Below are 111,102 nucleotides of genomic sequence, written 5' to 3'. Positions count from 1 at the left end.
CCCGCAAGTGACGGCCGTTCGGGAGGCGACGTGGTCAAGCTCAACAAGATCTACACCCGCACCGGCGACGACGGCACCACAGGCCTCGGCACCGGTGAACGCAGGCTGAAATCCGACCTGCGCGTCGATGCCTATGGGACCGTCGATGAAGCCAATGCCTGCATCGGCATCGCTCGCCTGCACACCGCAGCCGGCCATCCCGCGATCGACGCGATGCTGTCCCGCATCCAGAACGACCTGTTCGATCTCGGCGCCGATCTCGCCGTGCCTGACGAGGGCAAGCCGCTGGACTACGAGCCGCTGCGCATCATCGCCTCGCAGACCGACCGCGTCGAAAAAGACATCGACCTCCTCAACAAAGAGCTTAAGCCGCTGAAATCCTTCGTGCTCAACGGCGGCACGCCGGCGGCCGCGGCCCTGCATCTTGCCCGAACCGTAGCGCGGCGGGCAGAGCGCATCATGGTGGCGCTGGCGCAGGACCCGGCCGAGCACGTCAACCGCGAGGGGCTGAAATACATCAACCGCGTCTCCGACTTTCTGTTCGTGGCCGCCCGTGCAGTCAATGACAACGGAAATGCCGACGTGTTATGGGTGCCCGGCAAGAACCGCTGAGTTTTCTCGAAGGCGGGAGAGGGCCTGGGGCATGTTTATCCCGCTTTACGACACCAACAGGTTGCGCCACATAAGGCTGCAATATGTGACGATCGGCCTGATCGCGGCCAACGCGCTGGTCTTTCTTATCACCACGATCGGCGGTGAAAATTTCAACAACGCAGCCGTGCTCGGCCTCGGCTTCATTCCTTCGGTCGTCCACAACACGGCCGAACTCTCGCCCCAGTTCGTCGTCATTCCGGAGAGCCTGAGCTACCTCACCTATGCCTTCCTGCACGCCGATATCTTCCACCTCGGCGGCAACATGCTGTTCCTGTGGGTGTTCGGCGATAATGTCGAGGACGCGCTCGGCCACATCCGCTACCTCATCTTCTACCTGCTGTGCGCCATCGCGGGAGCCTTTTTCCAGGGGCTCGTCGCCTGGGATTCGCAAGTGCCGCTGATTGGCGCCTCCGGCGCCATCGCCGGCGTCGTCGCCGCCTACCTGGTCCTCTATCCCCGGGTGAAAGTGTGGGTGCTGGTCTTCGCCCGCATTCCGCTGCGCATCCCGGCCTTCATCCCGCTGATCCTGTGGATCGGCTTCCAGGTGGTGATGTTTGCCGCCGGCGGCGAAAACCAGATTTCCTGGGCCTGCCATATCGGCGGCATCATCGCCGGCGGCGTGCTGGTGCTCATCATGCGCAGCCGCGGCGTGCCGTTGCTTGCCGGTGACGACGGCGAGCCCGAACCCGCCGATCAGCCCGCCGTTTCCACCGGGCCAGCGCCGGCCGATCCCGCGTCCACGCAACCGGCGACGCGCTGGGGCCGCGGCAGCGCTTCCGTTCAGGACTGAACCGATTTGAGTGGTTTGGCCGCTGCCGTAGCATATTGACGTGTTGCGCTGCCACAACTACGGAGGACGCCACCGTTAGGCGGCAGAAGACAAGAATTCCGTCCGGCCAGAATTCCGTAATGCCGGAATTCAGTCAGGAATGTCGGCTTTCGACAACTCTGCAGCGGCGCACGCTGCTATAGCGCGCCCGAATATCTCAGGAGAGGTGACAGGCAAATGAAGATCCTTGTGCCCGTGAAGCGGGTTGTGGATGCGAACGTCAAGGTTCGCGTGAAGGCTGATGGTTCGGCGGTGGAACTCGCCAACGTCAAGATGGCGATGAACCCGTTCGACGAGATCGCGGTGGAAGAGGCGATCCGGCTGAAGGAAGCTGGCAAGGCCGAAGAGATCATCGTCGTTTCGATCGGTCCGCAGCAGGCGCAGGAAACCCTGCGCACCGCGCTCGCCATGGGCGCCGACCGCGCCATCCTGGTCAAGACCGACGAACAGACCGAGCCGTTGGGCGTCGCCAAGGTGCTGAAGGGCGTTGTTGAGGCAGAACAGCCCGGCCTCGTCATCCTCGGCAAGCAGGCGATCGACGACGATTCCAACCAGACCGGCCAGATGCTGGCCGCTTTGCTCGGCTGGGCACAGGGCACCTTCGCCTCCAAGGTGGTGCTCGACGGCGACAAGGCCAAGGTGACGCGCGAAGTCGATGGCGGCCTGCAGACGGTGGAGCTGAAGATGCCGGCGATCGTCACCGCCGATCTTCGCCTCAACCAGCCGCGCTACGCCTCGCTGCCCAACATCATGAAGGCCAAGAAGAAGCCGCTCGACGAAAAGAGCCCGGCCGATTACGGCGCCGACGTCAAGCCGCGCCTCAAGGTGATCAAGACCGAGGAGCCGAGTGGCCGCAAGGCGGGCGTCAAGGTCAAGAGCGTCGCCGAACTGGTCGACAAGCTCAAGAACGAAGCCGGCGTTTTGTAAGCGATCGGGAAAGGAACAGGAAAATGACCATTCTCCTCATCGCAGAACACGACAATGCAAGCCTTTCCGACCAGACCGCCAAGGCGCTGTCGGCTGCCCTGCAGATCGGTTCGGACGTGCATGTGCTGGTTGCCGGCAAGGGCGCCAAGGGTGCTGCCGATGCCGCCGCCAAGCTGAAGGGCGTCAGCAAGGTGCTGCTGGCCGAGGCCGACGAACTGGCCGAGCGCCTCGCCGAACCGACGGCGGCACTCGTCGTCTCGCTGGCCGGCGCCTACGACACCATCATTGCCCCGGCGACCTCGTCGGGCAAGAACATCGCGCCGCGCGTGGCGGCCCTGCTCGATGTCGCGCAGGTGTCGGAAATCATCGAAGTGGTTTCGCCGGATACCTTCAAGCGGCCGATCTATGCCGGCAACGCCATCCAGACGGTGCAGTCGAGCGACGCCAAGAAGGTGATCACCGTGCGCACGGCTTCCTTCCAAGCGGCGCCCGAAGGCGGTTCGGCCGCGGTCGAGACCGTCAAGGCAGCGGCCAACCCAGGCCTGTCCTCTTTCGTCGAGAACAAGCTGTCGGAGACCGACCGTCCGGAGCTGACCTCGGCCAAGATCATCATCTCGGGCGGCCGCGCGCTCGGCTCGGCGGAGAAGTTCCAGGAAGTCATCCTGCCGGTCGCCGACAAGCTCGGTGCCGCCGTCGGCGCCTCGCGCGCTGCCGTCGATGCCGGCTATGCCCCGAACGACTGGCAGGTCGGCCAGACCGGCAAGGTCGTAGCTCCCGACCTCTACATTGCCGTCGGCATTTCCGGCGCCATCCAGCACCTTGCCGGCATGAAGGATTCGAAAGTCATCGTCGCCATCAACAAGGATGAAGAGGCGCCGATCTTCCAGGTTGCCGATTACGGCCTGGTCGGCGACCTGTTCGTCATCCTGCCGGAGCTGCAAAAGGCGCTTTGACGCTCTCTGCCAAAGCGTATTAAATTGTGAAGGGTGGGGTAGACGAAGCTGCCCCACCCTTTTAGTTTGCACTGCACAAAAAACAGGCCGCTAAGGCCTTTTCGACGGGATCGCTGCAAATGGCCAAGATCGAGACGATCGGCATTATTGGCGCCGGCCAGATGGGCGGCGGCATCGCGCATGTGTCCGCGCTTTCGGGCTTCAAGGTGCTGATCTACGATATCTCGCCCGACCGTATCGAGAAGGGCATTGCCACAGTTAGCGGCAACATGGCCCGCCAGGTCGGCTCCGGCAAGCTTGACGAAAAGCTGCGCAACGATGCGATGGCGCGCATTTCGGCGGCTCCCGCCATGGCCGATCTCGCCGGTGCCGATCTGGTGATCGAAGCGGCGACCGAGGACGAGACGGTCAAGCGCAAGATCTATGCCCAGCTCTGTCCGCAGCTCAACCCGGAAGCGATCCTGGCGACCAACACGTCGTCGATTTCGATCACCCGCCTGGCCGCGCAGACCGACCGTCCCGAGCGCTTTATCGGCATACATTTCATGAACCCGGTGCCGCTGATGAAGCTGGTCGAACTGGTGCGCGGCATCGCCACCGAGGACCAGACCTTCGAGGCAGCCAAGAACTTTGTGAAGCAGCTCGACAAGACGATCACCGTCTCTGAGGATTTCCCGGCCTTCATTGTCAATCGCATCCTACTGCCGATGATCAACGAGGCGATCTACACGCTCTACGAGGGCGTCGGCTCGGTCGACGCCATCGACACCGCCATGAAGCTTGGCGCCAACCATCCGATGGGGCCGTTGCAGCTCGCCGACTTCATCGGCCTCGACACCTGCCTGTCGATCATGCAGGTGCTGCATGACGGCCTGTCGGATTCGAAATATCGCCCCTGCCCGCTGCTGGTGAAATATGTCGAGGCCGGCTGGCTTGGCCGCAAGACCGGACGCGGCTTCTACGACTATCGCGGCGAACACCCGGTTCCGACGCGCTAATCATCAGAACGCTAGAGCAATTCCAGGAAAAGTGTTTAACGGTTCGCCGTCCGGAATTGCGTAAAAACAAATGCTTAGAGCGGTTCAACGATTCTGTGAAACGCTGAACCGCTCTAGTCCGTTCCGCCGTCAGGACGCTGCCGCGAGCGGCGGCTCGGCCTGGCCATTTGACTCGTTATCGTCAGGCGCCACGGAAACACAGCCGCGGCCGGCGGCCTTGGCCGCATAGCAGGCGGCATCGGCGCGGGCGATGATCTCGTCGACTTCGCCGCTGCGGATCGGCGCCACCCCGATGCTGGCGTCGATCGCATGCGGCCGGCCGTCCCAGTTGAACTGCAGGCTGCGGATGGCGTCGATGATCGAGCGGGCGGCAATCCTGGCGCCGGCGCTCGACCCCGATTTCAGGATGACCGCGAATTCATCGCCGCCGAGGCGGGCGATGATATCCTCCGGCCCAAGCGCACCGCGAATAGCCTCGGCAACCCGCTTCAGCAGGGCGTCGCCGGCGGCGTGGCCGCCGGTGTCGTTGACCAGTTTGAAATGGTCGAGGTCGATGAACATGAAATGATGCTCGCCCGCCGGTGTTGCCGAGCCGGCCTTGCAACTCCGGTCGACCAGCTCTTCCATGGTGCGGATGAAGCTTGAGCGATTGGCAAGGCCGGTCAGCGCATCATGCGCGGCGGCGTAGGCGAGCTGGCGCTGCAAAGCGCGCGCATCGGTGAAATCCTGGAAGACGATGACCAGGCCACAGAACTCCTGGCGCTCATTCATGATCGGCGACACCACCTGGCGGATGCTGCAGCGCGTGTCGTCACGGCGGATCAGCACCGCGCGGCTGTTCTGATCGGCGGGGCTGGGGCCGCCGAGCGCCGGCCGCGTCATGCCGATCCTTTGCCCGGTCTCCTCGTCAACCGCCCAGTATACATGGCCAAGTGTCTTGCCGAGCGCCTCTGCGCCTGCAATGCCCGTCAGCTTTTCGGCGATCGGGTTCATGAAGGTGATGCGGTTGGCGGCATCGGTGCAGATGACGGCGTCGCCGATCGACTGCAGCGTCACCCTCAGCCGTTCCTTCTCATCCGCCAGAGCCGCCGCCGACACAATCAGGCTTTCCTCCGCCTGCTTGCGCTGGGTGATGTCGGTCAGGCTGCCGATGGCCCGGATCAGCCGGCCTTCGCTGTCGCGCTCGAGTGTCTTGCCGCGATCGAGGATCCAGACCCAATGGCCGTCCTTGTGACGCATCCTGAACTCGGCTTCGAAAAACGGCGTCTTGCCCTCAAGATGGGCGCGATCGGCCTCGGCCACATTCTCGCGGTCGTCGGGATGGATCATCGTCAGCCAGCGGTCGGGGTCGCCGTCCAGCTCGCCCTCGGCATAGCCCAGCATCTTCACCCAGGCGGCGGAATAGGTGGTGCCGCCCTTGCGCATGTCGAGGTCCCAGACGCCTTGTCCGGCACTGGCCAGGGCAAAATTCCAGCGCGTTTCGGCCTCGGCTATGCGTGCCTCGGATTGCTTGCGCGCGTCGATATCCTCGATCTGCGAGACGAGGTAGAGCGGACGGCCGCTCTTCTCGTCGCGAATGACGGAACCGGCAAGATAGGCCCATACCGGCGTGCCGTCCTTCTTGAGGTAACGCTTTTCGAACTGGAAGGCGCTGACGGTGCCCGCCCGAATGCCGTCCAGGGTCTCACGGCCGATCTGCACATCGTCGGGATGCGTAATTTGGAAGAAGGTCAAGGCCTCGATCTCTTCCTTGCTGTAGCCGAGCATGGCGGCGAAGGCCGGATTGGTTTCCTGGATGCGGCCGTCGATGCCGACAATGGCGATACCGATCGCCGAATCCTCCATGGCGCGGCGGAAGCGCTGCTCGCTCTCGGCAATCTGCCGACGGTCGACCAGTATCCGGTAAATGAAGAGGGCGGCGAGCATCAGCGCCACGGCGGCGACCGGCACCGATATCAGCAAACAGAGCTTCAGCACTTCGGCACTGACGTCGAGCCGCGACAGCAGCATCGCCACGACGGCGGCGCAAAATCCTCCGGCCGCGAACACCAAAGCCACGTGACCGTCAGCCCGCAGGCTTTTTCGTTTCCACCGCGTCACTGTGCATGCCACCCCGTGCGCAACACATTTCTGCGAGAAGCCTTGGATGATCGATTTTAAGGAAAGGTTTCGCCGGAGCCATCGGCAACACGGTTAACCCGCAAACAATTGCCGGCATGATTAAGGATCGGTGATTATTGCGGGCTATCTCAGGCGGGCCGGTTACCAGCGCACGAAGAACCGTCCCGCGAGCGCGCCGAGCACGGCGAGCACGGCGATGGCGAGCGTATACCAGGTGGCGACGAAAAGCGGCGAATCGTCGAAGCAGTGCGCAGCGTAAAAGGTCGCCGCCAGGCCGCCGGCGAGCAGGCCCGCGACCGCACCGGCAAGCACCGGCCGCGTCGGCGCGCCATAGCGCAGCATCCATAGGAAGACGGCAAGCGGCCCGATGCCGATCAGCGGGATGAAGCCCATGCAGATCATCATGTTGGAGCCGACCATGCGGGTGCTCCACATCGGCTCCGGCACCATGAACAGTTCGAGGCCTACGGCCACGGCCACAAGCAGCGGCGCAGCCGCCATCCAGGCTGCGGCTCTCGCCGTCGAGGCGCCTGGTGTCGACAGTGCCCGGATCAGGCCAAAGGCGGTGATGGCAAGCACGATGGTGAAGACGAATTTCGCCAGGAAGCGCATGGTGTGCATGGCGATCATGATGTCGGGACGTGGGCCGATGGTGAGGAAGAACACCACCGCCGCGATCACCACCGCCGCAGCCGCAGCCATCCACCAGGCGGAGCGCAGCGGCATCGCCTTGCTGCTGATATCAGCGTCGAGTGCCCTGATGAGATCTTCGGTTCTCATGTCACTGCCGCCCGAAGCGTTTGGCGATCGCAGCAAGCCCGCGATGCAGCGATACCCGCACCGCCGTCTCGCTGACGCCGAGCTTGGCCGCTGTCTCGCCGATCGAGCGGCCATCGACCGATATGGCCGAGACTACCGAACGCTGCGCCGGCGGCAAGCCGTCCAGCGCCCGGTTGATGTCGCGTTCGCTGACGGTCTCGGTCTCCGGCTCGGCAAAGGTCTCGGCGATCTCGTCGATCTCGATCTCGATGCGCCGTCCGCGCCGCCGGAAGGCATCGATCAGCTTGAAGCGGGCAATCGCATAGATCCACGGCAGCACCGGCGCGTCCTGGCGCCAGGTATGCCGTTTCACATGAATGGCCAGCAAGGTTTCCTGCACGACATCCTCGGGATCGACCCCGCCCTGTACGATCTTGCGCCTGACAAAGCCGCGAACCAGTGCGGCGATCCGGTGCAGAAAGTCGGCGTAAGCCCTTTCGTCTCCCGCGATCGCGGCCCGCATCAGCCGGGAAAGCTCGGCCTCATCCTTGCCGCTCACAAGAGTTCACTCCCCGATCTTCGCGCTTCGGCGCTGATTTGTTACGTGGCCAACGAAATAATGTCCAAGCCAAAGTGCCGCAAAATCACGAAAGTTTGCGGGCGAGCGACGGATTGAAGCAGCCCACCAATGTTGACTATGGTAATCAGGTATTGGTAGGTGCAGCCGTGCAAAACCAGAACCGCCGAGATCGAGGATAACGCCATGAAATATGCCCTTTCCACCCTGGTCGGCGCCACCGCGCTGGCAATCAGCCTGATCGCCGGTCCGGCGATGGCGGAAGATGCCGGCATTATCGTCTACAACGCCCAGCACGAGAGCCTGGCCAAGGAATGGGTCAATGGCTTTACCAAGGAAACCGGCATCAAGGTCACCTTGCGCAATGGCGGCGACAGCGATTTCTCCAACCAGATCGTCGCCGAGGGCTCTTCTTCGCCAGCCGACGTATTCCTGACCGAGAACTCCCCGGCCATGACCCTGGTCGAAGCGGCGGGCCTTTTCGCGCCGGTCGACGCCGATACGCTGGCCCAGGTTCCGGCTGAATTCCAGCCGAGCAGCGGCAAATGGGTGGGTGTCGCGGCGCGCAGCACCGTCTTTGCCTACAACAAGACCAAGCTCACCGCCGACCAGCTGCCCAAATCGATGCTCGATCTCGCCGATCCGAGCTGGAAAGGCCGCTGGGCCGCCTCGCCGTCGGGCGCCGATTTCCAGGCCATCGTCAGCGCGCTGCTTGAACTCAAGGGCGAAGCCGCCACCGCCGACTGGCTGAAGGCGATGAAGGAGAATTTCACCGCCTACAAGGGCAACGGCACGGTGATGAAGGCGGTCAATGCCGGCGAGATCGAAGGCGGCATCATCTACCACTATTACTATTTCGGCGATCAGGCCAAGACCGGCGAGAACAGCAAGAACGTCGGGCTGCACTATTTCAAGAACCAGGATCCCGGCGCTTTCGTCTCGATTTCCGGCGGCGGCGTGCTGGCCTCGAGCAAGCATCCAAAGGAAGCCCAGGCGTTCCTGAAATGGGTGACCGGCAAGGGCGGTCAGGACGTGCTGAAGACCGGTACGTCCTTCGAGTACGCGGTCGGCAAGGGCGCCGACTCTAATCCCAAGCTGGTGCCGCTGGCCGATCTGCAGGCGCCGAAGGTCGACCCGGCAAAGCTGAACTCCAAGAAGGTGACCGATCTGATGACGGCAGCCGGCTTGCTTTAGTCCGCGTTCGTCCTAAAAGGGCAACGTTTGCGCTCCTGCGAGGCTTTCCGCAGGAGCGCTCTGTTTTCGGGATGGCATTGTCCATGACGACACATTGCGTTTCCGGCCGCGCCTGCGGCGCCCCCGCTCCGGCGGCAGTGGCGCGGCCGAGCTGATGCAATCTGCGGTCGATCTCGCACGTTCAGGCCAGGCAGCCGGGCGATCCCGCCGGCAGCCCATGTCCTGGATCGCTCTTGCCGCCATCATCGTCTCGCTGCTGTCGCTGCTGCCGCTTGCCTTCATCATCTGGATCGCCGTGCAGACCGGCTGGGATACTGTCTCGGCCCTGGTCTTCCGGCCGCGCGTCGGCGAACTTCTGATCAATACCGTGCTTCTGGTGGCGCTCACCGTCCCCATCGCCATTGTCCTGTCGATGGCGCTGGCTTGGCTGACCGAGCGCAGCAACCTGCCCGGCGCTCGCCTCTGGGCCTGGCTGTCGGTGGCGCCGCTCGCCATCCCCGCCTTCGTGCACTCCTATGCCTGGATTACCCTGGTGCCGGGACTGCACGGCCTTTGGGCCGGCGTGCTGGTGTCGGTCCTCGCTTATTTCCCGTTCCTCTATCTGCCGATCGCGGCGTCGCTGCGCCGGCTCGATCCCGCTTTGGAAGACGCAGCCGCAGCGCTCGGCCTCGGACCGTGGCGCGTGTTCGCACGCGTCGTGCTGCCACAGCTGAGACTCGCCATTTGCGGCGGCGCGCTGCTGGTTGGCCTGCATCTGCTGGCCGAATATGGCCTCTATGTCTTCATCCGCTTCGACACTTTCACCACCGCCATCGTCGACCAGTTCCAGTCGACCTTCAACGGACCCGCCGCCAACATGCTGGCCGGCGTCCTGGTGACCTGCTGCTTCGTGCTGCTCGCTGTGGAGGTGTTGGTGCGCGGCGAAGAGCGCTATGCCCGCGTCGGCTCAGGTGCGGCGCGCCACTGGCAGCGCAGTAGGCTCGGACGCGCCACGCTGCCTTGCCTGGCTCTGCCTGCCATCATCACGCTACTCGCCATCGGCGTGCCCTTCGTCACCATCGGCCGCTGGCTGGTCGCCGGCGGCGCCGATGTCTGGCGTTTCGACGAGATCGGCCTGGCGCTTGGCCAGACGCTGTTCCTGGCGCTCGCCGGCGCCCTGCTTGCGACCATCGCCGCCATGCCGATGGCATGGATCTCGATCCGAGCGCCGGGGCCGCTGCAGCGGCTGCTCGAGGGCTGCAACTACATTGTCGGCTCGCTGCCCGGCGTCGTCATTGCGCTGGCGCTGGTCACCATCACCGTGCGCATCGCCATGCCGCTCTACCAGACGCTGTTCACCATCCTGGTCGCCTATGCCCTGATGTTCCTGCCGCGCGCTCTGATCAGCCTCCGCGCGTCGATCGCGCAGGCGCCGATCGAGCTCGAACGCGCCGCCGCCAGCCTCGGCCGGCCGCCGCTGAAAGCGCTGTGGTCGACGACGATCCGCCTTTCGGCGCCTGGGGCCGCCGCCGGCATGGCGCTGGTGGCGCTCGGCATCATGAACGAACTGACCGCTACCCAGATGCTGGCGCCCAACGGTACGCGCACGCTGGCTATGGCGTTCTGGTCCTACAGCGGCGAGATCGACTATGCCTCCGCCGCCCCTTACGCCTTCATCATGGTGGCGATGTCGCTGCCGCTGACCTGGCTGCTCTATGTCCAGTCGAAACGGATGGCCGGACGATGAGCTTTCTCGAAATCAGCGGCCTCACCAAGCATTACGGCCCGGTCGCAGCCCTTGCCGGCATCGACCTCAGCGCCGCCAGCGGCAGCCGCACTGCGATCGTCGGGCCGTCCGGCTGTGGCAAGACCACCTTGCTGCGGCTGATCGCCGGTTTCGAGGCGCCCGACCAGGGGCGCGTCGTGCTCGACGGCCAGCTGCTGGCCAATGGCGGCCATGCCGTGCCGGCGCATCGCCGCGGCATCGGCCTGGTGGCGCAGGACGGCGCGCTGTTTCCGCATCTCAGCATCGCCGACAATATCGGCTTTGGCATGGCCCGCGGCGAGGACCAGCGCCCCGAGCGCATCGCCGAGCTTGCCTATACGGTCGGGCTCGACAAGGCGATCCTCAAACGCCGCCCGCACCAGCTCTCGGGCGGCCAGCAGCAGCGCGTGGCGCTGGCCCGCGCCATGGCGATGAAACCCAGGCTGATGCTGCTCGACGAGCCGTTCTCGGCGCTCGATACCGGCCTGCGCGCCTCGATGCGCAAGGCAGTTGCCGAATTGCTCGAAGCTGCGGGGATCACCACCATCCTGGTCACCCACGACCAGGCCGAGGCGCTGTCCTTCGCCAGCCAGGTCGCGGTGATGCGTGACGGGAAGTTCTCGCAGGTCGGCTCGCCGCGTGAACTCTATCTGCAGCCGAAGGACCGGATGGTCGCCGAGTTCCTTGGCGACGCCATCATCCTGCCGGCAAAGGTTTCAGGCGGCTTCGCCACCTCCTCGCTCGGCCGCATCGCCGTCGACTCGAAGGAGCGCCGCGACATCGCCCGCATCATGCTGCGACCGGAGCAGGTGCAGGTGAACCGCACGTCGCGCGAAGGCATGTCGGGCCCGCCGGGCACGATCTTCGCCGAGGTGACGGACTCGGAGTTCGCCGGCTCGATGTGCACGATTGCGGTGCGGCTGTTGAACAACCCCGATCCGCCTGACGCAGCCGCGATCGGCAACACGCCGCTGATCCTGCGCAAGCCTGGCATCGACACGCCTGCCGTCGGCGAGATCGTGCGCTTGACCGTCTCCGGCAAGGCGCACGTCTTCGCCTAGCGAGATCAGCTCCTAGTCAACCCTCTGGCCCGTCGCCGGTGACCAAAGCGGCCAAGTCTCGAGGAAGTCGTTGTTGTGCACGACCACGCGTCGCGCGGCGGCGTCGATGAGCACGATGCCGTAGGTCGGCGGCGCCTGCTCGACAACCTCCTCGCCGACCAGGTCGAGCATGAAGCGGGCATGCAGGCCACGCTGCGCGGTGAACGGAATGCCGGCGACCGTGCCGGCAATGTCGCGATGGACATGGCCGAAGAAGATATGGCCTACATTACCATGGCGCGTCAGCACCTCGAGGAAACGCTGCTTCTGTTCCAGCCCGAGCGGGTCGAGCAGCGGCAGACCGAGCTCGACCGGCGGATGATGCAGGAAGATGTAGGCCTGCCGTCCCGCCGCCTCAGCGAGCCGCGCGTCGAGCCAGGCAAGCCGCTTGTCGCAGAGTTCGCCAGTGACGCGGCCTTCGGCCAGGCTGTCGAGGAACAAAAGCGACACTCCCGACGTATCGACGACCGACTGCACGAAGCCATTGTCGTCGGTCGGGTTTTCAGGAAATGCCGCCACCAGATTGGCCCGCCGGTCGTGATTTCCCGGCAGCAGCCGGTATGGCAGCGAAAGCCGGCTCAAGGCCGATTTGAGATCGGCGTAGCTTTCAGGCACCCCGGTCTCGGTCAGGTCGCCGCTGAAGACGCAAAGGGCGGCATCGCCATGGCGGGCATTGATGTGGTCGATGCAGCGGTCGAGCCGCTCATGCAGGTTCGCGCCATAGCGGATCTCGCCGCGCCGTCCCAGATGGACATCGGTGACCTGGATGATTTTCATGCGACTTGTCCTTGGGAGATTGCTTTGCCGTCCGTCCGAAGCGGACGGAAATGCGCTTGCCGATCGCTGCAAAAATCAGAGTGCCGGTTCCGGCACCGAAGCCTTGAACACGTCGAGGCGACTGCCGGTCTCGGACGAGAAGAAGTGCAGGTCGGCTTCAGAGAACTGCAGGCCGACCGTGCTGCCCGGCACCGGATGCACGGTCTCCGACGTCACCACCGAGAATGGTGCGCCGTCGAGATCGACATAGACGACGCGTCCGGCGCCGAGTTCTTCGACCAGATCGACGGTCGCTTCGAGAGCGCCCGGCGTGCCCGCCGCAACCAGACGTACGGACTCCGGCCGGATGCCGGCCGCGACCTTGCTGCCGACCGGCAGGCCGGTGCGCGAAACGTTGAGCTTGCGGCTGTCGCCAAGCAGCGACAGGCCGTCGAGCGTCACCGTGCCCTCGAGAATGTTCATTGCGGGTGCGCCAACGAAGGTTGCGACGAAACGGCTCGCCGGGCGGCTATAGACTTCGGCCGGCGTTCCGACCTGTTCGACGCGGCCGCCATTCATCACCACCAGCCGGTCGGCCAGCGTCATCGCCTCGACCTGGTCATGGGTGACGAACACCGAGGTAGCGGCGAGCCGGCGGTGCAGTTTGCGAATTTCGGAGCGCATCTGCACCCGCAGCTTGGCGTCGAGGTTGGACAGCGGTTCGTCGAACAGAAACACCTTCGGCTCGCGGATCATGGCGCGGCCCATGGCGACGCGCTGGCGCTGGCCGCCGGATAGCGCCATCGGCTTGCGGTCGAGCAGATGCTCGAGCTCCAGCGTGCGCGCAACCGCCTGGATGCGCTGCGTGCGCTCGGCGGCGGGAACGCCCGATACTTTCAGCGAATAACCGATGTTCTGCGACACGCTCATATGCGGGTAGAGGGCGTAGTTCTGGAACACCATGGCGCAGCCGCGCTCGCGCGGTTCGAGCTTGTTGACCACCGTGCCGTCGATGGCGATCGTGCCGCCGGAAATATCCTCCAGCCCGGCGATCATGCGCAGCAGCGTGGACTTGCCGCAGCCGGATGGCCCCAAGATGACGACGAACTCGCCGGACGCGAAGTCGAGGCTGACGCCGTGCACGACCTGCATCTTGGCGTAGCTCTTGGTGACGTCGCGAATGGTGATGGAGGCCATTGTTTGCTCCTTATTTTTCGGTGGCGATCAGGCCGCGCACGAACCAGCGTTGCATAAGCACCACGACGACCAGCGGCGGCAGCATGATGATCAGCGTGCCGGCCATGGCAATGTGCCATTCGGGGGCGCCGCCGACATTGGGGATGAGCTGTTTGAGTTCGGTCACCGCAGTGGCATGCGACTGGTCGGTTGTGATGAGCAGTGGCCACAGATACTGGTTCCACGCCCACAGGAACATGATGGTGCCGAGCGCGGCCATATTGTTGCGCGACAGCGGCAACAGGATATCGATGAAGAAGCGCAGCGGTCCGGCGCCGTCCATGCGCGCTGCCTCGGTCAACTCGTCGGGAACGGTCAGGAAGAACTGCCGGTAGAGGAAGGTGCCGGTGGCGGTGGCGATCAGCGGCAAGATCAGGCCGGGATAGGAATTGAGCATCCCCAGGTTGAGCGCGACATGCACGCCCGAAACCTTCTCGATCAGCCAGGATAGACCGGTCAGATCCATGATCGTCTGATAGGGTTCGAACACATTGGCGACGACCGCATAGGTCGGCACGATGCGCACCTCCAGCGGCAGCATCAGCGTCACGAAGATCAGCCAGAAGATGAAGGTGCGGCCGGGATAGCGGAAATAGACGATCGAGAAGGCGGTGAGCGCCGAGATGATGACTTTGCCGGCGGCGACACCGGTCGCCATGATGAAGCTGTTGAGCAGCTTCGGTCCGAGGTCGGCCGTTACCCAAGCCGTCTTGATGTTGACCCAGAAGTCGCTGCCCGGCAGCAGCGACATCGGCACGTCGTTGACGTCCTTGAGGTTGTGCGATGCGGCGATGGCCACGATCACGAACGGCGCGATGCAAAATACGAAGCCGACGAACAGGATCACATGGGTGAAGAAATTCAGGAACGGAGTGCGCTCTACCATCGTCATTTCACCTGTAGTGCACGCGCCGCTCGATGAAGCGGAACTGGAAGATGGTCAGCACGATGATCAGCAGCATCAGGATGATGCTCTGTGCGGCAGCACCGGAATAGTCCAGCCCTTTGAAGCCGTCGGAATAGATCTTGTAGACCATCAGATTGGTGGCGTTGGCCGGGCCACCCGAGGTCATGATGTCGACGATGCCGAAGGAATCCTGGAAGCTCTCGGTGATGTTGATGACGAGCAGGAAGAAGATCGTCGGTGTGATCAGCGGGAACTGGATGTCCCAGAAACGCCTGATGACGCCGGACCCGTCCATCGCCGCCGCCTCGATTAGCGAGCGCGGTATGGCCTGGAATGCGGCGAGGAAGAAGATGAAGTTATAGCCGACATATTTCCAGGAAAAGGCGACGATGATCGACGCCATGGCATCAGCGCCGTCAAGGCCGGGATCCCAGAAGCCGGGCCAGACCTGGTTGACGACGGCCATGAAGCCGGCTTCCGGCGCCAGGATGAAGCGGAACGCCAGCGCCAGCGCAGGCGCGGCGATGCCGTAGGGCCAGATCAGCACCACTCGGTAAAGGCGCGAGCCGGCAAGCTGGCGATCGGTGAGCGCGGCAAGCACCAGCGCGATGAACATCGCCAGCCCGGTGCTGATACCGGCAAAGATGAGGCTGGCGGTGATCGAATTCCAGTAATCTGCGTTGGACAGGATCGAGCGGAAATTGTCGAGCCCGACCCAGATGTTGCCGCCGCCCCATGGCTGCTGCAGCGTCAACGACCAGTACACCGCCTGGCCGGCCGGCCAGTAGAAGAAGGTGAAGATCAAAAGCAGCTGCGGCACCGCGAAGAGGATGCCGATAGTCCACCTGCTGAAGGTAACGCGTTTTTCCATGGATCCGCCCAGGCCGATGAACCGCCGGCCCGTTTTCCTGCGTGGAGACTAGATGCGAAATGGCCGCCCGTCGATTCTTGGCGGGCGGCCATGCCGGTATCCGGGGGTTAGGGCAGGGTCTTGCCCGGATAGGTCTGCTGGAAGCGCTCAAGGATGGCGTCGCCATTCTTGACCAGCGTGTCGAGGCCTTCCTGGACGCTGACCTTGTTGGCGAAGATCGCCTGCATCTGGGTGCCGAACTCGGCGCGGATCTGGGTGAAGTTGCCCAGGCGAATGCCACGGGTGAATTCGGTCGGCTCCGACGCGGTCAGGCTGGCGATCGCGACTTCACGGCCCTTGTAGGGCGCCTTGTCATAGAAGCCCTGGGACTTCAGGTATTCGAAGCCCGACTTGGTCACCGGGATGTAGCCGGTGTTGGTCGACCAGAACAAAGCCGTCTTGGGGTCGTGGATGAAGTTCAGGAACGCGGCCGCTCCCTTGTATTCGGCGTCCGACTTGCCGGAAAGCACCCACAGCGAGGCACCGCCGACCAGCGAGTTCTTGCGCTCGGTGCCGGCATAGACCGGCAGTTCGGCGACATCCCAGTTCATGCCTTCTTTCTGCGTCTTGCCGACGGTACCGTGGTCGCCGACCGAGGTCATGATGACCTGGCAGGTACCGGTCGCGAAGGACTGCACCATATCCTGGCCGAGGTCCTTGGACTTGATCTTGATCAGGCCGGCATCATACCACTTCTTCAGATCGGTGACATACTGGACGAACTTGGTCTTGTTGACTTCCAGACGGGCGTCGAGGCCGTCATAGCCATTGTTCTTGGTGGCGATCGGCTGGTTGTGCAGAGCCGAGAACTGCTCCATCAGTTGCCAGCTTTCATTGGCTGAGATGTTGATCGCCATCGGGCATTCATAGCCGGCGTCCTTCAGGGCCTTGAGGTCGGTGGCGACATCTTCCCAGGTCTTCGGTGCCTCTGTCTTGCCGATCTTGGCGAAGGCGTCCTTGTTCCAGTACATCAGCGGGGTCGAGGAATTGAACGGGAACGAGAGCATCTCGCCCTTCGACGTCGCATAGTAGCGGGCGATGCCGGGGAAATAGTCGGCGTAGTCGATCTTGTAGCCGTTTTCTTCCATCAGCTTGTCGGCGGGCTTGTAGGCGCCCGACAGCATCATGGTGGCGGTGCCGACGTCATAGACCTGCACGACGGCAGGCTGCTTGCCGGCGCGGAAGGCGGCGATGGTGTTCTGCAGCGTGGCGTCGTAATTGCCCTGGCTGGTGCAGACGACTTCATAGTCGGCTTGCGAAGCGTTGAAGTTCTTGCACAACGTATCGACGACGCGGGCGAGGTCGCCCGACAGGCCGAACCAGAAATCGAATTTGACCGGCTCCGCGGCAGCCGGCTGCGCCAGCGCGATGCTGAAGGCGCCGGCGGCAAGGGCCGCAAGGCCCTGCTTGAAGATCGACATGGATTTTATCCCTCTTGAGTGGCTGATGACATCAGGCTTTGCGCAAGTCCCTTGCCGCTCTCATAGAGAAGGTATGTGACAGTTCTGTTGTGCCCTTTCAGGCCTGTGGACAGCCAGTCTCTCCTCCTCGACGGCCACGCCGGCATGAAACCGTCACATCGGCGCTCTAGGTAGCTAGGGCGCCTCGGAACGGCGAAAAGACCCTGCCGAAAGAATGATTATCCGGCTAATGTATCCTGCCAGATGACGGCGCCGGATGACGGACTTGAGTGGAGAGACGAATGCTGGTCCAGCAATTAACGCATGTGCCCGTCGCCGACCGCCAGGCGATGCGCGAAGGCCCGCGCGACAGCGCCACCCACCTGCGTCATGCAGCCGCCATTCCCGCGCTCGGGCAGATCGAGATCGGCGGCACGGCGTCGCGCGATAAGGCCGGCGAGGCCCTGACCGTTGTGGCCTGGAACGTTGAGCGGCTTCGCTACGGCGATGCCATCGCCGCAACGCTTGCCGCCCAGTCTCCCGACGTGGTGCTTTTGTCCGAGGTCGACAACGGCATGGCGCGCTCCGGCAATGGCCATCCATTGCGGACGCTGGCTGACCGGCTCGGCCACGCCTATGCCTATGGCGTCGAATTCGTCGAGCTCGGCGGCGGTAACGAGGCTGAGCGCGCAAAAACTGGCGAAGTCGCCAACAGTGAGGGCTTTCACGGCAACGCCGTAACCAGCGCCGTGCCCTTGCAGCGGCCCTTTCTGGTGCGCCTCGACGCGGCCGGCGGCTGGTTTCGGCCTGAGTGCGGCCAGCCGCGCATTGGCGGCCGCATGGCGATCGGCGGCCAAGTGCAGCTCGGCGGCCGTCGGGTAACGGTCGTCTCGGTGCATCTCGAAAACCGCACCGATCCTGCCGGCAGGGCCGACCAGACCCGCCATCTCCTCGATGCCATCGACAGATACGATCCCGAGGCGCCGGTGCTGATCGGCGGCGACTTCAACACGTTGACCGCCACCCATGAGGAACGCAATGACGATCCTGTCGCATGGCGAGCGCGCATCGCGGCCGAGCCCGGCCGGCTGATCGATGACATCGAACGCCACGAACCACTGTTCGCCGTCCTTGCCGGGCGCGGTTATGGCTGGCAGGCCGCCAACAATCTCGATTTGCCGACACAGCGGCGCGAGGCCGGCAATCCGGCACCAGTCGGCCGCATCGACTGGTTCTTTACCCGTGGCCTTGCGGCAAGCGCCCCTTCAGTTCTGCCTGCGGTGCTTCCGGATGGCCGCCCAAGCTCCGATCACGAAGCGCTGCTCGTGACCGTGCGCCTGGAATGAGAAAAGATCGCCGCAAGGTACAACCTGAAAAACCCGCTGTAGTTGTGACGCGCATAACCGATTCTTCAAGCGTCCCGCACTAATCAAGTCGATGGCTTGATTGCTGCGGGAGAGCAGGTGGGGCGAGATGCTGACGGTCTATAATTGCATCGTGCACGAGCACGATCTGAGACTGGTCGCACTGGCAGCCCTTATTTGCGGTATTTCTTCCTTCTCTGCGGTCAATCTGCTTCGCCATGTCGACCGCTCAAGCGAGCGCAACCGCTATACCTGGCTGATGATATCAGCCACTTCCACCGGCTTCGGTATCTGGGCGACGCATTTCATCGCCATGCTTGCCTTTTCTCCGGGAATACCCAACGCGTACAATGCGGAACTGTCGGCGCTTTCGCTCGCCGCTTCCGTCGCCCTGACAGCCGCCGGCATGTGGATTGCCACCTTGCGCCGGGGCATCGACTACGCCCTGGTCGGCGGCGCGATCCTCGGTGCCGGCATCGCCGCCATGCATTATATCGGTATGGCCGCTTTCGAGGTCGAGGGACGCATCGTCTGGAACACGCTTCTGGTCGCCGTCTCGCTGCTGGCAGGCGTCACCCTCGCCGCACTGGCGCTGGTGGTCGTGCTGCGGCGCCCGTCCATGCAGGCGACCATCGGCGCCGCCGTCCTGTTGACGCTGGCGATCTGCACCCTGCACTTCATTGCCATGGGCGCGGTGTCGATCTTCCCGGACTCATCCATTGAGATATCGCAGTTCACGGTCGAGCCGGTATCGCAGGCCTTCGCCGCCGCTGCAGTCAGCCTGGTTATCCTGGTGCTTTCAGCCGCGGCACTGTGGATCGACCTGCGCTTCCGTCGTCACAAGCTCGAGGCCGAGCGTATGCACGGCCTCGCCAACGCCGCCGTCGAGGGCCTGATCGTCTGCGACGGCACCCGCATCGTCAGCGCCAATGACAGCATCGCCGCTCTCACCGGCATGGCGCCGGAGGCGCTGAACGCGATGCTGCTCGGCGACCTCTTCGGCGAACGCACCGCGGCCAGCATGTCCGACTGCAGCGGACAGGCACAGGAAGCCGAGTTGAGAAGCCATGACGGCACCTCCATCCCCGTCGAACTGATCGCCAGGAGCATCGACTATTGCGGCAAGCGGCATAGCGTCGTCGCGGTACGCGACATCCGCGAACGCAAGAAGGCCGAGCAGGAGATCCTGCGCCTCGCCCACTTCGACCCGCTGACCGGGCTCCCCAACCGCCGCAGTTTCTCCGGCCGGCTCGAGGCCGAAATTGCCGCAATGAACCGCGGCGGCAAGGGCGGGCATCTTGCGCTGTTGCTGCTCGACCTCGACCGCTTCAAGGAAGTGAACGACCTGTTCGGGCACGGCGCCGGCGATGCCATGCTGCAGAAGGTGGCGCTATGCGCCTCCGGCGTGCTCCGCCAGGGGCAGATGCTGGCGCGTCTCGGCGGCGACGAGTTCGCCATCATCGCCCCGAACCTTTCTGATCCGCAGGCAGCCGGCCGCATCGCCGAGGCGGTGCTGGCGTCGATGCGCGAGGAAAACCGGCAGTCGGTCGGCGGCGGCCTGGTGTCGGCCAGCATCGGCATTGCACTTTATCCGCTCGACGCCGATGAACCCACAGCCCTGGTCAGCCACGCCGACACCGCCCTCTATCGCGCCAAAGCCGAAGGCAAGGACACCTACCGTTATTTCGAGGCCTCGATGGGCGCCGAGGCGCGCGACCGGCGCGTGATGGAGCACGAACTGCGCCAGGCCATAGCGCGCAATGAGTTTCGCCTCGTCTACCAGCCGCAAAAGGAGATCAGCAGCGGGCGGATGGTCGGGTTCGAGGCGCTGATCCGCTGGCGCCATCCGCAGCGCGGTGACGTGTCGCCGGCCACCTTCATCCCGGTGGCCGAAGACAGCGGCGTCATCATTCAGATCGGCGAATGGGTGCTGGCGACAGCCTGCGCCGAGGCTGCCCGCTGGAAGAGCCCTCTCACCGTCGCGGTCAATGTCTCGGCGGTGCAGCTCCACAACCCGAATTTCAGCCGCAAGGTCCACGAGGTCCTCCTTGCCTCCGGGCTAGCGCCCGGCAGGCTCGAACTCGAGATCACCGAAACGGCGCTGGTCAAGGATATGCCGCGCGCGCTCGCCACCTTGCGGCAGGTCAAGGCGCTGGGCGCGCGTGTGGCGATGGACGATTTCGGCACCGGCTACTCCTCGCTGTCCAACCTTCGCGCCTTCCCCTTCGACAAGATCAAAATCGACGGCTCGTTCATCAAATCGGTCGACAGCAACGGCCAGGTGGCGGCCATCGTGCGCGCCGTGCTGGGGCTTGGCCGTGGTCTTGGCCTTCCGGTTCTGGCCGAGGGCGTCGAGACGCTGGGCGAACTGAAATTCCTTGACGCCGAGGCCTGCGAGATTGGCCAGGGCTATTATCTTGGCCGGCCGAGCCCGATCGAGCACTTCAGCGACCTGACCGGCGTCACTGCACCAGCTGGGGACGACGCCCCGATCAAACCGCGCAGCGGCAGCATCCTGATGCTCGAACCGGCGGCGGCGCTTCGCTCAGCCTAAGGCGCGAGCGCGGCCTCGACGAGCCGCTTGGCATCCGGTCCCGACCATTCGGCCGGACCATTCATATGGGCGACCAGGCAGCCTTCGCCGTCGATCAGCATGGTGACAGGAAGGCCGAGCGCCAGGCCGCGCGTCTTGACGTCGTTGAACAGCGCCAGCGTCGAATCCCGATAGAAACCAAGCTTCTCGATGCCGATGTCGCCAAGGAATTTCTTCGGCTTCACATCGTCGCCGGCGTCGACATTGACCGCGATCACCTCGAAGGCGTCGCTGCCCTTTTCCTTCTGCAGCGCATCGAGCGCCGGCATTTCGGCACGGCAAGGCGCGCACCATGTCGCCCACAGATTGAGCAGCACCGTCTTGCCGGCATGGTCGGCGATCGTCATCGGCTTGCCGTCGGGACCGTTGAAGGCCAGGCTTTTCAGCGATTGCGGTGGATCGGCGGGCAACAATGCCGCAACCTGGCCCGTGGCCGCAGATGCAACCTTCTTGGCGCGGTCGCTCTTGGCGGCACAGGCGACGTCGTCCTTGCTGCCGCCAGTGGCAGCTTGCGCCGGCGTGCCGCCGGAGGCTGCGTTGTTGCCAGAACCGCTCTCGCTGACATATACCGCGACCGCGCCCGCCAGCACGCCCGCCACCAAAGCGGCAAGGATCAGGCGCGGGGCCGGGAAGTATCTATTGCCGTCTGCCATTATTCTAAAACTGCTCCGGAGCACGGGTTATAGCGATGAGCGACAAGAAGGCCAGCAACCAGATGTGGGGCGGACGTTTTGCCTCGGGTCCGGCCGCCATCATGGAAGCGATCAACGCGTCGATCTCGTTCGACCGCAAACTCTATGCTCAGGACATAAGAGGTTCGATCGCCCATAGCGAGATGTTGGCTGAAACGGGCATTATTTCGGCGGCCGATCAAGAAAAAATCGCTCACGGCCTGAACACGATCCTGAAAGAGATCGAGGCCGGCACGTTCGAATTCTCGACCCGTCTGGAAGACATCCACATGAATGTCGAGGCACGCCTCGCCGATCTGATCGGCTCGGCCGCCGGCCGCCTGCACACCGCCCGCTCGCGCAACGACCAGGTCGCGGTGGACTTGAGACTCTGGGTCAAGGACGAGTGTTTCCGTGTCGCCGAGGCGCTGAAGGGTCTGATATCAGCCTTCCTCGAGCGGGCCGAGGAGCATGCCGCAACCGTCATGCCGGGCTTCACCCATATGCAGGCAGCGCAGCCGGTGACCTTCGGCCATCACTGCATGGCCTATGTCGAGATGTTTTCGCGCGACCTGTCGCGCGTCCGCGACGCCATCGAGCGGATGGATGAAAGCCCCTTGGGCGCGGCAGCCCTTGCCGGCACCAGCTTCCCGATCGACCGCCACCAGACCGCAAAAGCGCTCGGCTTCCGCGAACCGATGCGCAATTCGCTGGACAGCGTTTCCGACCGCGATTTCGCGCTGGAGTTCTTAGCCCTGGCAGCGATCTGCGCTACGCATCTGTCTCGGCTCGCCGAAGAGATCATCATCTGGTCGACGCCGCAGTTCGGCTTCATCAGGCTATCGGATTCCTTCTCCACCGGCTCCTCGATCATGCCGCAGAAGAAGAACCCGGACGCCGCCGAACTGGTACGTGGCAAGACCGGCCGCGTCACCGGCCATCTGGTCGGCCTGCTGACGGTGATGAAGGGCATGCCGCTGACCTATGGCAAGGACATGCAGGAAGACAAGGAATCCGTCTTCGACGCCGCTGAAACGCTCGATCTGATGCTGGCCGCGATGACCGGCATGGTGCGCGACATGACGGTGAACACCGCCGCCATGAAAAAAGCCGCTGGCTCAGGCCACGCGACCGCGACCGACCTTGCCGACTGGCTGGTGCGCACGCTGGGCCTGCCCTTCCGCGAGGCGCATCATGTCACAGGCCGCGCGGTGGCGCTGGCTGAAGACAAGAAGGTCAGCCTGGAGAAGCTTTCGCTGGAGGATCTGCAATCGATCAACCCCGGCATCACCCAGGACATCTTCTCGGTGCTTGCGGTGCAGAATTCGGTCAAGAGCCGCACAAGCTTCGGTGGCACCGCGCCGTCGGAAGTCAGGAAGCAGATCCGTACCTGGAAAAAGCGCATCGCCAAGGCATGATGCCGGGGTGCAATGCGCCGAAAACTCGGTTAAAAGCGGCAGCACATAAAAGTTTCGGACGGATGGATCGATGACCGCACGCAGGATTTTGGTGACGCTGACGCTGCTGACGGCGATGGTCGCCGTGACCGCCTGCGGCCGCAAGGCCGGTCTTGACACGCCCTATGAAGCAGCCGTCCAGGCCCGCAAGGACGCCGAGCGCGCCAAGCAGCCCGTGCCGCCGGAGCCGGAAAAACCGGTCGTGGACAAGAAGTTCATCCTCGACCCGCTGCTCTAGAGCCGACGAGACCGGCTTGGTTTATCTGGTCTCTTGCTCCAACTTCCGGAAACACTCTCGTGAACCATTTCGACTACCGCGACGGCGTGCTCCATGCCGAGGACGTGGCGATACCAGACATCGCCGCAAGCGTCGGCACGCCGTTCTATTGTTATTCGACGGCAACGCTGACCAGGCATTTCCGTGTCTTTGCCGGGGCCTTCGCCGGGCTCGACACGCTGGTCTGCTACGCCTTGAAGGCGAATTCCAACCAGGCGGTGCTGCGCACGCTGGCAAGGCTGGGCGCCGGCGCCGACACCGTCTCGGAAGGCGAAATGCGCCGCGCGCTCGCGGCCGGCATCCCGGCCAACAAGATCGTGTTTTCCGGTGTCGGCAAGACCGCGCGCGAAATGGATTTCGCACTCGAGGCCGGCATTCTCTGCTTCAACGTCGAATCCGAGCCGGAGCTGGAATTGCTGTCGGCCCGCGCCACGGCACTCGGCAAGGTGGCGCCGGTCTCGCTGCGCATCAATCCGGATGTCGACGCCAGGACGCACAGGAAGATCTCCACCGGCAAGGCCGAGAACAAGTTCGGCATTCCGTGGCAAAGGGCGCGCCAGGTCTATGCCCGTGCCGCGGGCTTGCCGGGCATCAAGCCCATCGGCATCGACACCCATATCGGCAGCCAGATCACCGAGTTGCAGCCCTTTGACGACGCCTTCGCGCTTCTGGCGGAACTGGTCGGCGCGCTGCGCGCCGATGGCCACGCCGTCGAGCACGTCGATCTCGGCGGCGGCCTCGGCATCCCCTACCGCACCGACAACAGCCCGCCGCCTCTGCCCGATGCCTATGCCGAGATCGTCAGGAAGCATCTGACAAAGCTTGGGGTGAAGGTGATGTTCGAGCCGGGCCGGCTGATCGTCGGCAATGCCGGCATACTGGTCTCGGAAGTGATCTTCGTGAAGGAAGGCGACGCCAAGAATTTCCTCGTCGTCGACGCCGCCATGAACGACCTGATCCGGCCGACGCTCTACGATGCCTTCCACGACATCAAGCCGGTGGTGCAGCCAACCGCCGACACGCCGCGCATGGCGGTCGATGTCGTCGGCCCGGTCTGCGAGACCGGCGACTATCTCGGCCTCGATCGTGACCTGCCACGGCTGAAGTCTGGCGACCTCATTGCCGTCTCGACGGCCGGCGCCTATGGCGCGGTGCAATCCGGCACCTACAACACAAGGCTTCTGGTGCCTGAGGTTCTGGTCGACGGCGACCGCTTTCATGTCGTGCGCCAGCGCCAGACCTATGACGAGCTGATCGGCCTGGATTCGGTGCCCGACTGGCTTGCATAGAAGCCGCCGCGCCGGCTGCGCTACAGCCGGTTCTGGATGAGCATCCTTGTGTCGGCGATCTTGTCCTCGTCGCGGCGGTAGAACGTCCATTGCTTGATGCGCTTGGGGCGCAGCAGGCCGGCCTGGGTAAGCACGCGCATATGCTCGGAGAGCGTCGCCTGCGTAATGCCGAGCTTCTCTGCGATCAGCAGCGCGCAAACGCCGTCCTCGACCAGATCGCCGTCTGCCTGGGCCGGGAAGTGCGCCCGCGGATCCTTCAGCCAGTCGAGGATCTGCAGTCTGCGTTCGTTGGCGATCGCCTTGAAGACATCAACCTCTTGCATTTAGTCATTTTGCCAAGTTACTAATTGCTGTCAATCCCAAGGAGATGGTCATGACCAACGGCAACAGCATCACGCGCGAACGCATTGCCGCGATGGAGCCGCGCATCCGCCCCTATGTCAGACACACGCCGGTATTGCGCGTCGACATGGCCGATTTCGACCGGCCGCCACTGGCGGTCGACCTCAAGCTCGAATGCCTGCAGCATTCCGGCTCGTTCAAGGCGCGCGGCGCCTTCACCAATCTGCTGGAACGGCCGGTGCCCGCGGCCGGCGTCGTCGCGGCGTCGGGCGGCAATCATGGCGCCGCTGTCGCCTATGCCGCCATGCGGCTCGGCCACAAGGCGACGATCTTCGTCCCTGAAGTCAGCCCGCCGGCCAAGCTTCAGCGCATCCGCGGCTACGGCGCCGAACTGATCGTCGGCGGCGCCCGCTATGCCGAGGCGCTGGCTGCCAGCGAGGCTTTTGCCGAAAACACCGGCGCGCTGCAGATCCACGCCTTCAACCAGGAAGAAACACTGGTCGGCCAAGGCACGCTCGGCCTCGAAATCGAGCAAGACTTGCCTGAAATCGACACGCTGCTGGTCGCCGTCGGCGGCGGCGGCCTGATCGGCGGCATCGCCGCCTGGTTCGCCGGCCGCATCAGGATCATCGCCATCGAACCCGAGGGCGCGCCGACGCTGCATCGCGCCTTCGAGGCCGGCCACCCCGTCGATGCGCCAGCCGAAGGCGTCGCCGCCGATTCGCTGGCGCCCAAGCGCGTCGGCGAAATGATGTTCCCGATCGCCGAGGCCTTTGTCGAGCGCTCCATCCTGGTCACCGACGATGCCATCATCGCCGCGCAGAAGGCACTGTGGGAGCGGGTGCGGATCATCGCCGAGCCGGGCGGCGCCGCGGCCTTCGCAGCGCTGTTGTCCGGCCGCTATACGCCGGCGCCGGGCGAGCGGATCGCGGTCCTGGTCTGCGGCTCGAACACCGATCCGGCGAAATTCTGAGTCTTGCTTTGACTGAATTGCGGGTGGAAACCCGCCAAAGCTCTTCAAGTTTTCCGGAACCGCCTCGCCTTTGCCGTGTTTGCTGGTAAACTTCTGCTTGTTGAGTCCGGGCTATCCTGCCCGGGCAGGAAGGGCCGATGACGGAAAGCCCCATTTCCAGCGGCGATCGCAGCCTGGCCGGACGGCTTGCTCTAAGCCGGTTGGCGACACGGGTCTCGATGACGGTCGAGCGCGGCTGGCCGCTGCTTCTGCCGCTGCTCATCGTCGCCAGCCTGTTCCTCAGCCTCTCCTGGCTCGGCCTTTTCCCACGCCTGCCTGACGTTGCGCGCATTGTCCTGGTCGTGGCGTTCGGCATTGCCGCGCTTGCAGCGCTCTATCCGCTGCGTTTCTTCAAGCTTCCCTCCGCCGCCGAGGTCGACCGCCGCATCGAGGCGGCCAACCAGTTGCAGCACAGCCCGGTGCTGGTGCAGACCGACCGTCCGAGCGGCAAGGAAAGCATCTTTTCCCAGGCGCTGTGGCGCGAGCACCAAAAGCGCATGGCCGACAAGCTCGGCGATCTTGGCGCTGATCTGCCGCGTGCCCGCGTGCCGGAACGCGACCCGTGGGGGCTGCGCGCCGTGGCGGCGCTGCTTCTGGTCACCGCTTTCGCCTTTTCCTTCGGACCGTCCGGCGGCAGGCTCTCCGATGGTTTCCGCGCCCATGCGGCGCGCGACATCGTTCCGCCGCGCATCGATGCCTGGGTGACCCCGCCGGCCTATACCGGCAAGCCGCCCATCTTCCTGACCACCCCAGTCATCGACAACAATGCCAAGCAGGCAGCCGCCACCTTTACCGTGCCGCAAGGCAGCGACGTCTCTCTGCGCGTCACCGGTGGCTCCGGCGAGGAAACGCTCAGCTTCGCCGACAAGAGCGGCAATGCCCGCGCCATCGACCCGACCGGACCGCAGGCGGCAGCGATCAAGGCAGCGGCGGTCAACCCGGCAACACCCAAGCTGCGCCAGTTCACCGGCAAGCTGACGGCTGACGGCACGCTGACGCTGAAATCGGGCGAAGCCGATCTCGGCCAATGGGCTTTCGCGGTGATCCCCGACAAGCCGCCGACGATCCGCTTCGTCGGCGAGCCCAAGCGCGCCGTCAACGGCGCCTTCGAGCTCAATTACCAGATCGACGACGACTATGGCGCGGCCACCGCCAAGGCGGTTTTCGCGCTGGCCGATCCGGCGGCGCCCGGTGCGCATCCGCTCTACGGACCGCCTGAAATGCCATTGGCGCTACCGCGCCGCGGCGGCAAGGCGAACGCCGCCAAGACCACCAAGGACCTCACCGAACATGTCTGGGCCGGCGCCAGCATCAAGCTGTCGCTTGTCGCCACCGACGATGCCGGGCACACCGCGACCAGCGAAACCAAGACGATTGTGATGCCCGAGCGGCCCTTCGCCAATCCGCTGGCGCGGGCGGTGATCGAGCAGCGCCGCCTGCTGGCGCTCGATGCCAACGCCAAGCCGCGCGTGCTCGACCTGATGGACGCCATCACGCTTCGGCCCGAAGACACGTTCGACAACATGTCGCATTACCTCGCCATCATGAGCGCCCGCAGCCGGCTGAAGATGTCCGACAGCGACGACCAACTGCGCAGCGAGGTTGCCTATCTCTGGGAAATCGCGCTCGGCATTGAGGAAGGCAATCTCTCCGCGGCGGAAAAGCGCCTGCGCCAGGCGCAGCAGGCGCTGCAGGATGCCATCAAGCGTGGCGCCAGCGACGAAGAGATCGAAAAGGCGATGAAGGAACTGCGCGAGGCGATGAACGAATTCCTGCAGGAGTTCGCCGAGCGCGCCAAGCAGAACCCGAACGCGCCGCAGATGCAGCAGAACGGCCGCGAGCTGCGCCAGAGCGACATCGACCGCATGATGGACCAGATCGAGAACCTGGCGAAATCAGGCGACCGCGACAAGGCGCAGGAGCTGCTGTCGCAGCTGGAAAACATGATGAACAACCTGCAGGCCGGTCGTCAGCAGCAAGGCGGCGAGCAGGACAGTGAGATGCGCCAGCAGATGGACAAGCTGGGCGAGATCATGCGCCGCCAGCAGGAGATGATGAACGACACCTACCGCATGGACCAGATGCAGCGCGGCCAAGGCCAGCGAGATCAAGACCAGCAGCAACAGGATGGCGACCAGCAGCTCGGCGGACAGGATCAGGACAAACCCGGCGTCGGGGACGACCGCGATCCGCTTGCCCGGCCGAAGTCGATGACGCCGCAGGAATTCGCCGATGCGATGAAGCAGCTGCAGGAAGGCCAGGGCCAGTTGCAAAGCGAGCTCGACAAGCTGAAGAAGGGCCTGGAAGGCATGGGCATGCAGCCCAATGAAGGATTTGGTGAGGCCGGCAAATCCATGGGCAATGCCGAAAAGTCGCTTGGCGAAGGTGAAGGCGACCAGGCAGTCGGCCACCAGGGCCGCGCGCTGGAAGCGCTGCGCAAGGGCGCCAAGGAGATGATGAAGCAGCTGCAGGCGATGCAGGGCGACCAGGGCGGTAGCCAGGAAGGCGGCCGCCAGCAGGACGCCGACCGCGATCCGCTGGGCCGGCCACGCGCCAGCCGCGGACCCGATTTCGGCGATTCGGTGAAGGTGCCGGACGAGATCGACGTGCAGCGCGCCCGGCAAATCCTCGAAGCGATCCGCAAGCGGCTCGGCAACGCGCTCAGCCCCGACATCGAGCGTAGCTATCTCGAGCGGTTGCTGGAGCTGAAGTAGCCTCCAAGGCAACATCCGTCGAACTGAATGGTATCAGCGCCATGCCGAAACTCGGTGCCGTAACGCCCATCCTGCGCATCTTCGACATCGCCAAGGCGCGCGAATTCTACCTCGACTTCCTCGGCTTCGAAGTCGAGTTCGAACATCGCTTCGACGACAATGCGCCGCTCTACATGGGTGTAATCCGCGACGGCTGCGTGCTGCATCTGAGCGAACATCACAGCGACGGCGCGCCGGGCGTGGCCATGCGCATCAAGGTCGAGGATATCGCCGCGCTGCACCGCGAACTGATCGGCAAGAAATACCGCTACGCCCGGCCGGGTCTCGAAACAACGCCGTGGCAGACCCGCGAAGTGACGGTCGGTGATCCCTTCGGCAACCGCCTGCATTTCTACGAGGATGCGGCAGGCTAGGCAGTTTCCCGGAAGGAGCTGTTCTAATCGGACCTGTTGACGAATGCGTCGCGGATCGCTTCCTGCATGCCGTCGATCGCCTCGCCTGATGCGTTCGGGTTGCGATGCATCACCACATTCGAGGAGTCGATGTGGCCGAACCCGTCGGCGGCAGTGAGCTCGCGACAGCCATCGGGAATGTTGCTGTGCGAGATCGGCGCGATCGCCAGGCCAGAGGTGACGGCGAGCTTCAGGCCGCCGGTGGTGTCGCTGGTATAGGCGACTCGGTAGGCCAGCCCGCGCTGTTCCAGCGATTTGATGGCGAAGTCCTTGCACCAGCCGGCCCGGTTGTAGAGCGCGATCGGCACCGGCCGCTCCTCATGCATGTGATGCAGGCTCGATGTCACCCACACCGTCGGATCGTGCATCAGCACCTCGCCGCCGCCGGGATCCTGCCATTCGAAGACCACGGCGAGGTCGAGCTCGCCGGCAGCCAGCGCCGCCAGCTGCGCGCCTGAATGCGCATAGCGCACCGTGACCTCAACCTTGGTGTGGCGCTTGGAGAAGGCGCCGAGCGCGCGCGACAGGATGGCGTGGCCATATTCCTCTGGAATGCCGATCCGCACCGGCCCGCCGAGAGGTGCCGCCGCCATCGACGCCGCCGTCTCGTCGAGCAGCGAGACGATGCGGCGGGCATTGACGATCAGTTCGCCGCCACGGCGCGTCAGGGCTACGCCGCGCGAACCGCGTTCGAACAGGCTGTCGCCGACCAGCTCCTCGAGCTTCTTCATCTGCATCGACACCGCTGATTGGGTGCGGCCGGCCTGCTCCGCCGCCCGGGTGAAATTGCCAGCTTCGGCAATGGCGACGAAGGTGCGCAGAAGATCGCTGTCGAGGGTTGGTCGCATCGAATCCGTCATAAGCAAATTTGATCGCTGGTATCATTCCAATTCGTTTGCAACATGTCAAACGCCGGACGATAGTCAGCCTACCCATTGGATATGCGGCCGCGAAATCGGTTGCGGACCAATCGAAGAGTCCTCACTCATACCCGCTGCCCGAAACGGTGGCGGGTTCTTTTTACCCCGCAGCCGGGCGGCTGGGGGCAGTTCAGATCAAATGGAAGAGCATGATGTCGTCCGAAAACCGCTTCACACTTTTCGGCATCATGCTCTAGGGGCCGGCAGCAACGACATGCGCAACCGGATCGTTCTCGGCATCATCAGCCTGTGCCTTGGCGTGCTGGTGTTCTCGCTCCAGGACCCGCTCGTCAAGGCGGTGTCGGGCGGCTATCCAGTCACTGAGGTGATGTGGATCCGCTCGATCGTCGCCTTGCCGATCCTGATCGCTCTCGTCCACGCCGATGTCGGCCTGCGGGCCATCGCCTCGAAGCGGTTTGGCCTGCTGACGATCCGCGCCTTCATCCAGTTCAGCTCCTATACGGTCTATTATCTGGCAATCGCCGCCTTGCCGCTCGCCGACGCGGTGGCGCTCTACTTCATGGCGCCGCTGTTCATCATGGCGATGGCCGGACCCTATCTCGGCGAACGCGTGTCCTGGCAGGCGCTCGCCACGGTGCTGATCGGCATGCTGGGCGTGGTCGTGATGCTGCGCCCGGGCGCCGGCCTGTTCGACTGGGCGGCCTTCTTGTCGCTGGGTTCGGCGCTGCTCTACGGCTTTTCGCAGCTGATGGCGCGCAAGATCGGCGACACCGAATCCTCAACCGTCATGGCCTTCTACCAGAACGGCGCCTATCTTGTCGGCGCAGCCGCGGTTGCCGGCACATTCTGGCTTGCAGGCGTAACCCACGCGGTCCATCCAAGCCTCGAATTCCTGGTGCGGCCATGGGTTTGGCCGACGACACCGGATTTCCTCAAGATGGCCGCCTGCGGCTTCGTCGCCTCGGCCGGCATGATCCTTCTGTCGCAGGCCTACCGGCTGGCGCCGGCCAACCGCGTGGCCACCTTCGAATACACGGGGATCATCTGGTCGCCGCTGTGGGGCTTTCTGTTCTTCAGCGAGGTGCCGCGCTCGACCACCGCCATCGGTGCGGCGCTGATCATTGGCGCCGGCCTGCTGGCGCTCAACACCGAACGGCGCAGGAGCGTGGCGCCTGCCCTTGCTGCAAGCCAGGATGCGGCTTGAATAGCGTCAGGCAAAGCAGGCCAGTGCCTGTTCGACGCGGGAACGGATTTCGGCCAGCGTGAAAGGCTTTTGAACGACATCGATAATGATGCCGTTCAACTCCTCGGCGCGCTCGCGCTGGTCGGCATAGCCGGTCATCAGCAGGATCTTCATCGCCGGGAAAAGCCTGGCCGCCGCGATCGCCATCTCGATGCCGTCCATCTCCGGCATGCGGATATCGGAGACGACGAGGTCGTAACCGCCGCCCGCCGCGCTGATCATCGCCAGCCCCTGCGCGCCATCGGCGGCAATGTCGATTGAATGCCCGGCGCGTTCGAGCGCGCGGGCGGCGAGGGTACGGACGGACTCATCGTCCTCGACGATCAGAAGCTTTGCCATGGGCCGGAATTTGGCGGGCAAAAGTTGACTTTTTCTGAAAATTTGAAACGTCGAAGGCCTTTTCTCAGGCGTCGCCTTTGACGACACCGACGAACGGCAATTCCCGGAAAGCGTGGGCGACGTCCATGCCGTAACCGACAACGAAATAATCGGGACAGTCGAAGCCGACATAATCGGCGTTGAGCTCGGTCTGGCGACGCATGCGCTTGTCGAGCAGCACCGCGATGGCGCAGCTTTTGGCGCCGCGCGACAGCATCAGATTGCGGGTGAAGGAGAGCGTCTTGCCGGATTCGAGGATATCGTCGATCAGCAGCACGTCGCGGCCGGCGACTTCATTGTCGATGTCGCGCAGCACCCTCACCTCGCCGCTGGTGGTGCCGGCGCCATAGCTGGAAATGAAGATGAATTCGACCTCCGGCGACAGCCCGACATCGTGCATGGCGCGAATGAGATCCGCGGCAAAGATGAAGGAGCCCTTCAACACCGAAATCACCAGCAGATCGTGATAGTCGCGCTCGGCGATCTCCTTGGCGAGTTCCAGATTGCGCCGCGCGATCGCGGACGCCGAAAACAGGACTTCGATGTCCTTGCCGCGCACAACTGGCATCAATAACCTTTCCGAGAGATCGTCGCCTAACCGGCGAAAGTGACCGAGACGGCCTTTACACCGTTTCTAGGCACGTCGAGACAGCTGGAAAAGCCGAATCTTTCGCCAGGCGCCAGCGAACGGCTGGATGTCCCCAACGTATAGCGCGTAATGCGGCTGTCATTGCCGGTGACGCGGATTTCCAGCGGCGGCAATGGTCCCGCCTTCACACCGTCATTCACGGCCTCGCCATCGACGAACAGCACCGGGGTGGACCCGGAAGCGTCGACATGCGAGGTGACGCCGGCAATGCTGAGTACGGCGCCCGCCGGCTGCTCAACCGCAAAGAACGGCGTCTGGCGCACCAAAGCGTGGCCGCCCGAGACCCAGAAAGCGGCGAGCGCCGCACCGACGCCGGCGATCCAGAAGATCGGCCCGCCACGCGAAGCCGGCGGCCGCACGGTTGCGGCTTCCGGCTTGCGCAGCATCTCCATGCCTTCGATCGACGGTGTGGCCACGTTGCGCGCAGGCGGCTGGATGGCATCCGCCCTCGAGACACTGCGTGACAGCACCTCATAATCGGCATCGACGATATCGGTCGCCATAGGACGCAATTCCGGCGCGACACTTGTCCCGGTCATGATTTCGCCGGAAACCGGGCGCGCGGTTCGTTGCTCAGCCATCATGGCCCCGCTGTTCGCTCTTCGTTTCTTTTGCGTAAATGGAAATGGTTAACGCTTCCCCACCGGAACCCTTGTGACGTATTCAAAAACAGCGAAAATTAACCGACGGTTAACCATGGCGGCCGATGGTCGTTGGACAGAAAGGGCTGGCACGCCGCCGCCACACATTTCAGGTCGTCGCACGTGATCCGCTTCGAAAATGTCGGCCTCCGCTATGGCATGGGTCCGGAAATCCTCCGCGACATCTCCTTGCACATTCCGGAGAGCTCCTTCCAGTTCCTGAGCGGGCCCTCCGGCGCCGGCAAGACAACGCTGCTGCGCCTTCTGTTCATGTCGCTGAAGCCGACGCGCGGGCTGATCACCATCTTCGGCAAGGACCGCTCGCGCATCTCGCGCGCCGAACTGCCGCATCTCAGGCGCCGCATCGGCGTGGTGTTCCAGGATTTCCGCCTGCTCGACCACATGACCACCTATGAGAATGTCGCCCTGCCGCTGCGCGTGCGCGGGCGCGAGGAAGCGAGTTACCGCACCGACGTCACCGAACTTTTGAAATGGGTTGGTCTCGGCGAGCGCATGCATGTGCTGCCGCCGGTCCTGTCGGGCGGCGAAAAGCAGCGCGCCGCCATCGCCCGCGCGCTGATCGAACAGCCCGAAATCCTGCTCGCCGACGAGCCGACCGGCAATGTCGACCCGCCGCTGGCGCGCCGTTTGCTCAGGCTGTTCATCGAGCTCAACCGTCTCGGCACCGCAGTGGTGATCGCCACCCACGATCTCGGCCTGATGGAGCAGGTCGACGCGCGCCGCATGATCCTGGCCGGCGGAAGGCTGGATATCTATGACTGAGCTATCGGCCGAACAGCTGCATGAAGCGGCCGCGGAGCAGGCCGCTACGCCGCAGCGCGTCCAGCGCCGCATGGCGCCGATCGTGCCGGCGCAGAACATTGCCGGCCGCGCTCTGGTGCTGGTCATCGCCATCATGACCTTTCTGTCTTGCCTGACCTTCGGCGCCGTCACACTCGTGCGCGATACCGCCTCGGTATGGGAAAACCAGATCTCGCGTGAGGCGACGATCCAGATCAAGCCTGTCGACGGCCTCGACATGGAGGCAGCCCTTGCCCAGGCTTCGCAGATCGCCAGTGAGTTCCCCGGCGTGAAAGCGACCAGGATCATCGACCGCGATGCGACGGCGCGCCTGCTGGAGCCATGGCTGGGCTCGGGGCTGAACATCGACGAACTGCCGGTGCCGCGCCTGATCATCGTCACCATCGACGAGACCAGCCCGCCCGACTTTGCCGCCATCCGCGCGGCGATCACGCCCAAACTGCCAAGCGCATCGCTGGATGATCACCGCACCTGGGTCGACCGGCTGGTCGCCATGGCCCGCACCACCGTCACCATCGGCATCGCCGTGCTGGTGCTGATGCTGTCGGCGACGGTGCTGACGGTGGTGTTCGCGACGCGCGGCGCCATGGCCGGCAACGGCCATATCATCGAGGTGCTGCATTTCGTCGGCGCCGAGGCGCGCTTCATCGCGCGCGAATTCCGCTGGCATTTCCTGGTCACCGGCATGAAGGGCGCTGCCGCCGGCGGGGCCGCCGCGATCCTTGTTTTCATCGTCTTTTCCTGGTGGTCGTCGCGCAACATGGCAACGCCGCAGGCCGACCAGGCCACCGCTTTGTTCGGCAATTTCGCCATCGGATCGGCCGGCTATCTCGGTGTCGGCCTGATGGTGCTGGTGATCGGCGGGCTGACGGCGGCGACCTCGCACGCCACCGTCGTCGCCTATCTCAGCGACATCGATGTCCGCCAGCCGGATGGGGGCTGAACCATGAGGGCAGGAGCGAATACAGTTCCGGGGGCCAGGGACTGGAATAACGGAGCGATCACGGATCGAAAACCGACGTAACGCAATGTGCGCTTTTTTCCTTATCAAAGCGGCATTTCAGGATTAACCATAGGATGATGGACGCGCGGAACTCGACCGGGACGGCTGGACAGATGCCAGTGGTGGGTGTGCGTTCACGTGTGCGCACCGGCCCGGGTCGTTTGCGGACGGTGCTGCGTCTCGCCTCCCTCTGTCTGCTGCTGCTGGTGGCGCTGTTTGCCGGCGGCTTCGGCTGGTTCGCCAGCAAGGTCAGCCACATGACCACCCCGTCCAATCCGGCCAAGGCCGATGCGATCATCGTCTTGACCGGCGGTCAGGCGCGCCTCGACGCCGCACTCGATCTGCTTGCCTCTGGCAAGGGCGAGAGGTTGCTGATCTCCGGCGTCCATCCCTCCGCCAGCCGCCGCCAGCTACAGGCTGCGACCGGCAGTGACAAGGCGCTGTTTTCCTGCTGCGTCGACATCGACCGCGCTGCGCTTGACACGATCGGCAATGCCCAGGAGAGCGCCAAATGGGTGGAGAGCCACGCCTATGGAAGCGTCATCCTCGTCACCAACAATTATCACATGCCGCGCAGCCTGCTGGAGATGAGCCGTCTGCTGCACGGCGCCAAGCTTGAGCCCTATCCGGTGGTCAACACCAACCTCGACAATGGCGACTGGCTGACCAAACCCGAAGCGCTGCGCGTGCTTCTGACCGAATACAGCAAATACCTGCTGGCGCTGGCGCGTGGCATCGTCCCGATCCGCCAGACCGCCGACAGCGTCGCGCTGGCCGAGGTTTCGACCGCAAAGGACTGAGTCGATTACCCCTTGGCCGCGCCGTCCGAGGCACCGCGCAGCCGCGCAATCTCCTGTTCGAGCCGCTCAATCCGCTTGTCGCGTTCGGCAAGTGCGGCCGCCACGTCGGCGGCCTCGAAACGCTGCGGAATGTGTTGCGGGCAATTGGCATCCCAGGCCGAGACCATGAACAGGATGACCTGCTCGGGGCGAGCCTTGTAATCCTGCGGCATCAGCTTTGCCAAAAGCTCGGCATCGTCCTCGACAACGCGCGCCGTGCCCCAGATCTTGACGCGCTGCCGATGCGCATAGTCGATGAGGAACAGGAATGCCTGATTGTTGTCGGCAAGATTGCCCTGGGTGATGAACTGCCTGTTCCCCGAGAAATCGGCAAAGCCGATGGTTTTTTCGTCCAACACCTTGAGGAAGCCGGCAGGCCCGCCGCGATGCTGGATATAGGGCTGGCCCTCGGCATTGGCCGTCGACAGGAAGACGCTGGTCTGCGCCGCGATGAAGGCGGCGAGGTCGGGCGTGATGTGGGCTCGCCATCCGCCGCGCTCCTCGGCGCTGGCATAACCCTTGCGCGACCCCTTGCGGGCCTGGATCGCCTTGACCGTCGGCGTGAAGGCGACATCGCTGGTGAAGGTATGAGCGTTCATGAAAGACTCCGCGAGGCCAAATCTCTGGCGATTGTGTGCTCCGATATAGGGGCTTCCATCTTCCGGATGTAGATGGCATATTCGCAACCTCTCCTTCCATTTTCTGGAAGCAACGATGGATCGCTTCGAAGCCATGTCGCTGTTCGTCGCCGCGGTGGAGGCTGGCAGCCTTTCCGCCGCCGGCCGCCGCTTCGGAATTCCGCTGGCGACGGTCAGCCGCAAGGTCTCCGACCTTGAAAAGCATCTGCAGACGCGACTGCTGAACCGTTCGACCCGGCAGTTGACGCTGACCGATGCCGGCCAGGCCTATCTCGCCGCCTGTCGCCGTATCCTGGGCGAGGTCGGCGAGGCCGAGCGCACCGCCGCCGGCGAATACAGCACGCCGACCGGCGACCTGTTCATCACCGCCCCGATCGTCTTTGGCCGCCTGCACGTGCTGCCCGTCGTCACCGAGTTCCTCGCGGCCTACAGCCAAGTCAACATCCGCCTGACATTGGCTGACCGGATAACCCAACTGGCCGAGGAGCATCTCGATCTCGCCATCCGCATCGGCGAGCTTGCGCCGTCGAGCCTGGTCGCTATCCGCGTCGGCGCGATCCGCCGCGTGGTGTGCGCCAGTCCCGCCTACATCGCCACGCACGGCATGCCACAGGCCCCGGAAGATCTGGCCGGGCATGAGTGCATCAGTTTCGAGGGGCCCTCCGCTCTCGCCAGTTGGAGCTTTGCCGGCGGCAAGGGCGAACGAATTGTGCCGATCCGCTCGCGGCTGCGCGTCAACACCGCCGAAGCGGCGATCGATGCCGCGATTGCCGGCGCAGGGATGACGCGCGTGCTGTCCTACCAGATCGCCGACGCGGTACGCTCTGGCGTGCTCGTCCCGGTCTTGCAGCCCTTCGAACCACAGCCATGGCCGGTGAGCCTCGTCCATGCCGGCCAGGACCTGCTGCCGGTGAAACTGCGTGCCTTCCTCGATTTCGCCGCACCGCGGCTGAAGCAGCGGCTGCTGCAGGCGGCGTGGTGAGCTGAAGGCTGGCTGCGGCCTTTGCGGCGTTTCCTTTTTGCCCGCGCTTGGTGTAACCAACGCACACCTCCTCAACGGGCCCTTCCCCGCATGCTCTATATCCGCTCGCTTGCGTTCAACCTCGTCTTCTACGTCAACCTGATCGTCCAGATGATCCTCTGGACCCCCTACTATTTCCTGTCGCCGCGCCACCGTGCCTGGTTCGTTCCGAAATTCTGGTCGCGCACCAGCCTGTGGCTCCACGACAAGATCGCCGGCGCCAGGAGCGACATCACCGGTTTGGAAAACCTGCCCGAAGGTTCCTTCATCCTGGCGCCGAAACACCAGTCATTCTGGGACGCGATCGCTTTCTTTCCGCTTCTCCAGGACCCGCTTTACATCCTCAAGCGCGAACTGACCTGGATCCCCTTCTTCGGCTGGTACATCATGAAGATGCGGATGATCCCGGTCGACCGCGGCAGCCGCTCCAAGGCGCTGAAGCAGGTCGTTGCCTCGACCAGGCAGGAAATGGCACGCAATCCGCGCCAGCTGATCATCTATCCCGAAGGCACGCGCCGCGCGCCGGGCGACGAGCCGGCCTACAAGTACGGCATTGTCGAACTCTACACGCAGCTCGGCGTTCCGGTGGTGCCGGTTGCCCATGTCGCCGGCCTCTATTGGCCGCGCCGCAAATTCATGCGCTTTCCCGGCACCATCAAGGCCCGCTTCCTGCCGCCGATCCCGCCCGGGCTCGGCAAGGACGAATTCATGGACCGGCTGATCGGCGAGACCGAAGCCGCCTGCGATCAGTTGCTGATCGAAGCTTCCCGCGCGCCGAACCCGCCGCCAATGCCGCCGACGGCGGTCAAGCGACTGGCCGAACTCGCTGCGGCCGCGAAGACCCAGGCCTGATCTCGACACGACTCGGACTTACGGCCACGCTACCAATGCCGTGGTCAGCACCAGTGTTGCCGCGAACACCAGATTGATGATCCGCGACGCCAGCGGCTGGCGCAGGGTGCGGGCGAAGGCCGCGCCGGCCAGAAGCCACAACACATGGATGGCGACGATCATCAAGGTGAGAACCGCGAGCCTCGCCGGAACGCCGAGAGCATCGACGCCGGCCGCCGTCGCGGAGCCGGCAAGGACCGCGGCAATCGCCACATAGGCCTTCGGATTGGCGACGGCGAGCAGGAAGCCGCCGAGGAAGGTTGGCAGCACCGCCCCGCTCTCACGCGCCGCCAGCGGCGGCGCCGTCGCTATTCTGAAGGCAAGATAGAGGATATAGGCGGCGGAAGCGACCGCCAGCACGGGCGCCACCCCCGGCATCGAGGTGAGGATAGCCGTGATGCCGGTGGCCACCACCAGCAGCACCGCAACCGTGCCGAGAATGATCCCCCAGGCATAGCGGAGCGAATTGCGCAGGCCGAAGGCTGCGCCTATCGCCGTGACGCTGATCGTCGCCGGGCCCGGACTGCCCATGACGACGGTTGCCGCCAGCACCAGCGCCAGCAATTGCTGCCAGGGTTGCGCCTGTGAGTGGATTTCTATGGCCATGCTGCTCCCTCTCCCACGATGCTGGAGAGCAGTGTGGCGAACCGGACTGCCGACGTCTTGAACGATCGTGCCGAACCTGATCGGCAGCCTTCGCTAGGCGCTGGCCTTGTCCAGCGCCGCGAGATCCTCCGCGCTGAGCTTCAGCGACGCCGCGCGCACCAGGCTGTCGACCTGGTCGAGCGTTGTTGCGCTGGCGATCGGTGCGGTGATGCCGGGCTGCGCCATCACCCAGGCAAGCGCGACTTCGGCCTGGCTGGCCGAATGCCGCGCCGACACAGCGTCGAGAGCCGCAAGAATGCGCATGCCGCGCGCATTGAGATAGCCCTTCACGCCACCGCCGCGTTCACTTTTGCCAAGATCGGCCTCGCTGCGGTATTTGCCGCTCAAAAACCCTTTGGCGAGAGCGAAATAGGTGATGACGCCGATATCCTCCGCCACGCACAGATCATGCAGCGGCCCGTCGAAAGACGAGCGATCATAGAGATTGTATTCCGGCTGCAGCACGGCATAGCGCGGCAGCCCGCGCAGGCTGGCCACATCGAGTGCGGCGCGCAACTGTCCGGCGTCGAGGTTGGAGGCGCCGATATGGCGGACCTTGCCCGCGGCGAGCAGCTTCTCGTAAGCGCCGAGCGTCTCCTCGTAAGGCGTGGTCGGGTCAGGCCAATGCGACAGATAAAGATCGACCACATCGGTCTGCAGCCGCTTGAGCGATGCCTCGACCGCCCTCTCGATATGGGCGGCCGACAAATCCTTTTTGCCTTGCCCCATATCCGAGCCGACCTTGGTGATGACGACGATCTTGTCGCGGTTGCCGCGGCTTTTCATCCATTTGCCGATGATCGTCTCGGATTCGCCGCCCTTGTTGCCGGGCACCCAGCGCGAATAGGCGTCGGCCGTGTCGATGGCGTTGAGGCCGGCGCCGGCGAACCGGTCGAGCAGGTCGAAGGAGGTCTTCTCGTCGGCGGTCCAGCCGAAGACATTACCGCCCAGAACCAGCGGCGCGATGAAAAGGTCGGTTTGTCCGAGACGGCGTTTCCGCAAGATGGGGCTCCGTGATGCTGGCGGCGGCGGGCGAACCCGAATGCTTCGGGCCGCAGCTAAGCTAGGTCTCGCCGCGCCGAGGTCAAAGGCCTCAGCTATCTTTTCCGGCGAGCCAGCACTTCACAAAGGCGCGACCCGTTTCGCCACCTCTTCCAGCCAGTGATCGCTGATACCGAGCGCTTCGAGGTGCTCGACCGCGCTCAGCACATAGTCCTCATTGTTTCCGGACTGGCCGATGGCGCCGCGGATGACGTTTGCCGCATGCGCCGCGTCGAGGCCGCCGGCATACTGCTCATGCTGGCGGTCGACGATATAGGCAACCGCCGGGACCGTTTTGCCGCCGTCGAGGCGAATGTCGAGCACACGCTCAAGGTAGACGCTGGTCACCAGTTCGCGCTCGCGCAGATAGGCAAGCACCTCATCGCGCAACTCACCGGGCACGCGAAACGCCAGCCCGATGCAGGAGCCGCCACGGTCGAGGCCAAGCACCAGGCCCGGCCGCTCGCGCGTGCCGCGATGCACGAAGGAGTAGACGCAGAGCGACCGGCGGTAGCCGTAAAGGCGGGCGCGCCGGGTCTCGACATGCGCGAATCCCGGCCGCCAGATCAGCGAGCCGTAGCCAAAAACCCAAAAATCGCCCATATCGCCAAGCCTGATTGCACGAGAGTGACGCCGCCGCATCGGAATCGGTGCTCTTCTGACTTTTGCTTGTTGCGTAAACCGCAGTCCACCCGCAACACGCCGCGTTAATGAAAGCCGCAGCATGACGTCAAGTGACGAACGCCCGTCGAAGTTGCGCCGCCGGCTGTTCTGGCTCGCCGCTTTGGCCGTTATGCTGTTCGGCGCCTACAGCGCCGTCTGGTTCTATGTTGCCGGCCGCGTCAGAAGCGAAGCCGACAAGGCGGTTGCGCAGCTGAATACCAAAGGCATCGAGGCCGGCTGCGCCAATCTCACCGTCAGCGGCTATCCCCTGAGCTTCGCCATTTCCTGTGATACGCTGGCTTACGAGGACGACGCCAGGAACGTCGCGGCCTCGACCGGCAGCTTCAATTTCGTGGCCCAACTCATCCGCCCGCTATCGCCCGCCGCCGAGTTGCGCGGACCGCTGCGCACATCGATGCCCGGGATGACCCCGCTCTGGATCGACTGGGACAATCTACAGGCCGGTGCAAAGCTGTCCTGGCCCTTGCCGCGCAGCATTTCGCTGCAGGCCGAAGGCCTGTCCGGCCAGACCGATCCGGCTGATGACACCGATCCGGTATCGCTGTTCAGCGCCGGAACTGCGGCGGGAGAACTGCGGCCCGACGGCCAGGACATCGGCTATGTCGGAAACTTCACCGATCTTGAGATCGATGCCGACGCGATCGGCGGGCGCGTGCTGCCGCCACTCGACGGCAGCGGTGACGCGACGCTGAAAAACGGCGTGGCGCTGATGAAGACCGAGGCAAAGAGCGTGCGCGGCCAGGCCGCCGACATCCACAAGCTCGATCTGTCGTCGGGAACCGCGCGCATCACCGTCTCCGGCCCGGTGTCGGTCGACGCCAATGGCCTGGTCAACGCCGACCTGACGATCAAGCTCAAGGATCCCAAAGCCGTGGCGGCAATCCTCGCCACCGCCATCCCTGAGCAGAAGAGCCAGATCGAACAAGGCTTTGCCGGCTTGGCTTTGCTCGGCAACGAGCCGTCGATGCCGCTCAAGGTGGTGAAGGGCAAGGCCTCGCTCGGCTTCATTCCTCTGGGCAAGATCAAGCCGCTCGATTAGAGCATGATCCCAAAGGCAGGAACCGCTTTGGGGGAAGATCCATGCTTAGCCAAGCCAACGCATGAGCCGGCCAGTAAAACTGCTCAGCGTTGGCGCGCTGACGCTGGACACCATCCTGCGCCTCGAAACCCTGCCCACGCACCAAGGCAAGTTCATCGCTTCGGACGGCGTCCAGATCGCTGCGGGCATGGCGACAAGTGCGGCCTGTGCCGCACGCCGTCTCGGCGCCGAGGTGTTCCTGTGGGCAAGTGCGGGTGACGATACCATCGGCGACCAGCTGATGGCCGGCATCGAGGCCGAGGGCGTCGATTGTAGTTTTGTACGCCGCGTTCAAGGTGCGCGTTCGGCGCTGGCCTCGATCCTCGTCGACGCCCATGGCGAGCGCGTTATCGTGCCTTTCTACGACCCGAAGGCGCAGGCTGATCCCGAGACGCTGCCTGTCGCCGATCTTTCCGGCTTCGACGCCGTTCTGGTCGATGTGCGATGGCCGGGCGCTGCCGCCCTTGCCCTGACCGCCGCGCGCGACGCCGGCAGGCCAGCGATCCTCGATGCCGACACAGCGCCACTCGAAGTGCTGGAGCTCCTGTTGCCGCTGGCGTCGCACATCGTCGCTTCGGAGACGGCGGCGCGCATTGTCTGCGGCCACGCCCTGGATCCGGAGACCGCCTGCGCCGATTTCGCCAGCCGCACCGATGCCTTCGTCGCGGTGACCGGCGGAGCGGCGGGAAGCTGGTGGCATGACCGGTCCTTAGGCTGCGTTCGCCACATCGCGGCGCCGAAGGTCAAGGCCGTCGACACGCTGGCCGCCGGCGACGTGTTTCACGGCGCCTTTACCGTCGGACTTGCCGAAGCCATGCCTATCGAGCAGGCCTTGCGCTTTGCCAGTGCCGCCGCCGCGCTCAAATGCCAGCGTTTTGGTGGCCGGCTCGGTGCGCCGGACCGTGCCGAGACAATGGCCATGGTCGCGGCGAGCTGGCCTGCCTGACACAGATTTAAGTCTTGGCTGGATGCTCGACCGCTTGGCGACCAAAATCCGGCACGTCGATATCCTGGCCGGCCTCGATGATCGAGCGGCGCACGGCGCGGGTGCGGGTGAACAGGTCGAACAGCTTATCGCCGTCGCCCCAGCGGATCGCCCGCTGCAGAAAGGCCAGATCCTCCGAGAAGCGCGCCAGCATTTCGAGGATGGCATCCTTGTTGTGCAGGCACACGTCGCGCCACATGGTCGGGTCGGAAGCGGCAAGGCGGGTGAAGTCGCGGAAACCCGAGGCCGAATATTTGATGACTTCGGTCTTGGTCACCGATTCCAGGTCGTCGGCCGTGCCGACGATGTTGTAGGCGATGATGTGCGGCAGATGCGAGACGATGGCCAGCGTCATATCGTGATGCTGCGGGTCCATCGTATCGATGTTGGAGCCGCAGCGCCGCCAGAATTCCGACAGTTTTTCGAGCGCGGCCGGATCGGTATCGGGCAGCGGCGTGAAGATGCACCAGCGGTTTTCGAACAGTTCGGCGAAGCCGGCATCCGGGCCGGACTTTTCCGTGCCCGCCAGCGGATGGCCGGGAATGAAATGCACGCCGTCCGGCACATAGGGCTGCATCTGTGCAATCACCGAGGCCTTGGTCGAGCCGACATCGGTCAGGATGGCGCCTTTTTTCAGCGCCGGCGCGATCTCTTGCGCCACCTCGCCCGACGATCCCACAGGCACCGAGACGATGACGAGATCGGCATCGCGAACCGCTTCTTTGGCGTCTGTTGTGTAGCTTTCGCCCAGGCCGAGTTCCTTCGCACGCGCCAGCGTGGTCGGGCTGCGCGTCGCGATGGCGACATGGGCGGCCAGGCCTTCGCGGCGGATGACACGGGCCAGCGACGAGCCGATCAGGCCGATGCCGACCAGCGCGATCTTTTCAAACATCGGTGATGTCATTGTTTCAGCTTTTCAGGAATGTCGTGAGGGCGTCGATCACGCCGCGATTGGCTTCTTCGGTGCCGACGCTCATGCGCAGCGCGTTGGGGAAGCCATAGCCGGTGACGCGCCGCAGGATGAAGCCGCGCTGGATGAGATAGTCGTCCGCCGCCTCTGCCGAATGCTTCTTGTCCTGCGGAAAGTGGATGAGAACGAAATTGCCGACACTCGGCGTCACCCTGAGCCCTAGCTTCGTCAGCTCTTCATTCAGCCAGGTAAGCCAGGTCTCGTTGTGCAACGAACTGCGCTCGACATGGGCGCGGTCGCGGATGGCGGCAATGCCCGCCTCGATCGCCGTCGCGTTGACATTGAAAGGGCCGCGGATGCGGTTGATGGCATCGACAATGTGCAGGGGACCGTACATCCATCCGATGCGCGCGCCACCAAGGCCGAGCTTGGAGAAGGTGCGGGTCATGACAACGTTCTGCGCGCTGCCGGCCAGCTCGATGCCGGCCTCATAATCGTTGCGCCGCACATATTCGGCGTAGGCAGCATCGAGCACCAGAAGCACGTTGCCAGGCAAGGCGGCATGCAGGCGACGGACCTCCTGGAACGGCAAATAGGTGCCGGTCGGATTGTTGGGATTGGCAAGGAAGACGATTTTGGTCCGCGGCGTAACCGCGGCGACGATCGCGTCGACATCGGCGCGCTCGTCGGTCTCCTTGACCGTCACCGGTGTCCCGCCGGCCGACTGGATGTAGATCTTGTAGATCATGAAGGCGTGTTCGGTGATGATGGCCTCATCGCCGGGCGCCAGATAGGTCTGCGCCAGCAGGCCGAGGATCTCGTCGGAACCGTTGGAGCAGATGATGTTCGCCGGGTTCAGGCCATGCACTTCGGCGATCGCCTCGCGCAGCCGGCGGGCGGTGCCATCGGGATAGACATCAAGCTTGGCAGCGACCTCGCGCGCGGCCTCGATTGCTTTCGGTGACGGGCCGAGCGGGTTCTCGTTCGACGACAATTTATGGACCTTGGCGACGCCGGCCGGCGCCGTGTTCTTGCCCGGCACATAGGCGTCGATGTCCATGATGCCCGCGCGGGGCGTCGGCCGTGCCTTGTCCGTAGTCTTGTTCATGTCGCAAATCCGTCGAGAATGCCTCCGTCCGGAGGCCGCAGCGGAAATACAAGCCGTGGCTCCGAATGTCGAGAGGCCCGGGCAATAGCTGGGCGTTGACGCCGGGCCGCGCGAGTTCTAGAAGAACGGAACAGTTCCGTGGTGATTTGGCCGGTCGGCTTGCAGCCACGTTAAACAACTCGCTAAAGGGCCGTTTGCGTGACGTAACCGGCTTTGCGATCGCATTGCCGGTTTTTTATTGCCTGACGGCGGGCAAGGAGAGTCACATGACCGCGCTCCGCGCCGCAAAAACCAACAATGAGGCCGACAACCCGTCGAGCCCGGTGTTGCGTTTTGGCCCTGACAAGCCGCTCAAGCTCGACGCCGGCACGCTGTTGTCGCCGTTCCAGATCGCCTACCAGACCTACGGCACGCTGAACGACGCCCGCTCCAACGCCATTCTGGTCTGCCACGCGCTGACCGGCGACCAGCACGTCGCCAACACCAATCCGGTGACCGGCAAGCCCGGCTGGTGGGAAGTGCTGATCGGCCCCGGCAGGATCATCGACACCAACCGCTTCTTCGTCATCTGCTCCAACGTCATCGGCGGCTGCCTCGGCTCGACCGGTCCGGCCTCGACCAACCCCGCCACCGGCAAGCCCTACGGGCTCGACCTGCCGATCATCACCATCCGCGACATGGTGCGGGCGCAATTGATGCTGGTCGACCATTTCGGCATCGAGAAGCTGTTTTGCGTGCTCGGCGGCTCGATGGGCGGCATGCAGGTGCTGGAATGGGCATCATGCTATTCCGAGCGCGTCTTCTCGGCGCTGCCGATCGCCACCGGCGCGCGCCATTCCTCGCAGAACATAGCCTTCCACGAGGTCGGCCGCCAGGCCGTCATGGCCGACCCGGACTGGCATGGCGGCAAATATTTCGAGCACGGCAAGCGCCCGGAAAAGGGGCTGGCGGTAGCGCGCATGGCTGCCCACATCACCTATCTGTCGGAAGCGGCACTGCACCGCAAGTTCGGCCGCAATCTGCAGGATCGCGAAGCGCTGACCTTCGGTTTCGACGCCGACTTTCAGATCGAGAGTTATCTGCGCCATCAGGGCATGACCTTCGTCGACCGCTTCGACGCCAATTCCTATCTCTACATGACCCGTTCGATGGACTATTTCGATCTCGCCGCCGACCATGGCGGACGGCTGGCCGATGCCTTTGCCGGCACCAAGACGCGCTTTTGCCTGGTCTCCTTCACCTCGGACTGGCTATTCCCGACCGAGGAGAGCCGCTCGATCGTGCATGCGCTCAACGCTGCCGGCGCGTCCGTCTCCTTCGTCGAGATCGACACCGACCGCGGCCATGATGCCTTCCTGCTCGACGAACCGGAATTGTTCGCCGCCATCAACGGCTTCATCGGCTCGGCGGCTCGTGCCAGGGGGCTCCGCGCATGACCCCGAACCGAAGGTCAGCGAACGCAAAAAGTTGCAGACTTTTCGCACCGGGATCATGCGCCATCCAAGGGGCGAAGCCATGAGTGTCAACCGCGCCCAGCGCGTCGACCTCGAAGTCGTTGCCGGCCTCATTCCGCCGCTCTCGCGGGTGCTCGACGTCGGCTCCGGCGACGGCCTGCTGCTCGAACTCCTGCAGGAGACCAAGCAGGTCGACGGCCGCGGGCTGGAACTGTCGCAGCGCGGCGTCAATGAATGCGTGGCGCGGGGCCTGTCGGTGATCCAGGGCGATGCCGACACCGACCTCGAATTCTATCCCGACAAGGGTTTTGACTTCGTCGTCCTGTCGCAGACCCTGCAGGCCACCCGCAACCCGAAGCTGGTGCTCGACGAACTCCTGAGGATCGGCAACCGCGCCATCGTCTCCTTCCCCAATTTCGGCCACTGGCGGGTGCGGCTGTCGCTGTTCTTCAAGGGGCGGATGCCGGTGACCGAGGACCTGCCCTACTCCTGGTACGACACGCCCAACATCCATTTCTGCACCATCCGCGACTTCGTCAACCTGGTCGAGGAGCTCGGCGCCTCGGTCGAGAAAGCCACCGCCCTCGACGGCAATGGCCAGAAGATCGGCCTGTCGATGCCATGGTGGTTCTGGAATTTCTTCGGCCAGCAGGCGGTGTTCTTGCTGAAGCGTTAGAAGGTGTCTTCGACTCGGCCTTTTTGCTATTCATCCTTCCGTTCGAGGCGAAAAATGATTCCAGAGCAATATTCAATTGTACTAGAGATGGAGAATGCCAAATCCATCGACTGGGATGAAATCGGTGTCGGACTAAAAGCGCTGGCGCGCGAGATCGTTGTCGTTTCCTCAACCGGCTTGGCGAGGCCAAAGGTCATTGTCTCGCATGGAGGGCAGGAATCGGACGCCGGTGCGCTGAGAACTAGTTTCGCAGCCGAAGCGCCAGAGTTGCAGCAGGTAGCTGACCTGGTCTTTGCAGCCTGCCCCGGCGGCCGCTATTACGACCTCAAGAACCATGCGATTCCTCGGGCCGAAGGGAATATCGTCGTTTTCATGGATTCCGACACGGTTCCCCAGACGACTTGGCTCTCGACCCTTCTGAGCCCCTTTCAAGATCCCGAAACCATCTGCGTGAATGGCCATACCTATCTTATGCACGATGATTTCTTTTCGAGAACCTTCGCTTTGATCTGGTTCTTTCCGATGGCGCGGGGAGACGAAAGATTCGCCTCGAAACGTGCCATCAATGCCAACAACATCGCCTTCCGGCGCGACTGGATAGCCGATCATCCCTTCCCAAAGCACAACGGCTTTAAGGTTTCTTGCACCCTGCTGATGCATCAGCTTTGGCGGGAGCGTCGTAAAATCGTGAATGTCGACGCGCGTTCCTATCACTACCCGCCGCGAGGCTGGCGCTTCTTTCTATGGCGCGCATTGGTAACCGGCCGGGATGCCGACAGGAAATTTGTCGAACTCCATTCGCCCAATCGCGTCCAGCGCATCGTCAAGTCCTTCAGCCGCTGGGGCACCATGTCGTGGCGCACGACGCGGCGCGTGATACGTCATGCGCCGCAAACGGGCATGCCGCTTTGGCAGGTTCCGTTTTCGCTGCTTGTCGGCCTCACATTTTACGCCCTGGCGTTTTTCGGCCATTTCAGCTTGGCGATAGGGCTCGTTCGCGACGAGATCGAAACCGTGCCGGACTATGTTGGGCACAGCTAGGCACCGAGAATAACGCCGTCATCCCTATCCAAGTACGTCGATGGCCTTGTGTGGATGCCGAACACCCTCGGCCAGCACCACATCGGCTTAGGAGTTGTCGGTGCGCAAGGCCAGAATCTCCCGATAGGCTGATGAATCGTACCAGCCCCGCGCATTCTCCCTGTCCGGAAACTCGATGACGATCAGATGCCCGGGCCATTCGTTCTCGATCACGTCCATGTCGCCGCCATGGACGAGAAAGCGCCCGCCGAACGGCTCCAGCGTGGCGTCGATCCTCTGCAGATACTCGACAATCTGCGGGCCCATTGTGACTTGGCGCATATGGGGCCGGCTTACGGGCATCCTCGCTCAACAGTTTGTGATGACATTGCCGCCGGTTTTTTGTAGCGTCGAATCGAATGCCATCCCGAGGTAAGGCTTGGAAGGCGAACCCATCAAAGCACCCGGATTCCAGGGAATTCGGGGCATAATCGAAGCAACATGTCCAAAACAACCGACCTCGCTCCGCTGATCTCGGTGATCACGCCGACGCACAATCGCCGCAGCAAGGTGGTGCGCGCCGTCGAGAGCGTACTGGCGCAGAATTTTGCCCGGTTCGAGCACATCGTCGTCGATGACGGCTCGACCGACGGCACGGCCGCGGCACTCGCCGAAATCCGCGATCCACGGCTGATCTATGTCGGCTCGAAATGGCGTGGCGCCAATGCCGCCCGCAATGCCGGCATCGAGCGGGCGCGGGCGCCGGTGGTCACATTCCTCGATTCCGACGACGTCTATCTGCCGGACCGGCTGGTGCGGACGCTGGAGCAGTTCGACAACAATCCCTCGCTCGAAGTGCTGATCAGTTCCTTCGTGTCGCTGAAGGGCAATCGCCGTACGAATTGCGTCAACCGCGAGGCTCTGCTGAGCCGCGACTCGCTGGAACGAGCCCTTGTAGCGCAGACCATCTTCATTGCTGGCTCCGCAATCACCGCCCGGCGCGAGTCGCTGCTGGCCATCGGCGGCTACGACAGCGACGTCACGCGCATGCAGGATCGCGAATTGCTGCTGCGCTTTGCCCGGCGCAGCGGCGCGCAACTCTCCGAAGTGATCGACTGGAAAAAGTACAATTCGGAGAATTCGATCTCCGGACAGCGCGATGGCTATGTCGAAGCCTATGCCAGTTTGATCGACAAGCACCCCTATATCGCCGACCGCTACCCCCACATTCCGCCCTACATGATCGCCCGACAGCTCATCGCCGATGCGCTCAAAGGCAGGGTTTCGCAGGCGTTCTCCGGCTATCTGGCCAACCGTTCGTCGAAGGCGCTCGGCTATTCGCTGCCGCAACTGTTTCGCGGCTATGTCGGCGGCCGGCGCTGGCGCCGCGATCTCTACGCCGAATTTCGCGACAAATACGGTGCGCGGCCCGCCTAGAGCTTCCCTCGGGAACTGTCTCTAGGCCTCATTTGTCGAGTTCCGGGAAATAAGGGTCGGAATAAAGCCGCCGGTCGCGTTCACCCTGCAGGCAGTCCATGGGCGCTGCCGCGTCGATCGTGACCACGGTCGCATCGGCAATGCCGCTCACCTCCAGGATAAGCTTGCGGCGTATGGCGGTGGCGAATTCGGAGGCCGCGTAGATCGGCAGCACGAAGGAGCCGGGCCCACCGGTGACGCAATCGTCATAATACTGGTCGAGATGGCTGAAGGTCGGTGACGGGCTGATCAGGATCGGCAGGCCGTTGATGACGATGCCCTTGGCCACCGCGGCGTCGCGTGTGGTGGCGACCGGCAGCCCGGTGTTGTTGGGACCGTCGCCGGAAATGTCGATCACGCTGCGTGGTGCGTCGAAGCCGGTGCCGTCGAAAAACCCGGCGCCGAAGGCAAGCGCGCCGGAAATCGAGGTGCCGCGAAAGCTGCGGAACGGCCGCGCGGCTATTTTGTCGGCGAAGGCGTCGGCGCTTTCTGCGCTGTCGATCATCTGCCAGGCGATGACGCCATCCTCGCGCACGACGCCTGCCCATTCGAAATAGGCAAGCGCGATGCGGCCGGTCGTGCCCGAGCGCACAGCCTTGATGAAGTCGGGATGCCTGAGCGCCTCGACATAGCCGGCACGCTGCAGCGCGAACTCCCGCTCATCCATCGACTGCGAGATATCGACGGCCAGCACCAGCTCGACATCGACGGCAACGGCATTGGCCGGGGCAGCCACGGGCGTGACCGGAGTGCAGGCAAGGCAGGCTAGCAGGCTGAGCGCATCGAGCATGGCCGCACCACGGATGTTTCGATCCGCGAATTTTCGCCGCGATCGCGGCGAAATAAAGCCTAATGCATGTCGCTCAAAAGTGGCCCCGGTTTTGAGAGAACGACATGCATGAAACAAAGACCTAAAGCGCGTCGCGTGAGTCCGTTCAAATGCGTCGAGCTTTAGGCTACTCCTTTCGCGGGCGAGCCCCTCTCGGCGGCGGGTCGATGGCGCCGGCCCTGACGCGAGCGGGCTTCAGCGCCGGCGCACCGGAATCCTTCACGATCGTCAGGCCGCGCGGAAAGAACTGAGTGTTGTGCTGGCCGCGCCCGATATTGATGATCGCGGCTCCCTTCAGATGCTTTTCCAGCATCGCCAGCACTCGCCTCAGCGAGGGTCCGTCAAACGCATCCATCGCTTCGTCGATGATCACCCATTTCGGCTGCCGCAACGCGAGCCTGGCCACGCCCAGTAGGCGCTGTTCGTCATCGGCCAACTCATGGTCCCAGCGCCCCACGCGGTCGAGCGACGATGACAGCCGTTCAAGACCAACCTCGGCCAGCACGGCCGAAATGTCGGCATCGTTAGCGGGCGCATGCCCGTTCGCATGATTGAGCACCTCTCGCAACGTGCCGGCCGGCAAATACGGGACACGCGGCACGAAGATGAGGGTTTCTCCAGCCGGTAGGCCGATCCGCCCCCTGCCCCATGGCCACAGGCCGGCGATGGCGCGGAAGAACAGCGTCTTGCCGGCGCCGGGCTCGCCGGTGATCATGACGCGCTCGCCGGGATGGATTTCGACGTGGCTGTCGGCAAGCTTGGTGCAGCCCTCGGGGGAGGCCACCTGGAGCTTTTCGAACGTCAGGCTGCCATTGGCGTTGTCGCCGAATTCGATGCGCTTTTCCTTGTCGTGCAGCACATCGGTTTCATCGAGCGCGATGCGGAAGTCGGCAACGCGCATCAGCGTCGCGCGCCAGTCGGCGATGCCGCCGATATTGTTGATGAACCAGCGCAGCGACGAATGCACCTGATTGAAGGCGCCGACCGCCATCATCAGCCCGCCAAAGCTGATATCGCCCGAGAAATAGACCGGCGATGCCACCAGGATCGGCGCCACGACGGTGATCCAGCCATAGGTGTCGGTCACCCAGGACAGGTTGATCTGCGCGGTGTAGATGCGCCGCATGGCGCCCAGTACAGTGCCGAGATCGATTTCGAGCCGTCGTTTGGCGTCGGCCTCACCGTGGTAAAGCGCAATGGCATCGACATTTTCGTTGACCCGCACCATCGAGGATCGCAGCTCGGCTTCACGCGTGTACCTATCGCTGTTGAGGCGGATCAGCGGCCGCCCGACCAGCCAGCTCAGCCAGGAAGCGATGCCGGCATAGAGGAACGCTGCCCAGACCATGTAGCCCGGTATCGCCAGTGACCAGTCATTGATGCGGAAGACGAAGCCCGACGATAGCTGCCACAGCACGCCGACGAAGGACACCAGCAAGATGAAGGATTGCAGCAGGCCGACGCCGAGGTCCGTCGTCAGATCGGACAGGTGCGCGGCATCCTGCTGCATGCGCTGGTCGGGATTGACGCCGATGGCGCCGGCATTGGCCAGCCGGAAGGCCCGCGCCGGCCGCATCCACTGGTCGATCAGGTCGAGCGTCAGCGCCTCGCGCAGCTTCAGCCGAATCATCTGGTTGAGCCAGGTCTGAGCGATGTTGAGCATCAGCAGCGTGCCGGCGATCATCGCAAAGATGAGCAACTGATGCAGGAAGGCCGCCATGTCACGACGCGCCAGCGCATCGTAGAAGGGCTGGTTCCAGCGGTTGAGCAGAACCTGGCCAATCGACGTCGCGAAGATGACGGCCATGATGCCGACCGACGTCCACAGCAGCCAGTTGCGCACCGGCGAGCCTACCAAAGCCCGTTTGATCGTCGTCACCTGGTCGCGCAGACTGCTGGCTTCGACGGTTACCGGCTGGGCTGTGGCGTTCGCTTCCGGTTGATCAGCCATGGCCTGGGGTCCTTACGTTCAACAGCGGTGCTGAAACCGGATGGAGGGACTTGAAGTCATCCGCCGCTCAAACGGGCTGCAAATGCATCTGCGACAGATAGGTGGGAAAATCCCACGCAACACCAGTTTTCATCATGATCACGAAGGTGTCACCTGACCCTTGGTCGATGTCACCCCATCGGCGCGGCGGCCAAGCCTTGTCGCGCCGTGCGGCGACAGCACCGGCACGAAGACGCGGCGCGAGGCGCGCTGCGCCACCGGCACGCCCTGATAGAGCCGCTTCTGCGCCTCGACCACGATGACGCCGGAAAAGATCGGCCAGAACCGCCTGCCAGCGCGCTCCAGCACATTGTGGAACCGCATCATGAAGCGCCGCGGCGATGGCGGGAAGAACAGCGCGTCGGACCAGGAAGCCGGCGTGAAGTTCGCCTCGCGCAACAATTCGGTCAGCTGGCCGCGCGAGAACGGCCGGCCATTGCCGAACGGCGTGTGCTCGAACCGGGCCCAGACGCCGCGCCGGTTGGGCACGACGATGACGACGCGCCCCGCCGGCGACAACACCCGCCAGATCTCGTTCAGCGTCTCGCGCGGGTTTTCGACATGCTCCAGCGAATGCACCAGCAACATGCGGTCGATGCAGGAATCGACCAGCGGCAGTTCCTCGTCGAAGACTAACGCCGTCGACGTCGGTCCGCTCGCCGGCCAGACCACCGCACCTTGGGTGGCCGGCATGAAGGCAAAGACCCGCTCGGCGTCGGTGCCGAACCGCTCCAGCCACGGCAAGGTATAGCCGAGCCCGACCAGCCGCTCATTGGGCACGGCAGCCCATATCGAGGACAGCGCCATGGTGATCGAGCGTTCGGCCAGGCGGCCGAGCGTGGTCGAATAGAAGGAACGGAGATCGACAATATCGGAATGCATGCGCGCGACGGTAGCTGCGATGCCGCTGAAGTTCAACAAAGGTGCCAAGTTCCGGATGACATCGGCGGGCAAGCGCCCTATGTCTGCGGCGACAGATGGAGAGATGAAAATGCCGGTCGAAATCGAACAGTTCATGTGCCGCAGCGACAATTTCGGCGTGCTGGTGCATGATCCCAAGAGCGGCGAGACCGCCATCATCGACGCGCCCGAAGAAGCGCCGATCCTGGCCGCGATCGAGCGTACCGGCTGGAAGCCGACGCTGATCCTGACCACCCACCACCATGTCGACCATGTCGAGGCCAATCTTGCGCTGAAGGAGCGCTTCAAGCTGCGCATCGTCGGACCGGAGGCGGAAAAGGAAAAAATCCCCGGCATCGACGAGACCGTCGGCCAAGGGTCGGTCGTCCATCTCGGCGGCGAGCGGATCGATGTCATCGCCACGCCCGGCCACACGGCGGGCCACGTCTCCTATTACCTGCCGGCCTCGAAAGTGGCGTTCACCGCCGACACGCTGTTCGCGCTCGGCTGCGGCCGGCTGTTCGAATGCAAGCCGCCGATGATGTATGAATCGCTGAAGAAGCTCGCCGCACTGCCGGCCGACACGGTCATCTATTGCGGCCATGAATACACGCTTTCCAATGCCCGCTTCGCGCTGACTGTCGACCCGACCAATTCGGCGCTGAAGGAGCGCGCCGCCAAGATCGAGACGCTGCGCGCCGACAACAAGGCGACGCTGCCGACCACGATCGGCGAGGAATTGTCGACCAATCCGTTCCTGCGCTGGCACGACCCGGCGATCCGCAAGCATCTCGGCATGGAAAAGGCCAGCGATGCCGACGTGTTCGCCGAGATTCGCAAGCGTAAGGACAATTTCTGACCATCGTGACGTTCCGAGAGCAGCCATGACCAGCGCCGCTGAAATCATCGCCACGCTTGGTCTCAAGGCGCATCCGGAAGGCGGCTGGTATGCCGAGACCTTTCGCGACAGCGCTGGCGGCGCGCGCGGCCATTCGACGGCGATTTATTTCCTCCTGGAAGAGGACCAGATTTCGGCTTGGCACCGGGTCAAGGACGCGGCCGAGGTCTGGCATTTCCATGCCGGTGCGCCGCTGGCGCTGTCGATGTGCGAGGAAGGCAGTGCCATGATCGAGCAGGTGCTCGGCATTGAACTTGCGGCGGGCGAGCGGCCGCAGATCGTGGTGCCGGCAGGCTGGTGGCAATCGGCACGCAGCCTCGGCGAATGGACCCTGGTCGGCTGCACCGTGGCGCCGGGCTTCGACTTCGCCGCCTTCGAAATGGCCGAACCCGGATGGGAACCTAGCTCAGCAAAAAGCCAAGCGTAATTGCCAGCTGGGCGGCATAGTAGAGCACCCAGACGACATAGCGGATGCCGGCGCGATAGGGCGCAATGGCCGGCACCAGGAATTTTTCCGTGGCAAGCAGCCCGTCCGACGCCATGAACATAGCGGCACCGATGATGACCCATGGATTGTCGAGCGTCAGCGCCGAAATGCCCATCGCCAGGATGGCCGCGATATAGACGGCGATCGGCGCTCGCAGGCCGGGGCCGACACGGCGCCAGAGTGCCGCCAGCATGGCGACCACGAATGCCGCCATGGCGAGTGCGATGGCGCCGCGCCATGTCTCGCTGCCCAGCACATCCAGCCCGCCGCCGCTGCGCAGGAAGAGCGGCACATAGAGGATATGCGCCGCCAGGAAGCTGGCCAGCCCGCCGAGGAAAGGCTTCTCGCCGTCACGCGACAGGAAGGCGTCGCCGATGGCGCTGAGGGCCAGCGCCGCGATGAGCAGCAATGGTCCACCTTGCATGACGGCGAGCACCGCAAGCATGGCCACGGCCAGCGTCTTTGCCGCCGAGCGGGCCAGCGTCGGCCGCATATCCAGGGTAAAGGCGTGGATCACCGCAGCCACCAGCGAAAAAATCAATGTCGCATTGGCATTGGCGTCGATGCCGCCGGCAAACGGCATCGTCATGCCTTGGCTCCGATCTCAGCCGGCTTGCGCAGGAACAGCGACTTTGCCGCCAGGGCCGCGCCGCCGGTGATCAGCACGCAGGCGGCAAGGATGCGTAGCGATGGCTCGGCCACGCCGGCCGCGATCAGCACCAGGGTCGACAGAAGCGGCGCCGCATAGCTTGCCGCCCCCAGCACCTGGATATTGCCGCGCTTGACGCCGATATCCCAGGCGTAGAAAGCGGCGCCCACCGGCATCAGCCCGAGACCGAGCACCGCCAGCCACTGGCCGGGACCGTCGGGCAGCACCGTCTGTTCCAGCAGCAGATGGCAGACGAGCGAAAGGGCTGCCGTGGCGGCGCAGAACCAGGTGACGATCGACGTCGGCACCGCCGGAAAACGCCGCGACAGCAGCGAATAGGACGACCACAGCAGCGCGCAGACGGCGGCCATGGCGTAGCCAAAGGCATAGCGCGCATCGAAGGCAAGCCCGCCGCCCTTGGTGACGATGAGGACGGTGCCGGCCAGCCCAAGCAGCGCGCCGACGACATGGTTCCAGGCCAGCTTCTCGCCCGGCATCAGCGCTGAACCGAGCACGATCAGCAGCGGCCACAGATAGGCGATCAGGCTTGCCTCCACCGCCGGCGCGTTGCGCAGCGCGGTGAAGTAGAAGAAGTGGTAGCCGAACAGGCCGGCAATGCCGATCACCCAAACCTGGCGCGGGATCTTCTGGCTTTTATCGGTCGCCGGCATGAACAGCCGCGCGACCAGCCCGACCGCAGTGCCAATGGCGAAGGTGATGGCCGACAAAAGGAATGGCGGCACGGCGCCCGAGGCGTCGGTGAGCAACGCCAGCAGCGCCCACATGGCAACCGCCGAGAAACCGATCAGTGTTGCGCGCCCCATGCCCGTCTCCGGCGGCGCGCCAGGCGCCTCTAGCAATTCCAGGAAAAGTGTCCGGCGGTTTTCTGTCCGGAATTGCGTAAAAACAAATTATTCAACAGCTTCGAACCGTCCCGCGCTGACGGTCAAGGTGCCTATCTGCGTCCCGACCGTGGCGTGGATCGGCGCATATACGCCGGTTTGGCCGACCGGCGCAAACGTCACCATCATCTTGCTCTTGTTCTTCAGGTAATTCAGCGCCTTGCGGCCCTTTCGGTAGCCCGCCACCGGCTCGAAGCTCATCTTGCAGGTCACGGTGTCGCCCTTGTAGCCCTTGACCGAGATCGAGCCTTTCGAGGCATAGGTCAGCGTCAGGTCGGCGCGCATCTCGCCATCATAGAACTTCACCTTGCGCCCGCAGACCTTGTCCAGGCTATCGGCATGGATGACGGTGGCGGCCATCGGGTCGAGCACCGATGTCAGATCTTTGCCACCCAGCGGTATCCAGGTCTTGGGATTGCGCTTTTTCGGTTCGGGGATGACCTGAGTGGCGGTAACCGCGCCATTGGCAAAGCGGATATCGACCACGGAAGCCTTCTTGCCGGACTTGTAGTCGGCGCGAAACGCCTCTGGCTGCATCTGCTTGCCCAGGATCTTGCCCTTTGACGAGATCGTGCCGCTCGTATCGTCGAACAAAGTGGCGATACCGGCGCTGGAGACGGTGCCGTCGATGGAATAGCTATCGCCTTCGTAGTGGCTGTTAAATTTCGCCTTGGCCACCGAAAGGCCGAGGAACGACACCGTGTATTCGCCCTTGAAGGACTGCGGGGCAGTTGCCGGTGCGGCGGCGAGGGCTGACGTCGGCAACGCAGCGGCAAGCACCGCGACAACGGCATGTGACGGACGAAGCATGGCGGGGATCGTTCCTTGAATTTTCAAGCCGCAGATGGGCAACTCCGGCCTGGCATGTCCCTATGCGACCGCTTATAGGCTGAATTTCGGCCTTTATATGAAAGGACCGCCGCATCCCGAGGGAAGCCGGAGCTTGACGCCTCGGCGAAATGCAACTATGGAACGCCAACTTTTCCATAAGGCCGCCTGACCGAAACCGCGCGCCGCCCGGCGCGGGCGAAAATGGTTTGGCAGGCTTAGAAAGAACTGAAGGTTAGAACCATGTCCCGTACCTGCGAACTCACTGCCAAGGCAGTCCAGACCGGCAACAATGTGAGCCACGCCAACAACAAGACCAAGCGCCGTTTCCTGCCGAACCTCGTCAATGTGACGCTGATTTCGGAAGCGCTGAACCAGAATGTGCGCCTGCGCATTTCGGCCAACGCGCTGCGTTCGGTCGAGCATCGCGGTGGCCTCGACGCCTTCCTGGCCAAGGCCGACGCCAAGGAGCTGTCGCAGCGTGCGCGCCTCTTGAAGAAGCAGATCGCCAAGAAGCTGGCCGACCAGCCCGCCGCTTGAAGACTTTAAGGCGGGGGACGACCGCCTTGAGCATCGGAGCGATCCGATGCTCAAAACTTGCAAGGCAGCGCGATCCGCATTTCGGATAGCGCCTGGCTGGTTCCATTACCCAGGATAAAAAAATGACTTCCTTCTCGCGATATCTGCCCTTTGTGGCCGCCATGGCGCTTGTCGTCGTGGCATCGAACATCCTCGTGCAGTTCCCGATGCAGGGCCAGGTCGGCGGCCTGTCGCTGGCCGACATCCTGACCTGGGGCGCCTTCACCTACCCCTTCTCCTTCCTGGTCACCGACCTTGCCAACCGCCGCTATGGCCCGACCGTGGCGCGCCGCATCGTCTTTGTCGGCTTCATGACCGCGGTGATCTGCTCGATCCTCGTCCCGCCCTTCCTGTTTCGCCACGGCCTGATCGAATTCGAGACCGCAGCCGAGCGGCTGGTACGCATTGCGGCGGCTTCGGGTGCGGCGTTCCTTTGTGCGCAATTGCTCGACGTCACCGTGTTCAACCGGCTGCGCCGGCAGAACTGGTGGCGCGCCCCGATCGTCGGCACCCTGGTCGGCTCGGTATTCGACACGGCGGTGTTCTTCAGCGTCGCCTTTTCCGCCCTCTTCGCCTTTGCCGGCCCCAATGACACCTTTGCGCTGGAGACCGCGCCGCTGATGGGTGTGCTGCCGGTGGAAACCCTGCGCTGGGTGTCCTGGGCGCTCGGCGACCTCTCGGTGAAGCTGATCATCGCCGTGGTGGCGCTGATCCCCTACCGGTTGCTCGCCGCCCGCTGGAGCCAGCCGGCGATCGCGGTCTAGGCCGTGATCCCCTGGGTCCAGCTCGACAGTGCAAAGACGCCCGACGGCGCCCAGGAACTGCGCTTAAAGCAGCGCGGCGCTGAATTCTCCATCATGCTCGGCACCAATGAGCTGATGAACAGCCGCCTCAGCGGTTCCGAGCAAGCGCTGGCAAAACTCTCCTGCGACAGGATTGCCAGACACAGCCGACCGAAAATCCTGATCGGCGGCCTCGGCATGGGTTTTACGCTGCGCGCCGCCCTCACCGAGTTGGGCCCCGACGCAGGCGTCACCGTCGCCGAATTGGTGCCTGCCGTCGTCGCCTGGGCGCGCGGCCCGATGGCAGAGCTTTTCGACGGCTGCCTTGACGATCCCCGCGTGACCGTCCTTGAGGCCGATGTTGGCCACATCATAAGATCCGACAAGGCGGCCTGGGACGCCATCCTGCTCGACGTCGACAATGGTCCCGAAGGCATCGTCTACAAGGGCAATGACGCCCTCTACGGCGCCGCCGGCCTCGCCGCCGCTCGCTCCGCGCTCAAGCCCGGCGGTGTGCTGGCGGTGTGGTCGCAAGGGCCCGACAATGGCTTCACGCGCAGGCTCAAGCAGGCGGGCTTTGCGGTGGAAGAAGTGAAGACGCGCGCCAACGGCAAGCGCGGCGCGCGCCATGTCATCTGGATCGCAACGAACCCGCGATAGTCTGCCGTCTTAGCGGCAAAGGCGGGCGGATAGCCTTCAATACCACCCGCTTGTTGATGAAACCTATCTCGACAGTTCGGCAGCAAGGGCTTCCAACAGCCCGCGCGTACCCTCTTCCCGGCCTTGCGCCGAATCGACGCCATCGAAGAACACGCCCTGTTCGGTGAAGGTCAGACGGGTGCCCTCACCCGACGGGGCCAGCTCGACCGTGGTCAGCGAGGCCGACATGGGCTGCGTCCCGACTGCCATCCTGTAGGAAAACACGATACGCTGGTTCGGAACGATGTCCTGGAACTGCGCGTCGAGCCTGATCTCCGGGCCACCCTGGTAGCTGAACCGCGACACCTCGGCGCCGCCGACACGGAAGTCGAAGCTGAATTCGGCGATGGTGAAGCCGTGGCCTTCGACGCGCCAGCGCCGCACCGTCTCCTTGTCGGCAAAGGCATGGAAGACTTTGGCCGGCGACTGGGGATAGGTGCGCTCGATGGTGAAGGTGGAGTGGATGACGGAGTGCCCGTCTACGGGGGCGATCTGGTTCATGGTGCTTGGTCCTTGTCCTGATTTTTCTTGGGGGATTGGTCTTCGGGGTCCGTCTCGGCCAGGATCTGGCCAAGACGATCGAGATGGCGTTCGGCCGGAATGCGGCGTTCCGCGATCCAGTCGGCGAGCGGAGCGAGTCCGCCCGGTTCGATCCGGCAGGTGCGCACCCGCCCGATCTTTTCACTGCGGATCAGCCCGCAGGCTTCCAGCGCCTGCAGATGCTGCAACACGGCGGCAAAGGTCATGCCGAACGGCTCCGCCAGTTGGCTGACGGTCGCCGGTCCGCGGCTCAGCCTTTCCACGATCTGGCGGCGCGTGGGCTCGACAAGAGCCCTCAGGATGCTGTCGATCTTGGAATGGTTAAGCATGGACTTGAGTATTAGATCAGCGATTCGAATAGTCAAGCCGGGACTTAAGTATTTTTGATGTCGCGCGGACCGACGACAAGAAGCCACACGAGAGTGAGTGAGAAATGCAGGAAGAATGACGACCGGCGAGCGGGACTGAGCTCAATCAATCCTGGCGCAGGATGAATTCCAGATAGAGGTTGCGCTGCAGGATCGAGTGGTTGTCGTCCGAGATCAGCGACACCATCACCGCACCGTCGTCGCGGGTCCAGACGTCGAGCCCTTCCATATTGTCGATCTGATAGCCCATATCGGCTTCCATCAGCACCGGTCCGTCGGCAACCGCGCCCTTCTCGACGCTTTCGCCATAGATGCGTCTGAGCCGCATCTTCACCCCGCCGGCCATCGAAAAACTGCGCTCCAGCAGCAGCAGGTCGCCATCCGGCAGGAAGGCGCCGTCGGTGATATCGAAATCGCCATTGCGCTTGACGGTGAAGACGCCCTTGTGCGGCCCTTCGATGATGGCGGCATAGATATTGCCGGCCTTGTCGAGGCTCTTTTCCGAGACCACGACCAGCCCGCCCCCGTGCTGGCCGTAGGGATTGGCGTGGGTGACCGTCTCGAAGCCGCGGTTCTGCCTGAGTTCCCGGGCCGGAACCAGGAAGTTCAGCTGCTTGAACGGCGCCTTCATATTGTCCGGGTCGATCTTGAACTGGGCGACGCGCTGGTCGCGCTCGAAGCCGACGGTAGCGATGCCGTCCTTGACGGCCAGGCCTTCGGCGTCGACCTGCCATTTCTTGTCGATCGGCCGGCCCGATGCATCGACCATCTGCTGCATGCGGAAATTCTGGATGCCGGACGGCCGCTTGTCGGCGTCGTGGGTTATGGTGCCGAAAAACCAGAAGCCGGTATCGGCGACACCAATGAAATCGCCGCCGGGCTTGAGAAAACGAAACGCCGACAGCGCACCGAAGTCACGCGTCGGCGACGTCATCTCCAGCCCGCCGACGAATTCCAGCGGGCCGAACTGTTTGTCGGCGCTGCCGATATGGAAGATGGTGATCGGCCGGGCCGAGACTTCGACCGCCTCGACCGGAGTACGTCCCGCGGCAAATGCCGGCAGAGCCATGCCGAACAAGGCAGTGGCGGCGAAAAACGTCTGCCTGAAGCCGCCGCGCAAGAAGATCATCCCGCGCGCCGATAGCCGCCGCGGCGCGTGTCGCGCGCGTTTTCCTCGGCAAACAGCGAGGCCAGCTGCTCGGTCATGGCGCCGGCCAGTTCCTCGGCATCGACGATGGTGACGGCGCGCCGGTAATAGCGGGTGACGTCATGACCGATGCCGATGGCCAGAAGCTCGACCGGCGAGCGCGCCTCGATCAGCTCGATGACGGCGCGCAAATGGCGCTCGAGATAATTGCCCGGGTTGACCGACAGCGTCGAATCGTCGACCGGCGCGCCGTCCGAGATCATCATCAGGATCTTGCGCTGTTCGGGCCGGGCGATCAGCCGGTTGTGCGCCCACAGCAACGCCTCGCCGTCGATGTTTTCCTTGAGCAGGCCCTCGCGCATCATCAGGCCGAGATTGCGGCGCGCCCGCCGCCAAGGATGGTCGGCGGATTTGTAGATGATGTGGCGCAGATCGTTGAGCCGGCCGGGGTTCGGCGGCTTGCCGTCCTTCAGCCATTTTTCGCGCGCCTGGCCGCCTTTCCACGCCCGCGTGGTGAAGCCGAGGATTTCGACCGAGACACCGCACCGTTCCAGCGTGCGCGCCAATATGTCGGCGCAGGTGGCGGCAACCGTGATCGGCCGGCCACGCATCGAGCCCGAATTGTCGAGCACCAGCGTCACCACCGTGTCGCGGAACTTGGTGTCGCGCTCCTGCTTGAACGACAGCGGCTGCATCGGGTCGATGACGACACGCACCAGGCGCGCCGGATCGAGATAGCCTTCCTCGAGGTCGAAATCCCAGGAGCGGTTCTGCTGCGCCATCAGGCGCCGCTGCAGCCGGTTGGCGAGCCGCCCGACGACGCCGGAGAGATTGGCCAGCTGCTTGTCAAGGAAGGCGCGCAGCCGGTCGAGTTCTTCCTCTTCGCACAGCTCTTCCGCACCGACCGTCTCGTCGAAGGCGGCGGTAAAGACCTTGTAGTCGATTTCCTTCGGCAGATTGGTGAAGGGATTGTCGTTGCGGCGCGCTTCGCCCGGCGTTTCGGCGTCCGCATCGTCATCGTCGGACAAATCGTCGGCGGTGGCGTCGGACGCCTCCGTCTCGGAGGACTGTTCGTCGTCGGCCGACGCTTCGGCATCCTCGGACTGCGACTGCTCGGAGCCGGAATCGTCTTCGCCGCCCTCCTCGCTTTGCTCCTCGCCTTGCGGCTGGTTCTCGTCATTGTCCTCGGAGTCTTCGGTCTCCTGGTCGTCGCCGAGTTCCTCGGCCATCTCCATGGACGCAAGCATGTCGCGCACGACGCGAGCGAAGGCCTGCTGGTCGCCGAGCTTGGCTGACAGTCCGTCGAGGTCGGCCTTGGCCTTCTCCTCGACCCAGGGGCGCCAGAGTTCGACCAGCCGCTCGCCGCTCTTCGGGATCGGCCGGCCGGTCAGCTTCTCGCGCACCATGAGCGCAAGCGCCTCCTCGATCGGCGCGTCGGCCTTGTCCTTGACGTCGACGAGATTGGCCTTGGCGTATTTGTCCTCCAGCATCGAGCCGATATTGTCGGCGACGCCCAGCATGGCGCGGCTGCCGATCGCTTCGACCCGGGCCTGCTCGACCGCGTCATAGATCGAGCGCGCCAGCTTGCCTTCCGGCGCCAGCTTGGTGTGGATGCGCTGATCGTGGCAGGCCCGCTTCAGCGCCATGGAATCGCCGAGCCCGCGGGTGATGGCGATATCCTCTTTCGAGGCTTTCTTAGGCAGTTCCGGCAAGCGGGCGCGGCTGCCGGCAAGTGCGGGCCTGTCCTTGGCGAAACCGACCTCGAGCTCCTTGTCGCCGGCTATGGCGCGCATGCAGACGGTGACGGCGCGCTTGAAGCTGTCGGCTTCAGAGCCCGTTTTCGACTTGTTGCGCGTGTTGTCGCCCGGACCCGCCATCGAGGCTCTGCTTACCCCAGCACCACGTTGGCGGCGCTCTCGGGCAGATCCTCGCCGAAGGCGCGCTGGTAGAACTCGGCCACCACCGAACGCTCCAGCTCGTCGCACTTGTTGAGGAAGGTCAGCCGGAACGCCATGCCGATATTGCCGAAGATCTCGGCATTTTCGGCCCAGGTGATCACGGTACGCGGGCTCATCACCGTCGACAGATCGCCATTGATGAAGGCCGAGCGCGTCATGTCGGCGACGCGCACCATCTTGTTGACGATGTCCTTGCCCTTGCCGTCGCGATAGTGCTTGGCCTTGGCCAGCACGATGTTCACTTCATTGTCGTGCGGCAGATAGTTCAGCGTGGTGACGATCGACCAGCGATCCATCTGCGCCTGGTTGATCTGCTGCGTGCCGTGATAGAGGCCGGTGGTGTCGCCAAGGCCAACCGTGTTGGCGGTCGAAAACAGCCGGAACGCCGGATGCGGGCGAATGACCCGGCTCTGGTCGAGCAGCGTCAGGCGGCCCGACGATTCCAGCACGCGCTGGATGACGAACATCACGTCGGGACGGCCGGCATCATACTCGTCGAAGCACAGCGCGACATTGTGTTGGTAGGCCCAGGGCAAGATGCCGTCGCGGAATTCGGTGATCTGCAAGCCGTCCTTGACGACGATGGCGTCCTTGCCGACGAGGTCGATACGGCTGACATGGCTGTCGAGGTTGACGCGCACGCAAGGCCAGTTGAGGCGGGCGGCGACCTGTTCGATGTGGGTCGACTTGCCGGTGCCGTGATAGCCAGACACCATGACGCGGCGGTTGTAGGCAAAGCCGGCAAGGATCGCCAGCGTCGTCGCCTTGTCGAACAGATAGTCCGGATCGATGTCCGGCACGTGCTCGCTGGTTACCGAATAGGCCGGCACCACCATCTTGGACTCGAAGCCGAATTTTTCTTTCACCGACACCGTCGTGTCCGGCAAATTGGCGATGTCGCGATCGACCTTGTTCATCTCTATCCACGTCTCCACGGGCGAAAAGCCTGATTTCGCCGGCAATCGATTTTGTCCGGGGGCGGTCTTAGAGCCTTTTCCACCCCTATGAAAGTTGGAAAGCGACACGAACCGTTGGGTCGCTCAGCACAAACCCGCCTGCTTGAGCACGCGATAGGCCTGCAGCACATCGCGGAACCGGTCTTCCGAACCTCTGTCGCCGCCATTCGCATCCGGATGGTGGCGCTTCACAAGTTCCTTATAGCGCGCCTTGATGTCCTTGCCAGTCGCCTTTGTATCAAGGCCAAGCGTTTCCAGCGCCTTGGCCTCAAGCGGCTTGGCCTTGCGTTCGCGCGCCTCGCGCGGGTCTTTCGGGCCTTTGAACAGGTCGAACGGGTCGCGCATACGGTTGTAATAGCCAGCGCGGCCGGAGCGCATCTGCGCCATATCGGGGGAGGAGCGTGTCGAAGCGCCGGCGAGGCCCATCTTCCATGTCGGCCGGTGGCCGGTCATCGCCTCCTTCTGGAAGCGGGCGATCTCGGTATCCGGCACGCCGGAGAAGTAATTGAAACCCTTGTTGTATTCGCGCACGTGGTCGAAGCAGAACTGAAAATACTCGCCCTCCTTCATGCGACCGACCGGCGCGCGATGGGTGCCTGCCTCCTTGCAGCCGTCCCACTGGCAGATTGGCGAGCGCGACTTCAGCTCCGCGTCCTTTTCGGGACGGATCCGAATCTTCTCGAAATATTTGGGGTACGATTTCATCTCACCCATTTATGGGCTGTTCGCACGTGCGAAACAAGAATTGACATTTTCGCGATGATCGCCCTAACCGCTGAATCGCGGCATAAAGCAGGGCGAATGGTGATTTTTGAGGCGGCCCGGCGAGATCGATCCCGATTTCCCGATCACCCCTTGCAGATATGGTGAAGGGAAACGGCGATGTCCATACAGGCGACCATGGAAGACAAGCTGAACAAGGCGTTTTCGCCGGAGCGGCTGGTTATCGTCAATGAAAGTCATCTCCATGCCGGCCACCATCACCACGGCTCCGACCATCACGGCGCCTATGACGGCACCGGCGAGACGCATTTCCGTGTCCGCATCGTCTCGCCCGTCTTTGCGGGCATGAGCCGCATCGACCGCCACCGCGCCGTCAACGAACTGCTGGCGGCGGAGCTGAAGGCCGGCGTCCATGCGCTGGCCATCGAACCGGCAGCCCCAGGCGAAAAGACCCGCTGGTAAGCGTTGGATCAGGATGACGTTTGATCGAATCCTGATCCAACTCTCTGTCGGAGCATGATCTCTTCCGAAAACCGGTTTCCACTTTTCGGAATCATGCTCTAGATCACCGCTTCGATGAGAAACGGTCCGGGTCGCGACAGCGCGCTGTCGAGCAGCGCGTCGAAGCGTTCGCACGTATCGGCGCGGGCCGCCTCGACACCCATGCCATTGGCCAGTGCAACCCAGTCCAGCGCGGGATGGTCGAGATCGAGCATACGCCTGGCGTTCTCGCCGATCGAATTGACACCGACATTCGTCATCTCGCCATGCAGAATGGCGTAGGTCCGGTTGGAAAACACGATTGTGACAACGTCGAGCTTTTCCCTCGCCTGCGTCCACAGTCCCTGCACCGTGTACATGCCGCTGCCGTCGGCCTCGAGATTGATCACCTTGCGGTCCGGACAGGCGATCGCCGCCCCGGTTGCCATCGGAATGCCGCCGCCGATCGATCCGCCCGTGCCCATCATGTAGTCGTGCGGGGCCGCATATGCCGACAGCGCAAAGGATCGCCTGGCCGAGGTGACCGCTTCGTCACAGACGATGGCATTGGCGGGGAGCTTGCGCGCAACCGACAGTGCGATTGCATCGTCCGTCAGTCTGCCGCTTGGCGTCGGCTCGTCTGGAAAGGCCGTTGCAGCGGTGAACTGCTGCGTCGGCTTGATGCCGAGCTCGTCGGCAAGCGCCTCCAGCGCCGCCTTCAGATCCTCGCCATGCGCCGCCAGCGAGAGCACCTGGCAATCGTCTGGAACCAGCCGTCCCGGCTTGCCAGGATAGGCAAAGAACGCCACCGGCTCCTTCGCCCCGACCAGCACCAGCACGTCGATATCCCGGAGGGTCGTTGTCGCCGCATCGACCGGATAGGGAATGCGCGTCGGCGCGAATCGCCCGCGGCCGCGCTGCATGCGGGCGATCAGAACCTCGCTGAACAGGCGGACACCGCCGGTCGCCGCGATTCGACCTGCGATTTCAAGCGCATCGGCCCGCGCCGCCTGCCCGCGCACCACCATGCCGACACGGCCCGGCTCGGCGCGGATTGCTTCGGCGACCTTGCCCACGGCCGCCATGTCGACAGCGGGCAACGGCGCCAGCTTGACCTTGCCAGGTGAAATTGCGTCGACCTCGCCCCAGGCGGCGTCCGCCGGCAGGATCAGCGTCGTAACACCAGGTGGGGTCAACGAGGCGCGGAAAGCGGCCTCCGCGGCAGGCACGATATCGGCCGGGCCTTTGACGCGGCCGACCCAATTCGACATCGGCGCCGCCAGACCCTCTATGTCGCTGGTCAGCGGCGCATCAAGCGGCAAATGGTAGGAGGCGTGGTCGCCGACAATGTTGATCATTGGGCTGCGCGCACGCCTTGCGTTGTGCATATTGGCCAGCCCATTGGCCAGGCCCGGCCCGGTATGCAGCAGCGTAGCCGCCGGGCGATCGGTCATGCGCGCATAGCCGTCGGCTGCACCCGTCACCACGCCTTCGAAAAGGCCGAGCACGCACCGCATCTCAGGCTTGCGGTCGAGTGCGGCAACGAAATGCATTTCCGACGTGCCGGGGTTGGCGAAACAGACGGTGACATCATTGGCCAGCAGCACGTCACACAGCAGGTCGGCGCCATTCATGAAATTCTTCCTCGGTTCGACAGTCAGCAGCAATGCACCTAAGCGCACCGGCGCGGCAATATCCCGCCGGACTTTTGGTCTGATCCAGGCCGCTTGCGGGATCAGGCGACCGTCGATTTCAGGAATGCCAGCGCGGCGGCCGTCAACGCATCGCCGTCCTCGCCAAAGTCATGGTTGATCGACATATGCGTGTATGCGCTACCGTCGAACAGCGTCACCGCCGTGCCGGTGGCGCGCAGGCGCTTGGCAAAGGCCGTCGATTGCTCTTCGCGGCCATCGGCGCGCGAATAGGCGATGAAGGTCGGCGGATGCTTGCGCCCGTCGACATAGCTCGCCGGCGACAGAGCCGCCCATTGTGCCGGGTCGGAGAAGACACGCGCATAGGCCCGAACCATGCCGCCATTCCTGGATAGCGCGGCAAGATCATAGGCCCTGGTGTCGTCGAGGATCAGCGCGGCGACGCCGGGCAGTCTGCCGCGCATGCCGGTCAGCGCGATCAGATGGCAGCCGGCCGAATGGCCCATGCCGACGATGCGGTTGGGATCGCCGCCATGCCGGGCGATGTTGGCGCGCACATAGGCGTAGGCCTTTTCCACATCGCCGGCCTCGGCTGCGACATCGGCTTCCGGCAGCATGCGGTAGTCGATCGAGACGAACACGAAGCCATTGGCGAGCAGGAAACCCGGCTTGGCGCCGACCTGGCTGCGCTTGCCGAACCGCCAGGCGCCGCCATGGACGAAAAACACCACCGGCAGGTTCTTCGCGCCGGCCGGCGCGTAAATGTCGAGCTTGGCCGGTCCATAGTCGAACGTCTGCGGTTGCGGCTGGCGCTGCGGCTTAGCTGCCGTTCCACCGGCAGCCAGCATCGCTGCGATGGATGCCGCGATGAAGCTGCGTCGATCGATCATCGTCATCTCCGGCCAAGTTTAGGCGACAGCGCGCGGACGCTCGCCACGCAACTCATCTACGAACCAAAAATGACAACTTTCGGTGCGAAAACAAATCCTCTCCTTGACGCTCCGCCAGCAATCACCACGTATCTTATTAGGCGAGCATTTTCGGCCGAATCGGGCATCCCCGAAGGCCAATGTCGGAGTGCGGTGCACTGTCCCTTCAGGAGAAGGGAACCACACTGCTTTCCGGCAGTTGATGGAGTGATGAGCCGATTGGCTGCCGGTCGGCTCCGAGGCGAAGCATCATGCGCGAGAATCAATCAGACGTCTTCGACCTGTTTTCGGAGATTTATTCCAACGCTGCCCAGGAAGAGATCAGTCTCCAGCAATATCTGCTTGCCTGCCGCGAGGACAAATCCATGTATGCCTCGGCGCCAGAGCGTATGGTCGAGGCCATCGGCGAACCGAACCTGATCGACACCAGCAAGGACGAGCGACTCGGTCGCATTTTCTCCAACCGCACCGTCAAGGTCTATCCCTCCTTTTCCGATTTCTACGGAATGGAGGATACGATCGAGCGCATCGCCGGATATTTCCGCTACGCCTCGCAGGGGCTCGAGGAGCGCAAGCAGATCCTCTATCTCCTCGGTCCGGTCGGCGGCGGCAAATCCTCGCTGGCTGAACGGCTGAAGAAGCTGATGGAGGAGCGCCCGATCTACACGCTGAAGGCCGGCAACAAGATCAGCCCCGTCTTCGAATCGCCGCTCGGCCTTTTCCATCCCGACCGCATGGGCGATCTGCTGGAGGATAAATACGGCATCGCCCGCCGCCGCCTGAACGGACTGATTTCGCCCTGGGCGGCCAAGCGCCTCGACGAACTGTCGGGCGACATCTCCAAATTCAGCGTCGTCAAGCTGATGCCGTCGCGGCTGCGGCAGGTCGCCATCGCCAAGACCGAGCCCGGCGACGAGAACAATCAGGACGTCTCGGCGCTGGTCGGCAAGGTCGACATCAGGCAGTTGGAGAATTTCAGCCAATCGGATCCTGACGCCTATTCATACAGCGGCGGCCTCAACCGGACCACGCAAGGGCTGCTCGAATTCGTCGAGATGTTCAAGGCGCCCATCAAGGTGCTGCACCCATTGCTGACGGCAACCCAGGAAGGCAGCTACAACGGCACCGAGAATTTCGGCGCCTTCCCCTATCAGGGCATCGTCGTTGCCCATTCCAACGAATCGGAATGGCAGCAGTTCAAGAACAACAAGAACAACGAGGCCTTCCTCGACCGCATCCTCGTGGTCAAGGTTCCCTATTGCCTGCGCATCACCGAGGAAAGGCAAATCTACGAGAAGCTGCTGCGCGAAAGCGAACTGGCAAGCAGCCCCTGCGCCCCGGAAGTGCTGGACATTCTCAGCCGCTTCACCGTCTCGACCCGTCTTGCCGAACACGAGAACTCGTCGCTCTACACCAAGATGCGCGCCTATGACGGCGAGAACCTCAAGGAGGTCGATCCGAAAGCCAAGTCGGTCCAGGAATATCGCGACGCCGCCGGCGTCGACGAGGGCATGACCGGGGTCAGCACGCGCTTCGCCTTCAAGATCCTGTCGCAGACGTTCAATTACGACACCAAGGAGGTGGCGGCCGACCCCGTGCACCTGATGTACATCCTCGAGGAGGCGATCAAGCGCGAGCAATTCCCGAAGCAAACGGAAGCCGCCTATCTCGAATTCATCAAGTCGGAACTCGCGGCCCGCTATGCCGAGTTCATCGGTCACGAGATCCAGAAAGCCTATCTGGAATCCTACAGCGAGTACGGTCAGAACCTCTTCGACCGCTATATCGCCTATGCCGATGCCTGGATCGAGGATCAGGACTACAAGGACCCCGACACCGGGCAGATTCTCAACCGTGAGGTCCTGGACAAGGAGTTGTCGCAGGTCGAGAAGCCGGCCGGCATCGCCAATCCCAAGGACTTCCGCAACGAAGTGGTCAAATTCACCTTGCGCGCCCGGGCACGCAACCATGGCCGCAATCCGTCCTGGACGAGCTACGAAAAGCTTCGCGAGGTCATCGAGAAGCGCATGTTCGGCCAGGTCGAGGACCTGCTGCCGGTGATCAGCTTCGGCTCCAAGCAGGACAGCGTCACGGAGAAGCGGCACAACGAATTCGTGCAGCGGATGGTGGAACGCGGCTATACCCAGCGGCAGGTGCGCCGGTTGGTCGACTGGTACATGCGCGTGAACAAAGCGGGTTGAGCAAAGCCGGGACGGTTCCATGCCGATCTTCATCGACCGTCGCCTGAACCCGAAGGACAAAAGCCTTGGGAATCGCCAGCGCTTCCTCAGGCGCGCCCGCGAAGAGCTCAAGCGCAGCATCCGCGACAAGGTCCGCGCCGGCGGCATCGCCGAGCTCGATCGCGAGCACGCCGTGCCGATTCCGCGCAAGGGCACCGGTGAACCGACCTTCGGCGACGACAAGGACAGCGGCCGGCGCCAGCATATCCTGCCCGGCAACCGGACGTTCAGCCCTGGCGATCTTATCGACAAGCCTGGCGGCGGCGGAGGCTACGGCTCGGCTCCGGGGACCACGGAATCCGAGGACGACTTCCGCTTCGTGCTGTCGCGCGAGGAAGTGCTCGACCTCTTCTTCGAGGACCTCGAGCTGCCGGATCTGGTCAAGCTCAGCCTCAAGCAGATACTCAGCTTCAAGCCGAGGCGGGCGGGCTTCGCGGCAAGCGGCGCGCCGACCAACATCAATGTCGGGCGCACGATGCGCAACAGCCACGGGCGCCGCATCGCGCTCAGGCGTCCAAAGCAGGCCGACGTGGACGCCATCGCCCAGCAGATCGCCGAGCTGGAATCCAGGCCGCCGGGGGCAAAGACAGGCGAACGCATCGAGGCTCTGCGCGAAGAGCTCGATCGGCTGGAGCGCCGGCGCAGGCGGATCGCCTATGTCGATCCGGTCGACATTCGCTTCAATCGCTTCGACCCTCAGCCGCGGCCGAATGCCAGCGCCGTCATGTTCTGCCTGATGGACGTCTCCGGATCGATGGGCGAGCGCGAGAAGGATCTGGCCAAACGCTTCTTCGTGCTGCTGCATCTGTTCCTGACGCGGCGTTATGAGCGGACGGAACTCGTTTTCATTCGCCACACCCATGAAGCCCAGGAAGTGGACGAGCACACCTTCTTTCACCACACCCAGAGCGGCGGCACCGTCGTTTCCACGGCGCTCGAGGAGATGCATCGCATCATCGAAGAGCGCTATCCGGCGTCCGAATGGAACATCTATGCCGCCCAGGCCTCCGACGGCGACAATTTCGCCACCGACTCCGAGCGCTGCATAGAACTGCTCGACCGCAAGCTCATGCGGCTTTGCCAGTATTTCGCCTATGTGGAGATCATCGACGAACGGGAAAGCCACATTTTCGGCTCGACCGAGAACGGCACGTCGCTTTGGCGCGCCTACAACGCCGTCGACGGCAAATGGCCGAACTTCCAGATGAGGCGCATTGCCGCGCCGGCCGACATATACCCGGTCTTCCGCGAGCTGTTTGCCAGGCAGCCCGACCTGCGCAAGAGCGCTTGAGGGCTTCGGCAATGGTCAACCAGGCGCGCAAGTCCGAACTGCTGTTTTCCGGGTCCGACTGGGATTTCAACAAACTGTCCCGGGTCTATGACGAGATCGAAGCGATCGGCCGCGAAGAGCTTCGCCTCGACATCTATCCGGTGCAGATGGAGATCATTTCCTCGCAGCAGATGCTCGACGCCTATTCGTCGATCGGCATGCCGCTGATGTACCGGCACTGGTCGTTCGGCAAACGTTTTCTCCACGACGAGCTTCTCTACCGCAAGGGCGCGCGGGGTTTGGCCTACGAGATCGTCATCAACTCCAACCCCTGCATCGTCTACCTCATGGAAGAAAACACCATGGCCCTGCAGGCCTTGGTGACCGCGCATGCCGCGCTCGGGCACAACCATTTCTTCAAGAACAATCATCTCTTCCGGCAATGGACGGATGCCGGCGGCATCCTGAGCTATCTGGACTTCGCCAAGAGCTACATAGCCCGGTGCGAGGAACGGCATGGCATGGCCGCCGTGGAGGCGATCCTGGATTCCGCGCATGCGCTGATGGAGCAAGGTGTGTTCCGTTACCGCCGGCCGCCGAAACTGTCGTCGGAGCAACAGCGCGAGGGACTGCGCGAACGTCTCGAATACGAGGAGCGCTCCTTCAACGATTTGTGGCGGACACTGCCGCCCTCGCAGGGCAAGAGCAAGCCGGAAGCAGGGGACGAAATCCTTGCCGAGCGGAAGAAATCGCTCAATCTGCCGGAGGAAAACCTGCTCTATTTCCTCGAGAAGAACAGCCTCGTCCTCGAGCCCTGGCAGCGCGAGATCGTCAGGATCGTGCGTGTCGTCGCGCAATATTTCTACCCGCAGCGGCAAACCCAGGTGATGAACGAAGGCTGCGCCACCTTCGTGCATTACACGCTCATGAACACGCTGTTCGATCGCGGCCGCATCAACGAAGGCGCCATGCTGGAGATCCTGCGCAACCACTCCAACGTCATCTTCCAGCCGGCCTATGACGACCCGCGCTTTTCCGGCATCAATCCTTATGCGCTGGGTCTCGACATGATGCAGGACATCCAGCGCATCTCGACCGCGCCGACCGCCGAGGACCGCGACTGGTTTCCCGACATCGCCGGCCGCGGGGACTGGCGCGACACCTTGCTCGACGCCTGGGCAAACCACCGCGACGAATCCTTCATCCGCCAATATCTAAGCCCGACGCTGATCCGCAAATGGCGGCTCTTCGTGCTCGCCGACGGTGCCGACGAGCCACACTATGAGGTGGCCTCGATCCACAATGAGCGCGGCTATGCCAGGATACGGTCGGCGCTCGCGCAAAGCTACGATATCGGCGCCAGCCGTCCCGACATCCAGGTCGTCGACGTCGATCTGCTGGGCGACCGGCATCTGCGGCTGCAGCACAATGTCAAGAACGGCATCATGCTCGACGGCAAGAGCCGTGACGCGACGCTTCGCCATATCCGGAGCCTCTGGGGTTATGATGTCAGCTTGGCTGCGATCGACGCTGAAACCGGCGCGACGCTAAGCCAGCGCTCGACCAGGGAATTGTGATATCCACGGCCGAATTTAGCTAACTTCCCCCGCGGGCCGGATCCTGATCTTGGCGATCCGGTTCTTGTCGCGCTTCATCACCACGAAGCGCTTGCCGTGGAAGGTAAAGGCCTGTTTTTCCTCGGGGATCGACTGCGTCTCGTGGATGACCAGCCCGGCAATGGTGGTGGCTTCCTCATCCGGCAGGTTCCAGTCGAGCGCCCGGTTGAGATCCCTGATCGGCACCGTGCCGTCGACGACGACGGAGCCGTCGGCCTCCTGCTTCACACCCTGGATGTCGACATCGTGCTCGTCGGCGATCTCGCCGACGATCTCCTCGATGATGTCCTCCAGTGTCACCAGACCTTCGACCTCGCCATACTCGTCGACGACGATGGCAAAATGCGCCTTGGCGCGCAGGAAGGCGTTGAGCTGTTCCTGCAAGGTCGTGGTGTCGGGCACGAACCATGGCTTGGACGCGATCTTCATCACGTCGATCTTGGTAAAGTCGTTGCCGACCTCGTTCAGCGATCTCAGCAGGTCCTTGGCGTGCAGCACACCGACAATGTTGTCGAGCGAGCCCTTCCACAGCGGCATGCGGGTGTGCGGGCTCTGCAGGATCTCGCGCACCACCGCTTCCGGCGCATTGTCGGCATTGACCGAGCGCATATTGGTGCGGTGGACCATGATGTCGGAGACTTCGAGCTCGTCAAGGTCGAACAGGCCGCCGACACGGTCGCGGTCCTCGCGCACCATCTGGCCGTCACGGCGGAAATCGTCGACCGCACCGCGCAACTCATCCTGGGTGGAGCGCTGCGGCTCGATGCGTGACAGCTCATAGCCGAACATGGCAAGCAGGCGCGTGCGCACGGCAATGAAAAACAGGATGAGGATGGCGAGGACGGCGACAACGATCCAGCCGGTGTTCATCTCAGCCGGCTTTCCCGTTGGCCGGATGGTTTTCCCTGAGGAACGACAGCACTTCGGACGCCGGCACATCCTTGGCAATAAAAGCCTGGCCGATGCCGCGCGTCAGGATGAAGGTCAACGTGCCGCGCGACACTTTCTTGTCCTGGGTGATGAAGCCAAGCAGCGCCTCGGCGTCGGGCAGTTCGCCAGGGATGTCGGACATGCGCCAAGGCAGGCCGACGGCGCGCAGATGCGCCTCGACCCTTGCCGCGTCGTCCGGACTGGCCAGATTGAGCCGTGCGGAAAAGCGATGTGCCAGCGCCATGCCGATGGCGACGCCTTCGCCGTGGACGAGACGGGCGCCGTCATACTGTGTTGCCCCTTCCAGCGCATGGCCGAATGTATGGCCGAGATTGAGCAGCGCGCGGTCGCCGGTTTCGAACTCGTCGCGGGCAACAACATCGGCCTTGGCGCGGCAGGCTTCGGCAATCGCCTCGGCCCGCTCCGCACCGCCGGCGAATACTTTTGTCCAGTTCTCTTCCAGCCAGGCGAAAAACGCTGGCCGGTCGATCAGCCCATATTTGGCGAGTTCGGCATAGCCGGCGCGGAATTCGCGCATCGGCAGCGTATCGAGCACCTCGGTGTCGGCCAGCACCAGCTTCGGCTGGTGGAAGACACCAACCAGATTCTTGCCGCGCGGGCTGTTGATGCCGGTCTTGCCGCCGACCGAGGAATCGACCTGCGCCAAGAGCGACGTCGGAATCTGGACGAAATTCATGCCGCGGCGCACGATCCCGGAGGCAAAGCCGGTGAGGTCACCGATGACCCCGCCGCCGAGCGCAATGACGACATCGCCACGCTCCAGTCTGGCGGCCAGCACGCCGTCGACCACCTCTTCGAGATGGGCAAAGCTCTTGGTCTTTTCGCCGGCCGGCAAAGTGATGACAGCAGGTTGGATGCCGCCAGTTTCCAGACCGGCCTTCAGTGCGTCGAGATGTGTCGCCGCGACATTTTCGTCGGTGACCACCGCCGCCCTCGTGCCGGGCAGGCGGCGCGATATCTCGGCGCCGGCGCGCGTCAAAAGGCCGGGGCCGATCAGGATGTCATAGGCGCGCTCGCCAAGGCCGACCTCGACAATGACAGGCTCGCTCATGGCCTCACCTCGCCCGGCGCCGTGGTGGCCGGAATGCCGAAATGCCCACACAATGCGTCGACGACCTCGGTCGCAATGACCTCCTTGCGGTCGTCGCGTGTCGTCACGGTGACGTCGGAGGTCGCATAGACCGGATAGCGTTCGCCCATCAATCGCTCGAGAACGGCGCGCGGATCGGGGCTCTTGAGCAAAGGCCGGTTCTGCTTCTTGGAGACGCGCTCCATCAACAGATCGAGCTCGGCCTTCAGCCACACCGAGACACCATGCGACGCGATCGCGTCGCGCGTCTGCGCATTCATGAAGGCGCCGCCGCCGGTCGACAGCACCTGCGGGCCGTTTTCCAGGAGGCGAAGAATGACGCGCTGCTCGAGCGCCCGGAATTCGGTCTCGCCATAGCGTTCGAACAGCTCCGGCACGGTCATGCGCGACACGCTTTCGATCTCCTGGTCGCTGTCGATGAACGGCAGCGAAAGCATGGCCGCCACCTTGCGGCCGATCGCTGTCTTGCCGGCGCCCATCAGGCCGACAAAGACAATCGAACGACTGCCCAGCCTGTCGAGCAGCGTAGCATGGCTCTCGCCAGGAGGATTTGCTGGAAACGCGTTCATGAAACCATGCTGTTTCTAAGCCGTCTTTGCCGGCGTATCGACATCAAAAGCCGGTTTGCGTCAAGCATCGCGCCCTGAGCAGGCCTCGGAAAGTGCAGTGGTTTTCCCGCATCGACCTGCGTTAGACAAAACCCTTCGTGCTTGAATTGGCCGGATTGGCGTCCCATAAGGGCACAGGGTTTGGAATCGCAGAACAAGAAGACGGGCGAAAATTGATGCCGACACTGTTCCGCTTTGTCGTGACACTGATGATTCTTGCCGGCATTGCCTATGGTATGATGGTGGCGCTGGCGATGTTCGTCGAGCCGAAAAAGGCGGAAATCACAGTGCGCATTCCGCCGGAAAAGCTGAACCCCAAGAAAAACTGACCCGAAGAAACTGACCGCAGGGACATGAACAGCGCGGCTCGCATCGAAGCCTTTCTCGAAATGATGAGCGCCGAACGCGGTGCCGCCGAAAACACGCTGTCCTCCTATCGTCGCGATCTCGAAGACGCCTCGCAGCAGATTGGCGGCGGGCTTGCAGCCGCCGCCGCGGCCGACATACGCGCCTATCTCGACGACATCGCGGCGCGTGGCTTTGCGCCGACGTCACAGGCGCGCAAACTGTCGGCGATCCGCCAGTTCTTCAAATTTCTCTACGCCGAGGGCCTGCGCGGCGACGACCCGACCGGCACGCTGGACAGTCCGAAAAAGGGCCGGCCGCTGCCCAAGACGATGAGCGAGGCCGATACCGGCAGGCTGCTCGACCGCGCGGCGCTCGAGGCAGGCGATGGCGTCAATGGCGACCGGCTGGCGGCGCTGCGCCTCCACGCGCTGGTGGAGGTGCTCTATGCCACCGGCCTGCGCGTCTCCGAACTGGTCGGCCTGCCGGTGACCGTCGCCCAGCGCGACGACCGCTTCTTCATGGTGCGCGGCAAGGGCGACAAGGAGCGCATGGTGCCGCTGTCGGCCAAGGCGCGCACGGCGATGCGGGCATGGCTCACGGCCCGGGCCACGGTGCCGGCTTTCGCCGACAGCCCGTTCCTGTTTCCGGCCGCCGGCGACAGCGGCTATCTCTCCCGGCAGGTCTTTGCCCGCGACCTCAAGGGCCTTGCGGCACGGGCCGGCATATCGGCGGCGAAAATATCGCCGCATGTGCTGCGGCATGCTTTTGCCAGCCACCTCCTGCAAAACGGCGCCGATCTCAGGGCGGTGCAGCAGTTGCTCGGCCACGCCGATATCTCGACCACGCAGATTTACACCCATGTGCTGGAAGAGCGGCTGGTGCGGCTGGTCAACGATCATCATCCGCTTGCCGACTAGGCCTCATATCGCTATGTGAGGGCACGTTCCACCGCGCGGCGCCCCGCTTTTCAGGGTTCCGTCAGTCTTTGCCTTCCGACGCATCGGTCCGCTCAAGAATGTACAATTACCTCGATTTCGAAAAGCCGGTGCAGGACCTTGAACTCAAGATCCTAGAGCTGAAGAAGCTTGCCGAGAATGGCGAGGCGGTCGATGTCGGCGACGAAATCAGCCGGCTCGAGAAGCGCGTGCGCGACGCGCTGCGCGACATCTACAAGGCGCTGACGCCGTGGCAGAAGGTGCAGGTGGCGCGCCACACCGACAGGCCGCATTGCCTCGACTACATCAAGGGCCTGTTCAGCGATTTCACGCCGCTCGCCGGCGACCGCAATTTCGGCGAGGACCAGGCGATCATCGGCGGCTTTGCCCGCTTCCGCGGTGAACCGGTGGCCGTTATCGGCCAGGAAAAAGGCTCGGACACGGCGAGCCGGCTCAAGCACAATTTCGGTTCGGTCCGCCCTGAAGGCTACCGCAAGGCGGTGCGGCTGATGGAGCTTGCCGATCGCTTCAATATCCCGCTTCTGACGCTGGTCGACACCGCCGGCGCCTACCCCGGTGTCGGCGCCGAGGAACGCGGCCAGGCCGAAGCCATCGCCCGTTCGACCTCGGCCTGTCTTGGCCTCAAAGTGCCATCGATCTCGGTCGTCATCGGCGAAGGCGGCTCGGGCGGCGCCATCGCCATCGCCACCGCCAACCGCGTCTACATGCTGGAACACGCCATCTATTCGGTGATCTCGCCGGAGGGCGCCGCCTCGATCCTGTGGCGCGACACCACGCGTTCGAAGGATGCGGCGACCAACATGAAGATCACCGCCCAGGACCTTCTGGAAATGAAGATCATCGACGCCATCATTCCCGAGCCGCTCGGCGGCGCCCAGCGCGCGCCCGAAACGGTGATCGCCGCCACCGGCGACCTCATCGCCAAGACGATGAAGGATTTTGCCGGCGCCAACACCGATTTTCGCGAGCAGCGCCGCGAAAAATACCTGGCGATGGGCCGAAGCCTCTGATTTCAGGCCGGCCGGGCGCCGCAATGTGGCGTCAGCGAGCAATTTCGCCACAAAAATGCCGCCGCATTCGGTTCAATGAAAAGTCCGTGACATCGAGCGAATTGCCGTGGGGGCAGCCGTCCGGAGCTTGCGGTAAGGAATTTTCAAGGTTAACGGGCTTAGGGTCCGTGAAGGTTTAGTGTGTTGGCCTGCGGCTGCGAAGCCTCACGCCCCGGGAAAAAGACATAGCCGTAACCATGTTTGCCAAGCTTGCCCGCACCGGAATCCTGATCGCCGCCCTTGGCGTTGCCGGCTGCAACGATTCCTCGATGAAGGATTTCGCGCCGGAGGCCAACAAGCCGCTGCCGGACAAGATCCTCGCCGACATGAAGGCCAAGGGCATGGTCCGCACCTCGTCGGTGATGGCCCGCATCTTCAAGGAAGAAGGCAAACTCGAGATCTGGAAGGCCAAGACCACCGGCCGCTACGAGATGGTCGCCAGCTACGACATCTGCAAATGGTCGGGCAAGCTCGGCCCGAAATATACCGAGGGCGACCGCCAGGCGCCGGAAGGCTTCTACACGGTTCGCCCGTCGCAGATGAATCCGCGCTCGAACTATCACCTGTCCTTCAACATCGGCTATCCCAACGCCTATGACCGTGCCAATGGCCGCACCGGCGCCAATCTGATGGTGCATGGCGCCTGCTCGTCGTCGGGCTGCTATTCGATGACCGATCCACAGATCGAGCAGATTTACGCCTTCGGCCGCGACGCCTTCCAGGGCGGCCAGACCGAGTTCCAGATCCAGGCCTTTCCGTTCCGCATGACCGCCGCCAACATGGCGCGCTATCGCAACGACCCGAACTACGAGTTCTGGAAGATGCTGAAGGTCGGCTACGACAATTTCGAGATCACCAAGGTGCCGCCGAAGGTCGATGTTTGCGAGAAGCGCTATGTCTTCAACCAGGTGGCGCCTGAGGGAACGACCTTCGATCCGACCGGCGCCTGCCCTCCGACTACGCAGCCGGATTCGCTGAAGAGCGCCTACAACGCCTATCAGAGCAGCTATGACGCGGCCTTCACCGGCGCGGTCAAGGCCAGCGTGCCGGCGCCCAAGCCGACCATTGCCGGCATCAAGGAAGCCAGCATCGTTTCCGACTGGTCGAAGCGGCGCGCCCGCGGCGAGCGCGTGCCGATCGATCCGCCGTCGCTCAATCCCGACGGCACGGTGACCGAGACGGCGCGTATGGGCCGCATCGATTCGCCGGCCGGCCGCAAGATGGCCGCGCTCGACGCCGAGAAGGAAGCCAAGCGCAAGGCCGAGGAACAGCGGGTTGCGGCCATCGAGGCCGCGAAAGCCGCCAAGGCCCAGGCACTGGCTGAAAAGGAAGCGGCCAAGGCCCAGGCGTTGGCCGAAAAGGAAGCAGCCAAGCAGGCCGCCCAGCAGCCGGTCGCCACCGCTAGCGTCGAGGCAGCCCCGGCCGAGCCGCAGGCCGACGAAAGCCGGCTGTCAAAGATCAAGAATAAGTTGCTCGGCATGTTCGGCGGCTGAGGTTTCACCTTGGCCGCGATCTATGATCTCAAGGGGCTGAACTGCCCCTTGCCCGTTCTCAAGGCAAAAAAGCGCCTGGCGGCGATGCAGCCAGGCAGCAGGCTGTGGCTAGAGACCACCGACCCGCTGGCCGTCATCGACATTCCCGCCTTTTGCGCCGACGCCGGCCATCAACTGATTGAAACCGCAGCGGTATCCGGCGGTCATCGTTTTCTGGTCGAGTGCGGCACGTAGCGCTTTAACGGCTCTAGCCCCCGGCAATCGCCAGCGGATTGCTCTCCAATGCCGCACGATCCGGCGTGTCGATCGACGGACGGTTGGTGAAGGCGGCAAACAGCCGGCGCACATAGTCCTCCGGCACGTCGAGCGTGATCAGCACCAGCCTGGTGCCGCGCTGGCCGTCCGGCCAGGACGGCAGCCGCGCCGGCGGATGCAGGATCTTCTGCACGCCGTGGACGACCAGCGGTCGCGACGGGTCTTCTGCAAGCTCGATGACGCCCTTCATGCGCAAGAGCTTATCGCCATGCGCCGAACGCAACAGGTCGAGGAACATCTCGATCGCCGAAAACGGCACGGGCCCGTCATGGACCAGCGAGTAGGAGCGCACACGGGAATCGTGGCGATGCTCGGCGTGATCATGATCGCCGTGCCCATGGTGATGGTGACCGCCATGATGATGGTGCTCATGGTCATCAGCGGCTTCTTCGCCCAGCCAGCGCTGCACGTCGGCGGATTTTGTCGCCGGATTGTAGAGGCCGCAATCGAACAGCGCCGCGACGCCGGTTTGGCTGTCACCGGCCTCCAGCACTTTGGCACCCGGATTGACCTGACGGAGCCGCGCCCGCAAAGCTTCGAGATCGCCAGTGTCGCCTGCCAGATCGACCTTGGTCAGCACGACACGGTCGGCCACCGCAACCTGCTTGACCGCCTCGACATGACCATCGAGCGTCGCATTGCCGTTGACCGCGTCGACCAGCGTGATGACACCGTCGAGCCGGAAGGCCTGGACAAGCGCCGGATGCGCCATGATCGACTGCAGCACCGGCGCCGGATCGGCGAGCCCGGTGGTCTCGACGACGACTCGGGCCAGCTTTGCGATACGGCCGGTCTGCAGCCGGTCAACGAGGTCGGCCAGCGTGTCGACCAGTTCACCGCGCACCGTGCAGCAGAGGCAGCCGTCGGACAGCTGGATGATGCCGTCGGAGGCCTGCTCGACCAGCAGATGGTCGATCGCGACTTCGCCGAATTCGTTGATGATGACGGCGGTGTCGACGAGCGCCGGGTCTTTGAGCAGCCGGTTAAGCAATGTCGTCTTGCCGGCGCCGAGGAAGCCGGTGAGCACCGTGACGGGTATCGGAAAGCCCGCCATCTCCCTAGTTCGCGGCCTTGACCGGCTGGTCGCCTTGCACCGCGGTTGCCGAACCCACCACGACCGGTTCCGAGCCCTTTGGCGCCGGGATGTCGGGCCGCCAGTTCGGCAGCGGCACATCGGCATAGTCCTGGCCGCCCTGGTCGAGCATCGCCTTCGGCGCCGGCCCGGTGGCGCCGCCAAGGCCGACGGCAACCAGCGTCGGCACGTGGTCGAGCTTTTTCTGATAGGGTGATTTCGGCACGTCGGCGCCCTTTGCGGCGACCGGCGGCGCTGCCTCGGACTGTTCTTGCGGCGCCTTCTTCTTGCAGATCTCGTCATGCATATCGTTGGGTGACATGGTGTCGCCATAGGAAGGCATGGCCGCGACCGTGAGCCAGTTCGGGTCCGACATGGCAAAGCCCTGGTCGAGCAGCCTGGCGGTGGTCTCGGCGCGGCTGACCGCCGATTTTTCGCCAAGCACGACGGCGACCAGCGTGCGGCCATTGCGCGTCGCAGAGCCGATCATGTTGAAGCCCGAGGGACAGACGAAGCCGGTTTTCATGCCGTCGGCGCCGGGATAGCGGCCGATCAGGAGATTGTAGTTGGGGATCGCCTTCTTGCCGACGGCAAGGCCTTCGATCGAAAACCAGGGCGCGTATTGCGGAAATTCCTTGCGGATCGCCATCACCAGCAAGGCAAGGTCACGCGCCGTCGTATACTGGTCCGGCGAAAACAACCCGTTCGGGTTGACGAAATGCGTCCCGGTCATGCCGAGTCGCGCGGCTTCAGCGTTCATGCGGATGGCGAAGCCGGCCTGCGAGCCGCCTATATTCTCGCCGACGGCCATGGCGATGTCATTGGCCGATTTGACCAGCATCATCTTCAGCGCATTGTCGAGCCGCATCACCGAACCAGGCTTGAAGCCCATCTTGCTCGGCGGTTCGCCGGCGGAATGCTTGGTCACCTTGATCGGCGAATCGAGCTGGACCTCGCCGGCCGCAATCGCCCGGAAGGTGACGTAGGCGGTCATCAGCTTGCTCAGCGAAGCCGGGTACCAGCGCTTGAAGGCATCCTGATGCTGCAGGACCTTGCCGCTGTTCAGGTCGAACAGAACCATCGGATTGGCCGAAGCCGGCCTGGCCAGCATCGGCAGCGCCAAGGCGCCCGTTAGCAGTAATTTGAGGATATGGCTGTGCCGCATCATGGAATCCGAAATCGCCTCTTGCCGTAGTCGCCCCTGGCTCCGTAAGATTTCGTTACGCGATGGCCAGCATGATGAGATCCGGCCCTCAATTTCCGGATCACGTTGTTTGCGGTGCTATTTACCCTATGTGACGCCAAGATGGCAAAGTGCCTGGCAATCACAATTGCAAAGCAGCAGGCCAGACCGTCTGCTCCAACAGCGAAATGGAACCATTATGCCGATTCTCAACCGCGCCGCCGAGATGCAGGATGAAGTTGCCGGCTGGCGACGTCATCTGCACCAGACGCCAGAACTGAATTTCGATGTCTTCAAGACCGCGGCCTTCGTCACCGAGAAGCTGAAGGAGTTCGGCTGCGACGACGTGGTGACAGGCCTCGGCAAGACCGGCGTCGTCGGCATCATCCATGGCCGCAAGGGCGAAGGCGCGACCATAGGCTTGCGCGCCGACATGGACGCGCTGCCGATCAACGAGATCACCGGCAAGTCCTACGCCTCGACCGTGCCCGGCAAGATGCACGCCTGCGGCCATGACGGCCACACGGCAATGCTTTTGGGCGCGGCCAAATATCTGAGCGAAACGCGCAATTTCGCCGGGTCGGTGGCGGTGATCTTCCAGCCGGCCGAAGAAGGCGGCGGCGGCGGCAACGAGATGGTCAAGGACGGCATGATGGAGCGGTTCGACATCTCGAGGGTCTTCGGCATGCACAATATGCCGGGCCTGCCGGTCGGCCAGTTCGCCATCCGGCCGGGCCCGATCATGGCGGCGACGGCCGAATTCACCATCACCGTCAAGGGCCGCGGCGGCCATGCGGCGATGCCGCACGGCACGATCGACCCGATCGTCATCACCAGCCAGCTTGTCGGTGCCTTGCAGACGGTTGCCTCGCGCAGCACCGATCCGGTCGAGGCGGTGGTGGTGTCGGTGACCAAATTCCACGCCGGCGACGCCTATAACGTCATTCCGGAGACCGCCGAGATCGCCGGCACGGTGCGCACGCTGAAAAAGGAGATCGCCAAGAAGTCGGAGGAGCGCATCCGCGCCATTTGCGACGGCATCGCCACCGCCTTCGGCGCGACGATCACTATCGACTATGACGCCAACTACCCCGTGACCTTCAACAATCCGGAAGAAACCGTCTTTGCCAGCGATGTCGCGGCAAGTGTCGCCGGCGAGACCCAGGTCCACCGCGCCATCCAGCCGGTGATGGGCGGCGAGGATTTCTCCTACATGCTGGAAGCCCGGCCCGGCGCCTTCATCTTCATCGGCAACGGCGAGACCGCCGGCCTCCACCACCCGGCCTACGACTTCAACGACGAGGTCATCCCGCACGGCATGAGCTACTGGGTGAAACTGGCCGAAACGGCGCTCGCCGCCTGACCTATGCCGCTGAAAGGCCGGCCGATTTGCCTCCGCCGGCCTCTTGATTTGCTTTCGGCGAGCCTCTTGGCGAAACGGTCCGAAGCGGCTATGTGTCTGGCCGCGTGGTCCCGTAGCTCAGTAGGATAGAGCGGCAGATTCCTAATCTGTAGGTCACAGGTTCGATTCCTGTCGGGATCACCAATGAAATCAAGCTTGCTTAATGTTCGGTAACCCCGCGCTGGCGTATTTGCAAACGCTTCTTCGATGTCGGCGTGATCTCCTTGGATCTCACCTGATAGACCTGCACCTTCGCGAAGGAAACAGGCCGACGTGCGCGACGCAGGTCGGCGGAACCTGGACGCGCGTCGGGCCATTTGCGGGTGGGCTAGAGAACGGGGTTCGGCCCGCAACGCCCAACTTATAGGCACCTCAGCCATTGCTCAACTAAGACTGAAGCCCCCGGTCTTCCGTGGGTCCCTGCAGGCTCACCGAGAACACCCCACCCGAATTCTCAGCGAGCCAGCCACCCCGGCATGAGGCTACAGCGGAGCGACCTCCAACCTGTAAGGTTCGACGTGCGGAAAGTTGCGAAGCATCCCCCAGAGACTTCGGGCCACTTGACCTAAGGCTGGGTAGCATCATCCAGACCGACGAAAATGTATGAGGATTCACTAAAAAGTTCGGAACATCAAATGGACAGGAACAGAACCAAAGCGGTTACATCAGACCTTTGAAAGCAAGCAGCAAGACTTTAGTCCGATAGGAAAAAACCCACCACTGAGGTCTCAGCGGCGGGCTTTTAGGCGGCTACATCCGCAAGGGGAATCGACCCCCTCCTGGAATCGACCCCCTTGCAAGTACAACTCCGGATGGGGCGGCTATGGTTCCCGGGGATCCGTTACGGTCTGAGTTGGGCGCCGCCAACTCAACGAAAGCCGGCCGCAACCTAGCTGGCAACCAGCGGAACGGTGACGGTCGTAGCGTAATTTATCGGATACTGGTCGAAATACGGGAAGGCGATGACGAAGGCATAGCTGGCGGTCAGATGCGCCATCTTGAAGCCGCCGCTGGCAGGGTCGATCGCGATCGTCACAACGACGTTCTGCAGACCCAGGTTCGCCAATTTCTCCGTAGCGATGGCCTGGATGTCGCTCTCCGAAAGCGTGTTGTTCAGTTGCAGCGCCCGAGAAGAGGTCTCCAGCGTATAGCGGACGGTCGACACGGCATTCATGGCCCAGCCGAAGGCGAAGATTCCGAACAAAAGCATCACCAGGATCGGCGCGATCAAGGCGAATTCCAGCCCTGCTGCGCCGGAACAGTCACGGCGCCATCTGGATCCGATCCTTTCAGCGGACACGGATCACCTGCTGATGACTGATCGCGCGCGGGTCCGGGAAGACGCCGAAGTTGAACGGGGGCACCCAGGTGCCCGTCGCCGTTATCTGGACGAACATGGTTGGCAGCTTCGTTCCGCCGCAGACGGTCGTCTCATCCACGACCGTGGTGCCGCACATATAGGAGCGGACCAGCACGACCGCGGCGTCATCGGGCTTGTTGCTCCAGCTCGAAAGCGCGACCGCCTGCGTTCCCGTGTCTTTGGCCGCGTCGCTACCCGCGCCGGCCATCACCAGATTGGCCGCGGTTTTGACGCCGGCCCGCATCTGCAGGTAGGTCGTCACGTAGGACCAGCCGTCGGCGATGCCGAAACATACGAGCAGCAGGACGGGCACCACCATGGCAAATTCCACGGCGGCTATCCCGGATTTGTCCCGGACAATGCGCAAGGTCCGCTTACCCATCCCGCTACTCGACCAGCTGAACGGACAGCGCCGCCAGGATTTTCTTCATCCCCAGACTAGTGCAGTCCTGCTTGATGGTCGTACTGCCGGACCACTGGATGGTGTCGGCGACGACTTGGGTGCAGCCGCCGTTCCCCGAGAAGTTGCCAAGGTAGTTGACCTGCTGCCTGGGGAAATAGATGGCGCCGGTCAAAAGCGAGTCCGCCGTGCCGTTGAAGGTGCTCTGCGCTGCGGTCCCCGTCCTGTCGCCGTAGAACAGCACGCCGGAATAGGCTCCGGATGTCGGCGCGCTCAGCGTCACCTTGGCGTTGCCGTTCATGCTGACGGTGTTGCTGCCGGCCATGAAGATGGTTACCCCGCTGCCCGCGACGACCGCGTTGGCGTTGACCTTCATACTGCCCTGCACGACATAGACGCCGGGAGAAAGCGTGACGTTGCCGCTGAGGCTCATGCCGCTGCAATAGGTGCCAGGCTGGAGCGTTTGCGAGGTTTTGCTGCCGTTAACATTCTTGCACGGGTTGCCGCCAGTGGGCGTCGGCAGATCGGCGTACGGATCGGCCACCGGCAGAGCATGCGTGATCGGGGCCTTGCAGACCATCGTGGGTGTGCTGCCAAGCGAAACGCCGCCGACCGCTATCAGGCAGTCAGTCTGGAGGGTCGCCGAGCCCTGAAGCTTGATGGCATCGGCGGCGATCGAATTCGCATTGATGACGCAGCCGATCTGCTTGAGGCTGGTGTTGCCAGAAATGCTCACCGCCTGCGAGGCCGACGGATTGAGCGCCGTGTTGCAGGCATAGGCGCCATCGGTGATCAGCGCCACCGCCCTCGCCTGTTCCGAAACAGGGGTGCTGTTGAAGATCGCCGTGAAGTAGCGATCGAGGCTCTGCTTGACAATGACCTCCACCGCCTTGTTCGCGGTGTTCGGGCCGGACAATGGCGGCGTGTTGACCTCGATCGTGCCCGGCGTGACAAAATTGTTCGAGGTCGCCGACTGCGTGGCGGCGGCGATGATGGTCGGGTTGTCGGAACCCGCGACCTTCTCGAGCGCGCCGGCATAGGCCGCAGCATCGGCCACCGCCTGCAGCTTCAGACTGTTGTAGTACCAGAGGGAGGTCTCGACACCAAGTCCCGCGCCACCGACGACGACCGGCAAGGTGAAGGCAAAGGTGACGGCAACATTACCGTTCGCGGCGCGTTTTAGGCGGCCGAAAACAAACCACATCCAGGTGAACGCATTGAATGCCATATGTTATTAGAAACCACGAATAGATAAACGAATGTCTAAAAACTCCATTCCGATTCGACGTAGTCCGACGGGCCAGGCGCAATTGTCGCGATCGCGCCTCATGCCGCCGCTTGACCGTCGGAGGTATCGCCCCAGAAACGATGAATGCGAAACATCGTTTTCATGGAGAGGTCATATGCCGCTATCGCGAACCTTGTTGTCGACCAAAATGACATTTTACCCGTCTGAGACGAAGCTATCGAGAAGACAGGGGGATGGTTTCAAGACGCAAAATTGTTCAAATGTGCGGCGAGGCCGGAACGACAATCACGGGTACACTGAAGGGGCGCCTGACAGGAATGGATTTTGATTGGCAAAGCATCAACGCTTCAGCTTCGTTTGCCGAGCGCGACTACGTGACGAACAAGCTGTCGACGTGGATGCCCATTCTTGAACCGCTAAGGGACACGCCGCTTTCGATTCTGGAAATTGGCTCCATGGAAGGTCGCTCCGCGCTCTTCTTTGCCAGCTATTTGCGAAAGGCCGTCATCACCTGCGTCGATCCCTTCCACAAACGGGGGAAACGGTTCGACAGGAATTTGAAGCGCTACGCCGATCGGGTGACGAAGATTCGCGACTTCTCGCTGCCGGCGCTGATCAGGCTGCGCCAGGCAGGGGCGGAATTTGACCTGGTTTATGTCGACGGTTGTCATGAGCGCGAAAGCGTCATGATGGATAGCGTCCTGGCATGGGGGATGCTCAAGCTTGGCGGCATGCTCATTTGGGACGACTACACCGACTACAAGGACGACATGGCAAATTGGGAGCGCCCCACGTCCGCCGTCGATGGCTTCCTGGTCGCCTACGCGCAAGAGTTTCAAGAGATCTCGCGTACCAAACAACTCATCGTGAAGAAGACTGCCGATACCCCGCGCTGCCCGGTGAGGGGAAAGATCGGCTCACGCCGCCTCAGGAACTTTGTACGATCCATCCAGGGCTGGCTTTGAGAGCCACGGCGACGGGACGCGCCTCGGACAGACTTTCCGTCCGAAACCAGCCATTCCGCCGCGATCAGCCCGCGAGGCGCGCACGAAACAACGTGCAGCCGTCCGCCAGGCGCGACCTCGATATATCCTGGAATCCAGCCTCGGTCATCCACGTCCGATACTGACCTTCCGTATACGATTCGCCTGCGCGATAGAGGTTCAGGAAGGTGAGATTGAGAAAGACACCCTCGGGCGGGCCGAGGCGATCGTCATCGACGACACCCCAGCCCGCAATTGCGATCTCGCCTCCTTGCGTGAGGCAACGCGCGGCGTTCAGAATCGAACTGCGCGCCTGATCCGGCGGCAGGACCTGGACGACGGCCTTCAGGATCGCCAGATCGTGCCGACCGATCGATGGCGCGACAGTTATGTCGCCTTCTTCTACGACCACGTCGTCGGCACCGTATTCCGACAGGATGGCTGGCGCGACCGCTGCGACCGTTGGCAGTTCCATCAGCGTCGCCGCAATGTGCGGCCACCGCTCGCGAAGTCCGACGAGAATGGTCCCGGCGCCGCCGCCAATGTCGATCACCGAGCCGATCGCCGACAGGTCCAACGCGCGGGCCAGATGTCGGCCGAAAATCACCCCGCCCGGGGCAAGCATCCGGCTGAAGGCCGCCGCGGACTCAGGCCCCGCTTCGGAAAAGTCGTGCAGCGCAGCCGGCCGGTTCTGTCGCAACGACTCGGCGGTCAAAAGGTCTGCTCCCCAGAGCTCGCGCAGCAGCGCATGGTCGCCGCCGCGATAGGTCGGCTTGGACGCGTCGAGGAATTCCGACGCTTCGGCTCCATTGCGAAATTGACCATCCTCGACTTCGAGGAGAGCGATGCTGGCGAGCGCGTAGAGGAGCCGCGACAGACGATCGGGGTCGACCTTGAGCGCCGCCCCAAGGCTGTCGGCGGTCATCGCGTTGCCGCCGAGCCGGGTGAAGATGCCAAGATCCAGCCCGGCGCGAAGCGCCAAGGCCGGGGGCACCCCTGCGATCAGCTTGTCGATCCGATCAAAATCCACCATGTCATATCCCGTTGCGCGATCCGGGACCGACTTTGAAACAGCTCGGCTAACCTCGTCAAATCAGCTTGCCAGCGCTCGCCCGCTCTCCGCGTCGAACAAGTTCAGCTTGGCGGTATCGGGTTCGACATAAAGCGTTTCGCCCGGACGCACGCTGATCCTTTCGCGAAACACGGCAACCGCCGGCACGCCGGCCATCGTCAGATGTACCTGGGTTTCGGAACCCGTCGGCTCGACCACGTCGATCGCTGCGGCAATCCCCTTGCCGGAGGCAGAGAGACTGGGATGCTCCGGCCGGAAGCCGTAGCGCACCTGCTTTCCCTCCGCCGCGCTAAACCCCGGGCCGATCGGCAAAAGCGTGCTGTCAGGCGCCCGCACCGCGCTCTTGCCGTCCACCGCGCTGCGCGAGCTGGACGGCATAGAGCAGGATGATGCCGAGCGCTACGCAGGCAAGGCCAGCAGCGCCAGTCCGGCCAGTGCCGAGCCGGCTAAGGTCGGCAGCATGCCGATCTTCAGTTTCAGCATGGCGACCATCGCCGCGGCCGCCAGCAGTGCGGCGCGCCAGTCCAGCGACGACAGCACCGGCACCTCCATCCCGAGGCCGACGCGGTGCACCGCGCCGAAAACGACATGCACCGCAAACCACAGAGCAAGGTTCATCACCACGCCGACGACAGCCGCCGTGATCGCGGTCAGCGCCGCCGACAGCGCCTTGTTGCCGCGCAGCGCCTCGATGTAGGGCGCGCCGAGAAAAATCCAGAAGAAGCAGGGCACGAACGTCACCCAGAGCGTCAGCAATGCGCCAAGCGATCCGGCGACGACTGGGCTTATGGTGTCGGCGTGCCGGTAGGCGGCGACGAAGCCGACGAACTGCAGCACGAGGATCAGCGGGCCCGGCGTCGTCTCGGCAAGGCCAAGGCCGTCGACCATTTCGCCGGGGGCCAGCCAGCCGAATGACGTCACGGCCGCCTGTGCGACATAAGAGAGCGCTGCATAGGCACCGCCGAAGGTGACCACCGCCATCAGGCTGAAGAAGCCGCCGAGCTGCGTCCACACACTGGCAGGACCGGTCAGCGCCAGGATCAGCACGACCGGTCCAAGCCAGATCGGCAGCCAGATCGCGATGGTGCGCGGCGCGTGCCATTTCGTCGGCCTGGTATGGGCGAGTTCGCCGCGCTCGAACATCAGGTCGACCGCGCCTCTGACATCGGGCAAATTCTCCTTGCCGTGTGCGGCTCCGGAAAAACGCGCGGGTGCCAGGCGGTTGCTGATCCAGCCGGTCAGCCCTGCAAACAGGATGATGAGCGGGAATGGCAGCCTGATGACATAGATGGCAAGGAAGGCGATCACCGCGATCGCCACCATCATCCGGTTCTTGAGCGCCCGTTTGCCGATGCGGATAACCGCCTCGACGACAACGGCCAGCACAGCTGCCTTGATGCCGAAGAACAGCGCCTCGATGACAGGGACATCATTGTAGAGCACGTAGAAGATGCTGAGGCCCAACATGACCAAGGCGCCGGGAAGCACGAACAGGATGCCGGCAACGAGGCCGCCGGCGGTCCGGTGCAGCAGCCAGCCGATATAGATCGCCAGCTGCTGCGCCTCGGGTCCGGGCAACAGCATGCAATAATTGAGCGCATGCAAAAAACGCTGCTCGCCGATCCAGCGCCGCTCCTCGACCAGTTCCTTGTGCATCAGCGCAATCTGTCCGGCCGGTCCGCCGAAGGAGAGCAGGCCAATCTTCGCCCACAGTTTTGTGGCTTGCCCGAAGGTCGGCGCTGGGGGCGCCTCGACACCGTGAGGCTTTTCGCCAGCGGCAACGGCGCTCATGTTTTGCCCCCGCTCGGCCAGTTGTGGGTTTCGTCTGTGGCGTCGCGGCACCACCTGAAAAACGCGTCATAGAGCAGCATGCCGGCCTCGAGCTGTTCGAGATCGTCGCGGAACATGCGCGACAGGCCGAGCGATGCCGCGAGGAATCCCGCCGCCTGCGGTATGAGATCGAGGCGCGCCGTGTCGGCCGCACGCACGATCAAGGCAAGACGATCCAGCGCTTCGGACCGCAACCCGAATTCCTCGATCATGGTGTCGAAGGTGCAGCGCTCGCCGCGATGGCTCCAGAACACATCGTCAATGTCGAAGGGAATCGCCGCGAAACGGTCGGCGGCAGCCAGCACTTCGGCCGGTTCGACGAACAGGAACACCGCCGAAGGGTCGATGAAACGCCGGATCAGCCATGGGCAAGCAATGCGGTCGACCTTGGGGCGGGCGCGCGTCACCCAGACCGTGCGGCCCTTGTCGTCGCGGCGCGGCATCTTCTCGGCCTTGACCAGAACCGCCTTGGCCGCCAGCCAGGCCTCGAAACCGCCTTCCAGGGATTCAGCAGTGATGCCCTCATGGCGCAGCCAGGCAGCGACGCCTTGCGAGAGTTTTTGCCCCCTTTGACAGATGACGACGACGTGGCGTCCGGCGAACTCGGCCGCCCAGGTGGAAACGGCCTTGAAGTCGCGCCGGGATGAGGCCGGAAGCAAGCGCGGATCGGCGTCATAATCCTCGTCGATGCGGACATCGACAAGAACAGGCGCGTCCGGCAGGCCGACGAGACGGGAGAGCTGTGCTACGGTGATTGCGGTTGTTGACGGCATGGCGTCCACCTCCAGAGTGAGAGTTTGGACGCGATCGTTGGGCTGGCGCCTCACGGGGTCGTCGCGAAGTGAACCCCTTGTCACTATGCTGGAATGATCCTTCGTGCTTGTCAATCCATAACCCGGCTGCTCGTTTCAACGTCTTCAGCGCGAAGAAATTTGCCAAACCGCCACGCCAGCAAGAATGAGGCCGGCGAAACCTTCGATGCTTCTGGATACTATGTCGAACAAGCGTGGCCGGCCGTCGAAAAAATGCACCAGCCGTTCCCGAAACAGGATCGACAACACCGCCACGCAGGACAAGGTCAGCGCCACGCCAGCCATCATGGTGATCGCAAACAGAATACCGGCAAGCGGAACGCCTCTGGATATCGCGAAGGTCATCACGAACAAGGTCAGCGGGCATGGAATATGGCCGGCCATGACCCCAACGGCTTCGCCCTCATGCTTGTGATGCTGGCCGTGGCTCAATGCGCGCCACAACATCCAGACGCCGATCAGGCCAAGCAACCCACGGCTGACGTCTTCCAGCAGCGGCGCTCGGCCGACGCTTCCCAAGGCAATCGATACCAGCGGTAACGAGAATGCCGCGATTAGCACCGCGATCGTCACATGCGTGAAGGAGAGCGTCAGTGACACCAGAAGGCCGCGTGAAACCTTCGCGTCCGAACCGGCCAGATACGTGGCCAGGACGGCCTTGCTATGTCCTGGCGTCAGGGCATGCGCCGCACCAAACAGCACGCCCATCGGCAGAAAGGCAAGGAACGCAAGCCAGCCACCGCCAGCCGAGAGCAGCTTTATCTGATCGGCGAGCGCCACGTAGATGGTACGCTGGAATTCGACAAGCGTCTGGAGCATCAGCCTGGACCGGCAGAAGCGGGTGGTTTTCTGCGCACGTCAGTGTTGGTGGTCGTGGTGTTCGCCATGATTGTGGTCGTGAGGATGTGGCTACTCGTGCGCGTCATGTTCGCTCGAAAACCGGATGTTGGCAGTCGCGAGCGCAGGCATGTGTTCGAACAGTTCATTCTCCAGCGCTGTCGTGATCTTGTTTGCTTCCGCGAGCCGCAACGTTTCGTCCGCAGCGATGGCGATGTCGGCGTGCAACTTGTGGCCAATCCAGCGGGCCTTGGCATCGACGATGTGAGCACCTGGCACATGCTCGCCAGCATGATGAATTTCGGCCATCACACCCGGCTCGACGCCGTCGAGCATACGGGTGAGCACCGAGCGCGCCGACTGCCAGACGATAGCAAAAATGGCGACCGTGATGAGGAGCCCGATAATCGGGTCGGCCAGCGGAAATCCGAGCCAGACGCCGATAGCGCCAATGACCACGGCAAGGCTGGTGAGCCCGTCGGTACGGGCATGGTAGCCGTCAGCGACGAGCGCCGCGCTGTTGATTTCCCTGCCGATGCGGATGCGAAACAACGCGACGGCCTCATTGCCGAGGAAACCAACGATGCCCGCTGCCGTCAGCCAACCGAGATGCGTCACTGCCTGCGGATGGATCAGGCGCTCGATAGCCTGGTACCCCGCGACGATGGCGCTGAACAGAATGATCAGGACGATGACGATACCGGCGAGGTCTTCGACCCGACCCAGTCCATAGGTGAAGGTTGACGACGGCTTGCGCCTCGCCAGCATAAAGGCGACCCACAAGGGGATGGCAGTGGTTGCGTCTCCAATATTGTGAATGGTGTCGGCAAGAAGCGCCACACTGCCCGAGACAACCACCACGGCCATCTGCATTGCTGCCGTGACCGCCAGGATGACAAAAGACCATTTTATGGCCCAGATGCCCCGATCGGTCGTCGCGATGGTTGCATCGATGACGCCGTGTGTATGGCTATGCGGACCGTGGTGGTCGTGATCGTGGCCGGCATGGCCGTGCGAACCGAAGCCGAACCAGTCGAGGGTGCGCCTGCCGAGATCGCTCATAGATACTTGGCCAACTGCTTGAGTTCCGTCAGCGAGCCGTGCGCTCCGCCCGCGGCGGTGTCGGTCAGGCAATGTTCGATATGATCGTGGATCAATTCCCGCTTGGCGCTGCTTATGGCGCTTTCCACGGCATGGAGTTGCTGTGCGAGGTCAACACAGGAACGATGAGCTTCGAACATGGAGAGCACTGCCGCAAGGTGGCCTTGCGCGCGCTTTAGACGCTTCACGATAGCGGGATGCGACCGATGCGTGTTGTCTGTCATGCCAGTCGACTATCCTCCCCGGGGGGATGAGTCAATCTGCAGTCTGTGGTGGCGAGTTGATCTCGGGGACGGCCCTATTGCGCCGTCCAGCCGCCATCCATCGGCAAGGTCGTGCCGGTGATCTGCTTGGCTGAATCCGAGCACAGGAACAGCGTCAGCGCGGCAAGCTCCTCGACGGTAACGAATTCCTTGGTCGGCTGCGCTGCCAGAAGCACGTCGTGCTTGACCTGCTCCTCGGTCATGCCGCGCGCCTTCATCGTGTCGGGGATCTGCTTTTCGACCAGCGGTGTCCAGACATAGCCAGGCGCGATGGCGTTGACGGTGATGCCGTCCTGCGCAACCTCGAGCGCCACCGTCTTGGTCAGGCCGGCAATGCCGTGTTTGGCCGAGACATAAGCCGACTTGAACGGCGAGGCGACCAGCGCATGCGCCGACGCGGTGTTGATGATGCGCCCCCATTTGCGCGCCTTCATGCCCGGCACCACGGCCTTGATCGCATAGAAGGCAGCCAGCAGATTGATACGGATGATGGCTTCCCACTTGTCGTCGGGAAACTCCTCGATCGGCGCGACATGCTGGATGCCGGCATTGTTGACCAGAATGTGGAGGCTGCCGAAGGCAGCTTCAGCCTCGTGCACCATGGCGGTCACAGCCGCGCCGTCCATCATGTTGGCGCCGGAGTAGCGGCACTTGACGCCGAAATCCTTCTCGATGCCGGCGCGCTCCCGCTCGACCGCCGCGGCATCGCCGAGTCCGTTGATGGTGACGTTGGCGCCTTCGGCGGCAAAGGCGCGGGCAATGGCCAGGCCGATGCCGCTGGTCGAGCCGGTGACGAGCGCATTCTTCGAAGACAGGGAACCCATGGAGATCTCGCGACTGGTGGGAGGAGCTTTGACGCAGATGGTTTGTGCATCGCAACATAACAATGGCATGACCATATGTCATTGCGATTACAATGTTGTGATCCTTCACGCGCGCCTTGCGCTGGCATCGAAGTGACACGACATGGCACTGTCATGCTGCCGTGCAACATAATCGTCCTGCACGTCCGCAAGATCGTTCCTGAACCGATGGGTGAGCAATTTGGAAATCGCCGATGTCGTGAAGCGCGCCTATGCGATGCCGCTGACCAACCCGTCCTTCCCGCCCGGACCGTATCGCTTCTTCGACCGCGAATACGTCATCATCACCTACCGCACGACGCGCGAGGCGCTCGAAGCCGTGGTGCCGGCGCCGCTGGAGATCGACGAGCCGTTGGTCAAATACGAATTTATCCGCATGCCTGACTCAACCGGCTTCGGCGACTACACCGAGACCGGCCAGGTCATCCCGGTGAAGTACAAGGGCCAGCATGGCGGCTACGTCCATTCCATGTATCTCGACGACGACGCGCCGACTGCCGGCGGCCGCGAGCTCTGGGGTTTCCCCAAGAAACTTGCCAACCCCAAGATCGTGCATGAGGGCGAGGTTATCGTCGGCACCTTGCATTATGGCAGCGTTCTCTGCGCCACCGGCACCATGGGTTACAAGCATCGCGAGGCCGACCACGATCAGGTGCTCGCCTCGCTTGCCGCGCCAAACTTCCTGATCAAGATCATCCCGCATGTCGACGGAACCCCACGCATCTGCGAGTTGGTGCGCTATTACCTGACCGACATCACGCTGAAGGAAGCATGGACAGCGCCGGCCGCGCTCGACCTTCGCCCGCACGTGATGGCCGACGTGGCGAAATTGCCGGTGCTCGACATCGTCTCGGCCGTCCACTTCAAAGCAGATCTGACGCTTGGCCTCGGCGAAGTCGTGCATGATTACCTCGCCGAAAACAGCCAGTCTGCTGCCGGCGCGACCAGACTGGAGAAAGTCAGTGCTTGAGCGTAACCGCAGCAAGGCAGCTGCCGCCACGATCGCGGAAATCACCGCGCAATACGATCGCATCGCCCTGGTGTTCCAGGGCGGCGGCGCGCTCGGCGCCTACCAGGCCGGCGTCTACCAGGCGCTGGCCGACGCCGGCTGTGAGCCGACCTGGCTGTCCGGCGTCTCGATCGGCGCCATCAATGCCGCCATCATCGCCGGCAACGAGCCGAGCCGCCGGCTGCAGCGGCTGGAACAGTTTTGGCAGACCGTCTCGGGCCGCAAGATCTGGCCCTACACGCCGGAAGGCGACATCTATCGCGATATCCGCAACCAGACCTCATCCTTCATGACGATGGCGATGGGCCAGCCCGGCTTCTTCAAGCCGCGCTCGCCCAATCCCTGGCTCCAGCTGTCGGGCGCCGAAGGCGCTACCTCTTTCTATGACACCGCCGAGCTCAAGGACACGCTGGAAAGCCTGATCGACTTCGATGTGCTTAACGACGGCAAGAAGCGGCTGAGCGTCGGCGCGGTCAATGTCCGGACCGGCAATTTCGTCTATTTCGACACCGAGAAGGTGCGCATCGAGCCGGAGCACATCATGGCCAGCGGCGCGCTGCCGCCGGCCTTCCCGTCGATTCGCATCGAGGGCGAATATTACTGGGACGGCGGCATCGTCTCCAACACGCCGCTGCAATATCTACTCGACCAGGAAGAGGACCGCTCCTCGCTGGTGTTCCAGGTCGACCTGTTCAGCGCCCGCGGCGTGCTGCCGCGCGGCATGGCCGACGTGCTGTCGCGCCACAAGGACATCATGTATTCCAGCCGCACACGCCAGAACACCGACAATTTCCAGCGCATCCATGCGCTGAAGATGAAATTGCTCGATGCGCTGAAGCGCGTGCCGCCCGAGCAGCTGAAGGACGGCGAGAAGGAATTGATCGCCGATTATTCGGATGCCGGCGTGGTCAACATCGTCCACCTGATCTATCAGCACAAAGGCTACGAGGGCCACGCCAAGGACTACGAATTCTCCGGTACCTCGATGCGCGAGCATTGGGAGATGGGCCTGGAGGATACGGAACGCACGCTGCGCCACAAGAAGTGGCTGATGCTGCCGACCAATGCCGACGGCGTCACCATCCACGATCTGCACCGCGAGGATCCGACCTAGGGTCGAACAGAAGGACAACTTGACGAGGTCTTTCCGGCATAGGAAATCGCCGCAGTCAAGTTCCTTCACACCCCCCTCTGTCCTGCCGGACATCTCCCCCGCAAGGGGGGAGATCAGATGTCGCCATCGCTTTCGCCAATCACCAGCGTTGCAGGAAGAGAGCGGCCGGCGAAGCTGCTAATCTCCCTCCTTGCGGGGGAGATGGCCGGCAGGCCAGAGGGGGTGCTGTCCCTCCCACGCTTCGAAGCTCCGTAGAACATCCATACGACAAAAAAGCAGCGCCGGTCGCCCGGCGCTGCTTTCTCGTCAAAACTCTGCTCCGCTCAGAACACCTGGCGGAAGATGATGAACAGCACGAAGGCGAGCGTGATCGAGCACGGCAGAGTCAGCACCCAGGCCAGCAGCAGGTTGCGCACTGTCGACCATTGCAGGCCAGAACCGTTGGCTGCCATGGTGCCGGCAACGCCCGACGACAGCACATGGGTGGTCGACACCGGCAGGCCGAAACGGTCGGCCATGCCGATGGTGATCATGGCAACCAGTTCGGCGGCGGCCCCCTGACCATAGGTCAAGTGGCTCTTGCCGATCTTCTCGCCGACGGTGACGACGATGCGCTTCCAGCCGACCATAGTGCCGAGGCCGAGCGCCAACGCCACCGCGATCTTGACCCATAGCGGGATGAACTTCGTCGCGTTGTCGACCGCCTTGTGATAGTCGGTGACCGCCTTCAGGTCGGCGTCTTGCATCGGCAGCAGTTTCTTCTTGTCGATCAGCTTCAGCGCCTCGCCGATCAGATAGATGTCGTTGCGCGCATTGCTGACGAGGTCAGTCGGCACATTGTTGACCGAAGCGTAAGGCTGCAACGAAGCCGTGGTGTCGTGGATGTATGTCTGCAGCGCCACCGTAGTCTGGTCGCTCCAGGTCTTGGTGCGCACCGCATCCTGCACCGCTGCCTTGGCGTCGGTCACGGTGACGCCCGGCTTGACGTAATTGCCGAGCGCCGTCTCGACGCCGGCCGAAGCCGCCTTGTAGGCGTCGAGATAATTGATGTCGGGCGTGCGGTTGAGCGCATAGGCCGTCGGCACGACGCCGATCAGGATCAGCATGATCAGGCCCATGCCCTTCTGGCCGTCATTGGAGCCGTGCGCAAAGCTCACGCCGGTGCAGGTGAAGATCAGCAGGCCGCGGATCCACCATGGCGGCGGCGTGTTGCCCTTCGGCGCCTCGTAGAGAGCAGGATTGCGCACCAGCAGCTTCATCACATAGAGCAGGATGAAGGCGGCGAAGAAGCCGACGATCGGCGACACCAGAAGCGTGATGCCAACATTGGTCGCCTGGCCCCAGTCGACGCCGCTGGTGGCGCTGCCGGCCGGCGCCATGAACTGATTGGCGAGGCCAACGCCAATGATCGAGCCGACCATCGTGTGCGAGCTGGAAGCCGGCAGACCGAGGAACCAGGTGCCGAGGTTCCACAGGATCGCCGCAACGAGCAGCGCAAACACCATGGCGAAGCCCGAGGAAGAACCAACCTGAAGGATGAGCTCGACCGGCAGCAGCGATAGGATGCCGAACGCAACCGCGCCGCTCGAGGCCAAAACGCCAAGGAAGTTGAAGACACCCGACCACATGACGGCGAATTCAGCCGGCATGGAGCGGGTGTAGATGACGGTCGCCACCGCATTGGCCGTGTCGTGGAAGCCGTTGACGAATTCGAAGCCCAGCGCAATCAGCAAGGCAATGCCAAGCAGGATCCACGGCACGGTCTTGGCCACCGCCAGATCCTGGCTGAGCGCGTAGCCGACATAAATGACACCGACGAGCACCAGCACGCCGAAGGCCGGCAGGAACCACTTCGCGCCGCCTGATTGATTGAGCGGATGGTCCGGTCTCGGAATACCCGCCTCGCTAGAAACAACGTCCACCATCGTCCCACTCCGTTTGCACAGCAGCAAAGAACCACGGGTGACGCTATGGCTGGACGATGAAGCTGATGTGACGGCTATGGTCTTTTTGATCGCGCAAGGGGCGCAGCAGCGCCGGGAATTGACCCGCCTGCTTGCATCGCCCTGATGGAACTATCCCGCAATCTCGAGCAGCGCCGATACGAGCAAGCGGCGTTCGTCGGCAGAAAGCACGTCGGAATCGAAGAGGTTCATGCTGCGCATCCCTTCGATGGCCAGAAAGCAGACCAGCAGCGTCTTGAGGTCCGGTGTCTCGCTCTTCAGCCGCTGCAGAAGCTGCGACTTGAAGGCTTTTATCGGCGTCAGGAAATCCGGGTCCTCGGCGATCGCCGAAAATATCCACGAGGCCGTCGGCTTCGGCTCCTCACAATCAGCCGCCGAGAGCCGGATATAGGTGGCAAGCAGGCTCTCGCCGCTGGCGCCGGCGACACGGCCCGATTCCAGCGCCAGCTCGAAGGCGCGCAGGTAATTCTCCACCAGGCCCTGCATCAATTTGGCCTTGGTCGGAAAGTTGTAAAGCAGGCCGCCTTTCGACACGCCGGCACGGCTGGCGACGGCGTCCAGCGACAGGCTGCCCGGGCCGGCCTCGCGTGCGACATCGGCGGCAGCGGCGAGTATCTTGTCGCGTGAATTTGCCCTTCGGGTTTTCATCGATCCCTTCCCCCGCAGGAGCCTAGGCGGAATTGACAAGACCGTCCAGACGGTACAGTAAGTTCGCCGCCATTTGTAATCGGGACCTGCCCGTGGATAGGTGTCCCGAAATTCGGCTATTTTGCCGGACACCGGCCGAGGGGACAGTTCGTGAAGCGCTTCATCTCTATCACTGCAATTCTGCTTCTGCTCGCTCTGGTGTGCGTCGGCGTCGTCGGCTTCAACCTGTTCCGTGACAGCGCCATCAAACAGTATTTTGCCACCATGAAGCCGCCGGCGACGACCGTGTCGACGGTTGTCGTCAAGCCTTCCGACTGGACGCCGGGCGTCGAGGCGATCGGCACGGTGCGCGCCGTGCGCGGCGTCGACCTGACCGTCGAGACCAGCGGCATCGTCAAAGACATCCTTTTCCACGCCAACCAGAAGGTGCCTGTCGATTCGGTCCTGCTGCAGCTTGATGATGCCGTCGAACGCGCGGACCTCGCCGCGGCCAAGGCGCAGTCCGTGTCCGACGAGACGGCGCTTGAACGCGCGGTGGAGCTGCAGCGGCGCGGTGTCGGCACGGACGCCACGCTCGACACCGCGCAAGCTGCGGCATCGGCCTCCGCCGCGCAGGTCAACAAGTTGCAGGCCGTGCTTGATCAGAAGCAGTTGACGGCGCCGTTCGCCGGCACCGTCGGCATCCCCAAAATCGACCTTGGCCAGTATCTTTCGCCCGGCAGCGCAGTGGTGACCTTGCAGGATCTGGACACCATGCGGGTCGATTTCACGGTGCCCGAACAGCAGCTGCCGCTGCTCAAGATCGGCCAGACGGTGCGGCTCGGCATCGGCGGCAGCGGCGGCGGCGACATGCCATTTGCCGGCGCCATTCGCGGCATCGATCCCAAGATCGACGCTTCTAGCCGCCTGGTGTCCGTCCGGGGCGAAGTCGCCAACCCTGATGGCAAGCTGACGCCCGGCCAGTTCGTCCAGGTTCGCGTCGAGCTGCCGCAGGAAAAAAATATCCTGTCCTTGCCGCAGACGGCATTGACGTCGAGCCTCTATGGCGACTTCGTCTTCGTGGTCGTTCCGGCAAAGCCCGCCGAGGCGGGCGCGGCTCCGCCGGCAAAGGCCGAGGATCAGAAGCCGGCCGCCGACAAACCGGCCGACGATGCCGCAAAGCCGCAGGCCGAAGCCGCCAAGCCCGCCGCCGACGCGGTGAAGTCCACAGACAAGCCCGCCGCTGCCGACGCCGGCAAACCGGCCGCTGAAGAGGAGAAGCCGGCGCTTGTCCTGTCGCAGGTGTTCGTGAAGCCCGGCCGCCGCAACGACGGCATGGTCGAGATCGTGGAAGGCATCAAGGCCGGCGACGAAGTCGTCACCGCCGGTCAGAACCGTCTCTTCAACGGCATGTCCGTTGCTGTCGACAACACCATTGATCCCAGCAAGTCGGCGAACCAGCAGGCTCAGCAATGAACGTTTCCGATATTTTCATTCGCCGGCCGGTGCTCTCCACCGTGCTGGCCTGCATGATCCTGCTCCTGGGTTTCCAGGGCATCTTCAACCTGTCGATCCGGCAATATCCGAAGGTCGACGAGACGGCGATCACCATCACGACCGCCTATCCCGGCGCCAGCGCCGACCTGATCCAGGGCTTCATCTCAGCCCCGATCGCGCGTGCCGTCGCCTCGACCGAGAACATCGACTACGTCACCTCGTCGAGCCGGCCCTCTTCGAGCACCGTGGTCGTCCAGATGAAGCTCGGCTCCAACCCGGATGTCGCACTGACCGAGGTGCTGTCGAAGGTGCAGGGCGTGCGCGGCACCTTGCCTGACGCCTCGAAGGACCCTGTCATCGTCAAGGGTACCGGCCAAGAATTCGCGATGATGTACATCTCGATGCAGAATCCGAACATGACGAAGGAGCAGCTCACCGAATATATCGAGCGCGTGGTGCGCCCGCGCATATCGACGGTCGAAGGCGTCGCCGACGTGCAGATCTTCGGTGCCGAAGAATATTCGATGCGCGTCTGGATCGACCCGGTGAAGCTTGCCGCGCGCGGCGTGACCGCTGCCGAAGTGCTGACCGCAATCAACAACTCTAACTTCCTGTCGGCGCCCGGCAACACCGAGAACGAATATGTCGTGTCGTCGATCACCGTTCGCTCGACGTTGCAGACGCCGGAGGCCTTTGCCGAACTTCCGCTGCGTTCGACCGACGGCCAGGTGGTGCGGTTGCGCGACGTGGCGCGCGTCGAGCTTGCCGCGGAGAGCACCGACACCAGGGTGAGCTTCAACGGCAAGCCCGGCACCTTCCTCGCCATCTTCCCGACGCCGGCCGCCAACCCGCTGACGACGGCGGAAGCGATCCACAAGATCGTGCCTTTGATTCAGGACACGCTGCCGAAAGGCATGACCATCGAAATCGTCTACGATTCCACCGAGCAGATCAGCGCCTCGATCGACGAGGTGTTCAAGACGATCGCCGAGGCCGTCGCCATCGTCATCGTGGTCATCCTGTTGTTCCTCGGCTCGTTCCGCTCGGTGATGATGCCGATCGTGACCATCCCGCTGTCGCTGATCGGCGTCTGCTTCCTTTTGTTTGCGGTCGGATATTCGATCAACCTTCTGTCGCTGCTGGCCATGGTGCTGGCCATCGGCCTTGTCGTCGATGACGCCATCGTGGTGGTGGAGAATATCCATCGCCACATGGAGGAAGAACACATGTCGGCGATGCAGGCGGCCTTCAACGGCATGCGCGAGATTTTCTCCGCCATCGTGGCCATGACCATTACGCTGGCCGCCGTGTTCGCGCCGCTGGCCTTCACCGGCGGCCTGACCGGTGCGCTGTTCCGCGAGTTCGCGGTGACGCTGGCCGGATCGGTGGTGCTGTCCGGCGTCGTTGCCGTCACCATCACGCCGATGATGGCGGCGCGCCTGCTGAAGGCCGGCGCCCCCGGCCGCTTCCAGCGCATCGTCGACGGCACCTTCAGCCGTGTCGAGCATGTCTACGAGCGGGCGGTCACCGCCTCGTTGAGAAATCGGCCGGTGACGCTGCTGATGGTCGTGGCGCTGGTTGCGCTCACCGGCTTCATGTTCACCAAGACTTCAAGCGAACTGGCGCCGGAAGAGGACCAGGGCTTCCTGCTGTCGATCGTGACGGCACCGCGCTATGCGACATCCGACTACACCGAGACCTATGTCAACCAGATCCTCGGCCTGGTGAAGGACATTCCTGAAACCAGGGCGCAATTCTCCGCCGTTGCCTTTGGCGGCGCGACCAACGGCGCCTTTGTCGGCTTCGCCTTCAAGGATTGGGCCGAGCGTCAGCGCAGTTCAAAGGAGCTTCAGGCCGACATCCAGGGACGCCTCGCCAAGGTCGCCGGCGTCGAGGCCTTCGTCTTCGCGCCGCCGACGCTGCCCGGCTCCGGCGGCGGCCTGCCGATCTCCATGGTGGTTCGCTCGACCGGCGGTTCGGCCGAGGTCTACGAGGCGGCCGAGCAGATCAAGAACAAGGCGCAGGCCTCCGGCCGTTTCATCGTCGTGCAGAACTCGATGTCCTTTGACGCGCCGCAGGTGACGGTGACCATCGACCGCGACCGCGCCGCCGCCCTCAACCTGCCGATCGCCGACATCGGCCAGACGCTGACGCTGTTGGTCGGCGGCGCCGAAGTGGCGCAGTTCGACCGCGACTCCAACAGCTATGACATCATCCCGCAGGTGCCGCAGGAATTCCGCGACAATCCCGACAAGCTCGGCGAATATTTCGTGCGCAGCGTGACCGGCGAGATGGTGCCGCTTTCGGCTGTGGTGAAGATTTCGACCAATGCCTCGCCGGCCGCGATCGAGCAGTTCAACCAGCTGAACTCGGCGACGATATCAGCGCTGCCGCTTCCGGGCGTCACCACGGGCGACGGGCTGCAGACCCTGGAGAACCTTGCCAAGGAGAGCTTGCCCGAAGGCTTTTTCATCGATTATTCCGGCCAGTCCCGGCAGGAGAAGGAACAGGGCAACACAATCCTGATCGCGTTCGCGGCCGCCGTTATCGTCATCTACCTGGTGCTGGCGGCGCAGTTCGAAAGCTTCCGCGATCCGCTGATCATCATGATGGCGGTGCCGCTGTCGATCTTCGGCGCCATCGTGCCGCTCAACCTGGGGCTTGGAACGCTTAACATCTACACGCAGGTCGGCCTGATCACGCTGATCGGCCTGATCACCAAGCACGGCATTCTCCTGGTCGAGTTCGCCAACCAGCAACGCGAGAAGCACAAGATGTCGCGAAGGGAGGCCATCATCGCCTCGGCCAAGGTGCGCCTGCGGCCGATCCTGATGACGACGGCGGCAATGGCGCTCGGCGTCGTGCCGCTGATCGTGTCCAGCGGCGCGGGTGCGGCGGCGCGTTATTCGATGGGCCTGGTGATCTTCACCGGCATCCTGGTCGGAACCATGTTCACCCTGTTCGTGGTGCCGATGTTCTACACCTTCATCGCCAGCAAGGACCTGCCGCATCACGCCGAGAAGCCGGACCCGAAGCTGATGCCGGTGCCCGTGGACTAAAACTGCCCCACTCGAACCGCGAAGCGAACAAACGAAAAAGAGGCCGGAAACGTCCGGCCTCTTTTTTTGACTGGATTGATTTACCGCGAAGCCCTGATGGAGCTTCAGGCGGGAGCTTGCGGTGCGGCACGGCCGTCTGGCCGCGCTGCACCACCACTCCAACCGCAGTCTGCTACTTGACGATGACGATGCTGGTGTTGGTCGGGCCGAAGGTTTCAACCAGCTGGTAGAAGTCCGCGGCATTGTCGGGATGCAGCCGCACGCAGCCATGCGACGCCGGCTGCCCGAGGCGCTTGATGGCATAGGTCGCATGCACGGCGTAGCCGCCGCTGAAGAACACCGAATGCGGCATCGGCGCGTTATCGTATTTCTTCGAGTACCACATCTCATGCATGCGGGTCGGCTTGAACGAGCCGGTCGGCGTGACATGCGCCCTGTCGCCGGTCGAGACCTTCCAGGCGAAGGTCGGCCGGCCGTCGACCAGCACTTCCATGGTCTGCTGCGACAGCGAAACGCGTGCCACGATCTGGTTTGCCGCAGCATGGGCGGCGCTGTTGGCGGCGCCAAGCAGGATTGCGGCGCCGGCAGCGGCGACGGTGACGTTGATGAGTTTGGCGGAAATGGCTCTGTACATGATGGCTCCCCTTTTGCCGGCCCGGCCGGCGTCAATTCGATGACCGCCTTATCCCTGCGTCATGTTTCTGGCTGACTTCGCTTGATGCTCGTTTGTGTTTCGAATCTGTTTCTTCTGGTTAACAAGCAAGGCGGGCAAGGGAGAAGCCAACGAGAGCGCCCCGTCCGTCCTGCGCACTCCGGCTGTGGCCAGGCCGCCAAACGAAGGCGCGGATATCCTTATATGAAAGAGGTTTGACTTCGCTCGAAACCCACTTGCAACAAAGCGCGGCCCGGGCGGCATGATCTGGTTACAGGCCAACCGCACAGTCATCCCAACGAGAACAGCCGGCGCCAAACGAAAATGAGCATCAGATCGACCACCCTGTCCTGGCTTTTCAGGATCAGCATTGCCGCATTTGTTGTCGGCGGCATCGGCACAGTAGCCGGCACCCCGATGGCGAAACTGGCGGTCATGAATTCGGGCGAGGTTTCGACGCTGCATGCCGCGCTGTTCATAGCCTTGGTCTGGATTGTCTCCAGTCTGCGCATCAACCGCCTCAAGGCCTTCTGGCGGGTCGGCCTTGGGTTGAAGTGGATGCGCGGCCCCTCCGGCAACTTGCTGCCGAGAGGACCGAAGGCCCGCGCCGCAGCGGGGGGCTCCGTGGGCGGCGCGGGCACTTCGGGTTTATCCTGAAGCACCCGCGGTTTTTGATTTTTGGGGATACCGATGAAGACGAAATCTGCTGCCACGGTGCTTTCGGCACTGCTCTACGCACAGGGCTTGCTCGGTTTTGCCGGTCTCGCCACGGTTCTCCTGAAGGACCGCGCGCAGGCTTCCAGCGACATCGTGGTCGCCAGCGAATTGCCGTCGGGGCCATCGCTTCTGGTGGTGCGCTGACGCCTATGCATGCCGCCCAAAATTGCGCAGCGGTTTTGGGCGAGCCGCGTAACAATCGAGCCTTACTGCTCTCAGTCGGCGCGCTGCGTCGGCGGGTCGAACCGGTAACCGGCGCCGCGTATGGTGATGATGGTTTCGGTGTCGAGCTTGCGGCGCAGCCGCACGATGCGCGAATCGATCGAGCGGTCGAAGGCATCGGCATTTTCGGCCGGCGCCGCCGCAATGATGTCGTCGCGCGTCAGCACCTTGCGCGGGCTGGCCAGAAACAGCCTGAGCAACGCCACCTGGCCCGGCGACAGCTGCTCTTCCGCACCCGAGCGGTGCATGACGATGGCCGACCGCAAATCGACGGTGGCATTTTCCAGCACGATCAGTTCCTGGGCAGACCTGCCGCGTCGCGTCAGCAGGCCGCCAATGCGCGCGGCAAGCTCCCGGACATTGAGCGGGCTTTCAACGACGTCGGCGGCGCCAAGCTCGAGCGCCAGCACCTTGTCGACCAGATCGGCCGGTCGGCAGATCAGGATGAAATCGGGCCCGGCCTTCCCGTCCACGCTCTTGCCGCCGCCATAACGCCTGAGCAGGTCCCGCCCATCCGCCTGGCTGACGCTGTCACCGACGATGACGACGTCGATGCCTCCGGCCGAGAGCAGGGATTCGGCTTCCCAGGGCTGCCGCGCCTCGCGCACGTCATGGCCACGCCGGTCGAGATGGTCGGCGAGATCGCCGGCCACCACATCGGCGACGGAAACCAGCGCGATGACGGATCGTGCAGCCATATTTTCTTCCCCCGCCCTTGCAACCGGATATGAGTGCTGGACATCATGTTTATACCCAATCTACTTTCTGCTGAAAGCGGGAGCGAGGCCATAGTGCGGGCACGAATTGTCATCGTCGAGGACGAGCCCGATCTCAGGGACGCGGTCGCCGAGTATCTCGGCGCCAATGGTTACGATGTGACCCAGGTCGGAAGCGCTGCCGAGGCGCGCACCTTGCTGGAGACCGAAGCGTTCAACCTGGCCATCCTCGACATCGCCATGCCCGGCGAGGATGGCCTGTCGCTCGGCCGCTGGCTGCGCTCGAAAATGCCGATCGGCATCATCTATGCCACGGCTGCCGGCACCGCGCTCGACCGCATTGTCGGGCTGGAGCTTGGCGCCGACGACTACATCGTCAAGCCCTATGAATTGCGTGAGGTGCTGGCCCGTGTCCGCTCCGTGCTGCGGCGGGTGCCGCAACCGAGCCCGCCGCAGGCTGCGAAGGCGCAAGCCGATGGCGGGCGCCGGCTGAGCTTCGGTCAATTCCAGGCTGACCTCGACGGCAGGCTTGTCACCGGCGCCAACGGCACCGTCATCGACATGGCCAAGAGCGAGTTCGACGTGCTGGAGGTTTTCCTGACCCGTGCCAACCGGCTGTTGACGCGGGCGGCGATCTCCGAGGCGATCGGCTTCGTCGAAGACCCGGAATCGTCGCGTGCGGTCGACATCCGCATCATGCGGCTGCGCAAGAAGATCGAAGCCGACCCGGCCAATCCAAAATTTTTGCGCACGGTGCGCGGCGAAGGCTATATCTTCTCGCTGCCGACCGGCGACGGACACTAGCAATTCCAGGAAAAGTGCGTAGCGGTTTTCCGTCCGGAATTGCGTCGGAACAAAGAGATGGAACGGGTGCACCGTTCTAGAGCCCTACCACCCACGGCCCTGTATAGATGGCTGACATGACCGCTGACCCAGCACGCATGGACCTGAAGGGCGTTCGCCAGGGCGCCGCGATGGCGGCCGTGCGTGTCGTGCGCCGGCTGCGCGAAGCCGGCGACTGGCAGCGCGAGATGGACACCATCCTGGAGACGCTTTGCGTCGCCATGCACTGCCAGCGCGGTATTCTGTTCAGGCTGCGCGAGCTGCCCGGCCAGGGTTTTGCCCAGTCGGTCGCCGCCTACTGGATCGACCCGCGCTTCGGTGGCGAACTGGCCTCGCCGACGGTGATCATGCAATCGATCGTCGATAACGACCCGCTGCTGGAGCGGATTGCCGAGGACGAGCGGCAAGGCAAGGTCTTCGCCGGCCACACGCGCAACCTCGACGGTTTCCTCAGGACCGATTTCGAGAAGCAGCACATCAAATCGTTTCTGTCGGTGTCGGTGTTCGCCCACGGCCATCTGTGGGGCACGCTTGCGGTCAATGACTGCGTCAGTGAGCGTGAGTGGACCGACGAGGAAGAGGCGGCGCTGCACATCATCGCGCTTGCCATCGGCGACGCCATTGAGCGGTCGCCGTCGGATGCCCACGCCAGCGAAGTCATCCGCCGCACCATGCTGCAGGCATCGCTCGACGCCATCATCGTCATCGACGAGACCGGCTCGATCATCGAATTCAATCCGGCCGCTGAAAAGATGTTCGGCTTCCAGCGCAGCGACATTCTCGGCAAGGACCTGCTCGATACGGTGGTGCCGGAATATTATCGCAAGGGCTACGTGTCGGGGGCCGAGTACATGTCTGGCCGCGGCGCGCCGATGGTCGGCCAGCGACTGGAGACGGTAACCCAGAATGCGGCCGGCGAGGTGTTTCCCATCGAGCTGACCGCGACCGAGATGCGGGTTGCCGACCGCCACCTCATCTTCGGCTCGATCCGCGACCTGCGCGACAAACTGCGCGCCGAGGAAGAGATCAACCGCCAACGCGAGAAACTGCACCAGAACGAGAAGATGGCGGCGATGGGTTCGCTGCTGGCCGGCGTTTCGCACGAGCTCAACAACCCGCTCGCCGTGGTCGTCGCGCAGTCGACGCTGCTGCATGAATTCGCCACCGACCCGCAGACCAAGGTGCGCGCCGAAAAAGTACGCGCCGCCGCCGAGCGCTGCGGCCGCATCGTCAAGAGCTTCCTGTCGATGGTGCGCCTGCATCCGGCGGCCCAGGCCGAGACCGATCTCAACCAGGTGATCCGCGCCGCACTCGAAGTGACAGCCTATGGCGCGCGCTCGAGCGGCATCATCATCGACACCGATTTCGCGCCCGGCCCGCTGCTGGCGATGGCCGATGCCGACCACGTGACGCAGGTGGCCGCCAATTTCCTGATCAACTCCCAGCATGCTCTGGCCGGCATTGGCGGCGACCGCCTGATCAAGGTGCGGACATTCCGCAGCGACCGCGGCAATCCCGGCTTTTCGGTCGAGGACAATGGACCGGGCATTCCGGAGGCGATCCGCGGCCGCATCTTCGAATCCTATTTCACCACCAAGCCGGTTGGCGTCGGCACCGGCATCGGTCTGTCGATCTCGAAGTCGATCATCGAGCGGCACAATGGCAATGTCTGGTTCGAGGAGGTGCTGCCGCGCGGCGCGCGCTTTGTCGTCCAGCTGCCAGCGATCAGCAGCGGTGCGGCCACGGTCGGCGACAGCCCGGCCCGTTCGAGCGGCTTGCGCCACGCACTGATCATCGACGACGAACCCGACGTCGCCGGCTCGCTCTCCGACATTCTGGAATTGATGGGCATCAAATCGCGGATCGTGCCGGTCTGGACATCGGCGGCGACAACCCTGAGTGACCACATGCCACCCGACATCGTCTTTTCCGACCTGCGTATGCCCGGCATCAGCGGCATCGCCATTTACCGCGAGCTGCTGGCCGAGCAATCGGCGCTCGCGAAACGCTTCGTGCTGGTCACCGGCGACCTGATCGGCGCCAAGGCCGAGATCGAAGCCTTGCCGGCGCAGCAGCGGCCGCAGATCCTGGAAAAGCCGTTCTCGACGCTCGACGTCCGCGGCGTCCTCTCCGCCATCGCCGACCAGGTCGCCGCCGCCGGCTGATTTTTCTTTCCGGGGCCACCCCAGAGCCAGTCGAGATTCAGGTCAGGCCGAGTCGAGAATGGCGGCTTCCGAGAACCGGAGCGGAGCACCATCCGCAGGCCGGCCTCACCTGAATATCGCCTGGCCCGGAAAAAAAGAGGCTCCCGACCGGCAGGGCGGCGGGAGCCAGGAAAGAGCGCGGGAGGAAGCGCTCGGGAGGTTCAAAAAACGTTGGGTGTCGTGGTCAGCGGCGCGGCGTTGGCGATCATGCGGATGGCACGCGCCTTGTGCACGCCGGACTGGGCGGCGATGACGCGCAGGCACTCCGCGCTCTCGGCGCCCCAGGCCTGGCCCTTGCAGGCAAAATCGATTTCCGGCACCGGCAGCCGGGCGGTCTTGATGGTGGTCGGCGCGCCATCGACAACATTGGCCGGCGGGTTGAGCGATGCGAAGGCCGGACCGGAAGCCGGCGTCAGGAACAGGACGGCAAGCGCGCAGGCGCCCAGCATCGAGAACATCACCACCGGATGGTCGCTGGCGCGCTGGCGCAGTGCCAGTTGGGCGCGCCGTTCATTGCTGGTGATCTCAGCTTTCGTATACATGTTGCTCCCCTTCGATTTCTTATGAAACGAACTTAAACGCGCCTGGTAACGGGCGAATGATGCGCTTGGCTTGCCCGCGTAACAGGCTTGAAACAAGAAATTCGGGCATGTCCGGGCAAATCCGGTCATGTGCCGACGGCAGGGTTCGTTTGCGGTGCTGTTTCATGCGCGCAATCAAAACGTTGACGACAGGCGGGCCGTGAACGCAGCAAAGCCTACTGCTGGCCAGTCAAACTATGAACAAGCTCACACTGCGGATTGAATTTGCGACGGCAGGCATTTTTTTTTGATTTCTGGACAGGGCCGCTTTTTTCGGTCCGGCGCGCCCAAATCCGTATGCGAGACGGCCATTTCACGACCTGGCTAACGCCCGGATTTTCCGGGATTTTCTTCGATCGAGCCGGCTCCAAGCTGGCTCGACAACACCATTGAGGAACCTCCTGATTTCCACAAACCATTGCATTTCAATACAAAATATGATTTTATTGAATGAGTATTCAACAAAGTAAGAGCTTTTTATGAACCCGCACCTCCGTGACGTGGCGATCCCCAATGATTGGGACCGGCGGGGCCTGCCGGGCTGGGCTTATCACTCCGACGCGCTTCTCGAACTCGAGAAGGAATACGTCTTCCGCAACCATTGGCAGATTGCCGGCCATATCTCCGACGTGCCGAATGCCGGCGACTATCTGACCATGGACGTGGTCGGCGAGCGGGCGCTGATCGTGCGCGGCAAGGATGGCGTCGTGCGCGCCTTCAACAATATGTGCCGGCATCGCGGCAGCCGCGTCGTCGCCGACAGCCAGGGCACCTGCAAGAACGCGCTGGTCTGCCCGTTCCATGGCTGGGTCTACAATCTAGACGGCACGCTGCGCGGCGCCGCCCGCCCGCGCTCCTTCCCCGAACTCGACAAGACCGAATTCGGCCTGATGCCGCTCGACCTCGATGTCTGGATGGGCTTTATCTTCATCCGCTTTCGCAAGGGCGGCCCACAGCCTTCGGTGGCCGAACTGCTGAAGCCGATCGAAGCAGAGATGGCTCACTACAATGTGGCCGAGATGGTGCCGTCCTGGGGTGTCTGGACGCAGAAGTCGCCGGTTAACTGGAAGTCGGTGCGCGACGTCGACAACGAAGGCTACCACGTCGCCATGGCGCATCCGGCGCTGCAGGATCTCTACGGTGCGACCTATTTCGACGAGCCGTTCATCAACGGCGTGTCGCGCTCCTTCGCCACCTACAATCCGCATGCCGGAAGGCGCTGGAGCGTGCGCGAGTACATCAAGCTTGCGCCCGATGCTTCGCATCTGCCGGAGCATCTGCGCAGGGCCTGGATCTATTACGGCATCTTCCCCAACAACGCGTTGTCGATCATGCCGGAATCGGTGCAGTTCTATCAGGAGTTCCCGCTGTCGACCGGGCAGACGCTGCTGCGCGGCGCCATCTACCGCTACCCCGACGAGACGCGCGAACAGGCCGCGGCCCGCTATCTTGCCTATCGCATCGACCGCGACACCATGAACGAGGATGTGCAGCTTTCCGTCTGGTCGAACGAGTCGATGATTTCAGACGCCTTCGAGGGCTTTTATCTCTCCGACCTCGAATATGGCGTGCGCACCCACCACGACCATCTGCGCAAGCAGATTCCGGTTCTGGGCCTGGAGACGGCACCTGAGGAAAAGGACATGTGGAACCTCAACGAGGCCATGCGATCTCAGGTGTAGGCTTTTTCCCTTCTCCCCGTTTCATGGGGAGAAGGTGCCCGAAGGGCGGATGAGGGGCAGCGCCGAAGCTGCCGATCTCCCCCCGTGCGGGCAGGGGAATCGCAGATAAGTTGATTGGCTCTTGCCAAGTAGGAAAAGAGGGATTCTTGAGAGGCTTTCTCGCTACAGAGGAGGCCGCGGTGCCGTTGATTATGTCTATCCTGCGAGAGGTTCGAGATCCGCGCGATATCAATGCGC

Annotated in this window: 108 protein-coding genes, 1 tRNA gene, 2 pseudogenes and 1 riboswitch (1 of these 112 only partly in view); of the genes and pseudogenes, 54 read left to right on the top strand and 57 right to left on the bottom strand. The window is 63.3% G+C overall.

What is annotated here, in order from left to right; all coding sequences use genetic code 11:
- The 6 genes from AC04SG_RS15325 to AC04SG_RS15300 all read left to right on the top strand — a co-directional run.
- On the top strand, positions 1-11 hold the 3' end of the coding sequence (locus AC04SG_RS15325) for a twin transmembrane helix small protein (protein WP_488551725.1). The gene continues 181 nt to the left of window position 1, outside the view; the window shows 11 of its 192 coding nt (coding positions 182-192); its start codon lies beyond the left edge, outside the window; its stop codon occupies positions 9-11.
- A 19-nt stretch (positions 12-30) separates the two neighbouring features.
- On the top strand, positions 31-612 hold the full coding sequence (locus tag AC04SG_RS15320) for a cob(I)yrinic acid a,c-diamide adenosyltransferase (RefSeq protein ID WP_488551724.1): 582 nt from the start codon (positions 31-33) through the stop codon (positions 610-612).
- A 31-nt stretch (positions 613-643) separates the two neighbouring features.
- Entirely contained in the window at positions 644-1,444 is an 801-nt protein-coding gene (locus tag AC04SG_RS15315) for a rhomboid family intramembrane serine protease (RefSeq protein ID WP_488551723.1), read from the top strand.
- 216 nt (positions 1,445-1,660) lie between these two features.
- Positions 1,661-2,410 (top strand): electron transfer flavoprotein subunit beta/FixA family protein, encoded by a 750-nt coding sequence (locus AC04SG_RS15310; protein ID WP_013892836.1) that lies wholly within the window; start codon positions 1,661-1,663, stop codon positions 2,408-2,410.
- A 23-nt stretch (positions 2,411-2,433) separates the two neighbouring features.
- Positions 2,434-3,363, top strand: coding sequence for an electron transfer flavoprotein subunit alpha/FixB family protein (locus AC04SG_RS15305; protein WP_352585436.1), 930 nt, complete (start codon positions 2,434-2,436; stop codon positions 3,361-3,363).
- 119 nt (positions 3,364-3,482) lie between these two features.
- On the top strand, positions 3,483-4,361 hold the full coding sequence (locus AC04SG_RS15300) for a 3-hydroxybutyryl-CoA dehydrogenase (RefSeq protein ID WP_112562255.1): 879 nt from the start codon (positions 3,483-3,485) through the stop codon (positions 4,359-4,361).
- A gap of 129 nt (positions 4,362-4,490) precedes the next feature.
- On the opposite strand, the gene AC04SG_RS15295 is transcribed toward AC04SG_RS15300, so the two are convergent.
- From AC04SG_RS15295 to AC04SG_RS15285, 3 genes are all read right to left on the bottom strand, one after another.
- Positions 4,491-6,371, bottom strand: coding sequence for a PAS domain S-box protein (locus tag AC04SG_RS15295; RefSeq protein WP_488551763.1), 1,881 nt, complete (start codon positions 6,369-6,371; stop codon positions 4,491-4,493).
- Between the two features lie 252 nt (positions 6,372-6,623).
- Positions 6,624-7,262: an NrsF family protein gene (locus AC04SG_RS15290; protein ID WP_488551722.1), complete on the bottom strand. Its 639-nt coding sequence runs from the start codon at positions 7,260-7,262 to the stop codon at positions 6,624-6,626.
- Between the two features lies 1 nt (position 7,263).
- Complete coding sequence (locus AC04SG_RS15285; RefSeq protein ID WP_112562252.1) at positions 7,264-7,800, bottom strand: sigma-70 family RNA polymerase sigma factor; 537 nt, start codon at positions 7,798-7,800, stop codon at positions 7,264-7,266.
- A 204-nt stretch (positions 7,801-8,004) separates the two neighbouring features.
- Between AC04SG_RS15285 and AC04SG_RS15280 the strand changes: the two genes are divergently transcribed.
- The 3 genes from AC04SG_RS15280 to AC04SG_RS15270 all read left to right on the top strand — a co-directional run bounded on the left by AC04SG_RS15280 (position 8,005) and on the right by AC04SG_RS15270 (position 11,817).
- Positions 8,005-9,012 (top strand): iron ABC transporter substrate-binding protein, encoded by a 1,008-nt coding sequence (locus tag AC04SG_RS15280; protein ID WP_488551721.1) that lies wholly within the window; start codon positions 8,005-8,007, stop codon positions 9,010-9,012.
- A gap of 154 nt (positions 9,013-9,166) precedes the next feature.
- Complete coding sequence (locus tag AC04SG_RS15275) at positions 9,167-10,738, top strand: ABC transporter permease (protein ID WP_488551720.1); 1,572 nt, start codon at positions 9,167-9,169, stop codon at positions 10,736-10,738.
- Positions 10,735-11,817, top strand: a complete 1,083-nt coding sequence (locus AC04SG_RS15270) for an ABC transporter ATP-binding protein (protein ID WP_488551719.1) — start codon at positions 10,735-10,737, stop codon at positions 11,815-11,817. The genes AC04SG_RS15275 and AC04SG_RS15270 overlap by 4 nt, the downstream gene beginning before the upstream one ends.
- 12 nt (positions 11,818-11,829) lie before the next feature.
- Here the strand turns inward: AC04SG_RS15270 and AC04SG_RS15265 are convergent, their stop codons facing one another.
- From AC04SG_RS15265 to AC04SG_RS15245, 5 genes are all read right to left on the bottom strand, one after another.
- Entirely contained in the window at positions 11,830-12,633 is an 804-nt protein-coding gene (locus AC04SG_RS15265) for a phosphodiesterase (protein ID WP_488551718.1), read from the bottom strand.
- Positions 12,634-12,708: 75 nt separating this feature from the next.
- Complete coding sequence (gene ugpC, locus AC04SG_RS15260) at positions 12,709-13,809, bottom strand: sn-glycerol-3-phosphate ABC transporter ATP-binding protein UgpC (protein ID WP_192258280.1); 1,101 nt, start codon at positions 13,807-13,809, stop codon at positions 12,709-12,711.
- 10 nt (positions 13,810-13,819) lie between these two features.
- Complete coding sequence (locus AC04SG_RS15255; RefSeq protein WP_488551717.1) at positions 13,820-14,734, bottom strand: ABC transporter permease subunit; 915 nt, start codon at positions 14,732-14,734, stop codon at positions 13,820-13,822.
- 7 nt (positions 14,735-14,741) lie between these two features.
- Positions 14,742-15,626 carry a carbohydrate ABC transporter permease gene (locus tag AC04SG_RS15250; RefSeq protein ID WP_488551716.1) on the bottom strand — a complete coding sequence of 295 codons (885 nt, stop codon included), beginning with the start codon at positions 15,624-15,626 and terminating at the stop codon, positions 14,742-14,744.
- Between the two features lie 107 nt (positions 15,627-15,733).
- A complete protein-coding gene (locus tag AC04SG_RS15245; protein WP_488551715.1) occupies positions 15,734-17,086 on the bottom strand; it encodes an extracellular solute-binding protein in 1,353 nt (450 codons plus the stop codon).
- Positions 17,087-17,367: 281 nt separating this feature from the next.
- Between AC04SG_RS15245 and AC04SG_RS15240 the strand changes: the two genes are divergently transcribed.
- Together AC04SG_RS15240 and AC04SG_RS15235 are read left to right on the top strand one after the other, a co-directional pair.
- A complete protein-coding gene (locus AC04SG_RS15240) occupies positions 17,368-18,411 on the top strand; it encodes an endonuclease/exonuclease/phosphatase family protein (protein WP_488551714.1) in 1,044 nt (347 codons plus the stop codon).
- Between the two features lie 127 nt (positions 18,412-18,538).
- Positions 18,539-20,983: a bifunctional diguanylate cyclase/phosphodiesterase gene (locus AC04SG_RS15235; RefSeq protein WP_488551713.1), complete on the top strand. Its 2,445-nt coding sequence runs from the start codon at positions 18,539-18,541 to the stop codon at positions 20,981-20,983.
- On the opposite strand, the gene tlpA is transcribed toward AC04SG_RS15235, so the two are convergent.
- Complete coding sequence (tlpA, locus tag AC04SG_RS15230; RefSeq protein ID WP_488551712.1) at positions 20,980-21,675, bottom strand: thiol:disulfide interchange protein TlpA; 696 nt, start codon at positions 21,673-21,675, stop codon at positions 20,980-20,982. The genes AC04SG_RS15235 and tlpA overlap by 4 nt on opposite strands.
- Positions 21,676-21,710: 35 nt before the next feature.
- Here tlpA and argH point away from each other — a divergent pair, with 35 nt between their 5' ends.
- The 3 genes from argH (at position 21,711) to lysA (ending at position 24,716) form a co-directional block, all read left to right on the top strand.
- The gene (argH, locus tag AC04SG_RS15225; RefSeq protein ID WP_488551711.1) at positions 21,711-23,111 is read left to right on the top strand and encodes an argininosuccinate lyase; all 1,401 of its coding nucleotides are present in this window, start codon (positions 21,711-21,713) and stop codon (positions 23,109-23,111) included.
- A gap of 70 nt (positions 23,112-23,181) precedes the next feature.
- Entirely contained in the window at positions 23,182-23,388 is a 207-nt protein-coding gene (locus AC04SG_RS15220) for a hypothetical protein (protein WP_112562243.1), read from the top strand.
- 59 nt (positions 23,389-23,447) lie between these two features.
- On the top strand, positions 23,448-24,716 hold the full coding sequence (gene lysA / locus AC04SG_RS15215) for a diaminopimelate decarboxylase (RefSeq protein ID WP_488551710.1): 1,269 nt from the start codon (positions 23,448-23,450) through the stop codon (positions 24,714-24,716).
- Between the two features lie 20 nt (positions 24,717-24,736).
- Here the strand turns inward: lysA and AC04SG_RS15210 are convergent, their stop codons facing one another.
- Positions 24,737-25,039, bottom strand: coding sequence for an ArsR/SmtB family transcription factor (locus AC04SG_RS15210; RefSeq protein ID WP_112562241.1), 303 nt, complete (start codon positions 25,037-25,039; stop codon positions 24,737-24,739).
- 50 nt (positions 25,040-25,089) lie between these two features.
- Here AC04SG_RS15210 and AC04SG_RS15205 point away from each other — a divergent pair, with 50 nt between their 5' ends.
- From AC04SG_RS15205 to AC04SG_RS15195, 3 genes are all read left to right on the top strand, one after another.
- A complete protein-coding gene (locus AC04SG_RS15205; RefSeq protein ID WP_488551709.1) occupies positions 25,090-26,031 on the top strand; it encodes a threonine/serine dehydratase in 942 nt (313 codons plus the stop codon).
- 137 nt (positions 26,032-26,168) lie between these two features.
- Positions 26,169-28,784, top strand: coding sequence for a TIGR02302 family protein (locus AC04SG_RS15200; RefSeq protein ID WP_488551708.1), 2,616 nt, complete (start codon positions 26,169-26,171; stop codon positions 28,782-28,784).
- Between the two features lie 41 nt (positions 28,785-28,825).
- Entirely contained in the window at positions 28,826-29,197 is a 372-nt protein-coding gene (locus tag AC04SG_RS15195) for a glyoxalase superfamily protein (RefSeq protein ID WP_488551707.1), read from the top strand.
- A gap of 23 nt (positions 29,198-29,220) precedes the next feature.
- On the opposite strand, the gene AC04SG_RS15190 is transcribed toward AC04SG_RS15195, so the two are convergent.
- On the bottom strand, positions 29,221-30,084 hold the full coding sequence (locus tag AC04SG_RS15190) for a LysR substrate-binding domain-containing protein (RefSeq protein ID WP_112562313.1): 864 nt from the start codon (positions 30,082-30,084) through the stop codon (positions 29,221-29,223).
- Between the two features lie 286 nt (positions 30,085-30,370).
- Here AC04SG_RS15190 and AC04SG_RS15185 point away from each other — a divergent pair, with 286 nt between their 5' ends.
- A complete protein-coding gene (locus AC04SG_RS15185; RefSeq protein ID WP_488551706.1) occupies positions 30,371-31,321 on the top strand; it encodes a DMT family transporter in 951 nt (316 codons plus the stop codon).
- A 6-nt stretch (positions 31,322-31,327) separates the two neighbouring features.
- On the opposite strand, the gene AC04SG_RS15180 is transcribed toward AC04SG_RS15185, so the two are convergent.
- The 3 genes from AC04SG_RS15180 to AC04SG_RS15170 all read right to left on the bottom strand — a co-directional run bounded on the left by AC04SG_RS15180 (position 31,328) and on the right by AC04SG_RS15170 (position 32,971).
- Positions 31,328-31,699, bottom strand: a complete 372-nt coding sequence (locus tag AC04SG_RS15180) for a response regulator (protein ID WP_112562237.1) — start codon at positions 31,697-31,699, stop codon at positions 31,328-31,330.
- Positions 31,700-31,763: 64 nt separating this feature from the next.
- A complete protein-coding gene (hpt, locus tag AC04SG_RS15175) occupies positions 31,764-32,306 on the bottom strand; it encodes a hypoxanthine phosphoribosyltransferase (protein ID WP_192258290.1) in 543 nt (180 codons plus the stop codon).
- Between the two features lie 26 nt (positions 32,307-32,332).
- On the bottom strand, positions 32,333-32,971 hold the full coding sequence (locus AC04SG_RS15170) for a hypothetical protein (protein ID WP_488551705.1): 639 nt from the start codon (positions 32,969-32,971) through the stop codon (positions 32,333-32,335).
- Between the two features lie 180 nt (positions 32,972-33,151).
- On the opposite strand from AC04SG_RS15170, the gene ftsE reads away from it, so the two are divergent.
- From ftsE to AC04SG_RS15155, 3 genes are all read left to right on the top strand, one after another.
- The gene (ftsE, locus tag AC04SG_RS15165; protein WP_023685344.1) at positions 33,152-33,811 is read left to right on the top strand and encodes a cell division ATP-binding protein FtsE; all 660 of its coding nucleotides are present in this window, start codon (positions 33,152-33,154) and stop codon (positions 33,809-33,811) included.
- Positions 33,804-34,793: a cell division protein FtsX gene (locus AC04SG_RS15160; protein WP_488551704.1), complete on the top strand. Its 990-nt coding sequence runs from the start codon at positions 33,804-33,806 to the stop codon at positions 34,791-34,793. Before ftsE ends, AC04SG_RS15160 begins: the two co-directional genes overlap by 8 nt.
- Before the next feature lie 134 nt (positions 34,794-34,927).
- Positions 34,928-35,653, top strand: a complete 726-nt coding sequence (locus tag AC04SG_RS15155; protein ID WP_488551703.1) for a YdcF family protein — start codon at positions 34,928-34,930, stop codon at positions 35,651-35,653.
- A 5-nt stretch (positions 35,654-35,658) separates the two neighbouring features.
- Here AC04SG_RS15155 and AC04SG_RS15150 read toward each other — a convergent pair whose 3' ends face one another.
- On the bottom strand, positions 35,659-36,291 hold the full coding sequence (locus AC04SG_RS15150) for a pyridoxamine 5'-phosphate oxidase family protein (RefSeq protein ID WP_488551702.1): 633 nt from the start codon (positions 36,289-36,291) through the stop codon (positions 35,659-35,661).
- Between the two features lie 115 nt (positions 36,292-36,406).
- Between AC04SG_RS15150 and AC04SG_RS15145 the strand changes: the two genes are divergently transcribed.
- Both AC04SG_RS15145 and AC04SG_RS15140 read left to right on the top strand, forming a co-directional pair.
- The gene (locus tag AC04SG_RS15145) at positions 36,407-37,312 is read left to right on the top strand and encodes a LysR family transcriptional regulator (protein WP_488551701.1); all 906 of its coding nucleotides are present in this window, start codon (positions 36,407-36,409) and stop codon (positions 37,310-37,312) included.
- A gap of 90 nt (positions 37,313-37,402) precedes the next feature.
- A complete protein-coding gene (locus tag AC04SG_RS15140; protein ID WP_488551700.1) occupies positions 37,403-38,203 on the top strand; it encodes a lysophospholipid acyltransferase family protein in 801 nt (266 codons plus the stop codon).
- 18 nt (positions 38,204-38,221) lie between these two features.
- On the opposite strand, the gene AC04SG_RS15135 is transcribed toward AC04SG_RS15140, so the two are convergent.
- The 3 genes from AC04SG_RS15135 to AC04SG_RS15125 form a co-directional block, all read right to left on the bottom strand.
- Positions 38,222-38,848 carry a LysE family translocator gene (locus tag AC04SG_RS15135; RefSeq protein ID WP_488551699.1) on the bottom strand — a complete coding sequence of 209 codons (627 nt, stop codon included), beginning with the start codon at positions 38,846-38,848 and terminating at the stop codon, positions 38,222-38,224.
- 93 nt (positions 38,849-38,941) lie between these two features.
- The gene (locus AC04SG_RS15130; protein WP_488551698.1) at positions 38,942-39,889 is read right to left on the bottom strand and encodes an aldo/keto reductase; all 948 of its coding nucleotides are present in this window, start codon (positions 39,887-39,889) and stop codon (positions 38,942-38,944) included.
- 120 nt (positions 39,890-40,009) lie between these two features.
- Positions 40,010-40,531, bottom strand: coding sequence for a gamma-glutamylcyclotransferase (locus tag AC04SG_RS15125; RefSeq protein WP_488551697.1), 522 nt, complete (start codon positions 40,529-40,531; stop codon positions 40,010-40,012).
- A 121-nt stretch (positions 40,532-40,652) separates the two neighbouring features.
- Between AC04SG_RS15125 and AC04SG_RS15120 the strand changes: the two genes are divergently transcribed.
- Both AC04SG_RS15120 and AC04SG_RS15115 read left to right on the top strand, forming a co-directional pair.
- Positions 40,653-41,651 (top strand): DUF2125 domain-containing protein, encoded by a 999-nt coding sequence (locus AC04SG_RS15120; RefSeq protein WP_488551696.1) that lies wholly within the window; start codon positions 40,653-40,655, stop codon positions 41,649-41,651.
- Positions 41,652-41,712: 61 nt separating this feature from the next.
- Positions 41,713-42,636 carry a sugar kinase gene (locus AC04SG_RS15115; protein WP_488551695.1) on the top strand — a complete coding sequence of 308 codons (924 nt, stop codon included), beginning with the start codon at positions 41,713-41,715 and terminating at the stop codon, positions 42,634-42,636.
- Positions 42,637-42,643: 7 nt separating this feature from the next.
- On the opposite strand, the gene AC04SG_RS15110 is transcribed toward AC04SG_RS15115, so the two are convergent.
- Both AC04SG_RS15110 and hisC read right to left on the bottom strand, forming a co-directional pair.
- Positions 42,644-43,579 carry a prephenate/arogenate dehydrogenase family protein gene (locus AC04SG_RS15110; RefSeq protein ID WP_488551694.1) on the bottom strand — a complete coding sequence of 312 codons (936 nt, stop codon included), beginning with the start codon at positions 43,577-43,579 and terminating at the stop codon, positions 42,644-42,646.
- 4 nt (positions 43,580-43,583) lie between these two features.
- Complete coding sequence (gene hisC / locus AC04SG_RS15105; protein ID WP_488551762.1) at positions 43,584-44,702, bottom strand: histidinol-phosphate transaminase; 1,119 nt, start codon at positions 44,700-44,702, stop codon at positions 43,584-43,586.
- Positions 44,703-44,821: 119 nt separating this feature from the next.
- Positions 44,822-44,899: riboswitch (SAM riboswitch) on the top strand.
- A gap of 60 nt (positions 44,900-44,959) precedes the next feature.
- Here hisC and metX point away from each other — a divergent pair.
- The 3 genes from metX to AC04SG_RS15090 all read left to right on the top strand — a co-directional run bounded on the left by metX (position 44,960) and on the right by AC04SG_RS15090 (position 47,864).
- Positions 44,960-46,129, top strand: a complete 1,170-nt coding sequence (gene metX / locus AC04SG_RS15100) for a homoserine O-acetyltransferase MetX (protein ID WP_352557656.1) — start codon at positions 44,960-44,962, stop codon at positions 46,127-46,129.
- Positions 46,130-46,208: 79 nt separating this feature from the next.
- Complete coding sequence (gene metW, locus AC04SG_RS15095; RefSeq protein WP_112562220.1) at positions 46,209-46,823, top strand: methionine biosynthesis protein MetW; 615 nt, start codon at positions 46,209-46,211, stop codon at positions 46,821-46,823.
- A 54-nt stretch (positions 46,824-46,877) separates the two neighbouring features.
- Positions 46,878-47,864 (top strand): glycosyltransferase family 2 protein, encoded by a 987-nt coding sequence (locus AC04SG_RS15090; protein ID WP_488551693.1) that lies wholly within the window; start codon positions 46,878-46,880, stop codon positions 47,862-47,864.
- A gap of 90 nt (positions 47,865-47,954) precedes the next feature.
- On the opposite strand, the pseudogene AC04SG_RS15085 reads toward AC04SG_RS15090, so the two are convergent.
- Positions 47,955-48,206 (bottom strand): annotated as a pseudogene (locus tag AC04SG_RS15085) (DUF1330 domain-containing protein); the annotation flags it as partial.
- Between the two features lie 138 nt (positions 48,207-48,344).
- Here AC04SG_RS15085 and AC04SG_RS15080 point away from each other — a divergent pair.
- The gene (locus AC04SG_RS15080; RefSeq protein ID WP_112562217.1) at positions 48,345-49,280 is read left to right on the top strand and encodes a glycosyltransferase family 2 protein; all 936 of its coding nucleotides are present in this window, start codon (positions 48,345-48,347) and stop codon (positions 49,278-49,280) included.
- Positions 49,281-49,308: 28 nt separating this feature from the next.
- Here AC04SG_RS15080 and AC04SG_RS15075 read toward each other — a convergent pair whose 3' ends face one another.
- The 3 genes from AC04SG_RS15075 to AC04SG_RS15065 all read right to left on the bottom strand — a co-directional run bounded on the left by AC04SG_RS15075 (position 49,309) and on the right by AC04SG_RS15065 (position 53,020).
- The gene (locus AC04SG_RS15075; protein ID WP_488551692.1) at positions 49,309-50,109 is read right to left on the bottom strand and encodes a DUF1194 domain-containing protein; all 801 of its coding nucleotides are present in this window, start codon (positions 50,107-50,109) and stop codon (positions 49,309-49,311) included.
- A gap of 166 nt (positions 50,110-50,275) precedes the next feature.
- Positions 50,276-52,099, bottom strand: coding sequence for an ABC transporter ATP-binding protein/permease (locus AC04SG_RS15070; RefSeq protein WP_488551691.1), 1,824 nt, complete (start codon positions 52,097-52,099; stop codon positions 50,276-50,278).
- A 138-nt stretch (positions 52,100-52,237) separates the two neighbouring features.
- Positions 52,238-53,020: a class I SAM-dependent methyltransferase gene (locus AC04SG_RS15065; protein ID WP_192258356.1), complete on the bottom strand. Its 783-nt coding sequence runs from the start codon at positions 53,018-53,020 to the stop codon at positions 52,238-52,240.
- 109 nt (positions 53,021-53,129) lie between these two features.
- Here AC04SG_RS15065 and gloB point away from each other — a divergent pair, with 109 nt between their 5' ends.
- A complete protein-coding gene (gene gloB / locus AC04SG_RS15060; RefSeq protein WP_488551690.1) occupies positions 53,130-53,897 on the top strand; it encodes a hydroxyacylglutathione hydrolase in 768 nt (255 codons plus the stop codon).
- Between the two features lie 25 nt (positions 53,898-53,922).
- On the top strand, positions 53,923-54,363 hold the full coding sequence (locus AC04SG_RS15055) for a cupin domain-containing protein (RefSeq protein WP_488551689.1): 441 nt from the start codon (positions 53,923-53,925) through the stop codon (positions 54,361-54,363).
- Here AC04SG_RS15055 and AC04SG_RS15050 read toward each other — a convergent pair.
- The 3 genes from AC04SG_RS15050 to AC04SG_RS15040 form a co-directional block, all read right to left on the bottom strand.
- Positions 54,338-55,012, bottom strand: a complete 675-nt coding sequence (locus AC04SG_RS15050; protein WP_488551688.1) for a lysoplasmalogenase — start codon at positions 55,010-55,012, stop codon at positions 54,338-54,340. The two genes, AC04SG_RS15055 and AC04SG_RS15050, sit on opposite strands and share 26 nt — an antisense overlap.
- A complete protein-coding gene (gene yddG / locus AC04SG_RS15045; RefSeq protein WP_352557664.1) occupies positions 55,009-55,896 on the bottom strand; it encodes an aromatic amino acid exporter YddG in 888 nt (295 codons plus the stop codon). Before yddG ends, AC04SG_RS15050 begins: the two co-directional genes overlap by 4 nt.
- A gap of 87 nt (positions 55,897-55,983) precedes the next feature.
- Complete coding sequence (locus tag AC04SG_RS15040) at positions 55,984-56,784, bottom strand: DUF3108 domain-containing protein (protein WP_488551687.1); 801 nt, start codon at positions 56,782-56,784, stop codon at positions 55,984-55,986.
- 261 nt (positions 56,785-57,045) lie between these two features.
- Here AC04SG_RS15040 and rpmB point away from each other — a divergent pair, with 261 nt between their 5' ends.
- From rpmB to AC04SG_RS15025, 3 genes are all read left to right on the top strand, one after another.
- Positions 57,046-57,342, top strand: coding sequence for a 50S ribosomal protein L28 (gene rpmB / locus AC04SG_RS15035; RefSeq protein WP_023670682.1), 297 nt, complete (start codon positions 57,046-57,048; stop codon positions 57,340-57,342).
- A 122-nt stretch (positions 57,343-57,464) separates the two neighbouring features.
- On the top strand, positions 57,465-58,145 hold the full coding sequence (locus AC04SG_RS15030) for a queuosine precursor transporter (RefSeq protein WP_488551686.1): 681 nt from the start codon (positions 57,465-57,467) through the stop codon (positions 58,143-58,145).
- A gap of 3 nt (positions 58,146-58,148) precedes the next feature.
- A complete protein-coding gene (locus AC04SG_RS15025) occupies positions 58,149-58,823 on the top strand; it encodes a hypothetical protein (RefSeq protein WP_488551685.1) in 675 nt (224 codons plus the stop codon).
- A gap of 63 nt (positions 58,824-58,886) precedes the next feature.
- Here AC04SG_RS15025 and AC04SG_RS15020 read toward each other — a convergent pair whose 3' ends face one another.
- The 6 genes from AC04SG_RS15020 to AC04SG_RS14995 form a co-directional block, all read right to left on the bottom strand.
- Entirely contained in the window at positions 58,887-59,363 is a 477-nt protein-coding gene (locus AC04SG_RS15020; protein ID WP_488551684.1) for an SRPBCC family protein, read from the bottom strand.
- Positions 59,360-59,731 carry an ArsR/SmtB family transcription factor gene (locus tag AC04SG_RS15015; protein ID WP_488551761.1) on the bottom strand — a complete coding sequence of 124 codons (372 nt, stop codon included), beginning with the start codon at positions 59,729-59,731 and terminating at the stop codon, positions 59,360-59,362. The genes AC04SG_RS15020 and AC04SG_RS15015 overlap by 4 nt, the downstream gene beginning before the upstream one ends.
- A 145-nt stretch (positions 59,732-59,876) precedes the next feature.
- Entirely contained in the window at positions 59,877-60,899 is a 1,023-nt protein-coding gene (locus AC04SG_RS15010; protein WP_488551683.1) for an esterase-like activity of phytase family protein, read from the bottom strand.
- Entirely contained in the window at positions 60,896-62,794 is a 1,899-nt protein-coding gene (cobT, locus tag AC04SG_RS15005; RefSeq protein WP_488551682.1) for a cobaltochelatase subunit CobT, read from the bottom strand. The genes AC04SG_RS15010 and cobT overlap by 4 nt, the downstream gene beginning before the upstream one ends.
- A gap of 11 nt (positions 62,795-62,805) precedes the next feature.
- Positions 62,806-63,792 (bottom strand): cobaltochelatase subunit CobS, encoded by a 987-nt coding sequence (cobS, locus tag AC04SG_RS15000; protein WP_112393311.1) that lies wholly within the window; start codon positions 63,790-63,792, stop codon positions 62,806-62,808.
- A gap of 123 nt (positions 63,793-63,915) precedes the next feature.
- A complete protein-coding gene (locus tag AC04SG_RS14995) occupies positions 63,916-64,545 on the bottom strand; it encodes a J domain-containing protein (protein ID WP_112562202.1) in 630 nt (209 codons plus the stop codon).
- A gap of 168 nt (positions 64,546-64,713) precedes the next feature.
- On the opposite strand from AC04SG_RS14995, the gene AC04SG_RS14990 reads away from it, so the two are divergent.
- A complete protein-coding gene (locus AC04SG_RS14990; RefSeq protein ID WP_192258319.1) occupies positions 64,714-65,016 on the top strand; it encodes a BolA family protein in 303 nt (100 codons plus the stop codon).
- 98 nt (positions 65,017-65,114) lie between these two features.
- Here AC04SG_RS14990 and AC04SG_RS14985 read toward each other — a convergent pair whose 3' ends face one another.
- Entirely contained in the window at positions 65,115-66,668 is a 1,554-nt protein-coding gene (locus AC04SG_RS14985) for an acetolactate synthase large subunit (protein WP_488551681.1), read from the bottom strand.
- 101 nt (positions 66,669-66,769) lie between these two features.
- A complete protein-coding gene (locus AC04SG_RS14980; RefSeq protein WP_488551680.1) occupies positions 66,770-67,576 on the bottom strand; it encodes an alpha/beta hydrolase in 807 nt (268 codons plus the stop codon).
- 290 nt (positions 67,577-67,866) lie between these two features.
- Here AC04SG_RS14980 and AC04SG_RS14975 point away from each other — a divergent pair, with 290 nt between their 5' ends.
- The 3 genes from AC04SG_RS14975 to AC04SG_RS14965 are packed head-to-tail and all read left to right on the top strand — an operon-like array spanning position 67,867 to position 72,702.
- On the top strand, positions 67,867-69,816 hold the full coding sequence (locus AC04SG_RS14975) for a PrkA family serine protein kinase (RefSeq protein WP_488551679.1): 1,950 nt from the start codon (positions 67,867-67,869) through the stop codon (positions 69,814-69,816).
- 19 nt (positions 69,817-69,835) lie between these two features.
- Positions 69,836-71,146 (top strand): YeaH/YhbH family protein, encoded by a 1,311-nt coding sequence (locus AC04SG_RS14970; RefSeq protein ID WP_112562199.1) that lies wholly within the window; start codon positions 69,836-69,838, stop codon positions 71,144-71,146.
- A gap of 11 nt (positions 71,147-71,157) precedes the next feature.
- Positions 71,158-72,702, top strand: a complete 1,545-nt coding sequence (locus AC04SG_RS14965; protein WP_488551760.1) for a SpoVR family protein — start codon at positions 71,158-71,160, stop codon at positions 72,700-72,702.
- 15 nt (positions 72,703-72,717) lie between these two features.
- Here AC04SG_RS14965 and AC04SG_RS14960 read toward each other — a convergent pair whose 3' ends face one another.
- The 3 genes from AC04SG_RS14960 to AC04SG_RS14950 are packed head-to-tail and all read right to left on the bottom strand — an operon-like array spanning position 72,718 to position 75,351.
- Positions 72,718-73,611 (bottom strand): HlyC/CorC family transporter, encoded by an 894-nt coding sequence (locus AC04SG_RS14960; protein ID WP_488551678.1) that lies wholly within the window; start codon positions 73,609-73,611, stop codon positions 72,718-72,720.
- A gap of 1 nt (position 73,612) precedes the next feature.
- Positions 73,613-74,743, bottom strand: coding sequence for a 3-dehydroquinate synthase (gene aroB, locus AC04SG_RS14955; protein ID WP_488551677.1), 1,131 nt, complete (start codon positions 74,741-74,743; stop codon positions 73,613-73,615).
- Positions 74,740-75,351, bottom strand: a complete 612-nt coding sequence (locus tag AC04SG_RS14950) for a shikimate kinase (RefSeq protein WP_488551676.1) — start codon at positions 75,349-75,351, stop codon at positions 74,740-74,742. Before AC04SG_RS14950 ends, aroB begins: the two co-directional genes overlap by 4 nt.
- 215 nt (positions 75,352-75,566) lie before the next feature.
- Here AC04SG_RS14950 and AC04SG_RS14945 point away from each other — a divergent pair, with 215 nt between their 5' ends.
- The 5 genes from AC04SG_RS14945 (at position 75,567) to AC04SG_RS14925 (ending at position 79,470) form a co-directional block, all read left to right on the top strand.
- On the top strand, positions 75,567-75,719 hold the full coding sequence (locus AC04SG_RS14945) for a histidine kinase (protein WP_112562194.1): 153 nt from the start codon (positions 75,567-75,569) through the stop codon (positions 75,717-75,719).
- 24 nt (positions 75,720-75,743) lie between these two features.
- Positions 75,744-76,655 carry a site-specific tyrosine recombinase XerD gene (locus tag AC04SG_RS14940; RefSeq protein ID WP_488551675.1) on the top strand — a complete coding sequence of 304 codons (912 nt, stop codon included), beginning with the start codon at positions 75,744-75,746 and terminating at the stop codon, positions 76,653-76,655.
- 98 nt (positions 76,656-76,753) lie between these two features.
- Positions 76,754-77,704: an acetyl-CoA carboxylase carboxyltransferase subunit alpha gene (locus AC04SG_RS14935; protein WP_488551674.1), complete on the top strand. Its 951-nt coding sequence runs from the start codon at positions 76,754-76,756 to the stop codon at positions 77,702-77,704.
- 236 nt (positions 77,705-77,940) lie between these two features.
- The gene (locus tag AC04SG_RS14930; protein WP_488551673.1) at positions 77,941-79,236 is read left to right on the top strand and encodes a L,D-transpeptidase family protein; all 1,296 of its coding nucleotides are present in this window, start codon (positions 77,941-77,943) and stop codon (positions 79,234-79,236) included.
- Positions 79,237-79,245: 9 nt separating this feature from the next.
- Positions 79,246-79,470, top strand: coding sequence for a sulfurtransferase TusA family protein (locus tag AC04SG_RS14925; RefSeq protein ID WP_488551672.1), 225 nt, complete (start codon positions 79,246-79,248; stop codon positions 79,468-79,470).
- 13 nt (positions 79,471-79,483) lie between these two features.
- Here AC04SG_RS14925 and AC04SG_RS14920 read toward each other — a convergent pair whose 3' ends face one another.
- Together AC04SG_RS14920 and AC04SG_RS14915 are read right to left on the bottom strand one after the other, a co-directional pair.
- A complete protein-coding gene (locus AC04SG_RS14920; RefSeq protein ID WP_488551671.1) occupies positions 79,484-80,605 on the bottom strand; it encodes a CobW family GTP-binding protein in 1,122 nt (373 codons plus the stop codon).
- Between the two features lie 4 nt (positions 80,606-80,609).
- Positions 80,610-81,788 (bottom strand): D-alanyl-D-alanine carboxypeptidase family protein, encoded by a 1,179-nt coding sequence (locus tag AC04SG_RS14915; protein ID WP_488551670.1) that lies wholly within the window; start codon positions 81,786-81,788, stop codon positions 80,610-80,612.
- A gap of 217 nt (positions 81,789-82,005) precedes the next feature.
- Between AC04SG_RS14915 and AC04SG_RS14910 the strand changes: the two genes are divergently transcribed.
- Together AC04SG_RS14910 and AC04SG_RS14905 are read left to right on the top strand one after the other, a co-directional pair.
- Entirely contained in the window at positions 82,006-83,169 is a 1,164-nt protein-coding gene (locus AC04SG_RS14910) for a M20 aminoacylase family protein (RefSeq protein ID WP_488551669.1), read from the top strand.
- A gap of 106 nt (positions 83,170-83,275) precedes the next feature.
- Positions 83,276-83,352: transfer RNA gene (locus tag AC04SG_RS14905), tRNA-Arg, on the top strand.
- A 745-nt stretch (positions 83,353-84,097) separates the two neighbouring features.
- Here AC04SG_RS14905 and AC04SG_RS14900 read toward each other — a convergent pair.
- Genes AC04SG_RS14900 through AC04SG_RS14890 form a run of 3 tightly spaced genes read right to left on the bottom strand, consistent with a single transcriptional unit; the run spans position 84,098 to position 86,196 of the window.
- Positions 84,098-84,508: a TadE/TadG family type IV pilus assembly protein gene (locus AC04SG_RS14900; protein ID WP_488551668.1), complete on the bottom strand. Its 411-nt coding sequence runs from the start codon at positions 84,506-84,508 to the stop codon at positions 84,098-84,100.
- On the bottom strand, positions 84,498-84,899 hold the full coding sequence (locus tag AC04SG_RS14895) for a TadE/TadG family type IV pilus assembly protein (protein ID WP_488551667.1): 402 nt from the start codon (positions 84,897-84,899) through the stop codon (positions 84,498-84,500). Before AC04SG_RS14895 ends, AC04SG_RS14900 begins: the two co-directional genes overlap by 11 nt.
- 55 nt (positions 84,900-84,954) lie before the next feature.
- Positions 84,955-86,196 carry a pilus assembly protein TadG-related protein gene (locus AC04SG_RS14890; protein WP_488551666.1) on the bottom strand — a complete coding sequence of 414 codons (1,242 nt, stop codon included), beginning with the start codon at positions 86,194-86,196 and terminating at the stop codon, positions 84,955-84,957.
- Between the two features lie 254 nt (positions 86,197-86,450).
- On the opposite strand from AC04SG_RS14890, the gene AC04SG_RS14885 reads away from it, so the two are divergent.
- Positions 86,451-87,182 (top strand): class I SAM-dependent methyltransferase, encoded by a 732-nt coding sequence (locus tag AC04SG_RS14885; protein ID WP_488551665.1) that lies wholly within the window; start codon positions 86,451-86,453, stop codon positions 87,180-87,182.
- Positions 87,183-87,246: 64 nt separating this feature from the next.
- On the opposite strand, the gene AC04SG_RS14880 is transcribed toward AC04SG_RS14885, so the two are convergent.
- The 8 genes and pseudogenes from AC04SG_RS14880 to AC04SG_RS14845 form a co-directional block, all read right to left on the bottom strand.
- The gene (locus AC04SG_RS14880; protein ID WP_488551664.1) at positions 87,247-88,233 is read right to left on the bottom strand and encodes a methyltransferase; all 987 of its coding nucleotides are present in this window, start codon (positions 88,231-88,233) and stop codon (positions 87,247-87,249) included.
- Between the two features lie 60 nt (positions 88,234-88,293).
- The gene (locus AC04SG_RS14875; protein ID WP_488551663.1) at positions 88,294-88,650 is read right to left on the bottom strand and encodes a TOBE domain-containing protein; all 357 of its coding nucleotides are present in this window, start codon (positions 88,648-88,650) and stop codon (positions 88,294-88,296) included.
- Positions 88,651-88,671: 21 nt separating this feature from the next.
- Positions 88,672-90,063, bottom strand: coding sequence for a chromate efflux transporter (gene chrA / locus AC04SG_RS14870; RefSeq protein WP_488551662.1), 1,392 nt, complete (start codon positions 90,061-90,063; stop codon positions 88,672-88,674).
- Positions 90,060-90,875, bottom strand: coding sequence for a chromate resistance protein ChrB domain-containing protein (locus tag AC04SG_RS14865; RefSeq protein WP_488551661.1), 816 nt, complete (start codon positions 90,873-90,875; stop codon positions 90,060-90,062). Before AC04SG_RS14865 ends, chrA begins: the two co-directional genes overlap by 4 nt.
- 144 nt (positions 90,876-91,019) lie before the next feature.
- Entirely contained in the window at positions 91,020-91,733 is a 714-nt protein-coding gene (locus tag AC04SG_RS14860) for a nickel/cobalt transporter (RefSeq protein ID WP_488551660.1), read from the bottom strand.
- Between the two features lie 111 nt (positions 91,734-91,844).
- A pseudogene (locus tag AC04SG_RS14855) lies at positions 91,845-92,813 on the bottom strand (cation diffusion facilitator family transporter); the annotation flags it as partial.
- On the bottom strand, positions 92,810-93,076 hold the full coding sequence (locus tag AC04SG_RS14850; protein ID WP_488551659.1) for a metal-sensing transcriptional repressor: 267 nt from the start codon (positions 93,074-93,076) through the stop codon (positions 92,810-92,812). The pseudogene AC04SG_RS14855 and the gene AC04SG_RS14850, both read right to left, overlap by 4 nt.
- A gap of 74 nt (positions 93,077-93,150) precedes the next feature.
- A complete protein-coding gene (locus AC04SG_RS14845) occupies positions 93,151-93,939 on the bottom strand; it encodes a 3-hydroxybutyrate dehydrogenase (protein ID WP_488551658.1) in 789 nt (262 codons plus the stop codon).
- 220 nt (positions 93,940-94,159) lie between these two features.
- Between AC04SG_RS14845 and AC04SG_RS14840 the strand changes: the two genes are divergently transcribed.
- Together AC04SG_RS14840 and AC04SG_RS14835 are read left to right on the top strand one after the other, a co-directional pair.
- The gene (locus AC04SG_RS14840) at positions 94,160-94,948 is read left to right on the top strand and encodes an acetoacetate decarboxylase (protein ID WP_488551759.1); all 789 of its coding nucleotides are present in this window, start codon (positions 94,160-94,162) and stop codon (positions 94,946-94,948) included.
- Complete coding sequence (locus AC04SG_RS14835; RefSeq protein WP_352557696.1) at positions 94,941-96,101, top strand: patatin-like phospholipase family protein; 1,161 nt, start codon at positions 94,941-94,943, stop codon at positions 96,099-96,101. The genes AC04SG_RS14840 and AC04SG_RS14835 overlap by 8 nt, the downstream gene beginning before the upstream one ends.
- A 323-nt stretch (positions 96,102-96,424) precedes the next feature.
- Here AC04SG_RS14835 and AC04SG_RS14830 read toward each other — a convergent pair whose 3' ends face one another.
- Together AC04SG_RS14830 and AC04SG_RS14825 are read right to left on the bottom strand one after the other, a co-directional pair.
- On the bottom strand, positions 96,425-98,026 hold the full coding sequence (locus AC04SG_RS14830) for an inorganic phosphate transporter (protein ID WP_488551657.1): 1,602 nt from the start codon (positions 98,024-98,026) through the stop codon (positions 96,425-96,427).
- Positions 98,027-98,176: 150 nt separating this feature from the next.
- Positions 98,177-98,713, bottom strand: coding sequence for a TetR/AcrR family transcriptional regulator (locus tag AC04SG_RS14825; protein ID WP_352585321.1), 537 nt, complete (start codon positions 98,711-98,713; stop codon positions 98,177-98,179).
- A 150-nt stretch (positions 98,714-98,863) separates the two neighbouring features.
- Between AC04SG_RS14825 and AC04SG_RS14820 the strand changes: the two genes are divergently transcribed.
- Together AC04SG_RS14820 and AC04SG_RS14815 are read left to right on the top strand one after the other, a co-directional pair.
- Positions 98,864-100,168, top strand: a complete 1,305-nt coding sequence (locus tag AC04SG_RS14820) for an efflux RND transporter periplasmic adaptor subunit (RefSeq protein WP_488551656.1) — start codon at positions 98,864-98,866, stop codon at positions 100,166-100,168.
- On the top strand, positions 100,165-103,248 hold the full coding sequence (locus AC04SG_RS14815; RefSeq protein ID WP_488551655.1) for an efflux RND transporter permease subunit: 3,084 nt from the start codon (positions 100,165-100,167) through the stop codon (positions 103,246-103,248). Before AC04SG_RS14820 ends, AC04SG_RS14815 begins: the two co-directional genes overlap by 4 nt.
- A gap of 172 nt (positions 103,249-103,420) precedes the next feature.
- On the opposite strand, the gene AC04SG_RS14810 is transcribed toward AC04SG_RS14815, so the two are convergent.
- Positions 103,421-103,882: a L,D-transpeptidase gene (locus tag AC04SG_RS14810; RefSeq protein ID WP_488551654.1), complete on the bottom strand. Its 462-nt coding sequence runs from the start codon at positions 103,880-103,882 to the stop codon at positions 103,421-103,423.
- Positions 103,883-104,190: 308 nt separating this feature from the next.
- A complete protein-coding gene (locus tag AC04SG_RS14805; RefSeq protein WP_488551653.1) occupies positions 104,191-104,613 on the bottom strand; it encodes a hypothetical protein in 423 nt (140 codons plus the stop codon).
- On the opposite strand from AC04SG_RS14805, the gene AC04SG_RS14800 reads away from it, so the two are divergent.
- Complete coding sequence (locus tag AC04SG_RS14800; protein WP_185970250.1) at positions 104,591-104,761, top strand: hypothetical protein; 171 nt, start codon at positions 104,591-104,593, stop codon at positions 104,759-104,761. The genes AC04SG_RS14805 and AC04SG_RS14800 overlap by 23 nt on opposite strands.
- Positions 104,762-104,832: 71 nt before the next feature.
- On the opposite strand, the gene AC04SG_RS14795 is transcribed toward AC04SG_RS14800, so the two are convergent.
- Positions 104,833-105,537, bottom strand: a complete 705-nt coding sequence (locus AC04SG_RS14795) for a response regulator transcription factor (RefSeq protein ID WP_192258351.1) — start codon at positions 105,535-105,537, stop codon at positions 104,833-104,835.
- 45 nt (positions 105,538-105,582) lie between these two features.
- Between AC04SG_RS14795 and AC04SG_RS14790 the strand changes: the two genes are divergently transcribed.
- Both AC04SG_RS14790 and AC04SG_RS14785 read left to right on the top strand, forming a co-directional pair.
- A complete protein-coding gene (locus AC04SG_RS14790) occupies positions 105,583-106,359 on the top strand; it encodes a response regulator (RefSeq protein WP_203279116.1) in 777 nt (258 codons plus the stop codon).
- 116 nt (positions 106,360-106,475) lie between these two features.
- Entirely contained in the window at positions 106,476-108,563 is a 2,088-nt protein-coding gene (locus AC04SG_RS14785; RefSeq protein WP_488551652.1) for a GAF domain-containing sensor histidine kinase, read from the top strand.
- Positions 108,564-108,763: 200 nt separating this feature from the next.
- Here the strand turns inward: AC04SG_RS14785 and AC04SG_RS14780 are convergent, their stop codons facing one another.
- Positions 108,764-109,144, bottom strand: coding sequence for a hypothetical protein (locus AC04SG_RS14780; protein WP_488551651.1), 381 nt, complete (start codon positions 109,142-109,144; stop codon positions 108,764-108,766).
- Positions 109,145-109,662: 518 nt separating this feature from the next.
- On the opposite strand from AC04SG_RS14780, the gene AC04SG_RS14775 reads away from it, so the two are divergent.
- On the top strand, positions 109,663-110,865 hold the full coding sequence (locus AC04SG_RS14775) for an aromatic ring-hydroxylating oxygenase subunit alpha (RefSeq protein ID WP_488551650.1): 1,203 nt from the start codon (positions 109,663-109,665) through the stop codon (positions 110,863-110,865).
- The last annotated feature ends 237 nt before the right edge of the window (positions 110,866-111,102 follow it).

It is taken from the genome of Mesorhizobium sp. CNPSo 4684, from assembly GCF_057784315.1.
Note: the sequence above shows the minus strand (reverse complement) of the source record. Positions and strands in the feature narration are given on the sequence as shown.

What these genes read in the sequence shown, in the direction of transcription:
- AC04SG_RS14990 (WP_192258319.1), top strand. Translation starts at nt 64,714, where the DNA reads ATGTCCATACAGGCGACCATGGAAGACAAGCTGAACAAGGCGTTTTCG.
- AC04SG_RS14935 (WP_488551674.1), top strand. Translation starts at nt 76,754, where the DNA reads ATGTACAATTACCTCGATTTCGAAAAGCCGGTGCAGGACCTTGAACTC.
- AC04SG_RS14775 (WP_488551650.1), top strand. Translation starts at nt 109,663, where the DNA reads ATGAACCCGCACCTCCGTGACGTGGCGATCCCCAATGATTGGGACCGG.
- AC04SG_RS14780 (WP_488551651.1), bottom strand. Translation starts at nt 109,144, where the DNA reads ATGTATACGAAAGCTGAGATCACCAGCAATGAACGGCGCGCCCAACTG.
- AC04SG_RS15115 (WP_488551695.1), top strand. Translation starts at nt 41,713, where the DNA reads ATGAGCCGGCCAGTAAAACTGCTCAGCGTTGGCGCGCTGACGCTGGAC.
- AC04SG_RS15150 (WP_488551702.1), bottom strand. Translation starts at nt 36,291, where the DNA reads ATGAACGCTCATACCTTCACCAGCGATGTCGCCTTCACGCCGACGGTC.
- AC04SG_RS14940 (WP_488551675.1), top strand. Translation starts at nt 75,744, where the DNA reads ATGAACAGCGCGGCTCGCATCGAAGCCTTTCTCGAAATGATGAGCGCC.
- AC04SG_RS14795 (WP_192258351.1), bottom strand. Translation starts at nt 105,537, where the DNA reads ATGGCTGCACGATCCGTCATCGCGCTGGTTTCCGTCGCCGATGTGGTG.
- gloB (WP_488551690.1), top strand. Translation starts at nt 53,130, where the DNA reads ATGCCGGTCGAAATCGAACAGTTCATGTGCCGCAGCGACAATTTCGGC.
- AC04SG_RS14950 (WP_488551676.1), bottom strand. Translation starts at nt 75,351, where the DNA reads ATGAACGCGTTTCCAGCAAATCCTCCTGGCGAGAGCCATGCTACGCTG.
- AC04SG_RS14800 (WP_185970250.1), top strand. Translation starts at nt 104,591, where the DNA reads ATGAAGACGAAATCTGCTGCCACGGTGCTTTCGGCACTGCTCTACGCA.
- AC04SG_RS14810 (WP_488551654.1), bottom strand. Translation starts at nt 103,882, where the DNA reads ATGTACAGAGCCATTTCCGCCAAACTCATCAACGTCACCGTCGCCGCT.
- AC04SG_RS14890 (WP_488551666.1), bottom strand. Translation starts at nt 86,196, where the DNA reads ATGGCATTCAATGCGTTCACCTGGATGTGGTTTGTTTTCGGCCGCCTA.
- AC04SG_RS15270 (WP_488551719.1), top strand. Translation starts at nt 10,735, where the DNA reads ATGAGCTTTCTCGAAATCAGCGGCCTCACCAAGCATTACGGCCCGGTC.
- AC04SG_RS15135 (WP_488551699.1), bottom strand. Translation starts at nt 38,848, where the DNA reads ATGGCCATAGAAATCCACTCACAGGCGCAACCCTGGCAGCAATTGCTG.
- AC04SG_RS14970 (WP_112562199.1), top strand. Translation starts at nt 69,836, where the DNA reads ATGCCGATCTTCATCGACCGTCGCCTGAACCCGAAGGACAAAAGCCTT.
- ugpC (WP_192258280.1), bottom strand. Translation starts at nt 13,809, where the DNA reads ATGGCCTCCATCACCATTCGCGACGTCACCAAGAGCTACGCCAAGATG.
- AC04SG_RS15280 (WP_488551721.1), top strand. Translation starts at nt 8,005, where the DNA reads ATGAAATATGCCCTTTCCACCCTGGTCGGCGCCACCGCGCTGGCAATC.
- AC04SG_RS14975 (WP_488551679.1), top strand. Translation starts at nt 67,867, where the DNA reads ATGCGCGAGAATCAATCAGACGTCTTCGACCTGTTTTCGGAGATTTAT.
- AC04SG_RS15220 (WP_112562243.1), top strand. Translation starts at nt 23,182, where the DNA reads ATGACCGCACGCAGGATTTTGGTGACGCTGACGCTGCTGACGGCGATG.
- AC04SG_RS15275 (WP_488551720.1), top strand. Translation starts at nt 9,167, where the DNA reads ATGCAATCTGCGGTCGATCTCGCACGTTCAGGCCAGGCAGCCGGGCGA.
- AC04SG_RS15055 (WP_488551689.1), top strand. Translation starts at nt 53,923, where the DNA reads ATGACCAGCGCCGCTGAAATCATCGCCACGCTTGGTCTCAAGGCGCAT.
- AC04SG_RS14830 (WP_488551657.1), bottom strand. Translation starts at nt 98,026, where the DNA reads ATGGTGGACGTTGTTTCTAGCGAGGCGGGTATTCCGAGACCGGACCAT.
- AC04SG_RS15190 (WP_112562313.1), bottom strand. Translation starts at nt 30,084, where the DNA reads ATGCGACCAACCCTCGACAGCGATCTTCTGCGCACCTTCGTCGCCATT.
- cobS (WP_112393311.1), bottom strand. Translation starts at nt 63,792, where the DNA reads ATGAACAAGGTCGATCGCGACATCGCCAATTTGCCGGACACGACGGTG.
- AC04SG_RS14915 (WP_488551670.1), bottom strand. Translation starts at nt 81,788, where the DNA reads ATGCGGCACAGCCATATCCTCAAATTACTGCTAACGGGCGCCTTGGCG.
- AC04SG_RS15315 (WP_488551723.1), top strand. Translation starts at nt 644, where the DNA reads ATGTTTATCCCGCTTTACGACACCAACAGGTTGCGCCACATAAGGCTG.
- AC04SG_RS14845 (WP_488551658.1), bottom strand. Translation starts at nt 93,939, where the DNA reads ATGGGTTCCCTGTCTTCGAAGAATGCGCTCGTCACCGGCTCGACCAGC.
- AC04SG_RS15310 (WP_013892836.1), top strand. Translation starts at nt 1,661, where the DNA reads ATGAAGATCCTTGTGCCCGTGAAGCGGGTTGTGGATGCGAACGTCAAG.
- AC04SG_RS14945 (WP_112562194.1), top strand. Translation starts at nt 75,567, where the DNA reads ATGCCGACACTGTTCCGCTTTGTCGTGACACTGATGATTCTTGCCGGC.
- yddG (WP_352557664.1), bottom strand. Translation starts at nt 55,896, where the DNA reads ATGGGGCGCGCAACACTGATCGGTTTCTCGGCGGTTGCCATGTGGGCG.
- AC04SG_RS15295 (WP_488551763.1), bottom strand. Translation starts at nt 6,371, where the DNA reads ATGCTGCTGTCGCGGCTCGACGTCAGTGCCGAAGTGCTGAAGCTCTGT.
- metW (WP_112562220.1), top strand. Translation starts at nt 46,209, where the DNA reads ATGAGTGTCAACCGCGCCCAGCGCGTCGACCTCGAAGTCGTTGCCGGC.
- AC04SG_RS15255 (WP_488551717.1), bottom strand. Translation starts at nt 14,734, where the DNA reads ATGGTAGAGCGCACTCCGTTCCTGAATTTCTTCACCCATGTGATCCTG.
- AC04SG_RS15075 (WP_488551692.1), bottom strand. Translation starts at nt 50,109, where the DNA reads ATGCTCGATGCGCTCAGCCTGCTAGCCTGCCTTGCCTGCACTCCGGTC.
- AC04SG_RS15300 (WP_112562255.1), top strand. Translation starts at nt 3,483, where the DNA reads ATGGCCAAGATCGAGACGATCGGCATTATTGGCGCCGGCCAGATGGGC.
- AC04SG_RS15160 (WP_488551704.1), top strand. Translation starts at nt 33,804, where the DNA reads ATGACTGAGCTATCGGCCGAACAGCTGCATGAAGCGGCCGCGGAGCAG.
- AC04SG_RS15070 (WP_488551691.1), bottom strand. Translation starts at nt 52,099, where the DNA reads ATGGCTGATCAACCGGAAGCGAACGCCACAGCCCAGCCGGTAACCGTC.
- AC04SG_RS15125 (WP_488551697.1), bottom strand. Translation starts at nt 40,531, where the DNA reads ATGGGCGATTTTTGGGTTTTTGGCTACGGCTCGCTGATCTGGCGGCCG.
- tlpA (WP_488551712.1), bottom strand. Translation starts at nt 21,675, where the DNA reads ATGGCAGACGGCAATAGATACTTCCCGGCCCCGCGCCTGATCCTTGCC.
- AC04SG_RS15170 (WP_488551705.1), bottom strand. Translation starts at nt 32,971, where the DNA reads ATGATGGCTGAGCAACGAACCGCGCGCCCGGTTTCCGGCGAAATCATG.
- AC04SG_RS14930 (WP_488551673.1), top strand. Translation starts at nt 77,941, where the DNA reads ATGTTTGCCAAGCTTGCCCGCACCGGAATCCTGATCGCCGCCCTTGGC.
- AC04SG_RS15140 (WP_488551700.1), top strand. Translation starts at nt 37,403, where the DNA reads ATGCTCTATATCCGCTCGCTTGCGTTCAACCTCGTCTTCTACGTCAAC.
- AC04SG_RS14860 (WP_488551660.1), bottom strand. Translation starts at nt 91,733, where the DNA reads ATGCTCCAGACGCTTGTCGAATTCCAGCGTACCATCTACGTGGCGCTC.
- AC04SG_RS15015 (WP_488551761.1), bottom strand. Translation starts at nt 59,731, where the DNA reads ATGCTTAACCATTCCAAGATCGACAGCATCCTGAGGGCTCTTGTCGAG.
- AC04SG_RS15290 (WP_488551722.1), bottom strand. Translation starts at nt 7,262, where the DNA reads ATGAGAACCGAAGATCTCATCAGGGCACTCGACGCTGATATCAGCAGC.
- AC04SG_RS14960 (WP_488551678.1), bottom strand. Translation starts at nt 73,611, where the DNA reads ATGAACACCGGCTGGATCGTTGTCGCCGTCCTCGCCATCCTCATCCTG.
- AC04SG_RS14985 (WP_488551681.1), bottom strand. Translation starts at nt 66,668, where the DNA reads ATGAATGGCGCCGACCTGCTGTGTGACGTGCTGCTGGCCAATGATGTC.
- AC04SG_RS15040 (WP_488551687.1), bottom strand. Translation starts at nt 56,784, where the DNA reads ATGCTTCGTCCGTCACATGCCGTTGTCGCGGTGCTTGCCGCTGCGTTG.
- AC04SG_RS15010 (WP_488551683.1), bottom strand. Translation starts at nt 60,899, where the DNA reads ATGATCTTCTTGCGCGGCGGCTTCAGGCAGACGTTTTTCGCCGCCACT.
- cobT (WP_488551682.1), bottom strand. Translation starts at nt 62,794, where the DNA reads ATGGCGGGTCCGGGCGACAACACGCGCAACAAGTCGAAAACGGGCTCT.
- AC04SG_RS14825 (WP_352585321.1), bottom strand. Translation starts at nt 98,713, where the DNA reads ATGAAAACCCGAAGGGCAAATTCACGCGACAAGATACTCGCCGCTGCC.
- AC04SG_RS14875 (WP_488551663.1), bottom strand. Translation starts at nt 88,650, where the DNA reads ATGCCGTCCAGCTCGCGCAGCGCGGTGGACGGCAAGAGCGCGGTGCGG.
- AC04SG_RS15185 (WP_488551706.1), top strand. Translation starts at nt 30,371, where the DNA reads ATGCGCAACCGGATCGTTCTCGGCATCATCAGCCTGTGCCTTGGCGTG.
- AC04SG_RS14980 (WP_488551680.1), bottom strand. Translation starts at nt 67,576, where the DNA reads ATGATCGATCGACGCAGCTTCATCGCGGCATCCATCGCAGCGATGCTG.
- AC04SG_RS15030 (WP_488551686.1), top strand. Translation starts at nt 57,465, where the DNA reads ATGACTTCCTTCTCGCGATATCTGCCCTTTGTGGCCGCCATGGCGCTT.
- AC04SG_RS15200 (WP_488551708.1), top strand. Translation starts at nt 26,169, where the DNA reads ATGACGGAAAGCCCCATTTCCAGCGGCGATCGCAGCCTGGCCGGACGG.
- AC04SG_RS15180 (WP_112562237.1), bottom strand. Translation starts at nt 31,699, where the DNA reads ATGGCAAAGCTTCTGATCGTCGAGGACGATGAGTCCGTCCGTACCCTC.
- AC04SG_RS15205 (WP_488551709.1), top strand. Translation starts at nt 25,090, where the DNA reads ATGACCAACGGCAACAGCATCACGCGCGAACGCATTGCCGCGATGGAG.
- argH (WP_488551711.1), top strand. Translation starts at nt 21,711, where the DNA reads ATGAGCGACAAGAAGGCCAGCAACCAGATGTGGGGCGGACGTTTTGCC.
- AC04SG_RS15235 (WP_488551713.1), top strand. Translation starts at nt 18,539, where the DNA reads ATGCTGACGGTCTATAATTGCATCGTGCACGAGCACGATCTGAGACTG.
- AC04SG_RS14880 (WP_488551664.1), bottom strand. Translation starts at nt 88,233, where the DNA reads ATGGTGGATTTTGATCGGATCGACAAGCTGATCGCAGGGGTGCCCCCG.
- AC04SG_RS15145 (WP_488551701.1), top strand. Translation starts at nt 36,407, where the DNA reads ATGGATCGCTTCGAAGCCATGTCGCTGTTCGTCGCCGCGGTGGAGGCT.
- AC04SG_RS15210 (WP_112562241.1), bottom strand. Translation starts at nt 25,039, where the DNA reads ATGCAAGAGGTTGATGTCTTCAAGGCGATCGCCAACGAACGCAGACTG.
- AC04SG_RS14965 (WP_488551760.1), top strand. Translation starts at nt 71,158, where the DNA reads ATGGTCAACCAGGCGCGCAAGTCCGAACTGCTGTTTTCCGGGTCCGAC.
- metX (WP_352557656.1), top strand. Translation starts at nt 44,960, where the DNA reads ATGACCGCGCTCCGCGCCGCAAAAACCAACAATGAGGCCGACAACCCG.
- AC04SG_RS14850 (WP_488551659.1), bottom strand. Translation starts at nt 93,076, where the DNA reads ATGACAGACAACACGCATCGGTCGCATCCCGCTATCGTGAAGCGTCTA.
- AC04SG_RS14910 (WP_488551669.1), top strand. Translation starts at nt 82,006, where the DNA reads ATGCCGATTCTCAACCGCGCCGCCGAGATGCAGGATGAAGTTGCCGGC.
- chrA (WP_488551662.1), bottom strand. Translation starts at nt 90,063, where the DNA reads ATGAGCGCCGTTGCCGCTGGCGAAAAGCCTCACGGTGTCGAGGCGCCC.
- AC04SG_RS15265 (WP_488551718.1), bottom strand. Translation starts at nt 12,633, where the DNA reads ATGAAAATCATCCAGGTCACCGATGTCCATCTGGGACGGCGCGGCGAG.
- aroB (WP_488551677.1), bottom strand. Translation starts at nt 74,743, where the DNA reads ATGAGCGAGCCTGTCATTGTCGAGGTCGGCCTTGGCGAGCGCGCCTAT.
- AC04SG_RS15305 (WP_352585436.1), top strand. Translation starts at nt 2,434, where the DNA reads ATGACCATTCTCCTCATCGCAGAACACGACAATGCAAGCCTTTCCGAC.
- AC04SG_RS14920 (WP_488551671.1), bottom strand. Translation starts at nt 80,605, where the DNA reads ATGGCGGGCTTTCCGATACCCGTCACGGTGCTCACCGGCTTCCTCGGC.
- AC04SG_RS15155 (WP_488551703.1), top strand. Translation starts at nt 34,928, where the DNA reads ATGATGGACGCGCGGAACTCGACCGGGACGGCTGGACAGATGCCAGTG.
- AC04SG_RS14785 (WP_488551652.1), top strand. Translation starts at nt 106,476, where the DNA reads ATGACCGCTGACCCAGCACGCATGGACCTGAAGGGCGTTCGCCAGGGC.
- AC04SG_RS14995 (WP_112562202.1), bottom strand. Translation starts at nt 64,545, where the DNA reads ATGGGTGAGATGAAATCGTACCCCAAATATTTCGAGAAGATTCGGATC.
- AC04SG_RS14885 (WP_488551665.1), top strand. Translation starts at nt 86,451, where the DNA reads ATGGTTTCAAGACGCAAAATTGTTCAAATGTGCGGCGAGGCCGGAACG.
- AC04SG_RS15020 (WP_488551684.1), bottom strand. Translation starts at nt 59,363, where the DNA reads ATGAACCAGATCGCCCCCGTAGACGGGCACTCCGTCATCCACTCCACC.
- AC04SG_RS15090 (WP_488551693.1), top strand. Translation starts at nt 46,878, where the DNA reads ATGATTCCAGAGCAATATTCAATTGTACTAGAGATGGAGAATGCCAAA.
- AC04SG_RS15245 (WP_488551715.1), bottom strand. Translation starts at nt 17,086, where the DNA reads ATGTCGATCTTCAAGCAGGGCCTTGCGGCCCTTGCCGCCGGCGCCTTC.
- AC04SG_RS15080 (WP_112562217.1), top strand. Translation starts at nt 48,345, where the DNA reads ATGTCCAAAACAACCGACCTCGCTCCGCTGATCTCGGTGATCACGCCG.
- AC04SG_RS14790 (WP_203279116.1), top strand. Translation starts at nt 105,583, where the DNA reads ATGTTTATACCCAATCTACTTTCTGCTGAAAGCGGGAGCGAGGCCATA.
- AC04SG_RS15195 (WP_488551707.1), top strand. Translation starts at nt 28,826, where the DNA reads ATGCCGAAACTCGGTGCCGTAACGCCCATCCTGCGCATCTTCGACATC.
- AC04SG_RS15065 (WP_192258356.1), bottom strand. Translation starts at nt 53,020, where the DNA reads ATGCATTCCGATATTGTCGATCTCCGTTCCTTCTATTCGACCACGCTC.
- AC04SG_RS15240 (WP_488551714.1), top strand. Translation starts at nt 17,368, where the DNA reads ATGCTGGTCCAGCAATTAACGCATGTGCCCGTCGCCGACCGCCAGGCG.
- AC04SG_RS14815 (WP_488551655.1), top strand. Translation starts at nt 100,165, where the DNA reads ATGAACGTTTCCGATATTTTCATTCGCCGGCCGGTGCTCTCCACCGTG.
- AC04SG_RS15250 (WP_488551716.1), bottom strand. Translation starts at nt 15,626, where the DNA reads ATGGAAAAACGCGTTACCTTCAGCAGGTGGACTATCGGCATCCTCTTC.
- hpt (WP_192258290.1), bottom strand. Translation starts at nt 32,306, where the DNA reads ATGCCAGTTGTGCGCGGCAAGGACATCGAAGTCCTGTTTTCGGCGTCC.
- AC04SG_RS15050 (WP_488551688.1), bottom strand. Translation starts at nt 55,012, where the DNA reads ATGACGATGCCGTTTGCCGGCGGCATCGACGCCAATGCCAATGCGACA.
- AC04SG_RS15110 (WP_488551694.1), bottom strand. Translation starts at nt 43,579, where the DNA reads ATGACATCACCGATGTTTGAAAAGATCGCGCTGGTCGGCATCGGCCTG.
- rpmB (WP_023670682.1), top strand. Translation starts at nt 57,046, where the DNA reads ATGTCCCGTACCTGCGAACTCACTGCCAAGGCAGTCCAGACCGGCAAC.
- AC04SG_RS15120 (WP_488551696.1), top strand. Translation starts at nt 40,653, where the DNA reads ATGACGTCAAGTGACGAACGCCCGTCGAAGTTGCGCCGCCGGCTGTTC.
- AC04SG_RS14865 (WP_488551661.1), bottom strand. Translation starts at nt 90,875, where the DNA reads ATGCCGTCAACAACCGCAATCACCGTAGCACAGCTCTCCCGTCTCGTC.